Here is a 115,343-nt window from a genome sequence, read left to right as displayed (position 1 = left end):
TAGTGTAATTATCAAAATCAGATGCCGCCTGTAAAGTGATTTCATCGTAACCACAAGGGACGTCCAGATGAACCAGACCTCACTTTTTGAACGCTACAGGTTAGGGGATCTCAACCTGAAAAATCGCATCGTCATGGCACCAATGACCCGTGCCCGCGCTCTTCAGCCGGGAAATATTCCCTCGACGCTGATGGCTGAATATTACCGACAGCGGGCCAGCGCGGGCTTAATCATCACCGAAGCCACGCAGATTTCGCCTCAGGGCCAGGGCTATTCATGGACTCCGGGGATCCATACGCCAGAGCAGGTTGCGGGGTGGCAACTCGCTACCGGCGCGGTCCATCAGGCGGGAGGGGTGATTTTTTCCCAGCTCTGGCACGTGGGGCGGATGTCTCATGCCCGTTTTCACGAAGACGGACTGCCCGTCGCGCCCTCCGCGCTGGCACCCGATGCGAAAGTATGGGTGGTGAATGAACATGGCGAAGGTCAAATGGTTGACTGCCCGACGCCACGCGTGCTGTCGCGAAAAGAGATCGCGCTCGTGGTCGATCAGTACCGACAGGCGGCGCTTAATGCCGTTCAGGCCGGGTTTGATGGCGTGGAGGTGCACGGCGGAAACGGCTATCTGATTGATCAGTTCCTGAGAACCACGTCAAACATTCGCACGGATGAGTATGGCGGCAGTCTCGTGAACCGGATCCGCTTCGCGCAGGAGGTGCTCGATGCCATTGCGCAGGCCATTGGCGCTGAGCGCACCGGTATCCGGCTTTCGCCGTTTATTACACAACGGGGAATGAACGATCCGCAGGTCATCGAAGCCATTCTCGCCCTCGGGGCCTGGTGCCAGCAACGAGGCATTGCGTTTATTCACCTGGCGGAAGCCGACTGGGATGATGCGCCACAGGTTCCGGAGAGTTTCCGCAAAAAACTGCGCGAAACATTCCGTGGAACCCTGATCGTGGCAGGAAATTATACCCCCGAAAAGGCGGAAAAAATCCTCGCAGCAGGGTATGCCGATTTGATTGCGTTTGGACGCCCGTTTATTGCCAACCCCGATTTACCACAGCGGCTGGCGCATCACTGGCCGCTGAATGACGTCAGCGATCCCGCCACGCTCTTTGGTGGTACAGCGGTGGGGTATACCGATTACCCCACTTACAACCTGTGTGAGGAAAAATGATGACCCGTAAAACGTTAATTATTGGCGGCGCGTCCGGTATTGGTTTTGCTGTAGCCCGTGCCCTGGCAGAGCGCGGCGACGACATTATTCTCGCGGGACGCAATAAAGAGAAACTGAACGCTGCCCGCGCGCGGTTCAGTCCATCTCCCGCCTCTGTTGAGACCCTCGTCCTCGATATTAGCAATGAAGCAGAGGTGATCGCGTTAAGCGAAACGCTGGGTGAGGTCGACAATATTATTGTCACGGCCGGCTCTCAGGCACCGGGAGGGCCGCTTTCCAGCCTCGACTCTGGCGCGGCGAAACTGGCTTTTGATACCAAATTTTGGGGCAGCATGCATGTCGCCAGGTATCTGAGCGGGAATATTTCGCCACGCGGTACGCTGACGCTGACCAGCGGATTTGTCGCACGCCGCGTGGTAGCCGGTGCCATAGTCAAAACCACCATGAACGCCGCCATCGAGGCGGCAACAAAAGTGCTGGCAAAAGAACTTTCACCGCGTCGCGTAAACGTCATCAGCCCGGGTCTGACCGATACCGAAGCCCACGCCGGGATGGATGCGGCTGCGCGGGAAAAAATGCTGACTGTTGCAGCACAGACGTTGCCCGCTAAAGCGTGGGGACGAGCGGAAGACGTTGCTCAGGGCTATCTCTTTGCCATCGATAATGCCTTTGTTACGGGCTCGGTGATTGATATTGAGGGCGGGGCATTACTTAACTGACCCCGTGTTGATCCGAATTGATTCCGGCAGTGAACATGCTGGCGGAAACTTAATCACAGGTTGTAAGCGTTTATGCAATATTCAACATATGCACGTCCAGCTGTGCTGGCGTTAATTCTGGCTGGCGTATCCGGCGTGGCTTATTCGGCCCAGAGCGACCGGGTGAAACCGAATCTTCTTATTGTGGATAACACGCTGTCGCAAACGCAATTAACGGCGAGCGAACATGCGGCCGTTACGTATGCCACGTTCTGGGATACCGGCAAAGAGTCTCTGGCGCGGGAAGCGCTGGCGGTTAATTTTGTAGATAAAACCCCACCGGAAGGCCGTAAACAGGGGCCAGAGGGCGCCATTATGGCCTCGAGGGCATTTCGCACCGCGGTGCCGGATTTACGCTGCGAGGTGGAACAAATGATCGTTACGGGGAATCGTGTCGTGTCCCATTTGCATTTCCACGGTCATTTCAGCGGGACATTTGGCAAAATAAAAGGGCAAGGTCAGAACGTGGATTTTATCGCGACGGATATCTATGAGATCGGCAACGGTAAAATAGTGTCCAACTGGCATATCGAAGATAACCTGACGCTGATGAAACAGTTGGGTGTGATTTAAATAATAGTCTGCCTCTTTTTCATGGTGTAAAAGATAAGCCCGCCCGGGTAACCGAAAGGTTACCCGGAGCGTATGACCCCCCGTAATGGCGAAGCATGATCCTGACGAAACCTACAGCCCCAGGTCGCTCAGTGAAGGGTGGTCATCAGGACGTCTGCCCAGCGGCCAGTGAAACAGGCGCTCAGACGCTTTTATCGGCATATCGTTGATGCAGGCGAAGCGGCGCTTCATCAGACCATCCGGCTCGAATTCCCAGTTTTCATTACCGTAAGAGCGATACCAGTTGCCCGAATCATCATGCCATTCATAGGCATAGCGCACGGCGATACGGTTTTCCGTAAATGCCCACAGCTCTTTGATCAGACGATAATCCAGCTCTTTTTTCCATTTGCGCTCCAGGAATGCCTGTGCTTCCTGACGGTTAGTGGCAAACTCCGCGCGGTTTCGCCACTGGGTATCGAGCGAATAGGCAAGTGCGATTTTGGCCGGGTCGCGACTGTTCCAGCCATCTTCTGCCAGTCTGACTTTTTCGATGGCACTTTCACGCGTAAAAGGCGGTAAAGGGGGGCGTGTGTTCATTTCGGCTACCTCTGGTTGGTATTAGGTAGACAGGTCTGTCTACTGGTGTTAATCTAAGCCTGAAAAATAACGCTGTCAACCTGTCAATTGAGGCCGTCGATCTGTGAACAGAGTCAACTTGAATAACGATAAAACAATCAGTGTGAGGGAAAAAATCTTGCTGACCGCGCACGATCTGTTTTATTCCAGCGGATTTAAAGCAACGGGCGTGGATACCATTATCAAGCAGGCTAAAGTCACGAAAGTGACGTTTTATCGCCATTTTCCGGGAAAAAGTTTACTGATTGTTGCCTATCTCCACTATCGACACGGAATATGGATTGACTGGTTTGAAAGCACGCTGCGTCGACATCTTGCTGCGGGTAAAACCCCGGCCAGTGCATTATCTGACACGCTGTATGAATGGTTTATTTCGCCGTTATTCCATGGGTGCGCCTTTATTAATGCCAGCGCAGAAGCAAAATCTGAAGAAAATGAACGCGAAATAAAAGATATTTGCCGCAATCATAAAGCCGAAACAAAGGCAAAAATAGCGTCCCTGACCGGCATAACCGATGAGAAAACCGTTAATGAAATCATGATGCTGATCGACGGCGCGATTATTCATGCGCAAATGGGGATCGCAGCGGATGAGGTCATAAGCTCATTGAAAAAGGGAGTAGAACGGCTGACAGAACACGCCGCCTGACCCGGGGCACGATCGGCCGTCGATGAAATACGCTTAGCATGGAAGGGCTGGCGCGGAGCCTGGCAGTGAATGCCAGGCTCCTGCCTTTAGTCATCATCTTCTGCCCGTTCCGCCAGCGCCAGCGAGCTGGCACTGGCCGGATCAAACAGGGAAATACTCTCGATCTGATTCAGCATGATCACCTTTCTGAAGTCCATTGCGCTTCCGGGTTCTGAATCCAGAGTAATGTCGTGGCGGGCATACCATTTGCTGTAATTATTTTCGATGCAAATCCGCATTGTCTCTTCATCGCGATAGCCGCTTAGCATGGGGATCAGCACGATATTGGCGGTTTTTTCATACTCGAGCGTTGCGGTGTGGATCATGCCGACATAAATCCGTCTCGAGCGCAGCGTCACCTGCGCCAGCTCCCCTTGCTCCATACACTGATACAGCAGTTGTTCGATACCGCTCGACTGCGCGAGACGTTTGTAGAGCTTCTTCCTGCCTTCACCGTCCAGCCTGGCGCTGCCTGCCCAGTTAGAACGATAAAGACAAAACAGGATGGCGAAGGCCAGCATGACGACAACCGGCGCCTGAATACCTAAAAAGCTCCAGTTCATAAAATCTATTTGCCAGTCGGCATAGGTCTGCGCCGTGAAGTGGAAGGTGTTGTCGGCGGCAGAAAGTGCATAGAGCAACAGCCAGAGCAGCCCCGTGGCGATCACCCCTTGCAGAACGAAGATACAGCCATACAGGGCAACGAGAAAATAGACATCCCAGCCGAAAGATCGCTTGATTTTAAAACGGGTCGACAGGTCACGGCTGGTGTACCAGTACCCACAGACCATCAGCACCATAAAGATAGCCGTTCCCATATCAGGCCCTCTTCAGCGCGTTAACATGACGCAGGAAATCCTGTCGCACCTCGTTGCTCTTGTAGTTCACCGAGGCGTTCCCGTCCTGGTCGATGATGATGCGATCGCCATCCTCCACGGCTTCGATAATTTCCTGCTGGCTCATCACCTGGAGCAATGATTCCGGACTGGAGAAAAGTGACAGAAAGAAACGTTTCATCACGGGGTTTCCTCATCCTTATGATTAAAAAGGATAAGTCTGGAAGAAGAAGGGGAAATGCGCCTTAAGGTAAAACTGAAAAGCAAAACGGGAAACAGGTGCGTCAGAAAATGTTCTGAAAAAAGCATCGACAACACATGTGTAACTTTATGAAAAATAATACAAATAAAAAATAGTTTTACACAAACTTGGACAAATAACGTTAATTGTGTAAGTTTTAATTATGCGATTACGCCACGTTGTTTACCGCCAGGATGTGACCCATGAGCACTTTGCCCTCAGTCGTGAGTCGGTTTGTTGAGTACTACACCGCACTGGATAGCCAGCCGCCCTCAGCGCTGGTCGGGCTTTATCATTCGGATGCCACGCTTATCGATCCGTTCGGCGAGCATGACGGGATTTTCGCGCTCCAGCGCTATTTCACCCATTTGCTGGCCAATGTAGAAAATTGCCGTTTTACCATTGATCCTCCGCTGTTCGGTGACCGCCGTTTCGTTGTCACGTGGATTATGCACTGGTCGCATCCGCGCATTGCCGGAGGCGAGCCGCTCGACCTGCCGGGATGTTCGGTGGTGGAGACCGAACATGGGTTAATTACCCGCCAGCGTGACTATTACGACGCCGGAGAGATGATCTACGAACACCTTCCGCTGCTCGGTTGGGCAGTGCGCGGAGTGAAGCGGAGGGTGAACGCATGAGCACGGTTCTGATTACCGGAGCAAGTTCGGGCATCGGCGCCGGGCTGGCGAAATCCTTCGCTGCTGACGGCCACACGGTTATCGCCTGCGGGCGCGATCCGGCGCGTCTGGACGCCCTGCATCAGCACAGCCCCACTATCACGGTTCGCCTGTTCGATATGACAGACAGGGACGCCTGTCGCCAGGCGCTGATGGGCTGCTATGCCGACCTGGTTATTCTCTGCGCCGGTACCTGCGAATACCTTGAGCAGGGCGTGGTGGATGCAGCGCTGGTAGAGCGGGTGATGACCACCAATTTCCTCGGGCCGGTGAACTGTCTGGCCGCGTTACAGCCGCAGCTGGTTTCAGGCAACCGCGTGGTGCTGGTCAGCTCCATGGCGCACTGGCTGACGTTCCCGCGCGCAGAGGCTTACGGCGCGTCCAAAGCGGCGTTGAGCTGGTTTGCCGACAGTCTGCGGCTCGACTGGGAGCCGAAAGGGATCGCCGTGACGGTGGTATTCCCGGGCTTCGTTGATACGCCGCTGACGCGAAAAAATGACTTTGCCATGCCGGGCAGGGTGAGCGTTGAGGAGGCCGTTCAGGCCATTCGGACCGGGCTGGCAAAAGGGAAAATGCAAATTGCGTTTCCGGTGGGGTTTGGCCTTATCTTGCGGTTGCTCTCAGGGCTTCCCGCATTTCTTCAGCGCGCACTGCTGCGCAGGATGGTGCGTTCATGAAGATTGCCATTATCGGCAGCGGCATCGCCGGGTTGACCTGTGCCTGGCGTCTTGCCGGTCATCATGAGGTGACGCTGTTCGAAGCGGGGGCCACTCCCGGCGGGCATACCGCGACGGTTGACGTGCCGACGCCACAGGGCACTTTCGCCATCGATACCGGTTTTATCGTCTACAACGACCGTACCTACCCACGATTTATGGGCCTGCTGAGCGAGCTGGGTATCAGCGGGCAAAAGACGCAGATGAGCTTTTCGGTGCATAACCCGCAAACCGGGCTGGAGTACAACGGACACACCCTGACCTCGTTATTTGCCCAGCGACGAAACCTGGTGAACCCGTCGTTCTGGCGGCTGCTCGGGGAGATTGTCCGCTTTAATCGCCTGGCGAAACAGGCACTGGAGAGCGAGCCAGACCCGCACGCGACGCTGCAGACGTTTCTGGACAGGCACCGCTTTACGCCGTTTTTCGCACGTCACTACATTCTGCCGATGGGGGCGGCCATCTGGTCATCGTCGTTGCAGGAGATGAAACGTTTTCCGTTGCCGCTCTTTTTGCGTTTCTTTGACAATCACGGCCTGCTGGATGTGACGCATCGTCCGCAGTGGTACGTCGTGCCCGGAGGTTCGCGGGAATACATCCGCGCCATGCTGGATAAACTCGGTGACCGCCTGACGCTACACCTCAACGCCCCGGTGCAGCGGGTGATTCGTCAGGAGAATGGGGTAACGATCCAGCTCGACAACGCGAGCCACAGCGTTGATCAGGTGATTTTTGCCTGTCACTCAGGGCAGGCGCTGGCGATGCTTGACGCGCCGAGCGCGGCTGAGCAGGACGTGCTGGGCGATATCGGCTGGCAGCGTAATGAGGTGGTGCTTCACAGCGATCCGCGCTGGCTACCGGTACGTCAGCGTGCCTGGGCGAGCTGGAACTACCGTCTGAGCCAGCAGGATCAGGCCAGCGCCTGCGTCACCTACAACATGAATATTTTGCAGGGGTTGCCTGCGGGTAGCCCGCTGTTCTGCGTCACCCTTAATCCGGACATCCCCGTGGATGAACGCTTCGTTCTGAAACGCTTTGTCTATGAACACCCGCTGTTTAACCCCAAAAGCTGGCGTGCACAGGCGCGTCGCGGTGAGATTAACGGCCACCAGCGTAGCTGGTTCTGCGGTGCTTACTGGTACAACGGCTTTCATGAAGATGGCGTGCGCAGTGCGCTGGACGTGGTGAATGCGATAGCCGCCGGGGAGGGGAACTGAAATGAACAGCTGCCTCTATCACGGTGTCTTACGCCATCGTCGCTTCCGGCCGAAAGCGCACCAGTTCCGCTACAGCGTCTTTATGGCCTGGCTCGATCTCGATGAGCTGGAGACGTTGCCCGCGGTCGGGGTCCGTCGCAATCGTGTTGCCGCCGCTTCGTTCCATGATGCGGATTATCCGCTGGGCACGCCGCTTAAAGAGAACGTCCTCACCAGGCTTGAAAGCCTGACCGGAGAACGGCCGCAGGGGCGGGTTATGCTCCTGACGCAGCTGCGCTACTTCGGATTCCATTTTAATCCGGTCAACTTTTACTACTGCTATGACCGGGCGGAGACGCTGCGCTGGGTGCTGGCGGAAGTTCGCAATACCCCTTGGAATGAGCGTCATTACTACGCAGTGAATGGGCAGGATGCGCGTCCCACAGAAAAAGCGTTTCATGTTTCCCCTTTTAACCCGATGGACATGGTTTACCACTGGCGCTTTAACCCGCCTGACGACTCGTTGCATATGCACATTGAAAACCATCAGGAAGCGAAGGTGTTTGACGCCACGCTGGCGCTACGCCGGGAGCCGCTTACCCGGGCGGCACTGCGGTCGCTGCTGCTGCGCATTCCACTGATGACCCTCAAAACCGTTTTCGCTATTTACTGGCAGGCGCTGCGGCTGTGGCTCAAGCGCGTGCCGCTGTATAACCATCCCGTCAGCAGGAGTGAACGCTCATGACCGATCCCGTCTTTGCGCTTGAACCCGATATCCCGCGCAACGTCCGCATCGCGCGCTGGCTGCTGTTTCGTCTGTTAAGCGGTATCCGCGGCGGCTCGCTGACCCTGCGTGAGGGTGCGCAGACGTTCCATTTCGGCGAGACATCCGCTGCGCTGCATGCTGACGTTCAGATCCTGAGCCCGGGCGTGTACTGGCGTGTCTTAAGGGGGGGCAGCCTCGCCGCCGCTGAGGCCTGGATGGATGGCGAATGGGAAACCACACAGCTCACACCATTGCTTGAGATCCTGGCGCTTAACGGGCAGGTGCTTGGCCGGCTGGAAAAGGGATTTCGTCTGTTCAGCAGGCCGCTTGAACGGCTTCGCCACTGGACGCGGCGAAACTCACGCGCCCAGGCCCGCGAAAATATTGCCGCGCATTACGATCTGGGTAACACCTTCTATGCCCATTTTCTGGACAACGAGTTGCTTTACTCCAGTGCGCTGTTCACCGCAGATGAGCAGGATCTCACGGCGGCTCAACAGGCCAAAATGGCTCGCCTGTGCGATCAGCTGGCGCTGAACGCCAATGATCACCTGCTGGAAATTGGCACCGGCTGGGGCGCGATGGCGGAATATGCCGCCCGTCATTATGGCTGTCGGGTGACCACCACGACGCTGTCGCAGGAGCAGTATCTCTGGGCGAAAGAACGGATTGTCCGCGCCGGGTTGCAGGATCGCGTTGAGGTACTGCTGTGCGATTACCGCGACCTCACCGGAGAGTACGACAAGCTGGTCTCGATAGAGATGATTGAGGCCGTGGGGCAGCGCTATCTGCCAACCTTCTTCCGCACCTGTCAGGCCAGGCTGCGACCGGGAGGTCGTATGGCAATACAGGCCATCACCATTCAGGACCAGCGCTATCGCGACTACAGCAAAAGCGTCGACTTTATCCAGCGCTACATTTTTCCCGGCGGTTTTTTACCAAGCATCACCGCCATGAATGAGCTTATGACGCGCCACACCGATTTCGTGATGCGCAATCTCTTTGATATGGGGCCCGACTATGCCCGCACGCTGGCTCTCTGGCGCCAGCGCTTCGTGCATGCATGGCAGGAGATTGAAAAGCTTGGGTTCGATGAGCGGTTTCGTCGGATGTGGCTGTACTACCTCGGCTACTGCGAAGCCGGGTTTAACGCCCGCACCATCAGCGTGGTGCAGCTGACCGCCGAGCGCGTATGAAACATTATTTGCAGGTCTTTCTGCTGGCTATCGCGTTCGATTTTTACTGGACGCTGGTGGTGCTCTTTCGCGAGCAGGGCCTGATTATCTGGATCGTGCTGGCGGTTGTGGCCTGCCTGCTGTTGCCGTCCGCGTACCGACTTTACGCCATTGCGCTGGCCGCGGCAGGGAGCCTGCTGGATACGCTCTGGGCGTTGACGGGCCTGCTTGCGTTTACGGGTGAGTCACTGATGCCGCTGTGGATGGTGGCACTGTGGCTGATGTTCGCCACCGTCTGGACTCAGCTGACGCGCACAACAACATTACCCGGCTGGCTGCTGACCCTGCTGGCAACCGTGGGCGGGCCTGTCGCCTATCTGATTGGCGAACGGCTTGGTGCCATTACTTTTCTGGAGCCGACCTTTATTGTCATCAGCTGGATGGCACCGGGCTGGCTGGTATTGATGCTGTTTTTCCATCTGCTGGTGGGGAGACAAAAATGAGAGCTGCGGCACTGCTTCTCTTACTGATAATCCTGTCCCCCGTGGCTCAGGCTGCCGACTGGCTGACCTGGCGCAAGGTCGGTGACGCCACGCTGACCTGGGGGCCGTTCACCGTCTATACCTCACAGCTTCGCACGCCGGAGGGGCGTTACAGCGGGGAGAACGGGGATCGGGCGCTGATCATCACTTACGTGCGTGAAATCGACCGTGACGACCTGGTTGAGGCAACGCGCGATCAGTGGCAGGCACAGGGGATCCTCGAGCAGGAACCCCAAAGCGAAGCCTGGCTGCGTATGCTCCAGTCGCTCTGGCCCGATGTTGGGCCGGGCAGCCAGCTGGCGTTTGTGGTCACCGACAGGCAGGGGCAGTTCTGGTACCGCGCTTCGGCGGCGCGGAAAAACTTTATTCCACTGGGACCACGTCAGTCCGCAGCGTTCAGCACGCGCTTTCTGGCAATCTGGCTCAGTCCCCGCACGCAATATCCCGCGCTGCGTCAGCAGCTGACAGGAGGGCAACAATGAAACGTATTCTGGTCATCGCGCTGGCGGTAACGATGCTGCTGGCCGGCTGCAGTACAGAGGTGACGGAATACCGTCAGCAGCAGCCGAAGCTGGATATCTTCCACTATTTTCAGGGGAAAACCGAAGCGTGGGGCATGGTGCAGGATCGCAGCGGTAAACAGTTGCGCCGGTTTCACGTTGAGATTGCCGGGGACGTTATCGGCGATACGCTGACGCTCAATGAACATTTCGTCTATGACGACGGCGAAAAGCAGCAGCGGGTATGGCATATCCGACGGATGGGTGGCGATCGCTACGAAGGCACGGCAGGGGATATCGAAGGGGTGGCGACCGGGCAGGCGGCGGGAAACGCCTTCAACTGGCATTACAGCATGCAGGTGAAAGCCAATGGCAGCACCTGGCTGCTGCACTTTGACGACTGGATGTACCTGCAGGATGAAACCCATCTGTTCAATAAAACAGAGCTGAAGAAACTGGGCGTCACCGTCGCCACGGTGACGCTGTTCTTTACCCGCAAGGCGTGACGTTACTCGCTCCCGGGCGCCGGTTCGGCTGGGGTTTTGCTGCTGAGGTAGATGAAGATCAGCGCAATGGCCAGGCAGACGATGGCCCCGAGACGGCTCAGCGAAAACGGAATGACGGCGTTACCCAGCCAGCCAAAGCTGTCAATCAACATACTCATGGTGAGCTGGCCGAAGATCACCGCGACCGTGGCAACGGCGGTACCGATGCGTTGTACCGCCAGTACCATTATCACAATGTAGGGCACGCCGAACAGGGCACCGAGCAGCTGCCATTTGGGCACGTCCATCAGGGTAACGGCCTGTTTGGGTTCAAAGAAGAATATCAGCAGGGCGGTGACCAGCGCACCAACGGAAAACGTCAGAAACGCGCTTTTAAAGACGCCCACGCTGCTTCCCAGCTGTCCGTTGATGGCGGCCTGGATGCTCAGCGTCGCACCGCCACACACTGCCAACATAATCATAATCAGTGTCATTTTGTTACCCCTGTGCAACCAGAACCAGCGCGGCAATGATGAAAAGCAGCGCGATGATGCGTTTACCGTTAATCTTTCTGGGCGTGGTGCCCAGCAACCCAAAGTGGTCAATGATAAGACTCTTAAAGACCTGACCTGCCAGAATGCCAATCATCGTCAGAGCAATGCCGATGGCCGGCGTGGCGAGGGTCAAAATGACGACGTAAACGGGCCCGAGTACGCCGCCGAGCAGTTGCCATGCGGGCTGTGCGAAAAACGACGTGCTGTTACGCGGGCTGAAAAACAGCATCAGCAGAAACGTCAGCGCGGCACCTGTACCGAAAATACTGAACGTGGCCCATAAATCGCCGACTTCCCCACCCAGTGGCCCCAGCAAGCCAGCCTCTACAGAGAGGCCCATGCCGCCGAGAATAACCAGTAAAATTAACAACCATTGCATATTCATTATCTCTACGTTCTGAAGGTGAAACAGACTAGCCCTGAACATCGATGAGAAAAATGCCATAATGCAGGAAACACCTTTGCAGGAAATGCACTAATGGTTGATGCCGGAAATATGAATATCCGCTCGCTGCGGGTTTTTATTGCGGTTTACGAAGCGCAAAACTTTTCTGTGGTCGCCCGGCGGGAGGGGATGTCTGCTTCGCAGGTTTCACGCGTTATCCATCAGCTTGAGGATGCGCTCGGCCAGCAGCTTTTCTATCGTAATACCCGGGCGGTGATCCCAACGGAAAGCGGCCACCTTTTTATCCGCTACGCCAGAGCGATGGTGGAAAGCCTGGAGGAGGCGCGTCGGGAGCTGGATGAGCGTTCGACGGAGCCTTCCGGGACGCTGCGCATAAATGGCCCGGTGTACTTTGGGCAGCGACACGTTGCCCCTGGCCTGCCTGCACTGGCGGCGCGGTATCCCCGGCTGAATATAGAGCTGACGCTGACCGATGACTTTATCGACCCACACAAAGATGCCGCCGACGTTATCTTTCGCATCGGCATGCTGACGGATTCAACCTTTCACGCGCGGGTTTTTGGCCAGCAGCGTTACCATCTGGCCGCGTCGCCGGACTATTTGCGAAAACACGGTGTGCCAGACGGGCCGGATGACCTCAGTCGTCACCGGTGCCTGGTCTACCGCGGGTCGTCAGGTCCCAATCGCTGGCTGGTGCGAGGTCAGGGGGAAGCCTGGGTGCATTACCCCGTGGTGCCGCTGATGACCTCCAATAATGCGGAGTCGCTGCTCATTGCCGCGCTGGGCGGGATGGGGATCGTGCTGTTTCCGGACTGGCTGATTGGCGACAGACTGCAGAAGGGGGAACTGGTCGCACTCCTCGCGGAACGGGAGTGCGCCATAAATACCGAGCCGCTGAACATTGCGGCGATCTATCCTCACGCCCGTCACCCGCCCCTGAACGTCAGGGCGGTGATTGATCATTACGTGGCGCTTTTCGGCACCCCGCCTTACTGGCAGACGTAGCGATTACGCGCCGAGTTCTTTACGGATAATGTCGGCGCCGGCGCTCAGGGCGTTGAGTTTTCCGTTGGCTACCTGACGTGAGAGCGGGGCCATCCCGCAGTTTGTTGATGGCCACAGCTTGTCGGCATCGACAAACTGCAGCGCTTTACGCAGCGTATCGGCCACTTCCTCTGGCGTCTCAATGGTATTGGTCGCCACGTCAATGGCACCCACCATCACCTTTTTGCCGCGGATCAGTTCCAGCAGATCCATTGGTACGCGGGAGTTGTGGCACTCCAGAGAGATGATGTCGATATTGGACGTCTGCAGTTTAGGGAAGGCTTCTTCATACTGCCGCCATTCTGAACCGAGCGTTTTTTTCCAGTCAGTATTGGCTTTGATGCCATACCCGTAGCAGATATGGACCGCGGTCTGGCAGCGCAAACCTTCGATGGCACGTTCCAGCGCGGCAATACCCCAGTCGTTCACCTCATCAAAAAACACGTTAAAGGCCGGTTCATCAAACTGGATGATATCAACGCCCGCCGCTTCTAACTCCCTCGCTTCCTGGTTGAGAATTTTGGCAAATTCCCAGGCCAGCTTTTCGCGGCTTTTATAGTGAGCGTCATAGAGGGTGTCGATCATGGTCATCGGGCCGGGCAGAGCCCACTTGATCGGTTTATCCGTGAGCTGGCGTAAATACTTTGCATCATCAACGAACACTGGTTTTTGACGCGCGACGGCATCCACCACGGTCGGCACGCTCGCGTCATAGCGGTTACGAATTCGCACGGTCTGGCGGTTCTCAAAATCAACGCCGCTGAGGTGTTCAATAAAGGTGGTGACGAAGTGCTGACGAGTCTGTTCCCCGTCGCTGACAATATCAATGCCCGCACGGATCTGCTCATCCAGAGATAAACGCAGCGCATCCTGTTTACCGGCAAGTAATTCCTGATCCTGCAATTTCCATGGCGACCAGAGCGTTTCGGGTTGCGCAAGCCAGGTTGGCTTAGGCAAACTGCCAGCCGTTGAAGTCGGGAGCAATGTTTTCATAGTAGAAGACCTTTATTATCGATTAATTAAAGCGTGTTGTGACCTGACCACTGCTCAAGAAGAGGTTTATAGGGCTTGATGAAATACGCTTCCGTAAATTTGCCCTGTTCAATTGCCAGCCGGCTGCGTTCTTCACGGTCATAAACAATTTTTGTTAATGAATGATCCTCATGATTCAGATCGGGCTGGTAGCATTCTCCGGCGGTCGAGTTCGCATTGTAAATTTCAGGGCGATAAATTTTCTGGAAAGTCTCCATGGTGCTGATGGTGCTAATCAACTCCAGGTTGGTGTAATCCCGTAATAAATCGCCAGTGAAATAAAACGCAAACGGCGCTGCGCTATTCTCAGGCATAAAGTAACGAACCTGCAGACCCATTTTCCCGAAGTACTGCTCGGTTAAGGATGTACCGTCCGGACGATACTCGATGCCCAGCACCGGGTGCTGGTTGCCTGTGCGGCGGTAGGTGTCTTTGCTGGAGACGCTCAGGCAGATCACCGGTGCCTTTTTGAAGTTCTCTTTGTATTCAGGTGAGTTAACGAAATGCCGGAAAATAGTGCCGTGCAGCTCACCAAAATTATCCGGGATCGCGAAGCGGGACTGATTTTTATTGTGCTCCGGCAGCAAGACGCTGAAATCATAATCGCGGACATAGGACGAGAAATTATTTCCAACGATACCGTCGATGCGCTCATGGGTCTTTTTATCAACGATCGTTGTCTGCAATATTTCGATAGCCGGGAAGGGCTTCTCAGCGCCGATATGCAAATCCACAGAAATAATGTCCAGTTCGAGCGCATAGCGATCGGCTTTTGGGTTATCCCAGCGCGCTAACGCGTTAAAACGGTTATTCATCATCACCAGCGTATTTCGCAGGTTTTGCTGGCGTTTTTCGCCACGGGCCAGGTTGGCGAAGTTGGTGGTGGTACGCGTATTTTCTGAAGGGTTATAATTTTCATCAAAGCAACTACGCTTAAGGCTAAATGTAAAAGCATTACTCATCGTCGTTATACATCCTAAGTTCTTGTTGCTAAGAAGTTACCAATGCATAATTTATGCCTGAGCCCGTGACGGAGGGGAAGTGACTTAATTTCACTGCAACATGAGCTATCTTCATGAACAGCGCCTTTCCAGGTATAATCCCCAAAATTTCAATACGGTTTAGAAACGATCATGACAAAACTCACCCTACAAGAGCAGATGCTGAAAGCAGGCTTAGTCAGCAGCAAGAAGATGGCTAAAGTTCAGCGCACGGCCAAGAAATCGCGCGTTCAGGCCCGTGAAGCAAGGGAAGCAGTAGAAGAGAATAAAAAAGCGCAGCTCGAGCGTGACAAGCAGCTGAGCGAGCAGCAGAAGCAGGCGACGCTGGCGAAAGAGTTTAAAGCGCAGGTCAAGCAGCTGATCGAAATGAACCGCATCACCGTGACCAGAGGCACCATCGCCTTTAACTTTACCGACGGCAATCTCATCAAAAAAATCGAGGTCGACAAGCAGACGCAGGCCCAGCTGATCAATGGCCGCCTGGCGATTGCGCGTCTGGTGATTAATGCCAATGGCGACTGCGACTATGCGATTATCCCGGCAGTGGTGGCCGATAAAATCGCCCAGCGCGATGCCGAGAGTATCGTGTTAAACAGCGCCCTGAGTCAGGAAGAGCAGGATGAAGACGATCCGTACGCAGATTTCAAAATTCCTGACGATTTGATGTGGTAAGCAGCGCTTAAAACGGTGCGGCGTGACGGGCGTTAATTGCCTCTGCGCTCACCGGATGCACAAAATCCAGCTCGCTGGCGTGCAGCATCAGCCGCGGTATCTGTTCGGTGCCCGGCAGTGCAAGACCACCATACAGATCGCAGCCTAAAATAGGGTAGCCCAACTGCTGGCAGTGAATACGCAGCTGGTGGGTTCGCCCGGTCTCCGGGGTCAGTCTGACCCGCGTCAACGGCAGTGCCGCATCATAAAACCGGTCCATCACCTGATAGCGTGAGCGTGCGGGCTTGCCGGTAATCGCACAAATCGACATCAGCGGGAACAGCGCCGGATCTTTAGCAATCGGGGCATCAATCACTCCCTCGTCGTTTTCCACATGCCCGCAAAGCAGGGCGCTGTATACCTTTCGCACGGCGCGCTGGCTGAACTGGTGACAGAGAGCGGCATTAATCGCTTTATTGCGCGCAATCACCATCAGCCCGGATGTACCGAAATCCAGACGATGCACCAGCGTGCAGCCGGGAAACGTCTGTACCAGTCGATAATGCACTGAATCGCGATTTTGCGGATTTTTGCCTGAAAGGCTGAGCAGACCGGAAGGCTTATTAATCAGGACCAGATGTTCGTCCTGCCAGAGGATCTCGATCTCGTCGTGACACGGTGGGGCAATAAAAGAATCTATAATCGCAGACATCAGACGGCCCGACAGAAGAGTGGGTGCGGATGATAGCGAATTTTTAGCGGCGGGGACAGAAAGAAACCCTCCCACCAGGCGGTGAGAGGGGGATGATTAAGCGGCTACGAGGCTGTCGATAGCGGCTTTCGCGTCAGTCTGCGCTTTGGTCGCAACTTCCGGGCCGTAGGCAATACCTTCAGCAAACACGAAATTCACGTCGGTGATACCGATGAAGCCCAGGAACAGAGTCAGGTACGGTGCAACCAGGTCAGTTGGGGTGTCTTTGTGAATACCACCACGGCTGGTCAGTACAATCGCACGCTTACCTTTCACCAGACCTTCAGGACCGTTTTCAGTGTAACGGAAGGTTACGCCGGCACGGGCAACCAGGTCGAAGTAGTTCTTCAACTGAGTAGGGATGTTGAAGTTGTACATTGGCGCGTTGATCACGATAACGTCGTGCGCCTGCAGTTCAGCAATCAGTTCGTCAGAGAGGGCCAGGGCTTCCTGCTGACGTGGCGTCAGGGGAGCGTCGCTTGGACGCAGCGCGCCAACCAGTTCGCCATCCAGCACAGGAATCGGGTTTGCAGCCAGGTCACGCACGGTGATTTCATCAGCAGAATGCTGTTCACGCCACTGTTCAACGAAGTAGTCAGAGAGCTGACCAGACTGTGAGTACCCTGCCAGAATACTGGATTTCAATACTAATACTTTGCTCATGGGTGATTCCTGTTTTTGCATTTGATTGAAGGGGGTTGCCCCGTTGCTTGTTGACACTCTATTCACAATCCTGTCGCAGGGATAGCGCAATATATCGAAGTCTATGTTCGAATTTTTTGAATAAGGCACTCAAAGCGCCAATGTGATACTCTATAGCAATCATTAAAAAGAGATTTTACCCGGCAGTGCACTGCCCGTTAACGCTATGACAGAACAACAAAAATTAACCTTCCCGATGCTCCTGCAACAGCTTGATTCACTGATGCTGCGTGATAAACAGCGGTTCGCCCGCCGTCTGCACGGGGTGAAGAAGGTTAAAAATCCTGATGCACAACAGGCCATTTATCAGGAGATGGCCAAAGAGATTGAACAGGCGGCAGGGAAAGTCGTGCTGCGCGAAGCCGCACGTCCGGAGATTACCTACCCGGAAAACCTGCCGGTCAGTCAGAAAAAACAGGACATTCTTGACGCCGTGCGCGACCACCAGGTGGTGATTGTCGCAGGGGAAACCGGTTCAGGGAAAACCACTCAGCTGCCGAAAATTTGTATGGAGCTGGGGCGTGGGGTGAAAGGGCTGATTGGTCACACCCAGCCGCGTCGTCTGGCGGCGCGTACCGTGGCGAACCGTATTGCCGAAGAGCTGCAAACGCAGCCCGGCGGCTGCATTGGGTATAAGGTGCGATTCAGCGACCACGTTAGCGATAACACCATGGTCAAGCTAATGACTGACGGTATTCTGCTGGCGGAAATCCAGCAGGATCGTCTGCTGATGCAGTACGACACGATCATTATCGATGAAGCGCACGAACGCAGCCTGAATATCGACTTCCTGCTCGGGTATCTGAAAGAACTGTTACCGCGTCGCCCGGACCTGAAAATTATCATCACCTCGGCCACCATCGATCCGGAGCGTTTCTCAAAGCATTTCAACAATGCGCCGATTATCGAGGTCTCTGGCCGAACGTATCCGGTGGAGGTGCGCTATCGCCCGATAGTGGAAGACGCGGACGATACCGAGCGCGACCAGCTGCAGGCCATCTTTGATGCCGTCGACGAGCTGGGAAATGAAAGCGCGGGTGACATTCTGATTTTCCTGAGCGGCGAACGGGAAATCCGCGATACCGCTGACGCCCTCAGCAAGCGCGATCTTCGCCATACCGAAATTCTGCCGCTGTATGCGCGCCTGTCAAACAGCGAACAAAACCGCGTGTTTCAGCCGCACAGCGGACGTCGTATTGTGCTGGCCACCAACGTGGCGGAAACCTCGCTTACCGTGCCGGGCATCAAATATGTGATTGACCCGGGTACGGCGCGTATCAGCCGCTACAGCTACCGCACCAAAGTGCAGCGCCTGCCAATTGAGCCGGTTTCTCAGGCTTCCGCTAATCAGCGTAAAGGCCGCTGCGGCCGTGTGTCGGAAGGGATCTGTATTCGCCTCTATTCCGAGGACGATTTCCTGTCGCGACCGGAGTTTACTGACCCGGAAATTCTGCGCACCAACCTGGCGTCGGTCATCCTGCAGATGACTGCGCTAGGGCTTGGCGACATCGCCGCGTTCCCGTTTGTCGAAGCGCCGGACAAGCGCAACATTCAGGACGGCGTGCGCCTGCTGGAAGAGCTGGGTGCCATCACCACCGACGAGCAGGCTAGCGCCTACAAACTGACGCCGCTGGGTCGTCAGCTCAGCCAGCTGCCGGTTGACCCGCGTCTGGCGCGCATGGTGCTGGAAGCACAGAAACACGGCTGTGTGCGTGAAGCGATGATCATTACCTCCGCGCTCTCGATTCAGGATCCGCGCGAGCGTCCGATGGACAAGCAGCAGGCGTCTGATGAAAAACACCGTCGGTTCCACGATAAAGAGTCCGACTTCCTCGCCTTTGTGAACCTGTGGAACTACCTCGGCGAGCAGCAGAAAGCGCTGTCGTCGAACCAGTTCCGCCGCCAGTGCCGCGTCGATTTCCTCAATTATCTGCGCGTGCGCGAGTGGCAGGATATCTACACGCAGCTGCGTCAGGTGGTGAAAGAGCTGGGCATTCCGGTTAACAGTGAACCGGCGGAGTACCGCGAAATTCACATTGCGTTGCTGACCGGTCTGCTCTCCCATATCGGGATGAAGGATGCCGACAAGCAGGAGTATACCGGGGCGCGTAACGCCCGTTTCTCCATCTTCCCGGGGTCCGGTTTATTCAAGAAACCGCCTAAATGGACCATGGTGGCCGAACTGGTGGAAACCAGCCGCCTGTGGGGCCGCATTGCGGCGCGCATTGATCCTGAATGGGTTGAACCTGTTGCCCAGCATCTGCTGAAACGCTCATACAGTGAACCGCACTGGGAGCGCGCGCAGGGCGCGGTGATGGCGACCGAAAAAGTGACCGTTTACGGTCTGCCGGTGGTTGGCGCGCGCAAGGTTAACTACAGCCAGATAGATCCCGCGTTGTGTCGCGAGTTGTTTATTCGTCACGCGCTGGTGGAGGGCGACTGGCAGACGCGTCATGCGTTCTTCCGTGAAAACCTCAAACTGCGTGCCGAAGTGGAAGAGCTTGAGCATAAATCCCGTCGCCGCGACATTCTGGTCGACGACGAGGCGCTGTTTGAGTTTTACGACCAGCGTATCAGCCACGATGTGATTTCTGCCCGCCACTTCGACAGCTGGTGGAAGAAGGCCAGCAAAGAGACCCCGGACCTGCTCAACTTTGAAAAGAGCATGTTGATCAAAGAGGGGGCGGAGTCGGTCAGCAAACTCGATTACCCGAACTTCTGGCATCAGGGCTCTCTCAAGCTGCGTCTGACCTATCAGTTTGAGCCGGGCGCGGATGCGGATGGCGTCACCGTACACATTCCGCTGCCGTTGTTAAACCAGGTCGAAGAGAGCGGATTCGAGTGGCAAATTCCGGGGCTGCGTCGCGAGCTGGTGATTGCGCTGATCAAATCGCTGCCAAAACCGGTGCGTCGTAACTTTGTGCCTGCGCCAAACTATGCCGAAGCGTTTTTAGGCCGCGTAACGCCGCTGGAGTTGCCGCTGCTGGATTCGCTGGAGCGTGAGCTCAGGCGCATGACGGGCGTAACCGTCGACCGCGACGACTGGCACTGGGACCAGGTGCCCGATCACCTGAAAATCAGCTTCCGCGTGGTGGACGACAAAAACAAAAAGCTGCAGGAAGGCCGATCGCTGACCGAACTGAAAGAGGCGCTGAAAGGTAAAGTCCAGGAGACGCTTTCTGCGGTGGCTGATGATGGTATCGAGCAGAGCGGATTGCACATCTGGAGCTTTGGAGAGCTTCCGGAAAGCTATGAGCAAAAACGCGGCAACTACAGGGTGAAGGCCTGGCCTGCACTGGTGGATGAGCGTGACAGCGTGGCCATCAAACTCTTTGATAATCCACAGGAACAACAGCAGATGATGTGGCGTGGTCTGCGTCGTTTGCTGCTGCTTAATATTCCGTCACCGATTAAATATCTGCACGAGAAGTTACCGAACAAAGCCAAGCTTGGCCTCTACTTTAACCCGTACGGTAAAGTGCTGGATCTGATTGACGACTGCATCTCCTGTGGCGTGGACAAGCTTATCCACGAGGCGGGCGGTCCGGTCTGGTCAGAAGCGGAGTTTGCGGTACTGCACGAGAAAGTCAGGGCAGAACTGAACGACACCGTGGTCGACATTGCGAAACAGGTCGAGCAGATCCTCACCACCGTGTTCAATATCAACAAACGCCTGAAAGGGCGCGTGGATATGACCATGGCGCTGGGGCTGTCGGACGTGAAAGCGCAAATGGCCGGGTTAGTGTACCGTGGATTCGTTACCGGCAACGGCTTCAAACGCCTTGGCGATACGTTGCGTTATCTGCAGGCGATCGAAAAACGTCTGGAGAAAATGGCTATCGATCCGCATCGTGACCGCGCGCAGATGCTGAAAGTGGAAAGCGTGCAGAAGGCATGGCAGCAGTGGCTCAACAAATTGCCGCCAGCGCGCCGTGACGATGAAGACGTGCAGGCGATCCGCTGGATGATCGAAGAGCTGCGCGTCAGCTTCTTTGCCCAGCAGCTCGGTACGCCGTATCCCATTTCGGATAAGCGTATTTTGCAGGCAATGGAGCAGATTTCGGCGTAACGTCGGGTGTTCGCCCTCTCTCTGTGAGAGAGGGCATCTGCGTTTAGCGATTCACCACGGCCAGGGTAAAGCCATCCCATCCTTTACTGCCCACCGTTTGTAGCGCGGTCGCCGTCAGGCGCGGGTTATCCCCGATCATCTCAATAAATCGTCTGACGCCCTGTACGCGGGCATCGTCGCTTTGCGCGTTAATCACTTCGCCGTCCCGAACCACATTATCCCCGACGATCAGCGTTCCCGGACGCGAGTAGTACAGTGCCCACTCCAGATACCCCGGATTGTTTGGCTTATCGGCATCGATAAAGATCAGGTCGAACGGCGGAATATCACCGATGTGTTCAAGAGAGTGCAGCGCCTGGCCTTCAATGAGCTCAATCCGATCGCTGAGCCCCGCCAGCTGGATATTCTGCCGTGCAACGCGGGCATGGATGGGGTCCGCTTCGAGGGTGATCAACTTCCCGTCAGGTGGCAGCGCACGCGCCATCCAGATAGTGCTGTAGGCGCCCAGCGTGCCGATTTCAAGGATCCGCCGTGCCTGCGTCATGCGGACAAAAAGCGCCAGCAGCTGCCCCTGATTGGCCGCGACATCGTGTTCGGGTAAACCAGCTCGCTGGTTGTTTTCCAGCACCCGCTGGAGGATATCATCCTCGGGAATGAGTGAAGAGATCATGTAATTATCGACTGCAGACCACTGTTGTTGCATAGATTGACTCCTGAGTGGCAAACACCGGGTTGCGCTGCGATCCGGTTTTCGCCCCCTCCATGCCGGAGAGGGCCTGTGGGGTATCAGGTCACGCGTTGCTCCAGCCTCCGCCCAGTGTTCTGTACAAATCAACCTGCGCCAGCAGCAGGTTATTTTTGACTTGCACGACGCTGGTTTGTACCGAGAACAGCGTGCGCTGGGCATCCAGCACATCCAGGTACGACGAATAGCCGTTGCGATAGCGGTTTTGCGCTATGCGCAGCGTCTCTTGCGCCACATCTTGTTGGGCAAGCAGCTCCGTCAGTTGTTCCTGATAGCGCGTGATGGCATCAAGACTGTTATTGACCTCGGCAAAGGCGTTACGGACGGTTTTTTCATAACTGTAAAGCGCCTGGTTGCGCTGGGACTGCGAAATATCCACCTGTGCGTTCAGCGCCTGGCGGTTGAGCAGCGGAGCAAGAATGCTGCCGCCGACGCTCCAGAGCTGCAGCGGGTTGTCGAGTAAGCCGGAGAGCGTGCGATCCTGTATCGATCCGGTTGCGGTCAGGTTGATCGACGGCAGCAGGCTGGCGCGTGAGGCAGCCAGCGAGGCATCAGCCGCAACCAGTTGCTTTTCAGCCTGCACAATATCCGGACGGCGATTAAGCAGCGAGGAGGGCAGCTGCGAGGGCAATGTCAGGGGCGTCAGGGCCGCGAAGCTTTCACTGCGCGCGACCTCGCCCGGGTTGCTCCCCAGCAGCAGGCTCAGGGCGTTCTCCTGCTGTGCAATCTGATGCTGCAGCAGGGGAACCTGCGCCCGCGTGGATCGCAGTTCGGAGTCGGACTGCATCAGCTCCAGGCGTGAACTGTAGCCCGTTTCAAACTGGCGTTTAGCGAGAGTGAATGCCTCTTCCCGGGACTTCAGCGTGGAGCGGGTGACGCGAAGCTGTTCATCGAGGGACAGCAGGGTGATATAGCCGGAGGCGACCGAGGACGCCACGGTAAGATCTGCCGCCGCCGCCGCGGCTTTCTGCGCGTCCAGCGAGGCTTCAGCCGCATTCGCGGTGCTGCGATTTACGCCCCAGATATCGACATCATAGCTGGCGGTGAGGCTGCCTTTATACAGGCTGCTGTAGATCGGCAGACCGGTGGCAGCAGATTGTGTCCGCGCGCGGGTGCCCGTGACGCCAGCATCCAGCGACGGAAACAGGCTGCCGTCGGCCGCGTAGACCCGCGCCTGATACTCGTTAATCCGTTCGCGGGCAATCAGCACGTCGCTGTTGTTCTTAAGCGCCAGGTCCACATAGCGGTTCAGATTATTGTCGTGGAAATTACGCCACCAGAGCTGTTCTGCAGGGCTTGCCGGGCCTGCTGTTGCTCGCCATTGCGTGGGGATGTGCAGCGACGGCTGCGCCGGTTTCACGTCGACCGACTGGCAACCGGCCAGCACGGTCATCATCATCAGAACGGCTATCGGGCGAAGGGTCATTGCTTCGCCTCCCGCGTATCAATGGTCACCTGCACCGACATGCCCGGACGCAGAAGCTGATAGGCTTCCTGGTCACCCAATACTTCAATTCGCACCGGAATACGCTGGGCAATTTTGACAAAGTTACCCGTGGCGTTATCCGGCGTGATGGCGCTGAACTCAACGCCGGTTGCAGGAGAGATGCTCTCCACGCGGCCCTGATAGGCCTTATCATTTAATGCATCGACGGTGAATTTCACCGGCTGACCCACCCGAAGCTCCGCCAGCTGCGTCTCTTTAATATTGGCGATCACCCAGTGCTGAGGCGGCACGAGGGTGGTGAGGTGGGTTCCGGCGGTAACGTAAGCGCCCAGACGAACGGCGATCTGACCAAGCTGGCCGTCGCGAGGCGCCACAATGCGCGTGTTTTGCAGGTCAATTTGCGCCAGCTCCAGCGCCGCTTTGGCGTTTTCCACATCCGCCTCCAGCGCGCCGCGATTGACGATCACCGTTTGCAGATCCTGGCGCGACATTTCCAGCGTGGCTTTCGCCTGATCAATGTCGGCGCTGCCCTGGGCTGCGCTTGCCAGCGCGGCGTCGCGCTCACGGATAGACAGTGAACCATCCGCCGTCAGGTCCTTCACGCGCTTCAAATCCGCCTGGGATTTCAGACTCTGGGCGCGGGCATTTTTCAGAGCCGCTTCGTTTTTGGCGATCACCGCTTCGGCGCTTTTGCGCTGTTGCAGATTGTTGTTCAGGGCGGCAATCTTCATCGCCAGCTGTGCCTCGGCCTGATGCACCCGCTGGCGGTAGATACGGTCATCAATCTGCAGCAGCAGCTCGCCCTTTTTGACCCGGTCGAAATCCTGCACCTTCACCTCAGTGATATAGCCGTTAACCTGTGGGCTGATAAAGGTCGTCTGTCCGCGCACGTAGGCATTATCAGTAAACTGCGAGTGGCGGGTGAACGGGGGTAGCTGCCAGGCGTAGAGGATCACCAGTACGCCGACAATACCGATTGCCGCCGCGGTGAAAACCGAAACGATACGGACATTTTTACGGGTGTTGGCCTGCTCTTTAGCGGCATCCTGCTGACTCATAACATCTCCAGAGAAATCATCTTCATATTCATTACTTGTTGCCTGTTGCCTTCTTCAGGGCCATACGGGCAGTCAGGCGCAGGCGCAGCAAGCGCCATAAAATCCAGACCAGGGTGGCGGCGGCAATGCTCGCCGTCAGTAAATAAGTATCGTTATAAGCCAGAATATTTGCCTCAAGCGATGAAACCGTTTGCAGCTGTGTGATGGCCTGGGTGCCCAGCAGCGAGCTGTCGCCAATCAGGCTCCGGTACAGCCCGGTGTAAGCCTGAATACGGTCATTCACCAGCGGGTTCAGGGTTGTGAGCTGATCGGCCAGCATGCTGGAGTGGTATTTCTCGCGCCAGGTCTGGAAGGTCCCCAGGATGGCAGAGCCGAGCAGGCCGCCGAGGTTCTGGCTCATGCCAAACATCACCGAGAAGCTCACCAGGTTACGCGGATCGGCGATAACCCCGCCAATCGCGGCCAGCATGGCGGGCGCGAGGAAGAAGGCGCTGCCGAAGCCCAGCAGGAACTGGCTGAGCATCAGCTGGTCCGGGCGGGTCAGGTTGTTCGACTGGCTGTCCAGCAGGGAGGCAACAATCATAAGCGCCAGCGAGGTAATGATCGGCCACGCCAGTTTTGTGGGCTTGATGGTCAAACAGCTGGTCACAATCCCGCAGACAATACCGGCAAAAATAGACCACGCCAGGTGGGTCATCTGCTCATTCTGCAGGCCGACATACTGCAGCCAGCCGATAACGCCGGTGTTTTGCTCCGCCAGCACGATGCGGATCAGCAGCATAATGAGCCCGAGACGCACGATGCTGCCGCTCGACAACCAGCGGGTATTCAGCAACGGGTTAGAACGGTTATGTTCAAACACGATCGCAGACACGATTAATACCAGCGCTAATGCCAGCGACCAGCCGATCCACGGCGCTTCAAACCACCAGTAAAGACGGCCTAAGGAGAGCACAGCGCAGAGCAGCGCCATCCCCGGGGCCAGTAAAAAGAAGGTGATGAAGTCTTTTTTCTCGAAGACCTTGCGCCGGTCGCCAGGAGGCAATTTCAACGCTATCACGCAGGCCAGTGAAATGAGCGCCAGCCCGAGCTCAAAGAAGTAAAGCCCGCGCCATTCGTCAAGCTGCAGCAGCTCGGTCGAAAAGAGGCGGGCGAGGGGGATGGCGAGCGATGACCCGGTAATCCCGATGGTCAGTGCCTTCAGACGGTGTTTCGCGGGCCAGGCCTGTATCTGGTAGTAAATACCGAGGGAGCTGAGCGCGGCGGCCACCATCCCGTGCGCGGCACGCACCATCAGCGCGGAGCTGAGATCGTTTACAAACAGGTGGAAAAAGGTGACCAGCACATACAGCACCAGAAAACCTTCCGTGAAGGCACGCAAACCATACTGCTGGCGGAATTTCACCAGCAGCAGGTTGATGGAGATGTTGGTCATTACATACACCGCCGGGAGCCAGGCGATTTCTGTCGACCAGGCCCCGAAGGTCCCCTGCAGATTTTGCAGATTGGCGGTAACCACCGCATTACCCAGCGCCCCCGTCAGGCACACCAGCAGACCGACAACCCCGTAGGCAATCCGTTTTGGCGTGCTGTGTTCTGGCGTGGAGGGCGAACCCAACAGGGCGGGTTTCTCATGAGGCTGCCACTCGCGAGGAGCATAAGGGTCGCGTTCGGGCAGGCGCATAACGTCTTTTACCTTAGAAAAAATTGAATAATGAGTGGGCTAACGATTCTACGTTTGCCGCAAATGATAATTCAAGTGAATATGATTTTCGCAGGTTAATCAAATGTTGAAGAACAGGTTAAGGAAAAAGAGCGGCCCGGGAGGCCGTTGTTTTGTCGATCTGAAGTCGTTAATCTGAACCAGAGCAACTGAGGACATCACCATGGTTCAGACGCATTTTCCCCTTCTGCCGGAGTCAACCCTGGCGGCAATTAACACGGTCGGCCAGTGGCTGGCACAGGATGATCTGGGCGATACCCGCGACGTGGCGGCGGTTGACAGGGTTATTCTGGCCGGAAACGCGGTGATGCCGACCATCGACGCTGCCTGCCGTATTGCCGCTGAACACGACGTTCCGTTACTGATTAGCGGAGGGATTGGCCATTCGACCGCGTTTTTGTATGCGGCCATCGCTCAGCATCCGCATTATCACACTGTCCCGGTAACCGGGCGAGCGGAAGCACGTATTCTGGCCGATATTGCCCGCCAGTTCTGGCAGATCCCAGATGCGCACGTGTGGGTTGACGATCAATCAACCAACTGCGGAGAAAACGCGCGTTTTAGCTGGAACATGCTTAAACAGCATCAACAGACGTCCGGGCGCGTGCTGGTCGTGCAGGATCCGACCATGCAGCGCCGCACGATGGCAACCTTTGCCCGCGTGTGCCGTGACGAGTCTGCTTCGCCGCAGTGGGTCAGCCACCCGGGCTATACACCGGTGCTGAAAAATGGCGAAAACGGGCTGGTGTTCAGCGGGGAGAGCGCTGGCCTCTGGCCGGTAGAGCGCTATCTCTCGCTCATTTTAGGCGAACTTCCGCGACTCTGTGATGACATGAATGGCTATGGCCCGGCCGGGCGTGATTTTATTGCACACGTTGAATTCCCCGACGAGGTGACTGCAGCGTGGGCACGGTTACAGCAGGATCCTGTGCTTACGGAAGCCCTGAACCACCGGTCGCTTCTCTGAGCAGAGGCCGTTTGCGGTATTCCCCTCTCCGCGGAGAGGGGACAGGCATTACAGCGAGGCGAATTTGTCCAGCGTGCGCACCAGCTGGGTGACGAAACCGTATTCGTTGTCATACCAGGCGACGGTTTTCACCAGTTGCAGATCGCCAGCCTCTGATACCTCGGTCTGTGTGGCGTCAAAGACAGAACCAAAGTGAGAGCCAATCACATCAGACGAAACAATCTCTTCATCGGTATAACCAAAAGATTTATTCCCCTGCGTCGCTTTTTTCAGCGCGGCGTTGATCTCCTCAACGGTGACCTTTTTACCCAGAATCGAGACCAGCTCGGTCACTGAACCGGTTTTCACCGGTACGCGCTGGGCGTGGCCTTTCAGCTTGCCGCTGAGGGCCGGAATCACCAGACCGATGGCTTTGGCCGCCCCGGTGGTGTGCGGAATAATATTCTCCGCCGCGGCGCGTGAGGCGCGAAGATCTTTCCCGCGCGGGCCATCCACCAGCGCCTGCGTGCCGGTATAGGCGTGAATGGTAGTCATGGTGCCCACTTTTATTTCAAACGCATCGTGCAGGGCTTTTGCCAGTGGGGCGAGGCAGTTGGTGGTACAGGAAGCAACGGAAATAATCGTATCACTGGCGTCAATGGTATCGTCATTCACGTTATACACGATGGTTTTCATCTCACCGGCAGGGGCAGAGATCAGCACTTTTTTGGCACCGGCTTCAAGGTGTGCCTGTGATTTTTCTGCCGACGTGTAGAAGCCGGTGCATTCCACGACGATATCGACGCCCGCGGCTTTCCACGGGATATGTTTTGCCTCTTTTTCGGCGTACACGGCGATAGTTTTTCCGTCAACAATCAGGGCGTCTTCGGTGAAATCTACGCTCCACGGGAAGCCACCGTAGTTGGAATCATGCCTGAGCAGATAAGCCAGTACTTTGGGAGAAGTAAGATCGTTGATGGCGACGACGGTGTTGCTGTCCTGGGTTTCAAGAAGGCGACGCAGGACAAGGCGTCCTATGCGTCCAAATCCGTTAATGCCAATTTTACTCATGGTGTACTCCTGTGAACGCGTCTTTGCGACAGTTTGAACTCATCCAGGCTTAGACCATCACGGACAGGGCGGCAATTGAAGAAGCTTCATGCGAGGGGAAGTATTTGAAAAACCATACAGAAAAATTAATGAATTTTTAAGGAAAGGGGATTATGTTGGCGCGATATCGGTTATTTATCAGGAAATCTCATGCGTACTAAATATACAAGCCTGCAAATTGCTATCCACTGGCTGGTGTTTTTGTTAATCATCGTCGCCTACTGCGCGATGGAGTTCAAAGGCTTCTTCCCACGCACCGCCCGGCCGGTAATCAACATGATCCACGTTTCGTGCGGCATCTCTGTACTGGTGTTGATGGTGACGCGTTTAGTGGTTCGCCTTAAATTCCGCGCACCGCCGATTGAACCGAAGCCAAAACCGATGGTGACCGGACTGTCCCATCTTGGCCATCTGGTGGTGTATCTGCTGTTCATCGCGCTGCCGCTGATTGGTATTGTCATGATGTATAACCGCGGTACTGACTGGTTAGCCTTTGGTCTGGTGATGCCGCACGCGGCAGAATCGAATTTTGATCTGGTCGACGTTCTGAAAGAGTGGCACGAGACGCTGGCCAACGTGGGGTACGTTGTGATTGGTCTGCACGCGATGGCGGCGCTGATGCATCACTATTTCTGGAAAGACAACACCCTCCTGCGCATGATGCCAAAAAAACGCCGGTAACCCATAACCGCGAGCCCTGCAGCAGTCTGCAGGGCTTTTTTTTAGCGTTTTATTGCAGTTGAGCGCGTTCTTCCGGGGTTAACTCCAGCGCCTGAGTGGTGCCCGTCTCTGAGGATTTCACGGCCGCTTCCAGTACCGCCATCACCGCCAGCGCCTCGACCGGATGAACCGGATTGGTGATTTTTCCGAGTAGCGCATCACGCACGTTGATGTAGTACTGACGCTGATCGCCTTTCGGCGTGGTAACGGTCTGCGGCTCACCGTTTGCACCAAAGAACACCATGCTGTCACTGTCCTCGCCCCAGGCCTCACTGCCGGGGATCACGCCCGCCAGCAGCTGCGCTTCCTGTTGGTCGATTCGGGCTTTCACCACGCTGCCTTTATCGCCGTGAACGGTAAAACGTGCCGTTCCGCCAGCCACCAGCATGCTGCAGTGCAAAATCACTTTATGTTGCGGATAATCTAAGACCACGTGTGCCCAGTCGTTAATTTCCGCGCCGTCACGCAGCGTGGCGATATTGCCCTGTACCGACTGTGGCAGTCCAAAGAGCTGCAGCGTCTGGTCAATCAGGTGCGGCCCCAGATCAAACCACAGACCGCTACCGGGCACGTTTTGCTCTCTCCAGCGCACGCGCACTTCCGGGCGGAAACGGTCAATGTGCGACTCAAGGTGTTTGACCTTGCCAAGGGTTCCTTGCTCAATAATCTGCTTAATGCCGAGGAAGTCGCTGTCCCAGCGGCGGTTATGGAAGACGGAGAGCAGCAGTTGCTTCTCTTGCGCCAGGGCAATCAGGTCGCGGGCTTCCTGCATGTCGAGCGTGAACGGTTTATCCACGACCACATGTTTGCCTGAATTCAGGGCAAGCGTTGCCAGCGGCGCGTGGGTGGCGTTAGGGGAGGCAATCACCACCAGATCGACATCGGGATGCTGAATTGCCTCTTCCGGGGTTGCCACCACCTGAACATCAGGAAGATCGCGTTTAACCTTCTCTTCATCACGAGACGAAACCACCGCCAGCTTAAGGCCGTCCACGGACTGGATCAGCGGGGCATGGAAGGTCTTGCCTACAAATCCATACCCGATCAGCGCAATGTTGATTGTCTTCTCTTTACTCATGACCTTCTCCACGTTATTTCGCGCAAACCGTAATGTGCATTGCGCCAGGGTCCCCAAGCTCAGGCCAGGGACGATCTAAAAAGAGGTGCTGGATGTTGGATAATCCGCTGACCAGATACGGTTCACAGCGGTTTAGTTTCAGATGGTCGGCGACAATCCAGCGCTCATGGCTGGCCGCGAGCATCGCCCGTTTGACCTCGGCATCGGCCTCTTTTCCGGCGCTCAGACCGAGTTCAGCATGGATAGCACAGGCTCCCAGAATGGCGATATCCGCGCGGTAGCGTGACAGCAGGGAAAGGGTGGCGCTGCCGGCAAACAGTCGCTGCTTGTGATCCCATTTTCCGCCGAGCAGGATCAGTTCGATATCGTCACGGTCGCTGAAGTGCCACGCGATATCCAGCGAGGTGGTGATGATTGTCAGCGGTCCCTTCAGGAACGAGGCGACAGCCATTACCGTGCTCCCCGCATCCAGAAAAAGCGTCGAACCTGGCGGAACAGCCTGCGCCACCTGTTTACCAAGACGTTGTTTGGTTTCGGGCAGCAGTGTATTGCGCCCCTGACGATTCATGGCCGACAGATTCAGGGCAATTGCCCCGCCGTGGTTCTTTTGCGCCAGCCCCTGTTTCTCGAGATCGGTCAGATCCCGGCGGATGGTGTCCGCTGAGACCTGCAGTTTGTCCGCCAGTTCCGTAATGCTGGCCTGCCCGTGCTCACTAATGATATCAAGCACATATTTTTGTCTGGCCGTTTTGTGCATGGGTGAATCCCGCAAAATGTCGCAATAAATTGCATATTACAGCATTTTATCGCAGAGGGAAGGATGTTGATCGCCAGTAAGTATCAATGTCCGGTATTGTTCACATTGGTTATTATTAAAATGTTATTAATACGGTGTGAGTGATTCATTCCAAATGTTAACAGCAATGTTATTGTTGTGTTTTATTAAACACACTGGCGGATATAACCATTGTGATACCAATATGCAACCATTAATGCTTTAATGAAATTAATAAATAGCAATAAATTCTGTGTTTATTTATATGCATAGATATTAATGTTGTATATGGCATTATGGTTACTTAAACTGACATTTCTTTGAAAATCTTTGTGTCTGACGCATGCTGAAATTAACGCAAAAATGTGCATCCGGCGATTCTGAAATTTTACTTAAATAACAAAGACTTTATTTGTTTCATTTGAAAGCCCCTTTTTAAGGTTTTGTCCAGAAACCCCATCTTTTTTCTTATCTGTAACACCACATTAACATTGTGGGTGTAGTTGCCTATAGCGCATTTTGTTATGCTGCAAACCAGTTAAAGAAATAAGTAAATTCTTATTGTCATAAGAATATGGTCGGCTCACATCTCCAATGGAAATGGGGTTGGGGAGCGTTTGTCCAATATTTATTCGGACCCAGGAAAGATATTTGTCGAATTATTTATACCCCTTTAGGGGTAAATATTTAAGCGTCATTCAGAGTCAGGGAGATAAAAATGACTATCATGCGAAATAATATGTTGCTGAGATTTCCAGTCGCCCTGGCATTAATTTCGTTGGCCTTTAATACGGCCTCTGCGAATAGCCGCCAGGTGGGGATTGCTCCGATTGCTGCGACAACATTAAAAGAGAGTATTCTTTTTGCCATCGATCGCGATCCGTCGATTAGCCAGCAGGCCGCGCAACTGGGAATAGGTCAGGCACAAATAGATGAAGCACGCAGCGGCTGGATGCCACAAATATCGTTAAACGGTAGCACTGGCCATAGCCAGACCACCGATTCCAGCGGCTCGCTGCGCAATTCTGCGGCCTGGGGATTGAGTCTGACGCAGCTGGTATACGATTTTGGCAAGACCAACAACAGCATCGACCAGTCCACGGCGCAGCGCGATAGCTATCGTTACCAGTTGATGAGCACTTTGTCTGCGGTGGCGGAAAAAACGGCGCTCAGCTACGTAGAAGTCAAACGCTATTCCGACCTGTTGCAGGCCGCCAAAGAGAACGTTCAGGCGCTCAAAAACGTTGAACAACTGGCCAAACTCCGCGCCGACGCAGGCGTCAGTTCAACCTCTGACGAGCTTCAGACGCGCACGCGCATTGCCGGTATGCAGGCCACGGTCGAGCAGTATAACGCGGCGTTAAACAGCGCCCGCGCACGGCTTGCGGTGTTGACTGGCATGGAGGCCGAGCGCTATTCACCTGTACCGGCGAAGCTTGCCATTGAGCAAGACTCGCTTAATCGCATTGATTACTCGTCCATTCCCGCGGTCATGGCCGCGCAGAATATGGAGCGTTCAGCTCAGTATGGCGTGGCAACGGCAAAGTCTCAGCACTGGCCGACGTTAAGCCTGAAAGGAGGCCGCACCCGCTACGAGTCCGACAACCGTTCTTACTGGGATGACCAGATTCAGCTCAATATTGACGCACCGCTATACCAGGGGGGTGCCGTTTCAGCCCGCGTTCGCCAGGCCGAAGGGGCAAGGGCCATGGCATCGTCTCAGGTTGACCAGGCGCGGTTCGATGTCCTGCAAAAAGCCTCTGTCGCGCAGGCTGACTGGACCGGCGCGCAGGGGAGAATGCAGGCGGGGAAGCTGCAGCTGGAAAGCGCGTTACGCGCCCGGGATGTTTACAGAAATGAATATACCCTGAGCAAGCGGAGCATTAACGATTTGCTCAGCGTTGAACAGGATGTCTGGCAAGCCACCTCAGCCAAAATAATGGCTGAATATGATGGCTGGAGTTCGGCGATTAATTACGCATCTGCCGTTGATAATTTGATGCCAATGATCGGCATAGAGAAAAACGCTGCCGCAAAATTACCTGATTTGAGTTAAAAAACACGCGTCTTTTTGTGCGAAATAAGTAAGAAAATAATGGGTGCTTTTTCCCAGGGATAGCTACATCCATTTGGTGGACATATCCACAGGAATCCGGACACCTGCAAGGAGAGGAAAATGAGTAACGTAAAAATTGTTGATGTCATCATTCGCAAAACGGCCGAGAAAACGAAATTAACCGGAGAGGGTAATTTGTCGGTTTCTATTTCTTCGCCGAGTGTGATTGAAATTCAGGGTTCTGCTCAGGATGTTGTGCGTTATGTTCGCCAGGGTAAAGACCTGCTTATTTATATGAAAGACGGCAGCGTTATTCGCTGCAATAACTATTTTGTTGAAGATCCACAGACCCATAATCAATCAGAACTGGTCTTCAACGATCAGCAGGAACTGACGCATATTTCTTTTGCCGATGCCGGGGAAGCGTCTGGCGTTGCTGTTGCCGAGTTAACCGCGCAGGCTACGCCGGTTGCCAGCATTGAGCCTTTCCTTGAGCAGGGAAGCGTTCTCAATGACGCGCCATGGGGATGGATTGCAGGCGCTGCGTTGGGCGGCGGTGCCATTGGCGCACTGCTGGCGCACGGGGGTGACGGCGAAACCAAAACCAAAGTCATCGACAACACCAAAGATGTTGAAAGCGCGACGCCGACCTTTTTGCTGACGGACAACGCGGGTGATAAGCAGGGTGTGCTGAGTGGCAAAGCGATCACGGACGACAACACCCCAACCTTTAGCGGTACCGGGCAGCCGGGCGCGACCATTCAGGTTAAAGACAGCAGCGGAAGCACCATTGCCAGCACCATGGTCGGGAAAGAGGGTACCTGGACCGTAAAACTCCCGACTCAGGCTGACGGCGAACATACCTGGTCTGTCGTGCAAATCGACGGGAGCAAAACGACGCAGGCGGGCAGCATTACCGTCACAATTTCTACCGCTGACGCCAGCATCACGCTGGGGACAACGGCCGGTGACAACGTGATCAATGCCAGCGAACACTCCGCTGGCTTTACGCTGTCCGGCACCAGCAAAAATCTGGCGCAGGGAACCGGGCTTACCGTCACGCTGAACGGCAAAACCTACACGGCGGAAGTGGGGGCCGGCGGCGCATGGAGCGTGAACGTGCCTGCCGCGGATGCACAGGCGCTGGGTGACGGCACCTGGACCGTGAACGTCAGCGGTAAAGACGCCGCGGGCAATACCGTGAGCGGCAGCCAGACGATAGGTGTGGATACCAACGCGCCAGCGCTTTCTGTTGATACGATTGCGCAGGACAACATCATCAACGCGGCTGAGCACAACCAGGCGCTGACGCTCACCGGTAAAACCGATGCGGAAGCCGGCCAGATTGTGACGGTAACGCTCAACGGGAAAAATCATACCGCCACGGTGGGGAGCGACGGCACGTGGTCCGTTACGCTGCCCGCCAGCGAGGTGCAATCGCTGGCGAATGGCGACCATACGCTAACGGTGAACGTCAGCGATAAAGCGGGGAACGGATCTTCCACGACCGTCGATTTCACCGTGGACACCACCGCCCCGGTCGTGACGATTAACACCGTTGCTGACGACAATATCCTCAATACCAGCGAGCAGGGCCAGGCGCAGATTATTTCCGGTACGGCGAGCGGCGCCGCAGCAGGGGATGTCGTGAGCGTAACCGTTGGCGGTCAGACCTTCACCGGTGTGGTGCAGGCGGACGGCAGCTGGAGCGTGGGGGTGCCTGCGTCCGTGGTGGGCTTGCTGGGAGAAGGCAACCACAACATTACGGTTTCCGTTACCGATGCCGCGGGCAATACCGGCAGCGCCACACACGGCATTACGCTGAGCGGTAACCCACCGGAATTTACCGTTCATGCCATCAGCCAGGATAACGTTCTCAATGCTCAGGAGGCTATGCAGCCGCTGAGCCTGACCGGCACCAGCACGCTGCCAGACGGCAGCGCCATCACCGTGACGCTGAACAACGTTAATTATCAAACCGTTGTCGAGAACGGGAGCTGGTCAGTTCAGGTACCGGTTTCCGACGTCCTGCAACTGGCGAACACGCTGTACACCGTCAGCGTCAGCGGTACCGACAGCGTGGGCAACAGCGGCTCAGCAGAGGCCACACTGCTGGTTGATACCGTGTTGCCACAGGTGGTCATCAATACCTTTGCCGGCGACAACCGGGTGAATAACGCCGAAGTGGCCGCCGATCAAACGATCAGCGGTCGTGTCACGGGTGCAGCGGCAGGGGATACGGTGTCTGTTTCCGTTGGCGGCAAGCATTACAGCGCCACCGTGGGTAGCGATCTGACCTGGAACCTCACTATCCCGTCTGCGGATCTCAAGGCATTCGGCGACGGCGACCTGACCATTACCGCGTCAGTCACCAACAGCCACGGCAATACGGGCAGCGGCGAGCGCGATATCAATATCAACGCGGCGCTGCCGGGTCTGCGCGTCAACACCCTTTCCGGTGATGACGTGATCAATGCCATTGAGCAGCATCAGGATCTTACCGTGACCGGCTCCAGCAGCCATCTGGCCGCAGGCACGCAGATCACCGTCACCATCAATAACGTCGACTATGTCACCGTGGTCAACGCCACCGGTGGCTGGCAGATTGGTGTCCCGGCGAGCGACCTCCAGTCCTGGACGCCGGGCCATATCGCAGTGCACGTCAGTGCAGAAGATGCGTGGGGCAATGCCGTTGCCGCTGAACACCCGATCGAACTCGACCTGAACGCCGTGGCGGTGACTGTTGATGTCATCTCCGGTGATGACCGGCTGAACGCGGCGGAAAAAGGCAGCGATCTCACGCTCTCTGGCCAGACGCAGGGCGTGGAAGCCGGGCAGACTGTGGTGGTGAAATTCGCCGATCGGACCTATACCGCGCAGGTGCAGCAGGACGGCTCCTGGAGCCTGACCGTACCGGCCAGCGCCATGGAAACGTTGATTGACGGCCGCGCGCAGGTGAGCGTCAGCGTGACGAACGTTAACGGCAACAGCGCCGATGCGTCGCGCGTGGTGACGGTCGATACGCTGCCTCCGGACATCACGATCAATAATCTGACCGATGACAACATCATCAGTGCCGCCGAAGCGCAGCAGGATATCGTGTTAAGCGGTAGCAGCACGGCGGAAGCGGGCCAGACGGTCACCGTCGCGCTGAACGGTAAAACCTACCAGACCACCGTTCAACATGACGGTAGCTGGCAACTGACAGTACCTGCCGCGGACGTCGGCGCACTGGCCGATGGCACCGTCACGGTAACGGCAACCGTGAGCGATGTGGCAGGTAACAGCAGCAGCACGGATCGCGTCGGGCTGGTGGATGCCACCGTACCGCAGGTGACCATTAACGATTTTGTCACCGATACCAATACCATAAACCAGCTTGCCCATACCCAGGCGCAGGTCCTCAGCGGCTCCGTGACCGGAGCGGCAGCGGGTGATTGGGTCACGGTGACCATCAATAACGTGGATTACACCACCGTGGTGGATGCGGCGGGCAACTGGAGCCTCGGCCTGCCTGCGTCTGTGGTACAGGGCCTGGCGGACGGAACCTGGACGATAACGGTCTCTGTGACCGATCAATCTGGCAACACCGGCAGCAGCACGCTGGAGGTGGTGGTTAATACCGTGACGCCGCAGATAGGTATTCACACTCTGGCGGCGGACGACGTGATTAACGCCACCGAAAAAGGCGAAAATCTGCTGCTTTCCGGGACCAGCAACCAGCCAGAAGGCACCTCGATCACCGTGGCCCTGAATGGCATTCACTACACCGCCATTACGGATGCCAGCGGTAACTGGCGTGTTACCGTACCGGCCTCCGCAGTAAGCGCGCTGGGCGAGGCGCACTACACGGTGACGGCGAGCGTCACGGACAGTGTGGGTAACAGCGCGTCGGCCACGCACGATGTGCTGGTAGACAGCTCGCTGCCGGTGGTCACGCTCAACACGCTGGCGGGCGATAACATCATCAACGCGGCGGAACTGGCGGCAGGCCAGACCCTGACGGGGAAAGTCGCCAACGCGGCGGCAGGCGACATTGTCACCCTTACCCTGGGCGGCCAGACGTATACCGTTGCGGTGCAGGACGATCTTACCTGGAGCCTGCCGTTAACCCAGAGCCAGTTAACCGCGCTCGGTAACGGTGAGTTGACGGTTACGGCCAGCGTGACGAATGCGCACGGAAACACCGGTTCTGCCGCGCTGGACTTCACCATCGACGCCCAGTTGCCTGGTCTGCGTATTGATACCGTGGCGGGCGACGATGTTATCAATATCATCGAGCACGGGCAGAATCTCATTGTTTCCGGTACCAGCACCGATCTGGCAGCGGGCAGCACCGTTACCGTGACCATTAACAACATTGAGTACGTCGCCACGGTCCTGGCCGACGGAACCTGGAAAGCGGCTGTGCCTGCGGCGGATGTCAGCCAGTGGCCGGACGGTCCTCTCAACATTACAGCCCGCGCACAGGATGCTTCCGCCAACCCGGTGAATATCGGGACCGTGGTGGATGTCGATCTCGCCCCGGTCGCGATAAGCGTTAACAGCGTGACCCCTGATAACGTGCTGAACGCGGCGGAGAAGGGACACGATCTGGCGCTCTCCGGCACCACGTCTGGGGTCGAAGCCGGTCAGACGGTGACGGTCACCTTTGGTGGCAAAAGCTACACCACCACCGTGGATGCGAATGGCAACTGGGCTTACACCGTTCCGGCTGCGGATGTAAGCGGCCTGAAAGAGGGCGATGCCCGCGTTCAGGTGAGCGTGAGCAACGTGAATGGCAACCCGGCCTCTTCGTCACACGAATTCAGCGTCGATACCACTGCGCCTGCGGTCACCATCGATACGGTCAGTCACGACAACATGCTCAATGCGGCAGAGGCGGCACAGGATCTCACCCTGAGCGGCACCTCGACTGCCGAAGCGGGGCAGACGGTCACGGTGACCTTTAATGGCAATCAATACACCGCACAGGTACAGGCTGACGGCTGCTGGACGCTTGACGTGCCGGCAGCCGATCTGGCCGGTATCACCGACGGCACTGCCGTCGTTACGGCGACCGTGTCGGATAAAGCCGGTAACCCGGCCAGCACGGATGCGTCTGTGCTGGTGGACACTACCGTGCCGCAGATCACCTTCAACACCGTTGCCGGTGATGACATTCTGAATATTGCTGAACACGGTCAGGCGCTGATCGTTTCTGGCACAGTCACCGGGGCACAGGCAGGCGACGTGATCACCGTGACGCTGAACGGTAAAAATTACAGCGCAATGCTGGACGCGTCCGGCAACTGGAGTATGGGTATTCCGGCGGCTGACGCGGGCGCGCTGGGCAATGGCGACCATACGATGTCTGCGAACCTCACCGACAAAGCGGGCAACAGCACCACGCAGACGCATGAGATTGCGGTTTCCCTGACCGCTCCGGTTATCGCTATCAATACCGTTGCGGGCGATGATGTGATCAATGCCATCGAGAAAGGCGAAGATCTGCAACTCTCCGGCACCAGCAACCAGCCGGACGGCATCACGATCGTCGTGACCCTGAATGGCATTAACTACACTGCCACGACTGACGCCAGCGGCAACTGGAGCGTGACGGTACCGGCAGCAAACGTCTCGGCGCTGGGCGAAGCGAACTACACGGTCACCGCGAGCGTGACCGATACCGCAGGCAACAGCGCGAGCACCAGCCATCAGGCACTTGTCGACAGTGCGCTACCGGTGGTGACCATTAACGCTGTCGCCATTGATGATGTCATCAATGCGGCGGAAGTGACTGCGGGACAGACCCTGAGCGGAAAAGTCAGCGGTGCCGCAAGTGGTGACACTGTCACGATTTCAATGGGGGGCAACACCTGGACCGCCACCGTTGAGGATGATCTGAGCTGGTCGGTCAATGTGCCGCCTGAAGTCTTAAAGGCCATTGGCAACGGCGATTTGACCGTGACGGCAAGCGTCACTAACGGTCACGGCAATACTGGCTCCGGCAGCCGCGACATCACCATTGATGCCAACCTGCCGGGTCTGCGGGTCGATACCGTGGCGGGCGACGATGTGATTAACAGCATCGAGCATGGCCAAAACCTGATTATTAGCGGCTCCAGTGATGGGCTGAAAACAGGTACTGCGTTGACGGTGACCGTCAATGGTAAAACCTATGCGGCGACGGTTCTGGCCGACGGAACCTGGACGGCAGCGATCCCGGCCGCCGACGTCAGCGCGCTGAGCGCAGGCAAGGTGACGGTAACCGTTGAGGGTCAGAGCACCGCAGGAAACCCGGTGACGATCGCGCATGATGTCACGGTCGATCTGGCCGCGGTGGCGATCAGCGTCAACGCGATTGCCACCGACGACGTGATCAACGCGGCGGAAAAAGGCGCGGATCTGGTCCTGTCGGGTACCACCACCCATGTCGAAGCCAACCAGACCGTGTATATCACCTTCGGCGGCAAGTCTTACACCGCGATCGTGGATGCCAGCGGTAACTGGACCGCTACCGTGCCTTCTGCTGATTTAGGCAGCCTGAAGGAGGGCGATGCCAGCGTGCAGGTTAGCGTCACCAACGTGAACGGTAACAGCGCGTCAGCGGGCCGTGAATACAGCGTGGATACGACCGCGCCGACGGTCTCTATCGACATTGTCAGCGACAACAACATCATTAATGGGTCTGAAGCGCAGCAGGATTTGGTGGTTAACGGCATCACGAACGCGGAAGCGGGACAGACCGTGACCGTGACGCTGAACGGCAAGGATTACACCACCACCGTGCAGGCGGATGGCAGCTGGAGCCTGAGCGTACCGTCAACCGACCTGAGCGGCATTACCGACGGAAACTACACCATCACCGCGGCGGTATCCGACAAAGCGGGTAACCCGGCCTCGGTGGATCGTGACGTGCTGGTGGATACCACGGTGCCGCAGTTGACCATTCACACCGTTTCGGATGACGACGTCATCAACAGCGTTGAGCACGCGCAGGCGTTGATTGTCACCGGGTCTGTCACCGGCGCGGCAGCGGGTGATGTGGTCACCGTCACCATCAATAATAAATCTTACACCGCCACGCTGGATGCCGCGGGCAACTGGAGCGTGGGAGTGCCTGCGGCCGACGTCAATGCTCTGGCCGCCGGGGATCACAGCATCACCGCGACCCTGACCGATAAAGCGGGCAACAGCAACAGTGCGACGCACGACGTGGCCGTCAACCTTACCGCTCCGGTGCTGACCATTGACACCGTTTCAGACGACGATGTCATCAATAGCACCGAGAAAACGCAGGATCTCACCCTCACCGGCACCGCGTCAGGTCTGGCGGCGGGCGCGATCGTCACCGTGATGCTGAACGGCAAAGCCTACAGCGCGACGGTGGATGATAACGGGCTGTGGACGGCTACCGTTCCGGCGGATCAGGTCGGCGCACTGGGTGAAGCGATCTACACCCTCACCGCGTCTGCTACCGATGCTGTTGGCAACAGTACCAGCGTGACTCACACCGTGAACGTGGAGTCTGTCCTGCCGGGTGTCACCATCAACACCGTGGCTGGCGACGATATTATCAATACCGCGGAGCTGGCGACCGGCCAGACTCTCAGCGGTACCGTGGTGAACGCCGAGGCGGGCAACACCGTCACCGTGACCCTCGGCGGTAACACCCTGACCGCCACGGTGCAGGATGACCTGACCTGGTCCGTCAACGTACCGCAGTCCGTGTTAACCGCACTGGGTAACGGCGAACTGACCGTCACCGCCAGCGTGACTAACGGCGTGGGCAACAGCGGCACCGGCGAGCGCGATATCACCATCGACGCCAGCCTGCCGGGCCTGCGCGTGGATACCGTGGCGGGTGACGATGTGATCAACAGCATCGAGCATGGCCAGAACCTGATCGTGACCGGCACCAGCGAAGGACTGGCGACAGGAACCGCACTGACCGTAACGGTAAATAATAAAACCTATCCGGCCACCGTGCTGGCTGACGGCACCTGGAGTGCGGCTATTCCGGCGGCCGATGTTGGCGCGCTGGGGGCAGGCACGGTAGCTGTCACCGTTGAGGGGCAGAACAGCGCCGGTACGCCGGTGTCTATTAGCCACAATGTGACGGTGGACCTTGCGGCGGTCGCCATCGGGATTGACGCCATTGCCACGGATGATGTGATTAACGCGGCTGAGAAGGGCGCGGACCTGGTGCTCTCTGGCACCACCTCCAACGTGGAGGAGAATCAGACCGTCAGCATCCTCTTCGGCGGTAAAACCTATACGGCGTCGGTGGATGCCGACGGCAAATGGACGGCGACGGTGCCGTCTGCTGACCTGGCCGGTCTGAAAGAGGGCGATGCCAGCGTGCAGGTGAGCGTCACCAACGTCAACGGCAACAGCGCGTCTGCGGGCCGCGAGTACAGCGTGGATACCACCGCGCCGTCCGTAACGATTAACACCCTGGCGGCTGACGACATCCTGAATGCGACCGAAGCGAAAGCTGACCTGACGGTGTCCGGTACCAGCACCGCCGAAGCGGGCCAGACGGTCACCGTGAGCCTGAACGGGAAGGACTACACCACTACCGTGGGGGCAGACGGCAACTGGACGCTGGACGTTCCGGCAGCCGACCTGGCGGCGCTCACGGACGGCAGCGTGACCGTGACGGCCGCCGTCAGTGACAAGGCGGGTAACCCGGCCTCGGTGGATCATAACCTGACGGTCGACGTGACGGTGCCGGTCGTGACCATCAACACCGTGGCGGGCGACGACGTGATTAACGTGGCTGAGCATGCACAGGCGCAGATCGTCAGCGGCTCCGCCACCGGCGCGGCGGCGGGCGATAAAGTCACCGTGACCCTTGGCAGCCAGACCTACACCACCGTGCTGGACGCCGCGGGTAACTGGAGCGTGGGCGTTCCGGCGAACGTGATTTCTGGCCTCAGCGACGGCACCGTGACGGTCAGCGTCAGCGTCACCGATGCCGCGGGCAATACCGGATCCGGTACCCATAACGTGACCGTCGATACCGGACTGCCTTCCGTGGGCTTCGATACCCTGAGTGGCGACAATGTGCTGAACGCGGTGGAGAAAGGTCAGGATCTGAGCGTCAGCGGTACCAGCGCTAACCTTGCGGAAGGCACCCTGGTCACCGTGACCCTGAACGGCAAACAATACACCGCAACAACCGCGGCGGACGGCGGCTGGAGCCTGACGGTACCGGCAGCGGATCTGGCCGCGCTGGGTGAGGCGAACTACACCCTGAGCGCAACCGCGACGAACACCGTGGGTAACAGCGTCAGCAATACGGCGAACCTGCAGGTCGACACCGCGCTGCCGACCGTCATCATCAACACCGTGGCCGGTGACAACGTCATCAATGCGGCGGAAGTGGCTGCCGGGCAAACCCTGAGCGGTACCGTTGCCCACGCCGAAGCGGGTAATACCGTGACGGTCTCTGTCGGTGGCAATACCTACACCACAACGGTACAGAGCGATCTGAGCTGGTCTGTAGGCGTCCCGCAGTCCGTGCTGACCGCGCTGGGTAATGGCGACCTGACCGTCACCGCAACGGTTACCAACGGGCACGGCAATACCGGTTCCGGCGAGCGTGATATCTCCATCGATGCCAGCCTGCCGGGCCTGCGAGTCGATACCGTGGCAGGCGACGATGTGATCAACAGCATTGAGCATGGTCAGAACCTGATTGTCAGCGGCTCCAGCGATGGGCTGGCAGCGGGGACCATGCTTACGGTAACGGTGAACGGCAAAACCTATGCGGCGTCCGTACTGGCTGACGGGACCTGGAACGCGGCTATTCCGGCGACGGATGTAAGTGCGCTGCCGGCAGGAACGGTAAGCGTTACCGTTGCAGGCCAAAGCACCACGGGCAATCCGGTGACCATCAGCCATGACGTCACTGTTGATCTGGCGACCGTCGCCATCAGCATTGATACCATTGCCGTTGACGATGTGATTAACGCGGCGGAGAAAGGGGCAGATCTGCTGCTTTCCGGCACCACCAGCAACGTGGAAGCCAACCAGACCGTCAGCATCACCTTTGGCGGCAAGCACTACACGGCCACCGTTGATGCCAGCGGTAACTGGACGGCGACGGTACCGTCTGCTGACCTGGCCGGTCTGAAAGAGGGCGATGCCAGCGTACAGGTGAGCGTCACCAACGTGAACGGCAACAGCGCCTCAGCAGGGCGCGAATACAGCGTCGATGCGACCGCGCCTGCCGTGACGATTGATACGGTTGCCGGCGACAACGTGATCAACGCCAGCGAAGCGTCTGCAGGTGTGGCCATCACCGGCACCACCACGGCAGAAGCGGGTCAGACGGTCACCGTAGCGCTCGGTGATAAGCAGTACACCGCGCAGGTTCAGGCAGGCGGCACGTGGAGTGTGAATGTGCCCGGGGCCGACCTGACCGCGATGGCCGACAATGGCTACACCGTACAGGTTAGCGTGAGCGATGCGGCCGGTAACCCAGGCAGTGCGGCTAAAGCCATTACCCTTGACACCACGCCACCGGTTATCAGCTTTAACGCGGTCGCCGTTGATGATGTGATCAACAGCGTGGAGCATGCGCAGGCGCAGATCGTCAGCGGTAGTGCAACCGGTGCAAACGTCGGCGACAGGCTGGTGATTACCGTCGGGTCTCATCAGTACACGACAACGGTAGATGCGAGCGGTAACTGGAGTGTGGGCGTACCGGCCAGCGTAATTTCCTCGCTGGCTGACGGCACTGCGACCCTCAGCGCAACCATTACCGACAGTGCGGGCAACAGCAGCACGAAGACCCATGATGTGGTGGTCAACACGGCCTCGGTGGCGCTGACCGTGAATACCATTGCCGGCGACGACGTGATCAACGCGGCAGAAGCAGGCACCTCGCTGGTGATTAACGGCTCGAGCGCGCAGTTTGCCAGCGGGACGCAGGTCACGGTAACCCTGAACGGTAAAAGCTACACCGCCACCATTCAGAGTGACGGCTCCTGGGCGACTACCGTGCCGGCTGCTGATGTGGGCGCACTGACCGATGGCGGACATTATCCTGTCTCCGTTGCTGCCCAGGACAGCGCGGGCAACAGCGCGTCGGCAACGCACAGCATCAGCGTGGATACCACCGCGCCGGTGATCGGTGTGAATACGCTCTCTGGCGACGACGTGTTAAATGCAGCAGAAGCACAGCAGCCGCTGACCGTGCACGGTTCTACCAGCGCGGAAGCCGGGCAGACCGTTACCGTAACGCTGGGGGGTAAAACCTACAGCGCAACGGTGGCGAACGATGGTACGTGGACGCTGAATGTGCCGGCCGCCGACCTGGCGGCCCTGAATGAAGGGGCGCTGACGCTGACCGCTTCAGTCAACGATAAAGCGGGTAACAGCGGACAGACCACTCACACCCTGACGGTGGATACCGTGGCGCCAACCGTAACCATCGGCACTGTGGCGGATGACGATATTGTCAATAACGCTGAGCAGCTGGCAGGCCAGACCATCAGCGGCACCACCACGGCGGAACAGGGCCAGACGGTGACGGTTTCCTTCAACGATCACCGCTATCAGGCGACCGTGGGGGCGGACGGCTCGTGGTCGGTCTTTGTGCCGGGGCATGATTTCCTCGGCCTGAGCGACGGGAATTACACCCTAACGGCGACGGTGAACGATAAGGCCGGTAACCCGGGCAGCGCAACGCACGACGTGACGCTGAACGGTGATGTCCCGACCATAACTATCCACACCTTTGCGCAGGACGATATCGTCAGCGCCGCTGAACATGGTATCCCTCTGGTGGTCAGTGGTACCACCGACGCACCTGCGGGCCAGACGGTGACCATCACCCTGAACGGCAAAACCTACACCACAACCGTGCAGGCTGACGGTAGCTGGAACTACACCGTAGGCAGTGCAGACGTGACCGCGCTGGCAGACGGAGGATCGTATGTGATCCATGCCCAGGTGAGTAACACCATCGGTAACACTGCCAGCGACGATCACACCGTGACCGTGGATCTGACCGCGCCGTCAATGGGGATCAGTATCGACGCCCTGCAAAACGATACCGGGCTGAGCGCGAGTGATTTCATCACCAACGACAGCCAGATTATTGTTAACGGTTCATTGACCGCGCAGCTCGGCAATAACGAGAAAGCGCAGGTCAGCGTGGACGGCGGGGCGAGCTGGATTGACCTGGCCGTCACGGGCACCACCTGGCGCTACACCGATGGCCGCACCCTGACGGACGGTACGTATCAGTACCAGGTCCGCGTGATTGATAACGCGGGTAACGTAGGGGCAACGGACAGCCAGAACGTGGTGGTGGATCTCACCGCGCCTGCGGCGACGACCATTACGGTCGATTCCGTCAGTCAGGATACCGGTTTGTCTGGCAGCGACTTTATCACCAGCGATAACCAGATCAGCCTGAAAGGGACGCTCGGTGCGGCGCTGGGGAGTGGCGATCACGCGCAGATCAGCCTCGATGGCGGCGTAACCTGGACGGATGTCAGCGTCAGCGGACTGAGCTGGACCTGGGTTGATACCCGCACGCTGGCGGACGGCGATTATAACTATCAGCTTCGCGTGATTGACGATGCGGGCAATATCAGCGCCACCACCAGCCAGGTGGTCACCATTGATACCGTGGCACCCGATGCCAGTAAAACCATCGCCATTGACAGCATCAGCGATGACACTGGCCTGAGCAGCAGCGACTTTATCACCCATGATACCTCGCTGACGCTGCATGGCTCGCTCGGCGCGACGCTGGCTGACGGCGAATATGCGCAAATCAGCATCGACGGTGGCGTGACCTGGCAGAATGTGATTGTCACCGGCAACAGCTGGTACTACGTGGACGGCCGTACGTTGGGTAATGCCACCTATGACTATTATGTGCGCGTGGTGGATGCCGCAGGTAACGTGGGATCCAGTGCCCATCAGCAGGTGACTGTCGATACGGTCGCCCCGGATGCGGCGATTACGGTGACCGTGGATAACATCACCGTGGATACCGGCTTTGACAACAACGACTTCCTGACCAGTTCAACGTCATACACCCTGAACGGGACGCTGGGGGCGCAACCCGGTGCGGGTGAGTATGTTCAGGTCAGTATGGATGGCGGCACCACCTGGGTTAACGCGACGGTGAATGGCACACAGTGGAGCTATAACGACACGCGTACCCTGGCCGACGGTAGCTACAACTATCAGGTGCGGGTGGTCGATCTGGCCGGAAACGTCGGGGCTACCACGTCGCAGACGGTCACGGTTGATACCCATGCGCCTCAGTACGGCATCACCATTGACAGCATCAGTGAAGATACCGGGCAGTCCGGCACTGATTTCATCACCATGGACACTACGCTTACGCTCAACGGCTCGCTTGGCAGCGCGCTGGCCAATGATGAACGCGTGCAGATTAGCCTGGACGGCGGGAATACCTGGACAGATGCAACGGTAACCAACCAGCGCTGGAGCTACACCGATACCCGCGATCTGGCTGACGGTGATTACACCTATCAGGTGCGGATTATCGACCAGGCGGGCAACGTGGGCTCAACCTCATCGCAGGTGGTGACGGTGGATACCACGCCGCCAACCACCGTGGGAACCGTGGTGAGCTATACCGATGGCGAAGGTGAGCGTCTGGGCTCCTTTGGCAGCGCGATGGCGACGGATGACAGCTCGCCGCTGATCAACGGAACGCTGAACCGCGCGCCGGATGACGGTGAGATTGTGCAGCTTTATCGTGACGGGATCCTGCTGGGCCAGGTCACGATGAACGGTAGCGCAAGCTGGTCCTTCCAGGATAACGGCCTGAGCGATGGCAATCATACGTATATCCTGCGGGTAACCGATAAAGCCGGTAACTATACGGAATCGGACGGGTTTGTACTGAACGTCGATACCAGTATCCCGACCACCACGGCGGCAATTACCGCGCAGACAACATCGGATACCACGCCGATTGTCAGCGGAACGGTCTCCGCGGATCTGGTGAACGGCGAGTACCTGGTGGTGAATGTGAACGGTAAAACCTACACCTCGCAGACGGGCGGCGCGGTGGTGGTCGACCCGGATCACAACACCTGGTATCTGCAGATCCCGGACAGCGATGCACTGAGCGTTGCCAGCTATAACGTAACGGCACAGGTGAAGAGCAGCGCGGGTAACGGCAATACCACCGGGACGGCGAGCGGCAGCCTGGTGATTGATACCACCACGGTGAATACCAGTTGGGCCACCACGGCGGGTAACAGCGATAACTCGACCATGACCGTCGGCATGAACAGCAGCGGCCTGTGGAATATCATTGCTAACGGACAATCCTATTCCAGCAGTGATGATTCTACCTACGCGGCGAACGCGCTGACCAATACGCGTGGCTACCCTGCCGTTAGCCAGACCGCTGCCGATTTTGACCGTAACGGCACGCAGGACATCTTTGCGACTGAAACCACCTACGGCGGGTCTACACAGGTGATGTGGACCTACGATGGCAGCACTTACAACGCCAGCCAACTGGGTATGGGAACCACTATCTGGTACGGCGGTGTCATTGCCTACGATAAAACCGGTGACGGGTATCTGGACCTTGCGTATGGCGATGCCGGTGCGGACTCCATTACCTACCTTATTAACAACAAAGGGGTGCTCACGCCGGATGGGAACTATGGCGGCGCCGGGTTCTGGGGACAATTCACCACCATGCGTGAAATCTCCGGCGTCGACCTGAATAACGACGGCACCGTGGATGTGGTTCAGCACACCAACCGCAGCGGCGCGTACTCGCTTACCGTGATTAACAACAACGGTAACGGGACGTTATCCCTCGGTCAGAACCTGACTAACGTGTTTGTTGCAAACGTGGCGAATACCACCACAGCGGCGTCGATGACGTGGGCGGATTTCAACGGCGATGGCTACATGGATCTGTACCTGGGCAGCAGCTACAACAACAACGGCGGGGTGATCTACTACAACGACGGTACCGGGAAACTCTCCACCACCAAGAGCGCGGTTGAGGCCTCTAACGCGTCTGCAGGGTATCTGTCGGTGGCGGTGGACTGGAACGCAGACGGCCAGATGGACGTCATCAAGCTCAGTACCTACAGCGGATCGCAGACCGCAACCCTGTTTACCAACAACGGTTACGGTTCAAGCTGGACATCAAGTCAGCTGGCTTCCGGACTGGCGAACGTCACCGGTGTGGCCGCCGTGGATTACAACTGGGACGGCGCGCAGGATCTGCTGGTGTCGCAGCAGAACGGCAAAGTGGTGCTGGTGCAAAACAGCAAAACCGTTGCCGACGGCACGGCGATGCATCTGCACATTGTCGACAGTGAGGGTATCAACGCCTACTACGGTAATACGGTCAATTTGTATAACGCGGCGGGCGTACTGGTGGCCTCGCAGATCATCAACGCCCAGTCCGGTATTGGTTCGAACGATACCTCTGCACTGGTGAGTTTCTACGGTCTGGATCCGAATGAAACTTACTCGGCCGAGATCCTGAAAATCACCAATGGCGTGTCGGATAACGTCACCTGGAGCGGTCTGGAAGCCGGCAACGGTAAAGAGGGCTACGTCCTCACTGCCGAAGCAGCAACCGGAGGGCACAGCGGGACGCTTACCGGTACCGGGTATAACGACACCTTTATCGCCGAGGACGGCACGTATACCTATAACGGTTCCGGCGGCTGGACGACCCACTCGGATCACGACACCTGGAGTAACACCGGGGGGATGGACGTGGTGGACTACCGCAATGCGACGTCCGGCGTGACCGTCGACCTGCGTCTTTCTACCGCGCAGGACACCGGGTTTGGTACCTCACGCCTGCTGAACATTGAGGGCATTAACGGCTCGGACTTTGACGATGTCATTACCGGCAACAGTGGTAACAACCAGTTCGAAGGCCGTGGCGGTAACGATACGTTCAATATTGGCAGCGGCGGTCACGATACGCTGCTCTACACGTTGATCAACGCCTCCAATGCCACAGGCGGTAACGGCAGTGATGTGGTGAACGGCTTTACGGTAGGCACCTGGGAAGGCACGGCGGATACGGACCGTATTGACCTGCGCGACCTGCTTTCAGGCAGCGGCTACACCGGTACGGGCTCAGCGAGCTATGTGAACGGGGTCGCCACGCTGGACGGCAGTGCGGGGAATATCACCGATTACATCCGCGTGGTGCAAAACGGCAGCAATACCGAAATCCAGGTTGACCTGGACGGTAGCGGCGGCCAGTTCTCACCCACAACGCTGGTCACGCTGAACGGCGTGCAGACCGATCTGGCTACGCTGCTGGCAAATCATCAACTGTTAATTGCGTAAAACTATGCCGCGAGGAGCGATCCTCGCGGCCTTTTGCGTGGCTACAACGAAGAGCGATAAAAGATTTCACAACATTATGAAGACACATCCACAGTACGAACCCTGGTTGCAGGGCATGCTCATCATCGCGAAGCACTATCGGCTGGACTTCTCGGCAGAGCATGTTCGGGTCACGATTAACCATGAAAGCCAGTCTCCACGCCAGCTGGTGCTGGAAGAGATGGCACGCCAGCTTGGGTTAGGGATGCGTATGGTGGCGGCCGACGCGGTCTCCCTCGACCCGTGGCGTTTACCTCTGCTTGCGGAATTTACCGGCGGACAAATCGCGGTCATTAACCGCATGGACAGCGAGGGCAACGTGAGCCTGCAGTTCAGCGGTGACGGCGGCCTGGAGACGACGCTGACGCGTGAGGCGCTGTGCTCACGGTTGACAGGACTGCTGGTGCTGCGCCCGCTCGAGTCCACGCCGGATGCCCGGGTGGATGATTACATCAAACCGTATGAGAAAAACTGGTTCTGGCAGCTGGCCCTGAAGGACTGGCGACGCTACAGCGATATTATGCTGGTGGCGCTGGTCGCTAACGTCCTGGCCCTTTCCGGCATGGTCTTTTCCATGCAGGTGTATGACAGGGTGGTGCCCTCGCAATCGGAAGCCACGCTGTGGGTCCTGTTTGGCGGCGTGATGATCGCCATTGTTTTCGAATTCATCATGCGCATGCTGCGCGTGCACATTTCGGATGTGGTGGGTAAGCGCGCCGACTTGCGTATTTCTGAACGCGTTTTTGCACACGCGCTGCGAATTAAAAACGGGGCCCGCTCTAAGTCAACCGGGTCGTTTATTGCCCAGATCCGCGAGCTGGAGTCGGTTCGTGAACTGATCACGTCCACCACCATTGCGGCCATCTCCGATCTGCCATTCTTCCTGCTGTTTGTGTTCATTTTGTGGATGATTGGCGGACCGCTGGTACTGGTTGTCCTGCTTGCCGTGCCCCTGCTGCTTATCCCGGGCCTGCTGGTCCAGCGCCCGCTGGGCAAACTGTCCAGCGAAGGGATGCGCGAGTCTGCCATTCGTAACGCCACGCTGGTGGAAGCGGTTCAGGGCATTGAAGACATCAAGCTGATGCGCGCTGAACAGCGCTTCCAGAATCAGTGGAATAACACCAATGATGTTGCCGCTAACGTCGGCATGAAGCAGCGCTGGCTGACCGGGCTGTTGCTGACCTGGACGCAGGAGGTGCAGTCGATTGTGTATGCCGTGGTGCTGCTGGTGGGGTGTTACCTGGTTATCAGCGGGGACATGACCACCGGTGCGCTGGTGGGGACCTCTATTCTCGCGTCGCGGACCATCGCGCCGCTGTCGCAAATTTCAGGCGTGCTCTCCCGCTGGCAGTCGGCGAAAGTGGCGCGTAAAGGACTCGACGATCTGATGCAGCGCCCGATTGACGATCCTCAGCAGGGCAAGAAGGTGCATAAAGCCCATCTGCGGGGGGATTATGCGCTTGAAGAGGTGGGGTTCTGGTACGACGATGAAGAAAAACTCACCGTTCTGAATATCAGCAAACTGCAGATTCGCGCCGGTGAGCGGGTGGCGGTGCTCGGACGCAATGGCTCCGGCAAAAGCACGCTGCTGCAACTGCTGGCAGGGATGCAGGAGCCTCAGCAGGGCAGCATTCTGCTGGATAATATCGCGTTGAACCACCTGGACCCGGCTGACGTGCGCCGCGACATGCAGCTGCTGAGCCAGCAGGCGCGGCTGTTCTTTGGCTCCGTGCGGGACAACATTCTGATGGGCAACCCGCTGGCCACCGACGATGAGATCCATCAGGCGCTGGTGAACAGTGGTGCGCTGGAGTTTGTCCGCAAACAGAAAATGGGGCTCAACTACATTATCAACGAAGGCGGCGCGGGCCTGTCCGGCGGGCAGCGTCAGGCGTTATTACTGGCCCGTGCTCTGATCACCTCTCCGAACATTTTGTTGTTGGATGAACCTACCGCCTGGCTTGACGAGATGAGTGAGAAGCAGTTTATCCAGCACCTTAAACCGTGGTTGGGCAAGCGCCGGACGCTGGTGGTCGCGACCCATCGTCTGCCTATTCTGGAACTGGTTGACCGTATCATCGTGCTGGAAAACGGCAAGGTGATCATGGATGGCCCGCGCGACGCCATCCTTCGCCAGCACGGTATGGCGCCGCAAAAAGCCTCACAGCGTACCGTGACCATGAAACCGACACCAGTAGCAGAGGAGGGCGTAGCATGACTGATTTCTCTCGCGTCAACAGCCGCCTGAAGGAGCCACGCTTGCCGCGGTCAACCTGGGTCGCCTGGTCGCTGTTCGCCCTGCTGGCGGTATTTATCACCTGGGCAAGCCTGTTCAGCCTTGATGAGGTCACCACCGGTAGCGGCAAGGTGATCCCCTCTTCGCACGAGCAGGTGATCCAGTCCCTCGAAGGGGGCATTATTCACAGTTTGCTGGTGCGTGAAGGCGACATCGTTGAGCGTGGTCAGCAGCTGGCACAGCTTGACCGGACGAAAACCGAATCAAGCGTGCTGGAAAGTGAATCGCGCCTGAATGCCGCGCTGGCAACCGCCTCGCGTCTGAAGGCCGAAGTGAACGACACGGCACTGGCTTTTCCGGCAGAGCTGGATGATGACGTTGAGCTGGTCAAACAGGAAACGGCGCTGTATCAGTCTCGTCGCGAAAGTCTTGAGAAAGGGCTGGCAGGGTTACGGCAGGGGGCCGAGCTGGTGCAGCGTGAGCTGTCGCTGACCCGTCCGCTGGTGACGCAGGGGGCAGCCAGTAAGGTGGAGGTGTTACGTCTTGAGCGTCAAAAAAATGAGCTTGAGAACAAAATCACCGAGATGAAAAACCAGTATTACGTTCGCGCCCGTGAAGAGCTGGCGAAAGCGAACGCGGAGATTGAAGCGCAACGTTCGGTGATGAAAGGGCGTGAAGATTCGTTGACCAGACTGACCTTCAATGCGCCGGTGCGCGGGATCGTTAAGGATATCGACGTGACAACCGTGGGAGGGGTGATTCCGCCAAACGGCAAGCTGATGAGCCTGGTTCCGCTTGATGACCAGATGGTAATTGAAGCGAAAATCTCGCCGCGCGATGTCGCCTTTATTCATCCGGGACAAAAAGCACTGGTGAAAGTGACCGCCTATGACTACTCCATTTACGGTGGGCTGGAGGGCGAGGTGACCATGATTTCGCCGGATACGCTTCAGGATGAGGTGAAAAGGGATGTGTATTACTATCGGGTCTATATCCGCACTGACAGTAACCATCTGACCAATAGACAAGGCAAAGCCTTCCCGGTGTTTCCGGGGATGATTGCGACCGTTGATATTAAAACAGGCAGTAAAACGATTCTGGATTATCTGTTAAAACCGCTTAATAAGGCGAAAGAGGCACTGCGGGAACGGTAAACAAAGGGCGTTCGGGAAACCGAACGCCAGAAACATTATACCGTCGACGTTACGTTAACAACGTGGCGTCGTTCTTTAGGAACAACGTTGATATAGTGAGTCACATAGGCGAAGTATAATCCGGCATAGTTTTCGACCAGTTCTATAAACGCCGGATAAATCGACATCTGGCCATCACCCTGATCTTTAAGATAACCCGCCTCTTGCGCCGATTTAATAATACGGTTGACGTGAATCCGTGAAACAAAAAATTCTTTAGCCAGTAAGTTGGCTGAATAAGGTATTACTGCGCCATGTGCGGTTTTATTTTTTATGGCCTGCAGGTAAAGATATAACATTATCATCCGCCCTCCGTCTTTATCAATAAACAATCCCACTTCAGGCAAAACCTTCCTGAACGTTAATCCCCTGAAAAGGTATTCCGCTGCGCGACGGAAAAAGTTATTTCGCAGGATGTCGTTATCCAGCAGATTAACGTTGATATTAAACTTTGGGAAAAGAATACTTACCGGCAAAAATGCGCCGGACATGTAGCGTTTAAGTTCATTAAGTCCCTTTTCAGTCGGTGCAATTCTCGTTTTGCGTCTGTCTTCACTGCAGCGCCAGGTCTTGATGCGCCCGGTGGTTCTGAGCAAGGTGATGATCGCAATCACACTGTTGGGGCTGGCTATTTTATAACGGGAACATAATTCTTTAATTTCTGATACTGACTCAGCCTGATTTCCAAAGATAAAACAACACATGGAAAGAATAATGTTGAACCGTGATTCCTGAAGCATCGTTTTGTAGAACAAAGGTTGTTTTTTGTAGATGGCGTCATTAATGGTGTAGTGCTCTGTTATTGCCTCACTGAATCGCGGATTGTTTTTAATGACATCCCTTCGATGTAGCAAGGCCCTGGATGAGATATGATTATCCATAGCGTTTGTCTCTTATATGAATGAGCCGATAGATGAAGTATCCAGTCTTCTTTCGGATTTTTCATTATACCTTGAGATTGACATATTTACCGTTATTATTTGATGCGAATTTTATATTTAAACTGCATATGGATACAGACGGTGATTAACACAAAGATGTTCTCGTTAGTCACGTTGATAACGGTTTCTTAACCTGATGGTGTACTGTAAAATTATTATCAACAACAGGGTTTTTTATATTTTGTTACATTCACAAATGGGATATGTGTTTTTGTGCCCAGGAGCAGGTTATGACCCAAAATATTTCTTTCAGAAATGCTGCTTTTTATGAGCAAAAATTTGTCATCTCAACCTGCCATTTCACATTTCAGGGGTACAGTCTGTTACTCAAACAGTACGGTATAGACGCTTCGCACGTTCGTTTTGAGGGGGATGAACCTTCCCGGCAGGATCTGGAAAATATCCTTAGCAGTCAAAACGCTCAAATCTCGGTGTTTCTCGGAAAAGGTGTGGTCTCTCTGCTGGAGAGCCTGAAGCGACTCGCTTGCGTGCTAAATAAACTTCCTGTTATTCGAAAGGTAACCCTGTACGGGGAAATGCCGGATGGCTGGCTGTATCGAACGCTGGGGAATCTTTTAAATAATACTTTCCAGCTTTCATTGATTCGTATAGCCAGCGTGTCTGATGTTATGACCTGTTTTCGTATGCATAATGACGTATTTAAGGATAACTCACGTTCATTGCGTGACCAATACTGGGGGTTGTCTTATCAGGAAAACGTAAAAGGTTTAACCGAAAGAGAGGTAAGTGTTTTATTAAATTTTTATCGCGGAATGTCAGTAAAAGAGCAGTGTGAAAAAATGGGGCTGTCTAATAAAACGGTTTATACCCATCGTAAGGAAGGGGTGAAAAAATTACACCAGATCCGACGCTGGCTGAAAGATCCGCATGCCTTAAGAATGGAAGGAAGCACGGAACGGTTAACGCAAAAAGAAAGCCTCTCTGCCAAAGAGACGGCGGTGTATAATGCATTGCTAAAAAGAGAGATATTCCCTGCGTATCAGATCATAACCGATCGTTATAAGAAAGGGGTGGGGTTTGAGATACTCATTCGCTGGAATAATAATGGTAAAATTATCAAGCCAGTTAATTTTCTTACTGATATTTCAAGTCAGGAAATATGGCTAAAAATTACTGCGCTAGTGATTCATGCTGCGGTGTCGGGGATTAATAAATATAACGGTAAATATTATTTTTCCGTCAATATCCCCCCGCGACTTGCCTCGGGTAATGCACTTCCCGACATGGCCAAAAAGGCTGTGGCGATGCTGCTCAATCCGCAGTGGGCCGACAAACTGGTCTTTGAATTTGCGGAAGATATTGATGTGACCAAGGATAGGACGATCCCAGAAACCATGCGGCGTTTACGCAATACCGGGTGCCGGCTGTTTCTCGATGACTGCTTTTCCAACCATCAAACCATGTTCCCGGTAAGGCAGGTGCATTTTGATGGATTAAAGCTTGACCGGGATATCGTCGAGCATTTTGTGGCGAATGACAACGATTATAATCTTATTAAGGCGATACAGATATACAGCGATATGACCGGCACGGATTGTATTGCTGAAGGGGTGGATAGCGAAGAGAAGTTTGAGAAGTTAGTCGCCCTTGGGGTTAAAAGTTTTCAGGGCTATTATCTGTCGCGGGCGGTGAAAGAAGACGAATTAGATCGCATGGTCAGATTGTTTAGCTAAAGCGCAAAAATAAAGCCCCGAAGGGCCTTTATTTATTTTCGACCCAGTAACAGGCCGAGAACAATACCTACCGCCCCCGCAGCAATTAAACCCGTCAGGGGATTGTTTCTCACCGCTTCAGTGACATCGGAAACGGCGTCGCTGGCCTGTGCGGCATATTTTTTGGCAGCACCTTTAACCTGATGCTTAGGGGAGTCAACGAAATCGCCAAACTGCTGCTGGGCTGAGCCTGCCAGTTCATCGAGTTTATTTTTCGCTTTGTCTTCTGCAAACTGTGTATTTTTATCAGTATTGAAATCAGTCATTTTTGCCTCCTTGTGTTGATAGTATAAGGATAGCCTCTCTTTTGCGTTTTAAGGGACGCAGGGCGGAATTTGGCACAAAACCCTCCTGTTTTCGGATATATCTCTATGCCACAAACCCTTTATTTCTCATTCTCATCCTGACCGTAATACAGTTTCCCAATCCGGATAAGCGGGCGGCCCTGAGACTTGCGGTGCAGGTTACTGTCCCTGAGCGAATACACGCACCCGCAATATTCCTGCTGGTAAAACTGTTCCCGCTTGCTTGTCTCAATCATGCGCGAGGAACCGCCCTGTTTGCGCCAGTTGTAGTCCCAGTAGACCATCCCCGGATAGCGCGCTGCCGCACGCTGGCCGCAGTCATTTATCTGCTGCATATTCTTCCAGCGGGAGATCCCTAATGAACTACTGATGACGCGAAAACCATTTTCTGCAGCATACAACGCTGTGCGTTCGAAACGCATATCGAAGCACATGGTGCAGCGGATGCCGCGCTCGGGTTCCCATTCCATGCCCTTAGCGCGTTCAAACCAGTTATCGGTGTCGTAATCGGCATCGACAAACGGCACGCCATGTTTTTCCGCAAAGCGAATATTCTCCTCCTTACGGATGAGGTATTCCTTTTGTGGATGAATATTGGGGTTATAGAAAAATATGGTGTAATCAATTCCCGAGGCCTGGATGGCCTCCATCACTTCTCCCGAGCAGGGGGCGCAGCAGGAGTGCAGCAGCAGTTTGTCGGCACCGTCTGGCAGGGTAAGTTGAGGGCGGATAAAGGGGGTTGTACTCATCGTATCAACTCTATGTGAATGAAATTTATTGAATTGTAGTCCCGTAACCGAAGAAAGTGAACGTTCAGGGCAAACCCCGGTGAACATAAACATCCACGTTTCTTTTCTATGGCTCCGATCACGTCACCTCGTATTCCCCTGATCCTGCGACGACTCGCAGCAATCATGCATTGACCGAAGGAATAAATTCGACATAATTTATTTCTGTGGTGAATCCTCTCTGAAGAGAGGGCGTTCCAGACTACTGCCGTCCGCAGGTATGCTCGCGTCTTTGCTTATCTGGGAAGAGTCACTGGGATGCACCCGACACCACGATTCTTTCTTTAATTTTTTATCCCATTGGAAGGGTATAGAGTGCACAAGTTTAATTCCTCTCTTCTTGCGATTTTTTTGCTGACAGGTTGTAGTTCCGATCTGGTTCTCAGCCCACCTCAAAAACCTGAATACAAGGCTATGCCAGAGATAACCCAGTCTGTGACACCATCCCAACAGCGTGCGATCATGGCTGGTGAGAGGCCTGATTGGTCAGAAAGGACGCCAGTCGGTACCACGAAACGATATTGATAAATACCTAACGACCAGGGCTGCCATTCGGTGGCCTTTTTTATTGTGATGAATGCGCGGGATGTGATGACCGCAGCCAAAACGCAGAAGGCATGGTGAAAACGACCCTGCGCCTGGCGTTGATTATCACCAGACGTGTGGAATGCAACTGAATCAAGTTAATGTTCTATATGCTTATTTTATCAATGCACCAATTCCTGATAAGATTGTTCCTAATTTTTACTGATGGAATAGGGACATGAAAAAAATTGTTGGCGTGATATTACTTTCCTGCTTACTTGCCGGTTGCGATAAACCTAAAATTGACTCATCAACTGATGATGCAATGAAATCGTCTATAGCTAAAGTCAGAGAGTCACTTCCGGAGAATAAGCGGGAGGAGTTTGATAGCGCTCTGCAAGTTGTGGCATTCAGTAACATCAACATGGCTGATCTCATGCATGCCTCATCAGACAATGACAAAGAAGACCTCAGCAAAAAGATGCGCGAACCCCTGTCGGGAAAGACTGCTGAGGAAGTCATTTCTTATGCTCAGAAAGTAACAGCTGAGAGAGAGCTTAAGCAGAAAGAACAGGCAATTCAGGAAATTAAAACGCTAGAAAAGAAAAAAGCTGACTCAGATATGGCTAAAGAGGAGCTGAAGAAAATCCAGGTTTTATCAGCCAGATTTACCAGGGAGCCTGAGGCAGACGGTGAGCCACAACCCGTAATTAGACTGGTTGTAAAAAACAAGAGTGAAAACGTTATTTCCAGAGCCTACCTGCATGGAGTGATAGCAAGCAGCGGACACTCAGATCCCTGGTTGGAAAGTAAGTTCTTTTACGATATTCCTGACGGGCTTAAACCGAATGAAGAAGCTACATGGGCTCTGGCTCCGCCTAAAAATTCTGAATGGGGTCAACTTTATGCCCCAAGCGACGCTGTTTTCACTGTGACGGTCATGAGAGTAGACGGTACTGATAAGCAGGCGTTGTTTGATGCAACAATGTTTACAGAGGAAGACAGTAACAAGCTTGATGAACTGAAGAAAAAATACCCGTGATTTTTAGCTAAAAAATGACCCGCTTAGGCGGGTTTTTTTACGTCCGGAGGAAACGTGGCGACAGATATATTCACCTGGTGAACCCAGATACGGGCAGAAAGGTTTAGCCACACGATTCGTTCTGCATTCTTTGGTCATGGTTATGAGCAAATCGCAGGAAATGAATTAACCCTGAGCAGCAATTCTGGCGGATGAGCCTCTCAGCTAACTACACGATAACCACGTCAAACCTAATGTTTACATAAAGCTGTTTTAAAATATACAATACCCCCCTATAGTATCAGGAGGGCGTATGCCGCATTCACCCGCAGATAAAAAACGTATTCTGACGCGCGTCCGCCGCATTCGAGGGCAGGTTGATGCTCTTGAGCGTGCACTGGAATCGGGCGACCCCTGTCTGGCCATCCTGCAGCAAATTGCCGCCGTGCGCGGTGCTGCGAATGGGCTGATGGGCGAAATGGTTGAAATTCACCTCAAAGATGAGCTGGTGACCGGGGAAACAACGCCGGACCAGCGGGCCGTTCGCATGGCAGAAGTCGGCCATTTGCTGCGCTCTTATCTAAAATAAACCCACAGACCTCACAATAAGGGAAGAGACATTATGAAATCTCGCGCTGCTGTCGCATTTGGCCCCGGCCAGCCGCTCAAAATCGTTGAAATCGACGTGGCTCCGCCGAAGAAAGGCGAAGTCCTGATCAAAATTACCCATACCGGCGTGTGCCATACCGATGCGTTTACCCTTTCGGGTGACGATCCTGAAGGCGTGTTCCCGGCGGTACTCGGCCACGAAGGCGGCGGGATTGTGGTGGAAGTCGGCGAGGGTGTGACCAGCCTGAAGCCGGGTGACCATGTGATCCCGCTGTACACGGCAGAATGTGGTGAGTGTAAGTTCTGTAAATCCGGCAAAACTAACCTCTGCCAGGCGGTTCGCGCTACTCAGGGTAAAGGTCTGATGCCAGACGGTACCACTCGCTTCTCCTATAACGGTGAGCCGATCTATCACTACATGGGCACCAGTACCTTCAGCGAATACACCGTGTGTGCGGAAATTTCGCTGGCGAAAGTGAACCCACAGGCGCCGCTGGATAAAGTTTGCCTGCTGGGCTGCGGCGTGACCACCGGGATTGGCGCGGTGCATAACACCGCCAAAGTGAAAGAGGGCGACACCGTTGCGGTGTTCGGTCTCGGCGGTATCGGTCTGGCGGTTATCCAGGGGGCGGTGCAGGCAAAAGCGGGTCGTATTATCGCTGTCGATACTAACCCGGAGAAATTCACGCTGGCAGGCGAAATGGGTGCCACTGATTTCGTGAACCCGAAAGACTACGATAAGCCGGTTCAGGATGTGATCGTTGAGATGACCGATGGCGGCGTTGACTTCAGCTTCGAATGTATCGGTAACGTTAACGTGATGCGTTCCGCGCTTGAATGCTGCCACAAAGGCTGGGGTGAGAGCATCATCATTGGCGTTGCCGGTGCGGGCCAGGAGATCAAAACCCGTCCATTCCAGCTGGTGACCGGCCGTGTGTGGCGTGGTTCAGCGTTTGGCGGCGTGAAAGGGCGCACCCAGCTTCCGGGCATGGTGGAAGATGCAATGGTCGGGAAAATTCAGCTCGACCCGTTCATTACCCATCGCCTGCCGCTGGAGCAAATCAACGACGCGTTCGATTTGATGCACGAAGGTAAGTCCATCCGTACGGTGATTCACTTCGGCGACAAGTAACTCTTCTGCCAGCGGTTTTTTTGCCGCTGGCGTTTCCTGCATAATCTTCTCTAAAGTGTGACCTGCCTTGCGCTTTTAGCCGTAAGCTAATCTCCAGCCGTGCCGATGACTATTTTACAGGCGTGTTTTTACGCATCTTACCTACAAGAGAGTCGACGGTCATGGACAACACAACAACGATGCAGGCGCAGCGCACGCTGAGCTTTTTGCATCATATCAGGCTGGTTCCGCTGTTTTCCTCCATTCTCGGTGGCATTATTTTGCTGTTCGCCTTGAGCTCAGGTCTGGCGGGCTATTTCCTGCTGCAGGCAGACGCCGATCAGCAGGATGTCACATCAGAAATTCAGGTGCGTATGGGGCTGTCTAACAGTTCTAACCATCTTCGCACCGCGCGTATCAATATGATCCACGCTGGCGCGGCCAGCCGTATCGCCGAGATGGATGCAATGAAGCAGAACATCAGCGAGGCGGAAAAACGTATTAAGCAGTCTCAGGATGGCTTTAATGCGTACATGAACCGCCCCGTTCGTACGGCGGAGGATGAAGCGCTGGATGCCGAACTGAAAACACGCTTTGACGCCTATATCGCGGGCCTTCAGCCGATGGTTAAATTTGCCAAAAACGGCATGTTTGAAGCGATCATTAACCATGAAAACGAATCCGCGCGCCCGCTGGATGACGCCTATAACGCCGTCCTGCTGAAGGCGATTAAGATCCGTACCGACCGGGCCAATGCCCTGACGGCGCAGGCGCACAGCCGCACGCAGCTGGGCCTGATGTTTATGGTCGGGGCGTTTGCCCTGGCGCTGGTGTTGACCGCGCTGACCTTTATCGTACTGCGCCGCACGGTCATCAATCCGCTTCAGCGTGCTGCCACGCGAATCGAGAACATTGCGAAAGGCGACCTGACGATGCCGGATGATGTCGCCGGGCGCAGCGAAATTGGCCGACTGACGCGCGACCTGCAAACCATGCAGCACTCGCTGGAGACCACGGTTGGCACCGTACGCCAGGGGGCGGAAGAGATCTATCGCGGAACCAGTGAAATCTCGGCTGGAAACACCGATCTCTCATCCCGTACCGAACAGCAGGCGGCCGCCATTGAGCAGACTGCCGCAAGTATGGAACAGCTGACCGCGACGGTGAAACAGAATGCCGATAACGCGCACCATGCCAGCAAGCTGGCGGAAGATGCCTCCGGTAAAGCCAGCCGTGGCGGCCAGATGGTCTCCGGCGTGGTGAAAACGATGAGCAATATCTCCACCAGTTCGAAGAAGATCTCTGAGATTACTGCGGTGATTAACAGCATTGCGTTCCAGACCAATATCCTGGCGCTTAATGCGGCAGTAGAAGCAGCGCGCGCGGGTGAACAAGGACGCGGCTTTGCGGTGGTGGCGAGCGAAGTGCGTACCCTGGCGAGCCGAAGTGCAAATGCCGCGAAAGAGATTGAAAGCCTGATCAACGAGTCGGTTTCCCTGATCGATCAGGGTTCCGGTGAAGTGGTCGCCGCGGGCAACACCATGAACGACATCGTCGATGCGGTGAAACGCGTCACCGATATTATGCTGGAAATTGCCGCCGCCTCCGACGAACAGAGCCGCGGTATCGAGCAGGTCAGCCAGGCGATTTCGGAGATGGACAAAGTAACGCAGCAGAACGCCTCGCTGGTGGAAGAAGCCTCTGCGGCGGCGGCCTCCCTGGAAGAACAGGGCGCGCGTCTGACCGAGGCTGTCGGGGCATTTCGTCTGAGTGGCGCAAAGCCTGGCCGTTCAGTCTCGTCTGCGCCAGCGGTGAAAAACGCACCTTTACGTCCTGCGCCTGCGGTGTCGGGTGATAACTGGGAAACGTTCTGAGTCGTCCGGGGTAAACGGGTGAAAAAAAGGGACCGGCAGGTCCCTTTTTTATTGCGTTACTGCTTATCCGGCAGCGCGTAGGCAATCACGTAATCACCGCGATCCGGCGACTGACGGGCACCCCCCGCGTTGATGATGATGAACTGTTTACCGGTTTTCGGTGAAACATAGGTCATCGGTCCGGACTGGCTACCGACCGGCAGACGGTCTTTCCAGATCTCTTTCCCGGTGGCGGTATCAAACGCGCGCAGGTAGAAATCCTGGGTGCCGGCAAAGAACAGCAAACCGGACTGGGTAGCGAGTGACGCGCCCAGAGTCGGCATACCGATTGGGATCGGCATATGCATGCGAATGCCAAGCGGGCCAGTATCTTCCACCGTACCAACCGGAACCTGCCACACCAGCTTGCCTGATTTCAGGTCAACGGCTGACATGGTGCCAAACGGTGGCTTCTGACACGGAATGCCCAACGGCGACAGGAAGCGTTCACGCATAGCCCCGAACGGTGTACCGTCCATAGGCACAATACCCATCTCGATGCCGCTGGCGTTTTTCGCCACGTTGGCACGCGGTACCATGTAGTTTGCCAGTCCCAGGCGCATATCGTTAACGAACATCAGGCTGTTGTTCGGGTCGATTGAGACGCTGCCCCAGTTCATCCCGCCGAGGGAGCCCGGGAACTGCAGGGAACGGTCGAGACCCGGTGGGGTGAAGACGCCCTGGTGACGCATCTCTTTAAACTGAATGCGGCACAGCAGCAGGTCTACTGGCGTCGCCCCCCACATATCCGATTCGGTCAGCGTCTGGTTGCCAATCATCGGCATGCCAACAGAGTACGGTTGGGTCGGGGAGTAACGTTCACCTTCAACGTTGCCGGCCGGTACCGGGCGCTCTTCCACTTTCGCCACGGGCTTGCCGGTTTCGCGGTTGAGCATAAAGATCATGCCCTGTTTGCTGGTCTGCACCAGCACCGGCGTGGTGCCACCTTTACCGTCGGGTAAATCGTACAGCAGCGGCTGGGAAGGGAGATCAAAGTCCCACAGGTCGTGGTGGGTGGTCTGGAAATGCCAGCGCACCTGACCGGTGGCGGCGTCCACCGCCACGATGGAGGAGCTGTACTTGTCATCCAGCGCCGTACGCTCACCTGCCCAGAAATCTGGCGTGGCGTTGCCGGTTGGCAGATAGATCAGGTTCAGTTTTGCATCGTAAGACATGGCAGACCAGACGTTCGGCGTGCCGCGTGTATAGGTCTGTCCTTCCGGTGGGAGGCCGGTCAGTTGCGGATTACCCGGATCCCATGCCCATGCCAGCTTACCGGTATGAACGTCATACGCACGCACGACGCCCGGCGGTTCGCCGGTGGAGAAGTTATCCGCGATACGACCGCCGACCACCACCACATTCCCCGCGACCAGCGGCGTGGAGGTCTGCTGATAGTAACCCGGCTTGATTTCCCCCATCCCGATGCTCAGGTCAACGGTGCCACGATCGCCAAAGTCTTCACAGACCTTGCCGTTATCCGCATTGATGGCAATCAGTCGCGCATCGGTGGTCGGCAGGAACAGACGACGAGGGCAGGCCGCAGGCTGTGCATCTGCCTGTGACGTTGTCACGCTGCTGTGGTCTTCAAAATAGCCCAGACCGCGGCAACGCTGCCAGTTCGGTGCCGAGGCTTTCGCGTCGTAACGCCATTTCTCTTTACCGGAGTCGACGTCCAGCGCCAGGACTTTACTGTACGGCGTACAGACATACAGCGTGTCGCCAATTTGCAATGGGGTGTTCTGATCTTCCGCACCGGAGCCGTTGCTCTGAGGAATATCCCCCGTGTGGGCAACCCAGGCCACCTTCAGATCGTTCACGTTTTGTTTGTTAATTTGATCGAGGGCGGCGAAGCGGTCACCGTGGGTGGTATTGCCCCAGTGCGCCCAGTTTTTCTGCTCCTGACCCGGTGCGACCGGTTTTACCGGTACCGGCTCATTCGCCGCCACCAGCGTTTGCGGCTTGAACATCCAGCCGAGGCTCACCAGCATCACGACCGCCAGAACGGCCGCGACGCCAAACGCCGGTGCTTTGTTCGGGGCGTTGTGGTTTGCTGCGCGCATAAACGGCCAGACGATGGCACAGAGGAAGGCCAGCACGGCAAACGTAAAGAGGCGCGAGAAGAGCGGCCAGAAATCCCATCCGGCATCGCTGACGGCCCAGAACAGCGAGGCGATAAACGCGATGCCATAGAGGACGATCCCGCTGGCGCGGTTGATGAAAATCAGGACGGCGGCAATCACCATCGCCACGCCCATGATCAGGAAGTACCCACTTCCGCCTACGGTAACAAGCTTTAAACCTAAGCCGCCAACAGCCAGACCGATGAGCGTCATCAGTCCGACAAGGAGCCACTGCAGGATACGGGGTATCCCACGTGGCGCGCTGCCAAATGCCATTTCTGTCTCCTTTAAATCCCCCGCGTTGCGGAACGGTGCCGAATATGTACCAATTGGGTAATAATCGCGGAGGGGGATGAGGTTTTATACGGTTTATCCGCATCATTTGCGGTTGAATTCCTGTTTAACAAATAGCATGCGAACCATTTGGTGAATTCGCGGCTATGATAAAACTGTTAAATTGTTTTACGCAATTGTTAATGGATGATTTCGCATTTTTTGACCACAGAAACAAAAAACCCGTCGACAGGACGGGTTAGTGGTTGAGGTTGTAAAGGCGTCTCAGGCAGGCATGGATTTGCGGATGGCGCTGAGCAGCGTCTGCGCACCCGGGGAGAGCGGGGTATCCACGCGGGTTAATATACCGATAGGTTCGCCCGCACCTGGCGACGTCACCGGCAGTGCGGTAAGCGTGCCCTGGCGGAGATCATCTTTCACCGCGCCGGAGGGAACGAACCAGACGTAGTCATAATCCACCGTAAGCTGGCGCGAAAGCGAGGCTGACAGCGTTTCGATGCAACCTGAAGGCAGTGAGCAGCCCTGCATCTGCAGCAGTGTCTCGGCGTTCTGACGAGGAACGGTGCCTTTTGGGGATACTACCACCGGCCACTCCATCACGCGGCTTAACGTCACCGTATCCTGCAGCAGGGGGTGACCGGGACGCACGACCAGCTTCAGGGATTCCAGGAACAACAGCTCGTAGTTAAGCCCGCCCATAAGCTCGGGGTCGGACATGCGCCCGATACCGAGATCCAGTTCGCCGGATTTTAGCCCGGCGAGCAGCATGGTGTTATTCATGGTGGCAACCTGAATAGTGGTATGCCGCTGATGTTTGTGGAACTGTCCAATGACCGGAGGCAGAATGCCGAGCGCCGCCGTTGGCAGGGCACCCACGCGCACAATCTCCGTGGCGTGCTCCTCTTTGCGATTGAGCGACTGTCCGGCAGTATTCAGCGCATCGAGAACCTTGACGGCGTGCGTTAGGAATTGTTCACCCACGAGGGTGAGTTGTGCCCCCAGCCGACCGCGGTCGAAGAGACGGGTGCCGGTGAGTTGTTCCAGCTCGTTCAGCGTTTTGGAGAGCGCAGGCTGGCTTAAGTTGAGAGTTTCAGCCGCTCGCCCCAGCGTTCCCTGTTGAGCGACGGCCACAAATGTATGCAAATGGCGCAAGCGTATGCGCTGACTGAACAGACCATTTTTTTCCATAGGCGATGTTAAAAACAGAGCGATGCGGGTGACAAGCTAAGTTGTTTAATTTTGATAACTTGATAGCAAAATATTTTTAACATTTGATCTGTTTGAGTTACAACATGTTTTTTGGCAGGGGGGAGAGGAAGAACGTCCTTGTTCTTTTCGAGCACATTGAGAGCGTTACGTCAGTGTATAGCCGGGTTAAATCACGCCATCACCGCCATCAGAGCACCATACCTGACCGGAGGTAAATGAGCATTCATCCGAGGCCAGCGTGACATAGAGCGGTGCGATTTCAACAGGTTGACCCGGACGCCCCAGCGGGGTATCACCACCAAACTCTTTCACTTTTTCCATCGGCTGGCCGCCGCTGGATTGCAGCACCGTCCAGTAAGGGCCCGGGGCAACCGCGTTGACGCGTATTCCTTTTGGACCAAGCTGTTTCGCTAAGGATTTGGTGAATACCGCCAGACAGGCTTTTGTCTGGGCATAATCCAGCAGCACAGGGCTGGGCTTAACCGCCTGGACCGAGGAGGTATTAATGATAGAGGCCGACGGTTTCAGATGGCGCAGCGCCGCTTTGGTTATCCAGAAAGGCGCATAGACATTGGTTTTGAAGGTCGCGTCAAAATCTTCCGTGGTGAGCTCTTCAAGGGATTCCCGGTATTGCTGACGACCGGCGTTATTCACCAGAATGTCCAGTCCCCCCAGTTTGGCCACCGCCTCTTCTACCAGCTTCTGGCAGAACGTCTCGTCACGTATGTCACCCGGCAGCGCGACGGCAATGCGTCCTTCCGCTTTGATAAGCTCAATGACGTCAACCGCGTCTTTCTCTTCTTCAGGCAGATAGTTGATTGCGACGTCAGCCCCTTCACGGGCGTAAGCGATCGCGACTGCGCGACCAATACCGGAGTCACCTCCGGTGATCAATGCTTTCTTGCCGGCAAGGCGGCCATGCCCTTTATAGCTCGTTTCCCCGTGGTCGGGTACGGGTTGCATTTCTGATGCCAGTCCCGGCGGCGTTTGCGGTTGCTCCGGGAAAGGGGGTTGCGGGTAAGCGTTCTGACGTTGTGTAGTATCACTCATAGCTGACTCCTTAAGCCAAGGGGTGAGATTTGATGGATAGTTGCAGCGTTAACGCTTCGCTGAATTATTTCTGCAAATGATCGACGCGCACGACAGGCGGCGATGATTTCTTATCAAGCGATCCGTTGATACTGATCATCTGATCGGGTTTTACTGTTCTGCCGTCGAATACTGCCTGGGGAATAATAACGTCTATTTTTCCGGTTTTATCCTGGAATACAAACTTATCGCCGCTGCCGTCAATAAGGTTTCCGCGTAATGAAATAGTCGCACCATCATGCATTTCTTTTGCATGATCGATGGTCATAATTCGTGCATCATCGGTTCCACGATAACCGCTATCCAGTGCGTGCGGTGGTGGCGGTGCTTCACCTTTTTGTAACCCGCCGTTATTATCTGCCCATGCGGCCGGTACCAGAAATATCAAAAAAGCGGAAATAAGCGATAATTTCATCTGATATCCTTCATTTTGTGTGTCTTGACTTATTAAGTATTGTTGCTATTCCTTTATGTGGCAAATGTGATAAGTCTTAAAAACATTCGCTTTTGAAATCAAAAATATCGGTTAATAAGCGAAACGGTGATAGCCGCCATGAAGCGTCAAAGTGATAAGTTACCTGGGATAGATGAGAATTACCGATTGCTGACGTTTGAATATGGATTTCGTCAGGTGGGTTTTATTGTCCTGCTGGCCATTATCGTTGCGGCGATAGCGGGCTTCTTTTCAAGCGGAGTGGTGAGTGATACGCAAAGAACAAACTCGGCAAAGTCGCTGACCATCAACTACGAGCGCTTTGGCCGACGCCAGACGGAGTCGAAGATCCACCTTTCATTCCCGGTCAGAACAGAAGGGAAATACACCCTGAGTGTGACCAGCGAGAGCAACGATGTTTACGAGCCAGGAAGCGTTTGGCCGCAACCGGACAGCATGTTCAGTCGCGGGAATACGCTCTTTTTTGTGTATAACAACCTGAAAATGTCCGACAACTTCTCTGTCTTACTCTTCACGACCCCTGCACGCGCAGGTAAATGGAACAATGTCGTTCGCATAAACAACGAGCCGGAAATCCCTTTCTGGCAATTTATTTACCCGTAGGAGGCTGATATGGATATGGTCTTTCGTGCGCTGGCTATTTACCTGTTCCTCGTCGTGGTATTTAAAGTTGCCGGACGGCGCGCTTTGCTGCAGATGACCAGCTTTGATCTGATTCTCCTGTTAATTATCAGTGAGGCGACGCAACAGGCGCTGCTCGGGGAAGATTTTTCGGTCACCGGCGCAATGATTACCATTACCACGCTGGTGGTAGTGGATATTATCTTTGGGATAATGAAAAAATATTTCTCACCGGTAGAAAATATTCTTGATGGCACTCCGGTGATATTGGTTGAGAACGGCGTGCCGTTAGCAGATAAACTCAAAAAAGTCGACGTTTCCTGTGATGATATTCTGGTATCGGCACGCCAGAATAATGGTGTTACGCAGTTGAGTGAAATTAAATATGCCATTCTTGAGCGCAATGGCCATATTTCAATCATTCCTTTTGAGAAGTAAGAGGCCACGAAATGAGCAACCTTCACCATGATAACAATTATACCGTCGCCGAACTGACCAAAAAAGTGGCGAGCAAATTGACAGATCTAGGGCTTCGCTTAACCACGGCAGAATCCTGCACCGGCGGAAAACTCTCCGTCGCCCTTTGTGCTGAAGAGAACACGGCCGAATTTTATGATGTCGGCCTGGTCGTGTTCAGTGACGGCGCGAAAGAGCGCATTCTGGGCGTGCGTCCTGAGACCCTTGAACGGTATACGGCCGTGAGTGAACAGACGGTAACCGAAATGGCCGCCCGGATCCTGGAGATTGCCCAGGCGGATGTCAGTATTGCCATCAGCGGTTATGCCGGGCCAGAAGGGGGCGACGATGGCACGGCGGCAGGGACCGTTTGCTTCGCCTGGAACCTTCGCGGACACACGGAAACCCGTACCGTCCTGTTTTCCGGCGACTGCCAGGATGTGGTTGAGAAGGCGGTGCAGTATTCATTGTCTGAATTAGTGACCAGATTATCAGACTGGGATAACGAGTAAATTTACGCGGAGGTTCTATGGCTGTGATTGTCATTACCGGCGGTACGGCGGGTGTGGGAAAGGCAACGGCGCTGCACTTCGCAAAGGCAGGCTACGATGTGGGGATTATTGCCCGCGATGAGACAAGCCTGCACTCGACCCAGGAGGAGTTAACGCGATTTGGCGTCAAAGCCTGTGCGGTACAGGCGGATGTCGCCGACAGCCAGGCGGTGGTGGACGCGGCAAACGAGATTGAATATCGCCTCGGTGCGATTGATGTGTGGGTTAACAATGCGATGGGTGCGGTGCTGGCACCGTTTCGTACCCTGACGCCGGATGAATTTCGCCGCGTCACTGATGTGACCTATCTTGGCTTCGTAAACGGAACCCGCGCCGCGCTGGAATTGATGGTGCCACGCGATCGCGGCGTGATTATTCAGGTCGGGTCCGCGCTGGCCTACCGCTCGATCCCGTTGCAATCGGCCTACTGCGGCGCCAAAGCGGCGATTCGGGGATTCACCGATGCGGTGCGCACGGAACTGATGCATGAGAACAGCCGGGTGCAGCTTTCAATGGTGCAGATGCCGGGGCTGAATACACCGCAGTTTGACTGGGCAAGAAACAAATTCGCCTGGGCTATGCGTCCGGTTCCGCCGGTGTTTGAGCCTGAAGTTGCCGCGAGCGCGATTTTTAAGGTCGCGCAAAAACCGGTGCGCGAACTGTGGGTGGGCAGCAGTACCATTCAGTCGATCGTCGGACAATTCCTCTTCCCGGGTTTCCTGGACCGGCTGATGGTGAAGAAGGCCTGGGAAGGTCAGATGACTGACGATCTGAATGACCGGGATCGCCAGGATTATCTCGACCAGCCGGTCAACGACCTGCACAAAATCCATGGGCGTTTTACCCCGGAAGCGAAAAACCGCTCCACGGCGATCACCTCAGGTGTGCCCGGGAAAGTCCTGTTAGGTTCCCTCGCGGTGGCGGGCGTTGTGCTGACGCGGCTGATGACCCGGCGTAAAAGGTAATCAGCGCAGCGCGCTACGGTTAGTCCAGAACCAGCGATAGCCGTAGCCGCTGAGGGTTAGCTGGACGGTTTTGCCACAGATCAGCGCGTCGTCATAGCGTTTATCCGCCAGGCAGGCGGTCCAGGTGGCGTGACGGATCCCGCGGGCGGTAAACTGGACCGGCTTGTCGCTAAAGTTAACGAAAGTCAGGATACTGCGCGCTTCGGCCTCGTAATAAATGCCCAGTACCGCGTCATCATCAATATTGATGAGACGAAACGGTGCGACAGCAATCTCCGGAAATTCAGAGCGCGTATTGGCCATGTCGATGATCCGGTGCAGCAGGGAATTGCGGTGCAGCAGGGAATCGGCCACGTTGATTTTCTGATAACGCCAGGGACCGCGATCGATGATTGGGGCGATAAACCGCTCAGGATCCGCTGCTGAAAAGCCACCGCCCTCTGACCCCGCCCACTGCATTGGCGTACGCACGGCATAGCGCTCTTCCAGCGTCAGATCATCACCCATGCCAATCTCATCGCCGTAGCGCATGACCGGCACGCCTGGGAGTGAGAAGAGCACCGCGTGGCAGAACGCCAGCCGTTTTTGATCGCCCTTTAACATCGGTGCCAGACGGCGTCGTATCCCGCGCTGGTAGACGTTCATCTCTTCGTCAGGGGCGAAGGTGTCGACCACAATCTGTTTCTCTTTTTTACCAATCCCTTCCAGATCTAACTCATCGTGGTTGCGCAGCCAGTTGGCAAAGCAGCACGAGTCAGGCGGGACAATCATCTTCTTTATGGCATTGCGCAGCGGTCGGGCGCTTTTCCTGGCAAGGCTGACGTAGAAATACTTATTGAGCCAGAAATTCAGCACCAGATTCAGACGGTTATTTTCGCCGAAATAGTCTTTATACGCCTCCACGTCGACGTCCACCTCACCGAGCAGGATCGCTTCCGGATTACGTGCTTCAATAAGGCGGCGCATATGCTCCAGGATCCATAACCCCTTTTTCTCGTCACCGCCGCCTGCCTGCGCGGTCAGGTGCGTTGCGGCATCGAGGCGAAAGCCCGACACCCCGAGCTTGAGCCAGAAGAGGATAATATTTTCGATCTCGTTGAGCAGCGCGGGGCAGGTCAGATTCAGGTCGGGCTCGTGGTGATAGAACATATGTCGGTAGTATTGCCCGGCCTCGTCATCCCATGTCCAGACGCTCTCTTCCACGCCGGGAAACATCGGGGAGGTATCGTCCTCGTTATTATCCGACCAGATATAGTAGTCACGAAAAGGTGAAGTTGGGTTGCGGCGCGCCTGCTGAAACCAGGGATGGGCGTCCGAGGTGTGCTGAATCAACAGCTCAATAATGACCTGCATACCCAGCTCCCGGGCCTGTTCAATAAAGGCGATAATGTCGGCCAGCTTTCCGAAGCGAGGATCAACCTGCAGATGGTCGCTGACGTCGTAGCCTTCATCCAGAAACGGGGTGAGGTAGAAAGGGGTGATCCAGATAACCGTCGCCCCCATGCGGCGAATGTAGCGCAGCTTTGCGCCAATCCCGGCGATGTCCCCGCAACCATCGCCGTTTAAATCATAAAAGAGTGCAGTATCAATCTGATAAATAATGGCTCGGGTATGCCAGTCTGCCATAGTTCACCTCAGTGATAACCTTCCGTGTCGGAAACTTTGCCCCGGAAAACGTAGTAGCTCCAGGCGGTGTACACCAGAATCACCGGAATAATCAGTAACGTTCCGACCAGCATAAACAGCTGGCTGGCCGGTGGTGCCGCAGCCTCCCACAGGGTAATGCGCGGCGGAATAATGTTAGGCCACAGGCTAATGCCCAGACCGCTAAATCCGAGGAAGATCAGCCCAAGGGTCAACAGGAAGGGACGCGAGTGGCTGGCCGGGTTGTGCGTCAGTCGCCAGATCCACAGGCTAAACACGCCTACCAGCAGGGGAACCGGCAGGAACCAGATGAAGTTGGGGAAGGTAAACCAGCGGTCGGCAACGTACTGCCAGCCGAGCGGCGTCCAGATACTCACCACCGCGATCACCACCACCAGCGCCAGCAGCACGTGCCGGGTCAGCTCACGCATGCGGTTTTGCAACGCGCCTTCACTTTTCATGATAAGCCACGTAGTACCGAGCAGGGTGTAGGCCACTACCAGCCCGATGCCGCAGAAAAGATTGAAGGGCGTTAACCAGTCAAGGGCGGAGCCGACAAAACGCCGGCCCTCAACGTCAAAGCCGTTAATCACTGCTCCCACCACCACCCCCTGGCTGAAGGTGGCAAGCAAAGAGCCGCCGGCGAAGGCGTAGTCCCAGAATTTGCGGTGCGAAGGCGTTGCCTTAAAGCGGAACTCAAAGGCCACGCCGCGAAAGATAAGGCCAATTAACATGGCGGTAAGAGGGATGGTCAGCGCATCGATAATCACCGCATAGGCCAGCGGAAACGCGCCGAACAACCCCGCACCGCCGAGCACCAGCCAGGTCTCGTTGCCGTCCCACACCGGCGCCACGCTGTTGACCATTACGTCACGCTCTCTGGCATCGCCCACGAAGTTAAAAAGCAGCCCGATGCCCAAATCAAAGCCATCCATGATGATATACATCAGCGTGGCGAACACGATGATGGCAAACCAGATAACTGAGATATCGACGCCCATCAGTTTCTCTCCTGTTCCGGAACAGACTCAGCGGCAGACAGCGGACGGGCAGGGGTGCCCGAGGTATTTGACGTCAAGGTATCAACGGGCTGCGGACCTTTCTTGATAAGCCGAATCAGGTAGACGTAGCCCACGCCAAACACCGACGAATAGACCACAAAGAAGGCCAGCAGGCTAATGCTCATCTGCAGCGTGCTGTGCAGCGAGACCGCGTCGATCGTGCGCAGATAGCCATACACCACCCACGGCTGACGACCCACTTCGGTGGTGACCCAGCCGGCCAGCAGCGCCAGTAGGCCCGCCGGTCCCATGCACAGCGCGAACCAGTGGAAGGGCCGCGACTGATAGAGTCGATGGCGATAGCGTAGCCAGACGCTGACCAGACCCAGCGTGATCATCAGCAGACCCATGCCGACCATAATGCGGAATGACCAGAAAACAATCGGTGAGTTCGGGCGATCTTCTTTCGGGAAATCTTTCAGGGCCGGGACCTGTTTATCCAGGCTGTGGGTCAGAATCAGACTGCCAAGGGCAGGAATTTCCAGCGCGTAGCGGGTGCGCTCCTGCTCCATATCCGGCAGGCCAAACAGCAGCAGCGGTGTCGCTTCGCCTGGTGGGTTCTCCCAGTGACCTTCGATGGCGGCAATTTTGGCCGGCTGATGTTCGAGGGTATTCAGGCCATGCATATCACCGACGACGGCCTGAATGGGCGCGACCAGCAGGGCCATCCACATCGCCATGGAAAACATGGTGCGTATCGCGGGCGTGTCGTTGCCGCGCAGCAGATGCCATGCGCCCGACGCCCCCACAAACAGCGCACTGCTCAGGAACGCGGCGATAGCCATGTGAATGAGACGGTAAGGGAAGGAGGGGTTAAAAATGATGGCCAGCCAGTCCTCCGGAATGACCTGACCGTTCTGAATACTGAACCCCTGGGGCGTGTGCATCCAGCTGTTGGAGGCGAGGATCCAGAAGGTGGACATCAGCGTACCCAGCGCGACCATACAGGTCGAGAAGAAGTGCAGGCCCGGGCCGACCTTGTTCCAGCCGAACAGCATCACGCCAAGAAATCCGGCTTCGAGGAAGAAGGCGGTTAAGACTTCATAGGTCAGGAGAGGGCCGGTGATACTGCCGGCAAACTGTGAGAATCCGCTCCAGTTAGTGCCGAACTGATAGGCCATGACCAGACCGGAAACGACCCCCATACCGAAGTTAACGGCAAATATCTTTAGCCAGAAATGGTACAGCGAGCGCCACACCTCATTTTTGGTGCGAAGCCACATCCCTTCGAGCACCACCAGATAGCTGGCAAGACCGATGGTGATCGCCGGGAAAAGAATATGAAACGAGACGGTAAAAGCGAACTGGATTCTGGCGAGGTGAAATGCGTCGAGTTCGAACATGGTCCGTACCTCTGGAACTGTTGCGCACGAGGATTGCCAGGCAGTCCGGGGCTGCCTGGCAAAATCGGTTACGGTTTTTTCTTCCCGGCACCCAGTTCGGCACCGGTCAGCGGGTCGGAATGTGGATCGGACTTCGTGCGGGCCGACATCGCTTTGACCAGCGTGGCCTGTTCGGTCGTCAGCGTCACGCTTGCACTCCCGTCTCCGCCGTCAACGGCAGGTTGGGGGGATTCAACGTAGTCGAAATGTTTATCGCTGTTCCAGCTTCCGCGAACCTCCCCACCTTCAGACATATTGTAGTACTTGTTGGTGTATTCCTCGATTGGCGGCAGTTTTCCCGGAGGGAAATTATTACGAATGGACTGAAGCGCCTTCTCAAAGGAGAGCTGATGCGCCGCCTCACGCGTCATCAGAAACGCCAGCGCATCCTTCACGCCCGGATCGTCCGTGACGTTAATCAGCCGTTCATAGATGATCTTCGCTCGGGCCTCGGCAGCCACATTCGAGCGCAGATCGGCGGTCGGCTCGCCAATGGTGTCGACATAAGCCGCCGTCCACGGCACCCCGGCGGAGTTGGTCAACGGAGTACCGCCACCGTAAAGCAGGGAGGTGATATGGCTGTCGTTACCGTTTTCGGTCATGGACCGATACAGCTCGGCTTCATTTTCCACGCCCTCCGCCAGTGCGCTTTTAGCCCCTTTATTAAGCATACCCACCAGGGTACCGATAATTTCAAGGTGGCTTAACTCTTCGGTCGCGATATCCATCAGCATATCTTTACGACCCGGGTCGTCATCACTCAACCCCTGAGTAAAGTAACGGCAGGCGGCGGCCAGCTCGCCCTGAGGACCGCCGAATTGTTCCAGTAATAAATTGGCAAGGCCGGGATTCGGTTCGGCAACCCGAACCGTATATTGTAATTGTTTGACGTGTCGAAACATGTCTTCTCTCCTGAGGTTATTTTTTTGCTTCGACACCGGATGCGTTTGAACGCAGCAGGAACTGTTCGGTGGTCTGTGGAATGTGGCGAATCAGCCAGTCGGCCATCTCGCGCTCTTCCGCCAGGATACTTTCGATGGCAGGCACGGAAGCCATGTCGCCCGCTTTTTTGGCCGCGGCCAGCAGGGAGGTGTAGCAGGCTATTTCAAACTGTTCGAAAACATAGCCGCTGATAGACCCTTTGACGATCTCATCAGAGGGGAACATCCCGCCAATGGACTGTCCGAGCGCCGCCATTTTACTCATCGAATCTTTTAAAACCGAACGAGAAATATCATTACGGTCGAGGATCTCTTCCAGTAAGGTAATTTGTCGCTTTGTTTCACTAATATGCTGCTCAATTCTGGCGCGAACATCGGGATAATTATCGATACGGCTGGCCATGGATTCCAGCATAGATTCGGCTTGCTTTTCCATCGCATGGGCATCGCGTAGCCAGTCATGGTAGTGTTCTACGTGATTCATTATAATGTCCTCATTATGGTGTCGCTTATTTGGTCTCACTCTCAGCAGCCTGATCGGCACGCGCTGCACTGTAGCCAGATAAATGGCCGACAATATTGGCGTAGATACTGATGATAATGACCCATAGCACGCTGCTCTTCCACCATAAAACGGAAGGGATAGCGAGTATGAACCATATTATTGCTGCCGTTAAATGGCACCGTTTAATAGTCCTGGGACTGATGCTCATTTTATTTAACCTTTGCTATAGCGTCATTTTTGCGCTTTTTGGTTAATATTGCCTACGGCCAGGTCGGTAAGTTTAAGATCGGTTTCTTTCTCTTCTTCCAGCGTTTCGGCCAGAAGTTTAACGGCTTTTTTATAGCCCAGTTGTTCTGCTAATGTGGCGAGGGTACCGTAACTGGCAATTTCGTAATGCTCCACTTTTTGTGCTGCGGCAATTAATGCGGCGTCACGCACCTCATTTTTCTCGGTGCTCTCGATGACCTCATTGGCCTCTTCAATCAGGCCTTCCATTGCTACGCACTTCATACGCTTGAGCTTAAGGCCAGATTCTTGCTCGATAATCTGGTCGATACGCTCAATCTGACCCTGCGTCTCTTCAAGGTGTGCACTAAAGGCTGCGCTCAGTTTTTCACTGGAGGCAGCACGAGCCAGTTTGCCGAGCGCGCGGGTCAGCTGCTTCTCAGCGCTGTAGGTATCGGACAGGAGGTGAATAAACACATCTTCGACACTTTTCATATTCATCATTACGCTCCGGTAAAATAAAGAAGGGGTACTGCGAGCCTGGAGGCCCGCAGCATGCTCTCTGTTTTAAATAAAAGAGATTTACATCAGATCAGGAGTTTTTACGGCCACCACCGTGGCTGTTTTCTCCTCCTTTCTTACCTGCTTCAGATGCGCGTTGCGGATCGTTTTTAAAATTACCGCCGCTGTGCTGGCCACCTTTACGTCCAGCTTCTGATGCTTTTTCACGGTCTTGTGCGAAATTACCGGAACCACCACGATGCTCTGCCATATTAAACCTCATATATTGGTTATGTCAGTTAAGATACGAAAATATTCCGTATCACTCGTCGTTCGAATAATAACTTTAGTCGGTGTTTCATATTCGTCAAATATGTTTTGTAAACCATCGCTTCGTTGCTGAGATATTTCTGATGGTTAACGCTTCGTTTAATATGAATATATCCTTGATGGCTTGCGGTTAACTGCCTGTCTTCATGGAGTTAATCCGCGAGCCGCAGGGGATAACTGTTTTTCTTGCATTGTTTATGCCTGAAGCGCGTGCGGCAGTCTAAAAATTACAGATTAATCTTAAGGAGAAATATTGAAAATCCGCTTGTTGCGTTAACGAAATAAGATATATGCCACTAATATTTGTTTTTAATGAGATATTACCTCTTAAGATAATGCTATTTATTACCTCTTAATGGTTAAGCGATGAGGTTATTAATAATACAGTTTAATCAGAAATCGCTTTATTTAGAGAAGGTGAATCAGCCAGGTCATATGGGTGTCAGGGGCAGGCCAGCACACGCTTTAACCACTCCTGTCTTAAGATCACAAATCGGAAATTCTTCCCCCCAGAGGGAACGGGTTTCTCTACACTCCAGGTAATATTCACTGGAGGCATGACATCATGGCGAACACCATCACGGCTGATGATATTCGGGAACACTTTTCGCAGGCTATGTCGGCGATGTACCAGCAGGAAGTTCCGCAGTACGGCACCTTGCTCGACCTGGTTGCGGACGTAAACCTGGCGGTTCTGGAAAATAACCCACTATTACATGAACAACTGGCGAACGCGGATGAACTGGCGCGCCTGAATGTGGAGCGTCACGGGGCGATCCGCGTGGGTACCGCGCAAGAGCTTTCGACCTTGCGTCGTATGTTTGCCATTATGGGCATGTACCCGGTCAGCTATTACGACCTCTCTCAGGCGGGCGTGCCCGTCCACTCCACGGCGTTCCGCCCGGTCGATGATGCAGCGCTGTGCCGAAATCCGTTTCGTATCTTTACCTCGCTGCTGCGCCTCGAACTGATTGACAACGTCGTCCTGCGTGAGCGTGCCGCGGAGATCTTGTCTCACCGCAATATCTTTACCCCGCGTTGTCTGGAGCTTATCGCGCTGCATGAGGCAGAAGGGCACTTTACGGATGCGCAGGCGCAGGCGTTTGTACAGGAGGCGTTAGAAACCTTCCGCTGGCATCGTCATGCGACGGTCGACCAGGAGACCTATCTGGCATTGCATAACGAGCACCGACTGATTGCGGATGTGGTCTGTTTCCCGGGGTGCCATATCAACCACCTCACGCCACGTACGCTGGATATTGACCGGGTGCAGGAGCTGATGCCGAAGTACGGGATTGAACCCAAAATTCTGATTGAAGGACCACCGCGTCGCGAGGTTCCCGTATTACTGCGCCAGACCAGCTTTAAAGCGCTGGAAGAGCCGGTGCTGTTTGCCGGGGAGCATACAGGAACGCATACCGCGCGCTTTGGCGAAATTGAACAGCGCGGCGTGGCGCTGACGCCAAAAGGTCGTGCGCTTTATGACAGCCTGCTTGCAGAGGCCGGTACCGGTAAAGACAACATGACGCACCAGCTCCATTTGCGCGAAATCTTCAGCGCCTTCCCGGACAGCGAATTGTTGATGCGCCGTCAGGAGCTGGCCTATTTCCGCTATCGCCTGACGCCATCCGGGGAAGCGCATCGTCATGCGTTTCGTCCGGGAGACGATCCACAGCCGTTAATTGAGCGCGGGTGGGTTGTCGCTCAGCCGATCACCTATGAAGATTTCCTCCCGGTCAGTGCCGCAGGGATTTTCCAGTCGAATCTGGGCAATGAAACCCAGGCGCGTAGCCACGGTAACGCCAGTCGCGACGCGTTCGAAGCGGCGCTGGGTTGCCCGGTGTACGATGAGTTCATGCTCTATCAGGAGGCTGAAATCCGCAGCAAACAGCGTTGCGGTTTGCTCTGAAATCGTTACTCTTCTGGGGTGTGATGGAAACAGAAGGTTGTTATGCAAAATCCCTCCGCCCCTGTGATTGAAACGCGCCAGGGCGCACTGTCTGGTTTAACGGATGAAAACGTTCATCTCTGGTGTGGTATTCCCTATGCGGCGCCCCCCGTTGGCAACTGGCGCTGGCGTTCGCCACGGCCGCCTGAACGCTGGGAGGGGCTGCGTCTGGCCACCGCTTTTTCGCCCTCAAGCTGGCAGAACAGTGAGTATTGCCAGGCGTTAGGCGGCGGCGATCCCGGCCGGTTCTCAGAAGATTGTCTGTATCTTAACGTCTGGTCACCCGTCGAGCGCCCGGCGCCGCTTCCCGTCATGGTCTGGCTACACGGCGGGGGGTTTACCATTGGCGCGGGTGGCCTGCCGCCCTATAACGGTAAGGCGCTGGCAACGCGCGGCGTGGTGGTTGTGACGATCAATTACCGTCTTGGTCACCTTGGCTTTTTTGCCCATCCCGCGCTGGAGGGAGAAGAAGACCGGGTAGTGCATAACTTTGCGCTGCTGGATCAGATTGCCGCCCTTGAATGGGTTCGGGAGAATATTGCCGCTTTCGGTGGCGATCCTGACAACGTCACCCTGTTTGGCGAATCCGCCGGCGCGCGCAGCGTGCTGTCGCTGCTGGCGTCTCCGCTGGCGAAGGGACTCTTCCACAAGGCGATTGTGCAAAGCGGATACACCCTGCCGGATACGCCGCGGGAACAGGCCCTGCAAAAAGGGGAAGCGCTGGCGGCGCATTTCGGCCTTGAGGAGGCGTCAGCAGAACAGTTACGTGCCATTCCCCCCGAAGCGTTCTGGCCGCTGGCCGCGCCGCTGAACATCGCCCCGGCACCCATCGTCGGAGACTGTGTTCTGCCGGAATCAATGCTCGATGTGTTCTTTGCCGCGCGTCAGCATCCTGTTCCGGTGATGATTGGGTCGAACAGTGACGAAGCCAGCGTGATGGCGGTATTTGGTATCGATCTCGCCGGTCAGATCCAGAAGCTTCGCCATGAACGTCGCTTTGGACTGGGGCTGATCAAACTGCTCTATCCGGGTGTGAAAGGGGATGTGGAGCTTGGCAGGCAGGTGTGCCGGGATATGGCTTTTACCACCATGGGATATGTGGTGATGCAGGCCCAGCAGCGCGTGGGCGGCTTGTGCTGGCGTTACTGGTTCGACTATGTGGCGGAAGCAGAGCACGCAACCTATATCAACGGTGCCTGGCACGGTAATGAGGTGCCGTACGTGTTTGACACCCTTGGTGAGATTGAGCCTTCCTGCCACTACGTTAACGCGCGAGACAGGCAATTCGCAGCGCAGGTTGCAGATTATTGGGTGAGCTTTGCGCGTGACGCCGGTCACCGGGAAAGTCTTCCTGGCCCGACGCACTGGCCGGCCTGTCGAAAAGGAAGGGACGTGCTGCTACGTATCGGCGTGAATAAACATGCAGGTTTCAGGCTTGAAAACCGCTTTATGCGCGCGCGCATGAGCCTCTTTAAGCGCGTTATGAAACACCATGTGAGCCTCGACTGAGCAGGCAGGCGCGAAACGCCGCCAGCCCATTTTCCTGGCCAGGCGATTCGCGCAGAACCAGTCTGTAGCTCGCACCCGTTTTGATGCTGCTCTCAAAAGGCCGCGCCAGCCTCCCGGCGCGGACGTCTTCTTCCACCAGCGTTTCGTCGGCAATGGCCACCCCCAGCCCCTGAATGGCGGCCGTGATGGCAAGGTCCATCGTGTCGAAGTGTTGATTTTTGTGCATAACAAACCCCGGGCCTTCCTGCTTCGCCAGCCACAATGACCAGTCTGTCTTATCCCGTGTCGGGTGAAGGAAGGTTAACGCACCCAGTTCGCAACCTGCTCGCAGGGGGCTCATTACCGGGGTTAACGCCTCTTCAAACAACAGATCGCCCGCGCTCATATGGGTGCCAAATACAATGGCCGCGTCGTAAGATTCCGTTTTGAAATTGACGTTATGGTCGGTAGTGGTGGTCAATGCTATCTGCAGATCCGGCTGCTCACGCTCCACCTCCAGCAGACGAGGCACCAGCCAGCGCATGGCGCAGGTGGGTGCTTTGAGTCGGATCACGGTTTGCTGGGTACGGGCCCGATCGGCCAGGGTCAGCAGCGTTTCAAAAGTGGATTGCAATTCCGGAAGCAGGGCGCTGCCCTGTGGGGAGAGGCGCAGGCCGCGCGCATGGCGCTCGAACAGCGGAAAGCCGAACCACGCTTCAAGGGTGGCGATTTTGCGACTTACGGCTCCCTGCGTCAGACAGAGCTCTGTTGCGGCATGGGTCAGATTCAGATGACGCGCGGTGACTAAAAAGGCGTCGATGGCATTAAGCGGGAGCGAACGGCGCGACATTAACCACCTCAGGTATGCGTTTTTCTCATGGCTATTATGACAACAATTCGATTGTCCCGACAACTGACTTGTTGTTTGAATAGTTATGCATTCATCATGAGAAAGGAAAGAGGATGACGTTACACACTCCGGTGCACACCCGTTCCAAATTACCCGATGTGGGGACCACGATTTTTACCGTTATCGGCCAGCTCTCCGCCCGGCATAACGCCATCAATCTTTCTCAGGGTGCACCCAATTTTTCCTGCGATCCCAAACTGGTCGCCGGGGTGACCCGGGCGATGGAGGCAGGGCACAACCAGTACGCGGCAATGACCGGCCTGCAGCCGCTTAAAGAGCGTATTGCGGATAAAATTGCCACACTCTACGGCACGCACTATGACCCGGCCAGCGAAGTGCTGGTCACCGCCAGTGCCAGTGAAGGACTCTATTCGGCGATCAGCGGGCTGGTGCACCCGGGCGACGAAGTGATCTACTTTGAACCGTCGTTTGACAGTTACGCCCCGATTGTTCGCCTGCAGGGGGCCACGCCGGTTGCCATTAAACTGACGGTGCCGGATTTTGCCGTCAACTGGGATGAAGTCCGTGCGGCGATCACCCCGCGTACGCGCATGATAATCATCAATACCCCGCACAACCCGAGCGGGCAGGTCTTCTCGGCAGAGGACCTGCAGCAGCTGGTGGCGGTGACCCGCAATACCGATATCATTATTTTGTCTGACGAAGTGTACGAACACGTCGTCTTTGATGGTGAACCGCACCACGGTATGGCGACACATCCGCAGCTGGCGGAGCGTAGCGTCATTATCTCTTCCTTCGGAAAAACCTATCACGTGACCGGCTGGCGCGTGGGTTACTGTGTTGCTCCGGCGGTACTGATGGATGAGATTTGTAAAGTCCATCAATTTCTGATGTTTTCTGCCGATACGCCAATGCAGCATGCGTTTGCAGAGCACATGATTGACCCGCAAACCTGGCTGTCGCTGGCGGCGTTTTATCAGCGCAAACGCGATCTGCTGCAAAGTTTGCTGGAAGCATCACCGTTCAGACTCTTGCCGAGCGCCGGTTCGTTTTTCCTGCTGGCCGACTACAGCCAGTTCAGCGATGAGCGCGACAGTGAACTGGTGAAACGGCTGATCGTTGAGTATGGAGTGGCCACCATTCCGCTGTCGGCGTTTTATGCGGATGGTACGGATAATAAATTGATTCGTCTCTCTTTTGCGAAAGATGAGGCGACGTTACGGGCAGGTGCCCAGGCCCTGTGTCGGGTTAAACCACGCTAAGGAGTTGGAGATGAAATTACGCGCGTTAGTTGTCGGCATGGGATTGCTGTGTACGTTTTCGTCATTCGCGGCTACCGAACTGCGGTACGGGCTGGAGGCGGAATATCCGCCGTTTGAAAGCCGAAATGCTGCTGGCGAACTGGAAGGGTTTGACGTTGAGCTGGGCAATGCCATCTGCAAAGCCGCAGCGCTGAAATGCACCTGGGTTGAAACCTCTTTTGATGCGTTAATACCGGGCCTGGTGGCGAAGAAATTTGATGCCATTAACTCGGCGATGAACATCACCGAACAGCGACGTAAAAGTATTGATTTTACCCAGCCGATTTACCGCATCCCGTCGCAGCTCGTTGGCAAGGCCGGTACCGCGGTAGAGGCAACGCCCGCGGGGCTTAAGGGCAAAACCATCGGTGTCCTGCAGGGCTCAATTCAGGAAACCTACGCGAAAGAGCACTGGGAAAAGCAGGGTGTCACCGTGGTGTCTTATAAAGATCAGAATATGGCCTGGGGCGATCTGCTGAATGGCCGTATCGACGCCTCGCTGGTCATGTCCGCGGCCGGGCAGGCAGGTTTCCTCAGCAAGCCGCAGGGGAAAGGGTTTGGCTTTATCGGCAAACCGGTGTCGGACGACACTATCCTCGGCAGTGGGATCGGCTTTGGGTTGCGTAAAGGGGACGAGGCCACCAAAAAGCAACTTGATGCCGCAATTGATAAAGTGCGTGCCGATGGCACGATCGCTAAACTCGCTGATAAGTACTTCCCAGGTATCGATGTCAGCGTAAAATAACCGCCTCATTTGCCCCGACTGACGATGTCCAGCCGGGGCATTTTTATACACGTCTTTATACCTTTCTTTACACCTTTTTCGGGTCGTTCTGGTCGACAGAAAATATTTCGCACTTTGTACAGATAATCGCCGCCCAACAATTGGATTCTTAACCATTTTTGTTTAGGCTGTGCGTTCTTTCTTGCCGTCATTTCGCCGAGTGCGAAACACATTCACACGACCATAAGGACGTTTTTCCAGGCATGAATCGCAGACGTTTTCTAAAAGGCTCGCTGGCAATGGCAGCCCTGAGCGGCACAACTGGCCTTGCTTCCCTGTTTTCCAAAGCGGCTTACGCTGCTGACTCTGACATTGCTGACGGTCAGAGTCGTCGTTTTGACTTCTCCGTACTGCAATCCATGGCCCATGACCTGGCGAAAACCCCGTGGGGCGGAGCACCGCGACCGTTACCGGACACGCTGGCGACCATGACGCCGCAGGCCTATAACGCCATCCGTTACGATGAAAAACAGTCACTGTGGAATAACATTGAAGGCCGTCAGCTGGACGTGCAGTTCTTCCATATGGGCATGGGTTTCCGTCGCCGCGTGCGCATGTTCTCGCTGGATCAGTCAACGTCACAGGCGCGCGAAATCCACTTCCGTCCTGAGCTGTTCAGCTACGGTGAAACCGGTGTTGATACGAAGCAGCTGGAAGGGCAAAGCGATCTTGGGTTTGCCGGTTTCCGCGCCTTCAAGGCACCGGAACTGGCGCGTCGCGATATCGTCTCATTCCTGGGGGCGAGCTATTTCCGTGCGGTTGATGATACCTATCAGTATGGTCTTTCCGCGCGGGGTCTGGCGGTGGATACCTTTACCGACACGCCGGAAGAGTTCCCTGACTTCACCGCGTTCTGGTTTGAAACCGTCAAACCGGGCGACACTACCTTTACCGTCTATACGCTGCTGGACAGCCCAAGCATCACCGGTGCGTATAAGTTCGTGATCCACTGCGAAAAGAGCCAGGTGATCATGGAGGTGGAAAACCATCTCTATGCGCGTAAAGACATTAAACAGCTCGGCATTGCGCCGATGACCAGTATGTTCAGCTGCGGTACAAACGAACGCCGCATGTGCGATACTATCCACCCGCAAATTCATGACTCCGACCGTCTCGCCATGTGGCGCGGTAACGGGGAGTGGATTTGCCGTCCGCTGAACAACCCGCAGAAGCTGCAGTTTAATGCGTTTGTGGACAAAAACCCGAAAGGGTTCGGCTTGCTCCAACTCGATCGCGATTTCTCGCATTATCAGGACGTCATGGGCTGGTATAACAAACGCCCAGGCCTCTGGGTGGAGCCGCGTAACGACTGGGGTAAAGGTGCGGTTGGCCTGATGGAGATCCCGACAACGGGTGAAACACTGGATAACGTGGTCTGCTTCTGGCAGCCAGAAAAACCGGTGAAAGCGGGCGATGAGCTGGACTTTAAATACCGTCTTTACTGGAGCGCCATGCCGCCGGTCCGTTCCCCACTGGCGAATGTCTTCGCGACCCGCACCGGTATGGGTGGGTTCCCGGAAGGCTGGGCGCCGGGCGAAAACTACCCGAAAGTGTGGGCCCGTCGCTTTGCTATCGACTTCGTCGGGGGCGATCTGAAAGCTGCCGCGCCAAAAGGCATTGAGCCGGTCATTACCCTCTCCAGCGGCGAAGCGAAGCAGGTTGAGATCCTCTACGTTGAGCCGTTTGACGGCTATCGCATTCTGTTCGACTGGTATCCTACCTCGGATTCGACCGAACCGGTGGACATGCGCCTGTTCCTGCGCTGTCAGGGGGATGCGATCAGTGAGACCTGGCTGTATCAGTATTTCCCGCCTGCGCCGGACAAACGTAACTACGTTGACGATCGCATCATGCGTTGACCATTTATTCCCTCTCCCCGGCGGGGAGAGGGTGACGGGAAGGGACCATGACCGACACTGAATCTGAAATTATCCCGGTGACTGACCATCTCGAGCTTCGCGCCGTCGAAGAGCGCTATACCGCCGATCTGCACAACATGGTCATCAGAAACAAAGCCTGGCTGCAAACCGCCTTTGACTGGGCGCAGCATGTGGGCACCGAAGATGACACCCGTCGTAATGTGCTGAGTAATCAGATGCTGCACCAGCGCGGCTACGCCAAAATGTTTCTGATTTTCAAGAATGAGGACCTGGTCGGCGTGCTGTCGTTTAATGCGATTGAACCCGCCAACAAAGCCGGATACATCGGTTACTGGCTGGATGAGGCGCATCAGGGACAGGGCATTCTGTCGCAGGCGCTGCAGGCGTTTATGCGCTATTACGTCGAGCGAGGCGAGATCCGCCGTTTTGTCATTAAGTGTCGGGTGGCGAATAAACCCAGCAACAACGTTGCCCTGCGCAACGGTTTTACGCTGGAGGGGTGCCTGCGGGAAGCAGAGTTCCTGAATGGCTGTTATGACGATGTGAATCTCTACGGCAAAATTTACCCGCTATAACGCCCCCAACAGAGGCGTACGGGTGATGCGCTGATCGCCGTTAATCACCTTTTCGCCGCGCAGGTGGATGTTCTCACCGGCAAAAGCCTCAATCACCGCATCGTCGGTGATTTCAACCCGATGCTCAATAAGCACATCGCCGCTGATACGCGCCCGTCCCTGGATCACGACCTTATCGTCAAGCAGGATAGGGCCGCCGCGCAGCCAGGCCTGACCGCCAATCAGGACGTGGTGTTTAATGACACAATTTCCTTCCACCACCGCGTTTTCAGCCACCTGAGAGCTGTAGCGGACGGTAGGGATGGCATCGTCGTCAAAACCGGCAATGACGCGGGCGTTACCGTACACTTTTGCGCAGTCACATACCCAGACGTTATTGAGATCGTTGCCTTCGAGGATGGCGCTGTCGAAAACTTCCGCCCGGTGTTCAACGAAGGCATAATTAACCATTGCCTCGCCGTAGATTTGCGCCTGATGCACAATGCGGGACTGGCTCACCGTCGCCTTGTCATAAATTTTCAGGATCTGCTCATGGTCCGGCGTAAGCCCTTTGGCAGCAATCACCACGCTGTTATGAAGCACCCGCGCCTCGCCGAAAATATGGCATTCGCCGCGCACGCAGGATTGTTGTATCGTGACATTGTCACTTATGCGCGCGCCGTGACTGACCTCCGCGCCGTCCAGCCAGCAGTTGTCGCCAATCTGCGCGTCATGACTGACGATGCAAGGCAGGGTAAGGCGCGCGTTGCCGGACACCGTCGCACCGGCAAAGACGACGCTGTTTTCATCGTAGATCCAGCAGTCGCCTTCGTGCGCGAGGGCGCTCTCATCTTCAACCCAGCCGCCTTTCGTGCCGCTCACGATGTCGTTAAAATTCGCCGTGGCAATAATCTGTCGTAACGACGTCGTGTGCGTTGTCTCGCCGTTTTTCCATTGCCAGAGGCGGGTGTCCTCGCTGAGCCTGTACTTTTTCATCATGGAGTCTCGGGTAAGCGTCTCCACTAAACGTAGCAAACTTTCGGCGTTTCGTAGTGCTGGCATCCGTCGCGGAAACCCCTTAAAATGGCATTTAAAATACATTTTAAAAATTCAAATTAATGAATAAAAATAACAACACTCAACAAGTGCTTAACCTGCCCGCGGGTTACTTCGGTATGGTGCTTGGCATCATTGGGATGGGCTTCGCCTGGCGATACGCCAGCACGCTCTGGCCCGTGACGCGCTGGCCTGGTGAGGGCCTGGTGGCCCTTGCGATTGTGATTTGGTTTTTGCTGACGGTGGCGTTTATCGCCCGGGCGATCCGTTTTCCGCAAAGTGTGCTGGCCGAGATGCGCCACCCGGTGATGAGCAGTTTTGTCAGCCTTTTTCCCGCCACAACGATGCTGGTCGCCATCGGTTTTGTGCCCTGGCTGCGCCCGGTGTCACTGGTGTTATTTGGCGTCGGGGTGGTGATACAGCTGGCTTATGCTGCCTGGCAAAGCGCCGGATTATGGCGCGGTAACCATCCGCAAGAGGCCACCACGCCGGGGTTATATCTGCCCACGGTGGCAAACAACTTTATCAGCGCCATGGCGTGCGGCGCGCTGGGGTTTAACGATGCCGGGCTGGTGTTTCTCGGGGCGGGCGTTTTTTCCTGGCTCAGCCTTGAGCCGGTGATTTTGCAACGACTTCGTAGCGCCGGGGAGTTGCCTTCCGCGCTGCGAACCTCGCTGGGTATTCAGCTGGCCCCCGCGCTGGTGGCCTGCAGCGCCTGGTTTAGCGTCAATGGCGGTGAGGCGGATACATTTGCCAAAATGCTGTTCGGCTACGGCCTGTTGCAACTGCTGTTTATGTTACGGCTGATGCCATGGTATTTGTCCCAGCCGTTTAACGCCTCGTTCTGGAGCTTCTCGTTTGGCGTGTCGGCCCTGGCCACCACGGGGCTTCATCTTGGGCAGAGCAGTCCGTCGGGCTTTTTTCACGCCATTGCCGTCCCACTGTTTATCTTTACCAATGTCATCATCGGGATGCTGCTGGTACGAACGTTTATCTTGCTGATACAGGGCAAACTTCTGGTGCGCACTGATAAAGCGCTGCTTATGCAATCTGAGGAAAAATAATGGCTGTTGATGAAAATTACTTCACAGAGAAATATAGCTTAACCCGTACGCACTCAGAAGTGCTGTATAGCGCGGGCATTGTGAAACCGGGTAAAACGCTGGATCTGGGCTGTGGTAACGGGCGTAACAGCCTCTATCTGGCAGCCAACGGTTACGACGTGACCGCGTGGGATAAAAATCCCCTGAGTATCGATAATATTGAGCGTATCAAAGCGGAAGAAGGCATCGTAAACCTGCAGACGGCAATCAAAGATCTGAACAACCTGAGCTTTGAGGGCGAATACGATTTTATTCTCTCTACCGTGGTGCTGATGTTCCTGGAAGCGAAAACCATTCCGGGCCTGATCGGCAATATGCAGCGCTGCACCAGACCCGGCGGTTATAACCTGATTGTTGCCGCGATGGACACGGCGGATTACCCGTGCACCGTCGGCTTCCCGTTTGCGTTCAAAAGCGGTGAACTGAGCAACTACTACGAGGGCTGGGCGTTGCTCAAGTACAACGAAGAGGTGGGCGAACTGCACCGCACCGACGAGAACGGTAACCGCATCAAACTGCGTTTTGCCACGCTGCTGGCGCGCAAGCCCGCTTAACGGGCGGCCAGCAGGCAGAGCTGCAGGGCCGTGTTGTATGAGGCCTCGAACGACGACAGCGGCAAAAACTCAAACTTCGAGTGGAAGTTATGCGCGCCGGTGAAGAAGTTTGGCGTGAGCAGGCCTTTTGCCGAGAGCGCTGCGCCGTCAGTACCGCCGCGCATTGGCGTCGGTTTGGGCGTGATCCCAAGGGATTCTATGGCCTCAAACATCAGGTCGATAGCGCGACGATCCTCACCAATCGCATTGCTGATATTGCTGTAGGTATCTTCAATGCGATATTCCACCTTTGCCGTAGGATGCTGCCCGGCAATCAACGCCGCGACATCGGCAATCTGCTGCTTGCGGGCGGCAAACTGTGCTTTATCGAAATCACGGATATTCGCTTTTAAGACGGCCTCGTTTTGCCCCGCCTGAATGCCGTTAAACCAGATATAGCCTTCACGCCCCTCGGTGCATTCCGGGGTTTGCTGGCGGTCAAAATGGCTGATGAAGTCTGTCGCCATCAGCAGTGGGTTAACCAGCACGCCTTTGGCGGACATGGGGTGAGCCGTTACGCCGGTAAAGCGAATTTCTGCCGCCGCGGCGTTGAAGTTCTCGTAAACAATCTCACCCAGTTCACAGCAGTCGATGGTCCAGGCAAAATCAACGTCAAAACGGTTTAGATCCAGCGCCTTCGCGCCACACAGGCCGATCTCCTCATCCGGCACAAACGCGACCACAATGTCGCCATGCTGATGTTCTGGCGTCAGGTTTTCCAGCAGCGTCATGACCACGGTGACGGCGGCTTTATTATCTGCGCCTAATACGCTGGTCCCGTCGCTGAAAATAATCTCTTCACCCGGGTAAGCCAGAATTTCCGGATGCTCTTTTACGCGTAACCAGATTGATTTCTCTTTATTCAAACAGAGGTCTTCACCCGTAAATTGTAATATTTGTGGATGAATATCCGGTGATAAACCGACATCGACGGTATCAATATGGGTAATAAAACCGATGCGTGGCGCCCCGGCTACATTACCTTTTTTAACCGCAGTAACCGTCGCGTATTCATCAATCACAATATCGTCTAAACCCAGCTGCGCCAGCTCCTGGGCTAGCTCACGCGCCATGTCGTGCTGGCCCGGCGTAGAGGGAAGGGTGTTCACTCTGGGATCGCTCTGGCTGGTGATGGCGAGATAGCGGAAGAAGCGGTGAGTTAATTGTCTGGAGAGTGCCGAGCCCATAGTGATTCCTTCTGTATTTATTTTTCAGGTGTTTGCTACATCACTTTAATGATATTTATGAAATGGCAAAAGAATTAATTAGCCGTCGAATTAAAAAGACAGGAATAAATGATGAAAAGCAAACTCACAATGTTAACGCTGGCACTTGCTGCGCTCACGGTCAATTCCACCGTCGCGGCAAAAACGCTGGTGTATTGCTCTGAAGGATCGCCGGAAAATTTTAATCCTCAGTTATACACGTCGGGAACCAGCGTGGATGCCAGTGCCGTGCCGGTCTATAACCGGCTGGTCGATTTCAGGGCGGGTACAACGGAACTGGTCCCGAGCCTCGCGGAACGCTGGGAGGTGAGCGAGGACGGCAAGGTTTATACCTTCCATCTGCGTAAAGGGGTGAAATTCCAGAGTAATAAATCGTTCAGGCCGACGCGCGACTTTAACGCCGACGACGTGATTTTCTCGTTTATGCGCCAGAAGGATGTAAACCATCCCTATCACAACGTCTCTAACGGCAGCTATTCCAACTTCGAGAGCCTTGAGTTCGGTAGCCTGATCACGGCCATTGATAAAGTTGATGACCACACTGTACGCTTTACGCTCGCCCATCCGGAAGCGCCGTTTGTCGCCGATCTGGCGTGGTATTTCGCCTCGATCCTGTCGGCGGAGTATGCCGACGCGATGCTGAAAGCCGGCACGCCGGAGAAGGTGGATATGGACCCGATTGGCACCGGGCCGTTTAAGCTGGCGCAGTACCAGAAAGATTCGCGCATCCTGTTCACTGCGTTTCCGGAGTACTGGCAGGGCAAATCGAAGCTGGATCGGCTGGTGTTTAGCATCACGCCCGATGCCTCGGTGCGTTTTGCCAAAATCGAGAAGAACGAATGTCAGGTGATGCCGTTTCCAAACCCGGCGGATCTGCCGCGCATGAAGGCTAACAAAGACATTAATCTGATGAGTAAAGCCGGGCTGAATACCGGTTTTCTGGCCTTCAATACGCAAAAACCTCCGCTGGATAACGTGAAGGTTCGCCAGGCGCTGGCAATGGCCATCAATAAGCCGGCCATCATTGACGCGGTATTCCACGGCACCGGCACGGCGGCGAAAAACCTGCTGCCACCCGGCGTCTGGAGCGCCGACAGCGAACTGAAGGATTACGACTACGATCCTGAAAAAGCGAAAGCGTTGTTGAAGGAGGCTGGTTTTGCAAACGGCATCAGCATCGATTTATGGGCGATGCCGGTTCAGCGTCCCTACAATCCGAACGCAAAACGGATGGCGGAGATGATTCAGGCCGACTGGGCGAAGGTTGGCGTCCAGACCAAAATCGTCACCTATGAATGGGGCGAGTATCTTAAGCGGGTGAAGGGCGGTGAACACCAGGCCGCGCTGATGGGCTGGACCACCGCAACCGGCGACCCGGATAACTTCTTTGGTCCGTTATTTACCTGTACTTCGGCTAACGGTGGATCTAATTCCGCCAAATGGTGCTACAAACCATTTGATAAAATTATCGCTGAAGCGAAATCGATAACCGATCATGATAAACGCGTGGCGCTGTATAAAGAGGCCCAGCAGATGATGCATGACCAGATGCCGGCAGTAATGATTGCCCATTCGACGATTTTTGAACCGGTGCGCAAGGAAGTCACGGGCTATGAAATCGATCCGTTTGGCAAGCATTTGTTCTGGCAGGTTGATATTAATCAGTAGTTTTTCTCTGCCCGGCGTTCAGTCGGGCAATCTTTTCGCAATTTGTGCTGCTTACATCATTTTTTGTCACAACAAACCCGCCAGACTTTTGCTATAACTTCAAATGCATACTTGCAGATAACATGGAATACCATCATGCGTACTCACACTTTTTTTAAAGTTGCAGTGCTTTCTGGTCTGTTGGCGTTAGCGGGCTGTTCGTCTAAAGTCGCCGCCCCCGAACAGTATTCAGGCTTTTTAAAAGATTATTCTGGATTGCAGCAAACAACGTCCGCAACGGGTAAACCGACGCTGCGTTGGGTCGACCCGTCGTATAACGAGGCAAATTACGACAGTATTTTATGGACGCCAATCACCTATTATCCAGCGCCAAAACCAACGACCCAAATTGGTCAAAAAACGCTTGATGAGCTTCTGGCTTATACCAACACCAAAATGAAAGCGGCAATCAGCCAGCGTAAACCTGTTGTTACAACGCCAGGTAAACACAGCCTGATCTTCCGCGGTGCGATTACCGGTGTGAGTTCACAGAAAGAAGGTCTGCAGTTCTATGAAGTAGTGCCCGTCGCGTTAGTGGTTGCAGGTACGCAGATGGCAACGGGGCACCGCACCATGGATACCCATCTCTTCTTCGAAGGCGAGCTGATTGATTCGGCGACGAATAAGCCGGTCATGAAGGTCGTGCGTAAAGGCGAAGGTAAAGAGCTGGCGAACGAAAACACGCCAATGGGCTTCGCAACGTTAAAACAGGTTGTGGATGACATGGCGACGGATGCCACCATGTTTGATGTTAAGAAAACCGCGAAATAATCAAAACGGCCTGCAGCAATGCAGGCCTTTTTTTATGCCATACGCAAACGTCTGAACCAGGTTTCCGGTTTCGTAAACATCACCATATTCCCGCCCAGAATCAGCAGTAATCCAATGATGCCGTTGAGATGCCACACGTAACCTTCATAGACCGTGGAGATGGACAGCGCCACCAGCGGGAAGAGCAGCGTACTGTATGCCGCTTTGCCCGGGCCAATGCGTCCCACCAGCGTGAAGTAGGCGCCAAAAGCGATGACCGAACCAAAAATGGCGAGATAAAGCAGCGCACCAATGTAACTCACCGTCCATTCGGGGATAAAACTGTCACCCCGGAACAGGGCAATGCAGCCCATAATGACCGTACCGTAAAACATCGCCCAGGCGTTGGTGGTCATGGTCTCCAGCCCTTTTCGCTGGTGGCGCATGCTGATCATATTGCCCAGCGAGAACCCGTAGGTCCCCAGTGCTGAAAGGCCAATCCCCGTCAGCAGGGAGGCACTCCAGCCGCTCGCCAGCAGGTCGTCCCAGAAGAGGGTGATGATCCCGATAAGTCCCAGGGCCGCCGCCGTCCAGAAGCGTGCGGGTGGGCGCTGACCGAAGAAAATAAAACTGTTGATAGCGTTATACAGTACGGCCATTGAGAAAATGACCGACTCCAGCCCGGTATTGATGTGCGCGGCGGCGGTATAAAAACACCAGAAGTTGAAGCAAAAAACGCAGCATCCCTGCAGCATGCAAAAGAGATGGTCCCGCAAGGCCAGCTTACGAAGCCGGCGCAGGGCAATTAAGACGATCATTATCGTGGCGCAGGCCACGGCAAAGCGCCAGAAAATTGACACCGGGGCTGCGACTGGTCCCTGTTGCAGGAAAATGGCAATCCAGGTTGTTCCCCATATCACCACCACCAGTCCATAGAGTAATGCGTTCATTGTTGCTCTCTTCTCACATACTGAAAAGTGCAGTCTGGCGCGAGTGGCATGACATTGCTTTCACCGATTTGCGGTGGACTTGCATATTCTTGCGCTTTTTTGTGGCTGCAGATCTGGCATCGTGGCGCAACACTTCATAGACTGAGAGTCTGATTACTCACCCGTTAATAGCTATGTCTCGCGCTTACGATACCTTTGAAACGCTACGCCAGCAGAACGCCGTGCTGCGGGAAACCGTTGCACTGAATTCCGGTATTCAACTGGCAGCCTGGTACAACAAGCACGACACGATAACCGTGAAAAGTAATCACCATACCCTCAGCCTGTACGTGGCGGACGGTTATGAGAGCTATCAAAAAACGCCGGGCGGCTGGAAAAACGGCGGCGGCCCGGACCGTTTCTGTCTGATGCCAAAAGAGAGTGAATCGACGTGGGATATTCGCGATGACCTGACGTTTGTCCATCTCTACTGCACCGATGAGCATCTGCGTGATGTCGGGGAAAAAATCTGGGACAAGCGCCCGCTGTCCCTGACGCTGGATGAAAAGATCTTCGGCAGCGACCCGAAAATTACCGCGCTTTACCGTCAGTTTTTGCTCGGCTGCGACTGGCAGCAAAAAGCTAACCAGCTCACCCTGAGTACCGCGTCTACGCTGTTGATGACCCATCTGTTACAGAATTACTCCAGCGTGCAGTGGAAACTGCCGGTGGTGACCGGCGGGTTGTCGCCGTTTGTGCTGCGTAACGTGCTGGCGTTTATCGAAGAGAACCTTTCCCAGCCGCTGACGCTGGCGGAACTGGCCGAACAGGCCGCGCTGAGCGAGTATCATTTCGCCAGAATGTTCCGTCAGTCCATGGGGCTGGCGCCACATCAGTACGTGATGCAGCGTCGGATGGAGAAAGCCAAAGCGCTGGTGCAGCACACAACCACACCGCTCACCGATATCGCGCTGGCCTGCGGGTTTAACTCCGCCAGCCATTTCAGTAACCGCTTTCGCAGCATGATGGGCATAACGCCCTCGCAGCTACGCGCGGCGAAGGTGTGAAAAAACCGTATAACATACGCCGCCCAGCACCAGCCCCCAGAACGCAGAGCCAATACCCAGGATCGTGATGCCGCTGGCGGTCATCAGAAAGGTGACTATTGCCGCGTCGCGTTCCGTTTCGTTGTTCAGTGCCTGATACAAGCTCCCGCTGATGGTGCCCAGCAGCGCCAGGCCGGCGAGCATCTGGATCCAGCTCAGGGGAAGGGAGGCCATCAGCCCGGAAATGGATCCGCCAAAAATGCCCGCCAGCAGATAAAACCCGCCTGCGGCCATGGCGGCAAGCCAGCGTTTGCTGGCATCCGGGTGCGCATCCGGGCTCTGGCAAATCGCAGCGGTGATCGCGGCAATACAGATGGAAAAGACGCCGAGCGGGGATAACACCAGTGCCAGCCCTCCGGTGACGATCATCAGCGGTGATACGGCCAGCGGATAGCCGGAAGCCTGCATCGTGGCGAAGCCCGGCGCATTCTGGGACGCCATGGTGACCAGGAAGAAGGGCACGCCAATGCTTATCAGACTGGTTAACGTAAAGGTCGGTGCGATAAACGTGGGCATCACCACGGAAAGGGTTAACTCTTTTGTGACAACGTCACCTCCCGCCCAGGCCACCATACTGCCCACCAGCAACGTGGCGACAATGGCGTAGCGGGGTGCCAGCGCTTTGGCGAACAGCCATGCCGCCAGCATGCTGCCGCACAGTAAAAAATGCCCCTCAAGATTGCTGAACGCCTGCAGTCCAAACCTGAGCAACACCCCGGCGAGCATAGCAGCGGCAAGGGAATGCGGGATAAGCTTCATCAGGCGAGCAAACAACCCGGTTACGCCGCACAGCAGAATGAGCGCGTTGGCAAAGATAAAAATCCCGATGGTCTCGGCAAGCGTTACCCCGTGCAGGCTGGTGGCTAACAGCGCCGCGCCGGGGGTGGACCAGGCGGTAAGCACCGGGGCTTTATACCACCAGGAAAGCGCCAGCGTGCTGACCCCCATACCTATCCCCAGGGCCGTCATCCAGCCGGCGATCTGCTGCGCGTTTGCGCCTGCGGCAGCAGCGGCTTGCCAGATAATGGCGGCGGAACTGGCATATCCCACCAGAACGGCGACAAAACCGGCGAGAACGGCAGGAAAGAGTGAGGATGAAGGGCGCATAAAAACTCCGTTGTGCGTTATAACGTCCGCCCTAAGGTAACACTGTGCGTTATAGCGCACAAGTGGTATGATCGGTCGCATCAGGAGGGAACATGGACATCACACAACATCTTGCTTACACACTGAAAACCGAGCGTCAGGCGCGTGGCTGGAGCCTCGCCAGACTGGCGGAAGAGACCGGCGTTTCAAAGGCCATGCTCGGGCAAATCGAGCGCAATGAATCCAGCCCGACGGTATCCACGTTGTGGAAAATCGCCACGGGGCTGAACATCCCTTTTTCTGCCTTCATCACGGCGGCAGCTGACAGGCAGGCGGTATTCGACCCGGAACAGCAGGCGATGGTGGTGAAACCGTTATTCCCGTGGGATGAGACGCTAAAGTTTGACCACTTTTCGATAACCCTCGCTGCCGGCGCCCTGAGCGAATCCACGCCCCACGAGGCTGGCGTGATTGAACACGTGGTGGTGATCAGCGGCGAACTGGAGATGAACATTGATGGCGAGTGGCAGACCATTACTGCCGATTCTGGGGTGCGTTTTGCCGGGGATAAACCGCACGCCTATCGCAACAGCAGCGACCGGCCGGTGCATTTTCACTCCCTGATCCATTATCCCCGCTGAAGCGACGCAAAACTGTTTCGCTGCCGCATACTTCTGACTACAATAGCCGCCATTTTGACCATAACGGATAACGACGAAGTATGCGCCTGCAATCCCATCATCTCGAACTCTTAAGCCCGGCCCGCGACGCCTCCATCGCCCGTGAAGCGATCCTTCATGGTGCTGATGCCGTCTACATTGGTGGGCCTGGCTTTGGTGCCCGTCATAACGCCAGCAACAGCCTGAGCGATATTGCTGAACTGGTGCCGTTCGCCCATCGCTTTGGGGCGAAAGTGTTCGTGACCCTGAACACCATTCTGCATGATGATGAGCTGGAGCCTGCGCAACGTTTAATTACCGATCTCTACCAGACCGGCGTCGATGCCCTGATTGTGCAGGATATGGGCGTGCTGGAGCTGGATATTCCTCCCATTGAACTGCACGCCAGTACCCAGTGCGATATCCGCACGGTAGAGAAGGCGAAGTTTCTTTCTGATGTGGGTTTTTCCCAGATCGTGCTGGCGCGTGAGCTGAACCTGAACCAGATCCGCGATATTCACCAGGCGACCGACGCAACCATTGAATTCTTTATCCACGGCGCGCTGTGCGTCGCCTATTCTGGTCAGTGCAATATTTCCCACGCCCAGACGGGGCGCAGCGCCAACCGCGGCGACTGCTCTCAGGCATGTCGTCTGCCGTATACCCTGAAAGACGATCAGGGCCGCGTTGTGGCGTTCGAAAAACACCTGCTCTCGATGAAAGATAACGATCAGACTGCCAACCTGGGTGCGCTGATTGACGCCGGCGTGCGTTCCTTCAAGATTGAAGGGCGTTATAAAGACATGAGCTACGTGAAGAACATCACCGCTCACTATCGTCAGATGCTGGATGCCATCATTGAAGATCGCGGTGACCTGGCGCGTGCGTCGGCCGGTCGTACCGAGCATTTCTTTATTCCGTCAACGGACAAAACTTTCCACCGCGGCAGCACTGACTACTTTGTGAATGCCCGTAAAGGGGATATCGGTGCGTTTGATTCACCGAAGTTTATTGGTTTACCGGTGGGTGAAGTGCTGAAAGTGGCAAAAGATCACCTCGACGTGGAAGTGACCGAGCCGCTGGCCAACGGCGATGGACTGAACGTGATGATCAAGCGTGAAGTGGTGGGCTTCCGTGCGAATACGGTGGAAAAAACCGGTGAAAATCGCTATCGCGTATGGCCAAACGAGATGCCTGCGGATCTCTACAAAGCGCGCCCTAACGCGGCACTGAACCGTAACCTTGACCATAACTGGCAGCAGGCGCTACTGAAAACCTCGAGCGAACGCCGTATCGCGGTGGACATTGAACTGGGTGGCTGGGAAGAGCAGCTGATCCTGACCATGACCTGTGAAGACGGTATCAGCGTAACGCACACGCTTGATGGTCTGTTCGAGGTGGCAAACAACGCGGAAAAAGCCCTTAATAACCTGAAGGATGGCGTGGCGAAGCTGGGGCAGACCCTTTACTACGCGCGTCATATCGACGTTAACCTGCCGGATGCCCTGTTTGTTCCGAACAGCCTGCTGAATCAGTTCCGCCGCGAGACGGCAGAAATGCTGGATGCCGCCCGCCTGGCTAACTATCCACGCGGCAGCCGCAAGGCCGAAACCGTTCCTGCGCCGGTTTACCCTGACACGCACTTGTCATTCCTGGCGAACGTCTATAACCACAAAGCGCGTGAATTCTATCACCGTCACGGCGTACAGCTGATTGACGCAGCCTATGAAGCGCATGAAGAGAAGGGCGACGTGCCGGTGATGATCACCAAGCACTGTCTCCGCTTCGCCTTCAACCTCTGCCCGAAACAGGCGAAAGGGAATATTAAAAGCTGGAAGGCCACACCGATGCAGCTGGTGAATGGCGACGAAGTGCTGACCCTGAAATTTGACTGCCGTCCGTGCGAAATGCATGTGATTGGCAAGATGAAAAATCATATTTTCAAAATGCCGTCACCGGGTAGCGTTGTGGCCTCCGTGAGCCCGGACGATTTAATGAAAACCCTGCCTAAGCGTAAGGGTAATTAATTACCGAAAGTGCGTGTCCGGTTTGCGCGATTTCTGCCACAGGTGGTGTTCGCGCAAACCTTCCGCAGACTCTTCTGCAACGCTGCGTAATTCATCGCTATCCGCTTCATGGCGGAGCTGATGCTCCACATTCTTTACCCACACATATTCATGGCCTTTATGTCCTGCCATCAGCTGACCTGAAAATAACCCACACACCAGCAATATCAGCGTTAACCCTTTTCTCATCATTATTTCACCGTTGAATGCCATCGCGGGACTATCATGCCAATAATTTCTTCGGGAAATTATTCAAAAATTCAAATTAGCGCAAAGAGAGTGTCAAATTCTGTGCGGCGACAGCTGTGATGAGACTTTTCCTAAAATTAGCATCAAGTTTGTTAACCGCCAATTCTGGTACGTAATTAGCCACTAGCTTTAAGGATAAATCCTATATAATGGTTAAACTCTGGCTAAGGAATGGGTCTTGTTAAATGAAAAAAATGATAGCGCTTGCGCTGCTGGTGGTTGCTGTTGGGGCGGGTGCAGGTATTTACTCTATTAGTAATGACGAACCAGAATATATTCAGTCCGCGAAAGCGCGTGTTGGGTCATATTTAACCAGCGATTACGGACGCGTGGCCTGTAATAGCACCAAAATTGATGACCAGCGCTGGCAATTAGGCTGCACCAATCAGGCAAGAGGTAAAACATTCGAGTTCGCGGTTTATCCGTCTGAAAAAGCACCGTATGGTGTGTCGCGTTCGTTTTATCTGGAAGCCATCAATGATGATGCAAAACAGAGCGCGGAGCAGGGTCTGATGCGTTATTTGCAAATCAATACCAAAGCGGGTTAATCAGGCTGTTTACCTTTCATTGAGACTATGGATGTTAGTTTGTAAGAGATCCGCTGCTCGGCCATGGAGTGTCGGGACGTAGAGACCAAAATACAAATCTATCCATGCAAGCATTTACCGCCATATTATGGCGGTTTTTTTTGTCTGCAATCCGGCCACTAGCGGGCAGGACGCGAATAGTGTTTGCGATACTGGGCCGGTGAAAGGGCGAACTGCTGCCGAAAATGGTGACGCAGGGTCGATGCCTGACCGAATCCGGTCTGCTCCGCGATGCTGTCGATACTTAAGCGACTGCTTTCCAGATAATCTTTTGCCCTCAGCAGGCGCTCATTGAGCAGCCAGCGCGCGGGCGTGGTGCCGGTCGCATCCTGAAAGCGGCGCAGAAAGGTGCGTTGACTCATGCCGACCCGACGCGCCAGTGAATCAACGCTGTGCGATACGGCAAGATGGGTGTGCAGAAAATCAAACAGCTGACCGAGACGTTGACTTTCGCGCAGTTGCGCCACCGGGCGGCTTAGCTGCTGCGGCTGTGAGCCATCCCGGTGCGGGGGAATGACCAGACGACGCGCTACGGTGTTGGCGATTTCCATCCCATAATCCCGCCGGACTACGTGCAGGCATAAATCGATACCTGCCGCGCTGCCCGCCGAGGTAAGAATGTCGCCGTCGTCCTGATAAAGTACATCTTCAACCACCTCGATGGCCGGGTAACGGGCCTTAAGCGCCTCAATATAGCGCCAGTGCGTTGTGGCTTTACGCCCATCCAGCAGCCCGGCAGCGGCAAGAACAAACACGCCGGAACAGATCGACAAAAGCTGGCATCCCCGCGCATTGGCCTTACGTAATGCCGCGCAGAGCGCGGGCGGAACCGGTGAATCCAGTCCTCGCCAGCCGGGCACAACGATCAGGTCGGCCGTCTCAAGCAGGGTTAAATCGCCGTCGGTGATGAGGCGAATCCCGCCGGTCGCCCGAAGTTCACCGCTGTCTACGCCCGCCACGGCAAAACGATACCATTCGTCTCCCAGCTCCGGACGCGGCAGACCAAAGATTTCTACTGCGACGCCAAACTCAAAGGTACACAAACCGTCATACGCCAACACAATGACCTGAGGGCGGGAAATCTGTCTTAAGTTTGTCATCTTTTTGCTGTTTTCTGGCATAAGCGAGCGCATTCACGGGCTGAATTTGTGGATAGAGTAGTGTTAACACAAACGCCAAAGATGAGGAAGGATCATGAGTTATGTTACTGAATTTCCGGCTACTGAACCCCAGGAAGCCGTTACCCATTTTCTGCGCCGCCTGAGCGTCGAGACCGATTGCGCCGATGTGCATCATGCCATCACGAATCACGAACAGGATTTCGTCCTGCTGCACGTCGTCGGGAGCCCGCAGCAGTTCGCCCGCCGTCACGTTCCCGGTGCGCTACATATGCCGTGGCGTCAGATCATCGCCGAACGCATGGCCCAGTGGCCTGACGGCACGCTGTTTGTGGTCTATTGTGCCGGGCCTCACTGCAACGGTGCGGACAGAGCCGCGCTGAAGCTGGCGCGTCTGGGGCTGCCGGTGAAAATTATGCTCGGCGGGATCACCGGCTGGGAAGATGAAAAGTTTGAGTTTGCGAGCCAGGAATCGCTCTCCGCACTGTGAAGATGAATTTTTTTCAACACCCGTGAAATTTTCTCGTTTGCCGGCTGGCGGCAGGTATGACATCTTTTTTGGACATTTAGACATCCAGAAGTCTAAAGATTCAAATAATGAATTATCACTGCAGGCAATTATTGTCGGCAGATAGAGGAGATTTCCATGCAACGACACCATGCCCCATACCGCGCCGATGTAGTTGGCAGCTTTTTACGTCCGGATGCCATCAAACAGGCTCGCCTGAAATTCGCCAGCGGCGAAATTGATGCCGGGCAGCTTCGTGCGGTTGAGGATGAGGCGATCCGCCATGTTGTTGAGCAGCAGTGCGCCTGTGGCTTGCATGTGGTGACCGACGGTGAATTTCGTCGTGCCTGGTGGCACTTTGATTTCTTCGACGGTCTGCAGGGTGTTGAGCGTTACGATTCTCAGCAGGGTATTCAGTTCAACGGTGTACAGACCAAAGCCCACGGCGTGCGCGTGACCGGCAAACTGGGCTTTGGCGATCACCCGATGCTGGAGGATTTCCGCTACCTGAAAAGCATTAGCGGGAATGCTCAGCCGAAGATGACCATTCCCAGCCCGAGCGTGCTGCATTTCCGCGGTGGACGCAAAGACATTGATGCGACGGTCTACCCGGATCTGAAGGACTATTTTGACGATCTGGCGACCACCTGGCGGGACGCGATCCGGGCGTTTTACGACGCGGGCTGCCGTTATCTGCAGCTGGATGACACCGTCTGGGCCTATCTCTGTTCGGACGAACAACGTCGTCAGATCCACGAGCGTGGTGACGATGCCGACGAGCTGGCGCGTATATATGCCCGCGTTCTGAATAAGGCACTGGAGGGCAAGCCGGACGATCTCACCATCGGGCTGCATGTCTGTCGCGGCAACTTCCGTTCAACCTGGATTTCCGAAGGGGGCTATGAGCCGGTGGCTGAAGTGCTGTTCGGGACGGTCAACGTGGATGCCTTTTTCCTTGAGTACGACAATGACCGGAGCGGTGATTTTGCGCCACTGCGTTTTGTTCGCCCGGGCAAGCAGCAGGTGGTGCTCGGCCTTATCACCACCAAAAATGGCGAGCTGGAGAACCCGGAAGGGGTGAAGGCGCGTCTGGAAGAGGCGGCGAAATACGTGGCTAAAGAGCAGATTTGCCTGAGCCCGCAGTGCGGATTTGCCTCTACCGAAGAGGGCAACAGCCTGAGCGAAACCCAGCAGTGGGACAAAGTCCGCCTGGTGACGCAGATCGCCAGCGAAGTCTGGTAAACCCTCCGCCACAGCGCTGCATTATAAAAGTGCAGCGCTGTACCATTCTGAGTCGTTCTTTTTACATCCTTCGTTACTTCTCCTGTCATAGCGCTTTATCCATCCTGGCATCCTTTTTGCTCTCTCTAAGCTGACGTTTTTATTTTCTGCGTCCACGCCGTAACGGACGCCTTTGCACAGCTTTCTTTTTCAGGAGTGAAAATATGCACCGTCGTACCTTATTAAAAGCCTTCGCATTGTCCGCGTCTGTCGTAGCTATGGGGATGAGTTTTGGCGCTCAGGCGGCCGATACCATCAAGGTGGGGATCATGCATTCCCTTTCCGGCACGATGGCGATTTCCGAAACGCCGCTTAAAGATGTTGCGCTGATGACCATCGATGAGATCAACGCCAAAGGGGGCGTGCTGGGTAAGAAGCTGGAACCGGTAGTGGTTGACCCGGCCTCGAACTGGCCGCTGTTTGCCGAAAAAGCGCGCCAGCTGCTGAGCCAGGACAAAGTGGCAGTGGTGTTTGGTTGCTGGACGTCGGTGTCGCGTAAATCGGTGCTGCCGGTGTTTGAGGAGCTGAACGGACTGCTGTTCTACCCGGTGCAGTATGAAGGCGAAGAGATGTCACCTAACGTCTTCTATACCGGTGCCGCGCCAAACCAGCAGGCAATCCCGGCGGTGGAGTACCTGATGAGTGAAGACGGAGGCAGCGCGAAACGCTTCTTCCTGTTAGGCACCGACTACGTTTATCCCCGCACCACGAACAAAATCTTGCGTGCTTTCCTGCATTCGAAAGGGGTGGAAGATAAAGACATTGAAGAGGTATACACCCCGTTTGGTCACAGCGATTACCAGACTATCGTTTCCAGTATCAAAAAATTCTCTGCCGGAGGGAAAACCGCGGTGGTTTCCACCATCAACGGCGACTCCAACGTTCCGTTCTATAAAGAGCTGGCTAACCAGGGCCTGAAAGCTACCGATGTTCCTGTTGTGGCCTTCTCCGTGGGAGAAGAGGAGCTGCGCGGGATCGACACCAAACCGCTGGTGGGCAACCTGGCGGCGTGGAACTACTTTGAGTCCGTTGATAACCCGACCAACCAGGCGTTTGTGGCGGATTACAAAGCGTATGCCAGGGCACACAAATTGCCGAACGCCGACACCGTGGTCACCAACGACCCGATGGAAGCCACCTACGTCGGGATCCATATGTGGGCGCAGGCGGTTGAAAAAGCAGGTACCACCGACGTCGATAAAGTTCGGGCGGCAATGGCCGGTCAGTCCTTCAAGGCACCTTCAGGCTTTACGCTCACCATGGATGCCACCAACCACCATCTGCATAAGCCGGTCATGATTGGCGAAATTGAAGGTAACGGCCAGTTTAATGTGGTCTGGCAGACGGAACAGCCGGTGCGCGCCCAGCCGTGGAGTCCCTTCATTGCCGGTAATGACAAAAAGCCCGATCAGCCGATGAAAACCGCCAGCAACTAAGTTATCACCGCAGGGAGAAAAGTCATGAACGCCATACGCACGATCATCGCTATTGTGTGGCTTACCGGACTGCTGCCAGGGATGGTGCAGGCATCGGATGCCGACCAATTCGTGGCCGCCAGTCGCAGCCAGCAGGCAGAACTGTTGACACAGTGGGCAACCGCGCCGGAGGCGGCACGGTTGCCGCTGCTCCAGGCGCTGCAGAGTGAAAGTCTCTACATCGACAGCCAGAAACATGCGTTTGCACAACGCCAGGGGGCAATGGTTCCCCTGGGTGAAACAAAAGCCGCAGCAGGCCAAATCAAAGCCGTGCGTCTGACCAACCGGCTGCGCAATCTGGTGGCGACGGCAATGGCAACCCATCAGCTCGTGAGTGACAGTGTCACGGAAAGGCGTACGGCAGCCCGTCAACTCCAGCGGGATGCGCAGCCTGAAATGCTCGATTTCCTGCAAAAGCGGGTGAGCAGCGAAACGGATGATGTGGCCCGTCAGTCGCTGATGCTGGCGCTGGCGAACCTCCAGCTGGCAAGTCCGCAGGCTGCGGTGCGCCTGAACGCTGTGGCGCTGTTAGGGCAATCAGACGATCCGGACGTCCAGTCCCGGCTGACGCCGTATACGCAGGCAGCATCGGAGCCGGATGCCGGCGTACGTGCTGCCGCTGCCGAAAGTCTGAAACAGATTGAGCATCGCCTGATGTGGGGCGATCTGCTTGGTCAGGCGTTTATGGGGCTCTCGCTGGGGTCGGTACTGTTGCTCGCCGCACTGGGGCTGGCAATTACCTACGGCCTGCTGGGGGTGATTAACATGGCCCACGGGGAAATGCTGATGCTGGGCGCGTACGCCACCTGGATGGTTCAGCAGGTGATGGCCGGCTTCGCCCCACAGTGGCTGGCGCTCTACCCGATCGTTGCGCTGCCGGTGGCGTTTCTTGTGACCGCCAGCATCGGGATGGTGCTCGAACGTACCGTTATTCGTCATTTGTATGGCCGACCGCTGGAAACGCTGCTGGCGACATGGGGTATTAGCCTGATGATTATTCAGCTGGTACGCATGACGTTTGGTGCCCAGAACCTGGAGGTGGCAAACCCGGCATGGCTGTCCGGTGGCGTGCAGGTGTTTGCCAATCTGACGCTGCCGTGGAACCGCATTGTGGTACTGGGTTTTGTGCTGCTGGTGCTGTTCTTCACGTGGCTCATTCTGAACAAAACCCGTCTTGGACTGAACGTGCGCGCAGTGACGCAAAATCGCAACATGGCGGCCTGCTGCGGGGTACCGACAGGTCGCGTCGATATGCTGGCCTTTGGGCTTGGCTCGGGGATTGCGGGTCTGGGGGGCGTGGCGTTATCGCAGTTAGGCAACGTTGGGCCAGAACTGGGCCAGGGTTACATCATCGACTCGTTCCTCGTGGTGGTGCTTGGCGGGGTGGGTCAACTGGCAGGTAGCGTGGCCGCGGCGTTTGGGCTGGGGATCTTTAATAAAATTCTCGAACCGCAAATGGGGGCAGTATTGGGCAAAATCCTGATCCTGGTGGCGATTATTCTGTTTATTCAGAAACGTCCGCAGGGGTTATTCGCACTGAAAGGGAGGGTTACTGACTGATGAGCCAGCCGCTTACCTTAACGCTGGCGCGCAAAGCGCCACGCACGACGCAGATAGCCGGTAGCCTGATCGTGGCCTGCCTGCTGGTTTTACCGTTTTTCGCCTTACTGCCCGCGACGCATCCGCTGGCGATCTCGACCTGGATGCTCACGCTCACGGGTAAGATCCTCTGCTATGCCATTGTCGCCGTGGCGCTCGATCTGGTGTGGGGCTATGCCGGAATGCTCTCCCTGGGGCACGGTATCTTCTTCGCGCTGGGCGGCTATGCGATGGGCATGTACCTGATGCGCCAGGCGGCGGGTGACGGGCTGCCCGCGTTTATGTCGTTTCTCTCCTGGAGTGAACTGCCGTGGTTCTGGTGGGGGACGCAGCACTTTGTCTGGGCACTGGTATTAATTGTGATGGTGCCGGGGCTGCTGGCGCTGGTGTTTGGCTGGTTTGCCTTTCGCTCAAAAATCAAAGGGGTCTATTTTTCGATCATGACCCAGGCGCTGACGTACGCGGGGATGTTGCTGTTCTTTCGCAATGAAACCGGCTTTGGCGGGAATAACGGCTTTACCGGTTTTACCACGCTGCTCGGGTTTTCCGTTACCGCGACCACCACCCGTATTGCGCTGTTTCTGGCTACCGTGATTCTGTTGTTGGTAGCGCTGGGCACAGGCTTCGCGCTGGCGAAAAGTAAGTTCGGTCGCATTCTGACCGCGGTGCGTGACGCCGAAAACCGCCTGACGTTTTGCGGGTACGATCCCCGTGGTTTCAAGCTGCTGGTGTGGACACTTTCAGCCGTACTCTGCGGTCTGGCCGGTGCACTGTATGTGCCGCAGGTGGGCATTATCAACCCGGGTGAAATGTCGCCAACCAACTCAATTGAAGCGGCCATCTGGGTTGCGCTGGGGGGGCGCGGCACGCTGGTCGGCCCGGTAATAGGCGCGGCGCTGGTGAACGGTGCGAAGAGCATCTTTACCGTCGCCCTGCCGGAATACTGGCAGCTGTTTCTGGGGCTGATTTTCATCGCCGTGACGCTGTTTTTACCGCGCGGTGTCTACGGTCTGTTTCGTAAGGGAGAACACTAATGCAGCCAGCCGAAGGATTATTTACCCGCCAGTTACCCGGGGATCGCTATCGCGACCAGACCGATCCGGTACTGCAGCTTGAAGCCATCAACGTGAATTTCGATGGTTTTCAGGCGCTGACGGACCTCTCACTGAACATTGGCGTGGGTGAATTGCGCTGCGTGATTGGCCCCAACGGTGCGGGAAAAACGACATTAATGGACGTGATTACCGGCAAAACGCGGCCTAAAAGCGGCAGAGCGCTGTACGATCAGTCCATCGACCTGACGGCGCTTGAACCCGCCGAGATCGCCCGCCAGGGCATCGGACGTAAGTTCCAGAAGCCCACGGTCTTTGAAGCGCTCACGGTGTGGGAAAATCTTGAGATTGCGATGAAAACTGACAAATCCGTCTGGGCGAGCCTGCGGGCCAGACTCAACGGCGAGCAGCGGGATCGTATTGACGAGATGCTGCTCTTGCTGCGGCTTGGCGGTGAGCGCGATCGCCGCGCCGGGCTGCTTTCGCACGGGCAAAAGCAGTTTCTGGAGATTGGCATGCTGCTGGTGCAGGACCCGCATCTGCTGTTGCTGGATGAACCGGCGGCCGGAATGACCGACGCGGAGACCGACTATACGGCTGAGCTGTTCAGAACCCTTGCGGGCAAACACTCCCTGATGGTGGTCGAGCACGATATGGGCTTTGTCGAAACCATTGCCGATCACGTGACGGTACTGCACCAGGGACGCGTGCTGGCGGAAGGGTCACTTCGCCAGGTACAGGCGAATGAGCAGGTCATAGAAGTCTATCTGGGACGCTAAGGAGCCGTCATGTTACAGGTGAACGAACTGAATCAGTATTACGGCGGTAGTCATATTCTGCGCGGGGTCAGTTTTGAAGCGGCGACCGGTGAAGTGACCTGTCTGCTGGGGCGCAACGGGGTGGGGAAAACCACGCTGCTCAAGTGTCTGATGGGCCTGATCCCGGTAAAAACAGGCGACATTATCTGGCAGGGAAAAAAAATCACCCACAGCAAACCGCACCAGCGCGTGCAGTCCGGTGTGGCCTATGTTCCGCAGGGGCGTGAGATTTTTCCACGCTTAACGGTCGAGGAGAATCTGTTGCTCGGGCAGTCACGCTTCCCCGCCCGCGACGCAAAGCGCGTCCCGGAGGATATCTGGCAGTTGTTCCCGGTGCTTAAAGAGATGAAGCATCGTCGTGGAGGCGATCTCTCCGGTGGTCAGCAGCAACAGCTGGCGATTGGTCGCGCTCTGGCGAGCCGGCCACAGCTGTTAATCCTCGACGAACCTACGGAAGGTATTCAGCCGTCGGTAATCAAAGAGATAGGCCTGGTGATCCGCAAGCTGGCGGACAGAGGGGATATGGCAATCCTGCTCGTAGAGCAGTTTTACGACTTCGCCGCTGAACTTGCCGACAGCTATCTGCTGATGTCGCGCGGGACCATCATTCAGCGTGGACGGGGCGATACAATGGAACAAGAGGGCGTTCGCGGACTGGTTGCGATTTGAAATGTTATATTATAACATCCTCATTCTTATAAAACGGAGTGAGGAGTTTGTTTTGGCTGCACATATTGGCAAATTTGCAATGACTCTGGCGGCGCTGCTGGTAAGCGGTCAGTTGTTTGCCCATTCGCATGGTCATCAGATGACGGAAGCGGAACAGAAGGCGGCGAACGGCGTCTTTGAGGATAAAGACGTCAAAGACAGAAAGCTGTCTGACTGGGATGGGACATGGCAATCCGTCTATCCGTTTTTGCTCGATGGCGCGCTGGATCCGGTTTTTAAACAGAAAGCGCAGAAGGATAAAAAATCCTTCGACGAGGTGAAAGCTTACTATCGCACAGGGTATGCGACGGACGTTGAGGCTATCGGCATCGAAAACAACGTGATGGAATTCCACAAAGGTAAGGCTATCAGTCGCTGCCAGTATGATTACAGCGGCTATAAGATCCTGACTTATGCATCAGGTAAGAAAGGGGTTCGCTATCTGTTCGAGTGTAAAGATCCGGACAGCAAGGCGCCGAAGTTTGTCCAGTTCAGCGACCATACCATCGCCCCAAAAGCCTCTTCCCATTTCCATATCTTTATGGGCAACACCTCCCACGAGGCGCTGCTAAAAGAGATGGATAACTGGCCGACGTACTACCCGAACGAAATGTACAAACAGCAGGTGGTAGACGAGATGCTGCACCATTAATGGCCTGCCCGATGCCGGGTGGGCGTCATGCCGCCCGGCGTTGAGGACTTAAGCCACTTTCGGCATTTCGCACCACGCCTTCACGCTCATTCCACGCAAAATCATCAGCCAGGCAATCACGATGGCAACCATCATGATCGCAAACAATGACCAGTGCGGCAGGTTGGTAAGGATAATACCGGTGATCATCGGGTTTGCCGCCGCCCCAAGCCAGCCCAGCGCCTGTGCAGAGAAATAACTCGCTTTCATACCCAGCGGGGCAATATTGTCGATCAGCATATATTCGCCCGGTGCATAGATAATCTCACCCAGCGTAAACACCGCTGCCGCAATGCCCCAGTAGACCAGGTTTTCCCCGGAGAGCATAAAACCGCCCAGACCCAGGACGAAGAAGAGTGTTCCCACCGTCATCAGCGGACGTATATTGGTGGTGGAGATCTTGCGACCGATAACGTATTGCAGGGTGACGACCACCGCAGCATTCACCGGCAGCACCACGGCGACCACGTTTTGCGCAAAGTTGCTGTCGGCATTCGCAGCCAACACGTACTGCGAAATACAGCTGGCGAATGACCCGCCCACATACGACGCCAGCAGGCCGGAAAGGGTGTACCAGAAGAGGGCGCGGTCTTTAAGCAGTACTGACGGTTGCCACGGCATTTTCTCTTCGGTGGCATCGAGCGCAACGCTTTTTTGCACGAAGAAATGGATAAAACCGAGCGGCAGTGCGGCACAAAAAGCGGCCAGCCAGAACGGCAGCTGCAGGCTGTACATCACCAGTAAGGTGCCCACCGGCGGCCCGATCGTCCAGCCAATGTTCAGGAAGCTATAGTTTAGCGAGAAAACGCGCGCTTTTTGGCTCGAGGTCAGCACATCGGCAAACCAGGCCTTCAGCACCGTTGAAAATACCGAATAGGCGCAGTTAATCAGGGAAAAGAAGAGCACCACCAGCGTGACGTTATCCACCAGCGGGATAGCAACAAACCCGGCAATAAAGGCGACGATAGAAATCAGCATGTAGCGCTTTTTATCAAACTTATCGGCGAGGATGCCAAACCCCATACTGAATACCACACCGACGGTAAGCGCAATGGTCAGGGCATAACCAATATTCTCAACGCTCATATTAAATACGCGCGTGAGATAGATGGTCATAAACGGCAGCGTTGCCCCACGACCAATGGTTAATAATAACGACGACGCCAGCAGCGCTGCGGTTGAGCGCCTGAGTGATGGTTTCATATTCCTGCCTGACAATTGCGTTTGGTATTTTGAGCCGCAGAGATTCTGGCCGCGCTTGCTCGCCGCCATCCTGCAACGTGTATTATTTTAGGTATATATCAGGAGTATCACGACATAAGGGGCTTGTATAGCACCTAATTTATCCGTAAGTGCTTCAGTTGACTGCCAGAAATAATGATCTTCTCGTGGCATGTTTTTTTCGTTACCTTGAAGTGTTTACAAAAATTTAATCATTCAGGGGCAGAGTATGACGCGAAAAGACGGGCTGCTGGCGTTGCTGGTGGTCATCGTATGGGGTCTGAATTTTGTGGTCATCAAGCTTGGGTTGCATAACATGCCCCCACTCATGCTGGCCGGTTTGCGTTTTCTGCTGGTGGCCTTCCCGGCGCTCTTCTTTGTCGCGCGCCCGAAAATTCCGTTCAGACTCTTACTGGGATACGGCCTGACCATCAGCTTTGGCCAGTTCGCGTTTCTGTTCTGCGCCATTAAGTTCGGGATGCCCGCCGGTCTGGCTTCTCTGGTGTTACAGGCTCAGGCGTTCTTTACCATCATTCTCGGGGCGTTTGTCTTTGGCGAGCGTCTGCAGGGTAAACAGCTGGCGGGGATCACCCTTGCGGTGTTCGGCGTGCTGGTGCTGATAGAAGCCAGCCTGAACGGGCAGCACGTGGCGTTACTGGGCTTTATGTTAACGCTGGCGGCGGGGCTGAGCTGGGCCTGCGGGAATATCTTCAACAAGCTGATTATGCAGCATGAGGCGCGCCCGAAGGTGATGTCGCTGGTGGTCTGGAGCGCCTTGATCCCCATTGTTCCGTTTATGGTTGCGGCGCTCATTTTTGATGGGCCGGACGTGATGCTGAAAAGCCTGGTGGAAATCGATCTCACCACCATTTTATCGCTGATCTACCTGGCGTTTGTGGCCACCATTATTGGTTACGGGATCTGGGGATCGCTGCTGGGTCGCTACGAAACCTGGCGCGTGGCGCCGTTATCCCTGCTGGTGCCGGTGGTAGGGTTGGCCAGCGCCGCGCTGTTGCTCGATGAAAAGCTGAGTGCGCTGCAGCTGCTGGGGGCCGTGCTGATCATGGCCGGGCTGTACATCAACGTGTTTGGTTTGCGCGTGCGTCGGGTAACGCGGGCAAGAGGATAGGCATAAAAAAAGCCCCGCATCCGCGGGGCAAAAACGAATCAGAAGCTGTGCTGATTATAATAAGGCACGCCTAACTCGTCGGATTTGTCACTACCAGCACCCATGTGGTTGAAGTCATAAGGTGACTGGTCATGTGCTGACGGCAAAATCATCGTGTCACGATTATTTTGCTGCGTTGCACGAGGGGTTTGCTCCGCGAAGGTCTGGCTGGAAAACAGCACCAGCAAGGCGAGGGCGGCGGAGGCTGTAACTTTCATGATTTCCTCGGTTACGTCTTTACAGGCGATGATTAACTACAATGTTTTAGTGGATACAGGTATCGGGATTCACCCGGCACGCTGGTAATACGGTATTTGTGAGGCGGCACGTCGAAGTAGTTCTTAAACGTACGCGTCAGGGTTTGCTGTGATTCAAAACCGTAACGTTCCGCCAGATAAAGGATCGGCTCATTGCTTTCTTTCAGCTTCTGGGCAATTTCCGTCAGCTTGCGGCTGCGAATATATTGACCTAATGAATGGCCGGTCTCTTTTTTGAACATCCGTTGCAGGTGCCATTTGGAGTAACCTGAACGCTCTGACACTTTTTCAAGGGAGAGCGGCGATTCCAGGTTATCTTCGATCCAGTCCAAAATGCTATGAATAGTAATAGCGTCAGTATTGCGTCTGGACATCGTCATACCTCTTTTTCTGTTTACGGCAGTATTTTCTTAAGCAAAAGCTCAAGCGTTGCCACTTCATCTGCCGTTAAGTTTTTTGTTAGTTCCTGATGCAGTGTTTGTCCTACTAGTTGATGACATTGCTCGCACATAGCCGCGCCATCGCTGGTGAGTTTCACCAGGACGCCGCGTTTGTCATTCGGGTTAGGGCTTCGTTCTATCCATCCTTTGCAAACGAGACGATCGAGCATGCGGGTTAGCGCACCCAGATCGACAGAGAGCACCTTTTTCAGCTCAACCGGCGTGATACACACTTCGCAGCGAATGGAGCACAGCACTTTGAACTGCGTGGCGGTGATATCCAGCGGTGACAGATAGTCATTGAGCAGGCGATCTTTTTTCTGGTTAACCATATGAATAAGACGACCCAGCGGAATAATGTCGTTAAAGAGATCACTGGTGCTTTTCACAATGGTTGCCCTGGCAAGTAGTTTAGTCACGGCAGATATTATTGCTCAGGCAAGTATAAGTCAACTGAATGGATCAGCGGATGCCACGAATTGCTAAAACGTTTCATGAACTTTTTTTGCATGCTTTCAATTCAAATAGATAACGAAGGGTTATCGTTAATGACCGTAAATAATCGTTACGTTGAGCGAATGGCTGAACGTCACACTTTCACCCTATAATTGCGGTGATAAACATGGATAAGGACAACGACGCACTATGTTGGATTTGATTAAAGCAATTAGTCTGGGGCTGGTGGTATTGCTGCCGTTGGCTAACCCGCTAACGACGGTTGCGCTCTTTCTGGGGCTGGCAGGGAACATGAACAGCGCCGAGCGTAACCATCAGTCGATGATGGCTTCAGTCTATGTGTTTGCCATCATGATGGTGGCTTACTACGCCGGACAGCTGGTGATGAACACCTTCGGAATCTCCATCCCGGGTCTGCGTATTGCTGGCGGACTGATTGTTGCCTTCATCGGGTTCCGTATGCTGTTCCCTGCGCAGAAAGCGCATGAGTCACCTGAGGCCAAAAGCAAATCCGAAGAGCTGGAAACCGAGCCCAGCGCGAATATTGCTTTTGTCCCACTGGCGATGCCCAGTACGGCGGGGCCAGGAACGATTGCGATGATCATCAGCTCCGCGTCAACGGTGCGGGATGGTTCGACCTTCCCGGACTGGGTCATCACGGTTGCGCCCCCGCTGATTTTTGCACTGATTGGTATCATCGTATGGGCATCCTTGCGCAGTTCAGGCGCGATCATGCGCTGGGTCGGTAAGGGCGGTATTGAGGCGATTTCCCGCCTGATGGGCTTCTTACTGGTGTGTATGGGCGTGCAGTTTATTATCAACGGCGTGCTGGAGATTATTAAGACGTACCATTAATCACCCGCCCGGTAATGCAAAACGGCAACCTCGGTTGCCGTTTTACGTTGACTGCGGTCTACCCGTGATGGGCCTGTTCTTCCAGTGCGACCGGCCATTTACGGAAGATGAGCAGGGACCAGATGAGCGCCACCAGTGCCGGAATGGCACCCAGATAGCCAATCGCCGACATCGACACGTGAAGGCTAATCTGATTTCCCAGAAGCGCGCCCGCGCCAATACCGAGATTGAAAATCCCCGAGAACAGTGACATCGCCACATCCGTTGCGTCCGGCGCGAGGGCCAGCACCTTCACCTGCATACCCAGACCGATAATCATGATCGCCACTCCCCAGAACAGGCTCAGGACGGCCAGATGACCCTCGCTGCCCGCTGCTGGCATGAGTAACACCAGGCACGCCAGCAGTAAACCAATGGCGCTGCTGACCAGCGCCGACGCGTGCTGATTGCCGAGCTTACCAAACAGAATACTGCCAATAATGCCCGCGCCCCCCAGGATCAACAGCAGAACGGTGGCAAAGTTGGCGCTAAAGCCGGCCACGACCTGAACGAACGGCTCGATATAGCTGTAGGCGGTGTAATGTGCCGTGACCACAATGACCGTCAGCAGATAGATACTCAGCAATGCCGGACGACGCATTAACAGCGGCAGGCTTTTCAGCGAGCCGGAGTGTTCGCTTGGCAGCTTCGGCAGCAGTTTAATCAGGCAGACCAGGGTGATCATTGCCCCCATGCCGATAGCGAAGAACGTGGTTCGCCAGCCAAAGTATTGCCCAACGATACGGCCAATCGGCAGGCCCAGGACCATAGCCAGTGCCGTGCCGGTGGCTATCAGGCTCAGCGCCTGCGCGCGTTTTCCCGCAGGTGCCAGGCGGATGGCCAGTGACGCGGTGATCGACCAGAATACGGCATGGGCAAAGGCGATACCGACGCGGCTGATGACCAGCACCGTAAAGTTCCACGCCAGAAACGACAGGACGTGGCTGACGATAAACAGGGCAAACAGCCCGATCAGCAGCTTTCGCCGTTCCATCTGGCTGGTCAGCAGCATAAACGGCAGTGACATCAGTGCCACCACCCAGGCATAGATGGTCAACATAATGCCCACCTGCGCGGTTTCCATCTGGAAACTTTCAGCGATGTCAGACAACAGCCCAACCGGAACAAATTCTGTGGTATTAAAAATAAACGCGGCAATTGCCAGCGTGACCACGCGTAGCCACGCGACTCTGCGGGTAACTGTGTTCGTTGTCATAGCGATGTCGGAGATTCGTTGCTGAAAAGAAGAGGAGACGATCTTAAAACGTCAACCGGCGAAAACTCAACCATTATGTGATGCAGATCTCAAAATTCACCTGGTAAAAGCGGTAGCCGGGGGAATGGTTTTCATTGAATATAAAAGAACATCACAACAAAAACAGGCGGTAAGACAATGCAGGAGATTGATTTTTATCTGGTAGATGCGTTCAGCAATGCCTCGTTTGGTGGAAACCCGGCGGCCGTGTGCCCGTTAGACGCATGGTTGCCTGATGAGACACTGCTCAGAATGGCACAGCAGCATAATCAGTCGGAAACCGCGTTTTTCGTCTGCAGTAAAGCGGGAATTGAGTTACGCTGGTTTACCACCCTTACCGAAGTCAACCTTTGCGGACATGCCACACTGGCAGCCGCGTACGTCCTGTTTAATGAACTCAACTATCCTGACCCGCGTATCCACTTTGATACCGCCTCTGGCCAGCTAACGGTTAGCCGGGAAGGGGACTGGATGACGCTGGACTTCCCGGCATGCCCGACGCAGGAAGAGACGCCCCCGCCGGCGATGCTTGCGGCGCTGGGGATCGGCCATTACGTAGAAGCCCGTAAGGGGCGTGCCTGGGTGGTGGTTCTGGAAAACCGCCAGCAGGTTGAGGCGCTTGCGCCGAATATCTCGGCAATGACGCCTGGCGAACATAAGGTCAGCGTGACGGCGCGGGGAGAGGGGGATTATGATTTTGTGAGCCGCTTTTTCTCACCGGGAGTTGCCGTCTGGGAAGATCCGGTCACCGGATCCGCGCATACAATGCTTATTCCCTACTGGAGTGAAAAACTGGGTAAAACAGCGATGTTTGCCCGCCAGGTGTCGGCTCGTGGCGGTGATATGCGCTGCGAACTGAAAGGTTCACGCGTGCTGATGAGCGGGCAGGCCTCGCTGTATCTGAAAGGCACCGTCTTTCTGCGCTAAATAACCATAACAAAAGAGGAAGAGACAATGCAGGAAATTGATTTCTATCTGGTCGATGCCTTCAGCGACAGGGCGTTTGGCGGCAACGCCGCGGCGGTCTGCCCCCTGGAAGAGTGGCTGCCGGACGAGACGCTGCTCAACATGGCGCAACAGCACAATCAGTCTGAGACGGCCTTTTTCGTACGCACTGACGGCGGATTCGAGCTGCGCTGGTTCACTACCCTTGACGAAATTAACCTGTGTGGACATGCCACACTGGCGGCATCGCATGTCATTTTCGAATACCTTGATTATCCACACACGGAAATCACCTTCACCACCCGTTTCGTCGGCGAGCTGACGGTAAAACGCAGCGGTGACTGGCTGACGCTCAACTTCCCGGCCTGGCCGACGGAGGTCGTCGACAATCCGCCAGCGCTGCTGTTGAGCGCGCTGGGCATTGAGCGGGCAAAAGAGGTGCGTGTCGGGCGCGACTATATGGTAGTGCTGGAGAACCAGCAGCAGGTAGAGGCCCTTACACCGGATATCTCAGCAATGATTCCGCTGGATAAGATGGTCTGCGTCACGGCACCGGGCGATGAATATGACTTCGTCAGCCGCTTCTTCTGTCCGGGAGAAGGGGTGCCGGAAGATCCGGTCACGGGGTCCACTCACAGCATGTTGATTCCCTACTGGAGCGAAAAGCTGGGCAAAACCGTGCTGAACGCGCGCCAGGTCTCGCGACGGGGCGGGGATTTACGCTGTGAGCTGGCGGGGGACCGGGTGTTAATCGGCGGTCAGGCCACCCTGTATCTGAAAGGGCATATCTATTTACGCCAGGCGATGTAAGCCAGGAATGGGCCACCGTCATTTCATCATCGGGAATGACGGTGGCTTGCGTTAATCAAACGTTCGTTTTTCCCCTTGCCAGCCAGACGTAATCAGAAATTCACGCCACGTTAAGGTGGCAGGGTTTATGGTTCTGCTCCAGGTGAGATCCCGGTCTTTTCCGTAATAGCCGTAGTTCACGGCATATTCCGTCATGCCGGTAATTTCACTGACCAGTGCCGCGTTGTCTGCGAAATCGGGGAAGTGGTGAAGGAGTGCTTCTCGCGTGTAGGCTGAGCGATACCGGGCTTTTATGCCGGTGACCTCCGTGAAGGTTTCCACCATCTCACGCGGCGAAAGACACTCACCGACAACGGGTAACGTCATGCCGTTGTAGTGTTCGGGGTTATCGAACATCTCAAGCACCGCAGGGCCGGTCGCCGTGAGCGGGTCGACAAAGGGCGCCCGAACGTCTTCCGGGAGATAGAGGGGAAAGATCAGCTCGTCGCCTTCTTTACGCGGCGGATAATATTCGGCCAGATTGGTGTAAAAGAACGCCAGTTGAATAAACGACGCGCTGACGGGGAGTGTGCGGATGTACTCCTCAATTCGGCCCTTATCGCTGAAATGAGGAGCCCATAGAGTTCCGCCCGTTATTCTCTCGACGTTTTCCAGACTGCTGAAGACAAGGTGTTTTACCCCGGCGTTGACGGCGGCATCTGCAAGCCTGTAACCCAGCGCCGTTTCACCCGTTGGCATCTGCGTCGATACGGGGATGAAACCTGGTGTCATCAGGAACGCCCCGTCTGACT

The 115,343-nt window shown here is 55.5% G+C and carries 100 protein-coding genes (1 of these 100 running past the window's edge); 56 read left to right on the top strand and 44 right to left on the bottom strand.

Features of this window, described 5'->3' with window-relative positions:
• Positions 1–67: 67 nt before the first annotated feature.
• The 3 genes from BJ887_RS08070 to BJ887_RS08060 all read left to right on the top strand — a co-directional run bounded on the left by BJ887_RS08070 (position 68) and on the right by BJ887_RS08060 (position 2,511).
• Entirely contained in the window at positions 68–1,180 is a 1,113-nt protein-coding gene (locus BJ887_RS08070) for an alkene reductase (protein WP_121339710.1), read from the top strand.
• Positions 1,177–1,899, top strand: coding sequence for an SDR family oxidoreductase (locus BJ887_RS08065; RefSeq protein WP_229216820.1), 723 nt, complete (start codon positions 1,177–1,179; stop codon positions 1,897–1,899). Before BJ887_RS08070 ends, BJ887_RS08065 begins: the two co-directional genes overlap by 4 nt.
• Positions 1,900–1,971: 72 nt before the next feature.
• A complete protein-coding gene (locus tag BJ887_RS08060) occupies positions 1,972–2,511 on the top strand; it encodes an ester cyclase (RefSeq protein ID WP_014169950.1) in 540 nt (179 codons plus the stop codon).
• A gap of 111 nt (positions 2,512–2,622) precedes the next feature.
• On the opposite strand, the gene BJ887_RS08055 is transcribed toward BJ887_RS08060, so the two are convergent.
• The gene (locus BJ887_RS08055; RefSeq protein WP_014169951.1) at positions 2,623–3,090 is read right to left on the bottom strand and encodes a DUF1348 family protein; all 468 of its coding nucleotides are present in this window, start codon (positions 3,088–3,090) and stop codon (positions 2,623–2,625) included.
• A gap of 103 nt (positions 3,091–3,193) precedes the next feature.
• Here BJ887_RS08055 and BJ887_RS08050 point away from each other — a divergent pair, with 103 nt between their 5' ends.
• Positions 3,194–3,778 carry a TetR/AcrR family transcriptional regulator gene (locus BJ887_RS08050; RefSeq protein WP_121339708.1) on the top strand — a complete coding sequence of 195 codons (585 nt, stop codon included), beginning with the start codon at positions 3,194–3,196 and terminating at the stop codon, positions 3,776–3,778.
• Between the two features lie 86 nt (positions 3,779–3,864).
• Here BJ887_RS08050 and BJ887_RS08045 read toward each other — a convergent pair whose 3' ends face one another.
• On the bottom strand, positions 3,865–4,635 hold the full coding sequence (locus tag BJ887_RS08045) for a hypothetical protein (protein WP_040017411.1): 771 nt from the start codon (positions 4,633–4,635) through the stop codon (positions 3,865–3,867).
• A gap of 1 nt (position 4,636) precedes the next feature.
• Positions 4,637–4,834 (bottom strand): hypothetical protein, encoded by a 198-nt coding sequence (locus tag BJ887_RS08040; RefSeq protein ID WP_008502331.1) that lies wholly within the window; start codon positions 4,832–4,834, stop codon positions 4,637–4,639.
• A 263-nt stretch (positions 4,835–5,097) separates the two neighbouring features.
• On the opposite strand from BJ887_RS08040, the gene BJ887_RS08035 reads away from it, so the two are divergent.
• From BJ887_RS08035 to BJ887_RS08000, 8 genes are read left to right on the top strand one after another with little or no spacing between them, the layout of a single operon-like run.
• On the top strand, positions 5,098–5,532 hold the full coding sequence (locus BJ887_RS08035; protein ID WP_014169955.1) for a nuclear transport factor 2 family protein: 435 nt from the start codon (positions 5,098–5,100) through the stop codon (positions 5,530–5,532).
• The gene (locus BJ887_RS08030) at positions 5,529–6,248 is read left to right on the top strand and encodes an SDR family NAD(P)-dependent oxidoreductase (RefSeq protein WP_063156021.1); all 720 of its coding nucleotides are present in this window, start codon (positions 5,529–5,531) and stop codon (positions 6,246–6,248) included. Before BJ887_RS08035 ends, BJ887_RS08030 begins: the two co-directional genes overlap by 4 nt.
• A complete protein-coding gene (locus BJ887_RS08025) occupies positions 6,245–7,504 on the top strand; it encodes an NAD(P)/FAD-dependent oxidoreductase (protein WP_068794603.1) in 1,260 nt (419 codons plus the stop codon). The genes BJ887_RS08030 and BJ887_RS08025 overlap by 4 nt, the downstream gene beginning before the upstream one ends.
• 1 nt (position 7,505) lies before the next feature.
• Entirely contained in the window at positions 7,506–8,228 is a 723-nt protein-coding gene (locus tag BJ887_RS08020) for a DUF1365 domain-containing protein (RefSeq protein WP_014169958.1), read from the top strand.
• Positions 8,225–9,445, top strand: coding sequence for a cyclopropane-fatty-acyl-phospholipid synthase family protein (locus BJ887_RS08015; RefSeq protein ID WP_059306168.1), 1,221 nt, complete (start codon positions 8,225–8,227; stop codon positions 9,443–9,445). Before BJ887_RS08020 ends, BJ887_RS08015 begins: the two co-directional genes overlap by 4 nt.
• A complete protein-coding gene (locus tag BJ887_RS08010; protein WP_121339707.1) occupies positions 9,442–9,927 on the top strand; it encodes a DUF2878 domain-containing protein in 486 nt (161 codons plus the stop codon). The genes BJ887_RS08015 and BJ887_RS08010 overlap by 4 nt, the downstream gene beginning before the upstream one ends.
• Complete coding sequence (locus tag BJ887_RS08005) at positions 9,924–10,448, top strand: hypothetical protein (protein WP_121339706.1); 525 nt, start codon at positions 9,924–9,926, stop codon at positions 10,446–10,448. The genes BJ887_RS08010 and BJ887_RS08005 overlap by 4 nt, the downstream gene beginning before the upstream one ends.
• Entirely contained in the window at positions 10,445–10,972 is a 528-nt protein-coding gene (locus BJ887_RS08000) for a DUF3833 domain-containing protein (protein WP_032678108.1), read from the top strand. Before BJ887_RS08005 ends, BJ887_RS08000 begins: the two co-directional genes overlap by 4 nt.
• 2 nt (positions 10,973–10,974) lie before the next feature.
• On the opposite strand, the gene BJ887_RS07995 is transcribed toward BJ887_RS08000, so the two are convergent.
• Positions 10,975–11,445 carry a DMT family transporter gene (locus BJ887_RS07995; protein ID WP_032681070.1) on the bottom strand — a complete coding sequence of 157 codons (471 nt, stop codon included), beginning with the start codon at positions 11,443–11,445 and terminating at the stop codon, positions 10,975–10,977.
• A 4-nt stretch (positions 11,446–11,449) separates the two neighbouring features.
• Positions 11,450–11,884, bottom strand: coding sequence for a DMT family transporter (locus tag BJ887_RS07990; RefSeq protein ID WP_121339746.1), 435 nt, complete (start codon positions 11,882–11,884; stop codon positions 11,450–11,452).
• A gap of 99 nt (positions 11,885–11,983) precedes the next feature.
• Between BJ887_RS07990 and BJ887_RS07985 the strand changes: the two genes are divergently transcribed.
• The gene (locus BJ887_RS07985; protein WP_014169965.1) at positions 11,984–12,916 is read left to right on the top strand and encodes a LysR family transcriptional regulator; all 933 of its coding nucleotides are present in this window, start codon (positions 11,984–11,986) and stop codon (positions 12,914–12,916) included.
• A gap of 3 nt (positions 12,917–12,919) precedes the next feature.
• Here BJ887_RS07985 and BJ887_RS07980 read toward each other — a convergent pair whose 3' ends face one another.
• Positions 12,920–13,948, bottom strand: a complete 1,029-nt coding sequence (locus BJ887_RS07980; protein WP_025204256.1) for a methionine synthase — start codon at positions 13,946–13,948, stop codon at positions 12,920–12,922.
• A 26-nt stretch (positions 13,949–13,974) separates the two neighbouring features.
• Positions 13,975–14,949 (bottom strand): DUF1852 domain-containing protein, encoded by a 975-nt coding sequence (locus BJ887_RS07975; RefSeq protein ID WP_014169967.1) that lies wholly within the window; start codon positions 14,947–14,949, stop codon positions 13,975–13,977.
• 171 nt (positions 14,950–15,120) lie between these two features.
• On the opposite strand from BJ887_RS07975, the gene BJ887_RS07970 reads away from it, so the two are divergent.
• A complete protein-coding gene (locus BJ887_RS07970) occupies positions 15,121–15,660 on the top strand; it encodes a DUF2058 domain-containing protein (protein ID WP_014169968.1) in 540 nt (179 codons plus the stop codon).
• Between the two features lie 7 nt (positions 15,661–15,667).
• Here the strand turns inward: BJ887_RS07970 and BJ887_RS07965 are convergent, their stop codons facing one another.
• Positions 15,668–16,351 (bottom strand): RluA family pseudouridine synthase, encoded by a 684-nt coding sequence (locus tag BJ887_RS07965; RefSeq protein WP_020884216.1) that lies wholly within the window; start codon positions 16,349–16,351, stop codon positions 15,668–15,670.
• A 96-nt stretch (positions 16,352–16,447) separates the two neighbouring features.
• A complete protein-coding gene (gene azoR / locus BJ887_RS07960; protein WP_017693462.1) occupies positions 16,448–17,053 on the bottom strand; it encodes an FMN-dependent NADH-azoreductase in 606 nt (201 codons plus the stop codon).
• Positions 17,054–17,258: 205 nt separating this feature from the next.
• Between azoR and hrpA the strand changes: the two genes are divergently transcribed.
• Positions 17,259–21,161, top strand: coding sequence for an ATP-dependent RNA helicase HrpA (gene hrpA, locus BJ887_RS07955; RefSeq protein WP_014169971.1), 3,903 nt, complete (start codon positions 17,259–17,261; stop codon positions 21,159–21,161).
• 43 nt (positions 21,162–21,204) lie between these two features.
• Here the strand turns inward: hrpA and BJ887_RS07950 are convergent, their stop codons facing one another.
• The 4 genes from BJ887_RS07950 to BJ887_RS07935 all read right to left on the bottom strand — a co-directional run bounded on the left by BJ887_RS07950 (position 21,205) and on the right by BJ887_RS07935 (position 26,095).
• On the bottom strand, positions 21,205–21,864 hold the full coding sequence (locus BJ887_RS07950; RefSeq protein WP_044857164.1) for an O-methyltransferase: 660 nt from the start codon (positions 21,862–21,864) through the stop codon (positions 21,205–21,207).
• Positions 21,865–21,952: 88 nt separating this feature from the next.
• Positions 21,953–23,332 carry an efflux transporter outer membrane subunit gene (locus BJ887_RS07945; protein ID WP_025204251.1) on the bottom strand — a complete coding sequence of 460 codons (1,380 nt, stop codon included), beginning with the start codon at positions 23,330–23,332 and terminating at the stop codon, positions 21,953–21,955.
• Positions 23,329–24,411, bottom strand: a complete 1,083-nt coding sequence (locus tag BJ887_RS07940) for an HlyD family secretion protein (protein WP_014169974.1) — start codon at positions 24,409–24,411, stop codon at positions 23,329–23,331. The genes BJ887_RS07945 and BJ887_RS07940 overlap by 4 nt, the downstream gene beginning before the upstream one ends.
• A gap of 31 nt (positions 24,412–24,442) precedes the next feature.
• The gene (locus BJ887_RS07935) at positions 24,443–26,095 is read right to left on the bottom strand and encodes an MFS transporter (RefSeq protein ID WP_032681063.1); all 1,653 of its coding nucleotides are present in this window, start codon (positions 26,093–26,095) and stop codon (positions 24,443–24,445) included.
• Positions 26,096–26,297: 202 nt separating this feature from the next.
• On the opposite strand from BJ887_RS07935, the gene BJ887_RS07930 reads away from it, so the two are divergent.
• A complete protein-coding gene (locus BJ887_RS07930; protein WP_121339705.1) occupies positions 26,298–27,101 on the top strand; it encodes a YdcF family protein in 804 nt (267 codons plus the stop codon).
• 48 nt (positions 27,102–27,149) lie between these two features.
• On the opposite strand, the gene gap is transcribed toward BJ887_RS07930, so the two are convergent.
• Complete coding sequence (gap, locus tag BJ887_RS07925) at positions 27,150–28,151, bottom strand: type I glyceraldehyde-3-phosphate dehydrogenase (RefSeq protein WP_020884211.1); 1,002 nt, start codon at positions 28,149–28,151, stop codon at positions 27,150–27,152.
• A 189-nt stretch (positions 28,152–28,340) separates the two neighbouring features.
• On the opposite strand from gap, the gene cybB reads away from it, so the two are divergent.
• Positions 28,341–28,871, top strand: a complete 531-nt coding sequence (gene cybB, locus BJ887_RS07920; protein ID WP_121339704.1) for a cytochrome b561 — start codon at positions 28,341–28,343, stop codon at positions 28,869–28,871.
• A 49-nt stretch (positions 28,872–28,920) separates the two neighbouring features.
• Here the strand turns inward: cybB and BJ887_RS07915 are convergent, their stop codons facing one another.
• On the bottom strand, positions 28,921–29,988 hold the full coding sequence (locus BJ887_RS07915; protein WP_121339703.1) for an oxidoreductase: 1,068 nt from the start codon (positions 29,986–29,988) through the stop codon (positions 28,921–28,923).
• A gap of 13 nt (positions 29,989–30,001) precedes the next feature.
• On the bottom strand, positions 30,002–30,745 hold the full coding sequence (locus BJ887_RS07910; RefSeq protein WP_020884208.1) for a DeoR/GlpR family DNA-binding transcription regulator: 744 nt from the start codon (positions 30,743–30,745) through the stop codon (positions 30,002–30,004).
• Positions 30,746–31,481: 736 nt separating this feature from the next.
• On the opposite strand from BJ887_RS07910, the gene BJ887_RS07905 reads away from it, so the two are divergent.
• The 4 genes from BJ887_RS07905 (at position 31,482) to BJ887_RS07890 (ending at position 52,577) form a co-directional block, all read left to right on the top strand.
• Positions 31,482–32,819 carry a TolC family outer membrane protein gene (locus tag BJ887_RS07905; RefSeq protein WP_106504092.1) on the top strand — a complete coding sequence of 446 codons (1,338 nt, stop codon included), beginning with the start codon at positions 31,482–31,484 and terminating at the stop codon, positions 32,817–32,819.
• 120 nt (positions 32,820–32,939) lie between these two features.
• Positions 32,940–49,148, top strand: a complete 16,209-nt coding sequence (locus BJ887_RS07900; RefSeq protein ID WP_121339702.1) for an Ig-like domain-containing protein — start codon at positions 32,940–32,942, stop codon at positions 49,146–49,148.
• Positions 49,149–49,224: 76 nt separating this feature from the next.
• Positions 49,225–51,405: a type I secretion system permease/ATPase gene (locus tag BJ887_RS07895; protein WP_047955582.1), complete on the top strand. Its 2,181-nt coding sequence runs from the start codon at positions 49,225–49,227 to the stop codon at positions 51,403–51,405.
• Positions 51,402–52,577 carry an HlyD family type I secretion periplasmic adaptor subunit gene (locus BJ887_RS07890; protein ID WP_014169984.1) on the top strand — a complete coding sequence of 392 codons (1,176 nt, stop codon included), beginning with the start codon at positions 51,402–51,404 and terminating at the stop codon, positions 52,575–52,577. Before BJ887_RS07895 ends, BJ887_RS07890 begins: the two co-directional genes overlap by 4 nt.
• A gap of 35 nt (positions 52,578–52,612) precedes the next feature.
• Here the strand turns inward: BJ887_RS07890 and BJ887_RS07885 are convergent, their stop codons facing one another.
• The gene (locus tag BJ887_RS07885; RefSeq protein WP_014169985.1) at positions 52,613–53,497 is read right to left on the bottom strand and encodes a MarR family transcriptional regulator; all 885 of its coding nucleotides are present in this window, start codon (positions 53,495–53,497) and stop codon (positions 52,613–52,615) included.
• Between the two features lie 290 nt (positions 53,498–53,787).
• Between BJ887_RS07885 and BJ887_RS07880 the strand changes: the two genes are divergently transcribed.
• Positions 53,788–55,251, top strand: coding sequence for an EAL domain-containing protein (locus tag BJ887_RS07880; protein ID WP_047955583.1), 1,464 nt, complete (start codon positions 53,788–53,790; stop codon positions 55,249–55,251).
• 32 nt (positions 55,252–55,283) lie between these two features.
• Here BJ887_RS07880 and BJ887_RS07875 read toward each other — a convergent pair whose 3' ends face one another.
• Both BJ887_RS07875 and BJ887_RS07870 read right to left on the bottom strand, forming a co-directional pair.
• A complete protein-coding gene (locus BJ887_RS07875; RefSeq protein WP_014169987.1) occupies positions 55,284–55,556 on the bottom strand; it encodes a YqjD family protein in 273 nt (90 codons plus the stop codon).
• Positions 55,557–55,675: 119 nt separating this feature from the next.
• Positions 55,676–56,344, bottom strand: coding sequence for an epoxyqueuosine reductase QueH (locus tag BJ887_RS07870; protein WP_121339701.1), 669 nt, complete (start codon positions 56,342–56,344; stop codon positions 55,676–55,678).
• An 802-nt stretch (positions 56,345–57,146) separates the two neighbouring features.
• On the opposite strand from BJ887_RS07870, the gene BJ887_RS07865 reads away from it, so the two are divergent.
• From BJ887_RS07865 to BJ887_RS07850, 4 genes are all read left to right on the top strand, one after another.
• Positions 57,147–57,950 carry a DUF6694 family lipoprotein gene (locus BJ887_RS07865; RefSeq protein WP_121339700.1) on the top strand — a complete coding sequence of 268 codons (804 nt, stop codon included), beginning with the start codon at positions 57,147–57,149 and terminating at the stop codon, positions 57,948–57,950.
• A gap of 292 nt (positions 57,951–58,242) precedes the next feature.
• Entirely contained in the window at positions 58,243–58,518 is a 276-nt protein-coding gene (locus tag BJ887_RS07860; protein WP_014169989.1) for a metal/formaldehyde-sensitive transcriptional repressor, read from the top strand.
• Between the two features lie 33 nt (positions 58,519–58,551).
• The gene (locus BJ887_RS07855; RefSeq protein ID WP_014169990.1) at positions 58,552–59,670 is read left to right on the top strand and encodes an S-(hydroxymethyl)glutathione dehydrogenase/class III alcohol dehydrogenase; all 1,119 of its coding nucleotides are present in this window, start codon (positions 58,552–58,554) and stop codon (positions 59,668–59,670) included.
• Positions 59,671–59,831: 161 nt separating this feature from the next.
• Entirely contained in the window at positions 59,832–61,523 is a 1,692-nt protein-coding gene (locus tag BJ887_RS07850) for a methyl-accepting chemotaxis protein (protein WP_025204238.1), read from the top strand.
• 56 nt (positions 61,524–61,579) lie between these two features.
• Here the strand turns inward: BJ887_RS07850 and BJ887_RS07845 are convergent, their stop codons facing one another.
• From BJ887_RS07845 to BJ887_RS07830, 4 genes are all read right to left on the bottom strand, one after another.
• Positions 61,580–63,961 carry a glucose/quinate/shikimate family membrane-bound PQQ-dependent dehydrogenase gene (locus tag BJ887_RS07845; RefSeq protein ID WP_121339699.1) on the bottom strand — a complete coding sequence of 794 codons (2,382 nt, stop codon included), beginning with the start codon at positions 63,959–63,961 and terminating at the stop codon, positions 61,580–61,582.
• A gap of 282 nt (positions 63,962–64,243) precedes the next feature.
• Positions 64,244–65,167 (bottom strand): LysR substrate-binding domain-containing protein, encoded by a 924-nt coding sequence (locus BJ887_RS07840; RefSeq protein ID WP_014169993.1) that lies wholly within the window; start codon positions 65,165–65,167, stop codon positions 64,244–64,246.
• Positions 65,168–65,353: 186 nt separating this feature from the next.
• Complete coding sequence (locus tag BJ887_RS07835; RefSeq protein WP_032678123.1) at positions 65,354–66,238, bottom strand: SDR family oxidoreductase; 885 nt, start codon at positions 66,236–66,238, stop codon at positions 65,354–65,356.
• Between the two features lie 64 nt (positions 66,239–66,302).
• The gene (locus BJ887_RS07830) at positions 66,303–66,692 is read right to left on the bottom strand and encodes a YdeI family stress tolerance OB fold protein (RefSeq protein WP_020884197.1); all 390 of its coding nucleotides are present in this window, start codon (positions 66,690–66,692) and stop codon (positions 66,303–66,305) included.
• A 138-nt stretch (positions 66,693–66,830) separates the two neighbouring features.
• On the opposite strand from BJ887_RS07830, the gene BJ887_RS07825 reads away from it, so the two are divergent.
• The 4 genes from BJ887_RS07825 to BJ887_RS07810 are packed head-to-tail and all read left to right on the top strand — an operon-like array spanning position 66,831 to position 69,324.
• Complete coding sequence (locus BJ887_RS07825) at positions 66,831–67,334, top strand: hypothetical protein (protein WP_041162595.1); 504 nt, start codon at positions 66,831–66,833, stop codon at positions 67,332–67,334.
• A gap of 9 nt (positions 67,335–67,343) precedes the next feature.
• Positions 67,344–67,790 carry a DUF421 domain-containing protein gene (locus BJ887_RS07820; RefSeq protein ID WP_020884195.1) on the top strand — a complete coding sequence of 149 codons (447 nt, stop codon included), beginning with the start codon at positions 67,344–67,346 and terminating at the stop codon, positions 67,788–67,790.
• Positions 67,791–67,801: 11 nt separating this feature from the next.
• A complete protein-coding gene (locus BJ887_RS07815; protein WP_047356519.1) occupies positions 67,802–68,320 on the top strand; it encodes a 2-oxo-tetronate isomerase in 519 nt (172 codons plus the stop codon).
• A 17-nt stretch (positions 68,321–68,337) separates the two neighbouring features.
• The gene (locus BJ887_RS07810) at positions 68,338–69,324 is read left to right on the top strand and encodes an SDR family oxidoreductase (RefSeq protein ID WP_121339698.1); all 987 of its coding nucleotides are present in this window, start codon (positions 68,338–68,340) and stop codon (positions 69,322–69,324) included.
• On the opposite strand, the gene BJ887_RS07805 is transcribed toward BJ887_RS07810, so the two are convergent.
• The 8 genes from BJ887_RS07805 to BJ887_RS07770 all read right to left on the bottom strand — a co-directional run bounded on the left by BJ887_RS07805 (position 69,325) and on the right by BJ887_RS07770 (position 75,854).
• Positions 69,325–70,950 carry an alpha-amylase family protein gene (locus BJ887_RS07805; RefSeq protein ID WP_020884193.1) on the bottom strand — a complete coding sequence of 542 codons (1,626 nt, stop codon included), beginning with the start codon at positions 70,948–70,950 and terminating at the stop codon, positions 69,325–69,327.
• An 8-nt stretch (positions 70,951–70,958) separates the two neighbouring features.
• On the bottom strand, positions 70,959–71,969 hold the full coding sequence (gene cydB, locus BJ887_RS07800) for a cytochrome d ubiquinol oxidase subunit II (protein ID WP_032678126.1): 1,011 nt from the start codon (positions 71,967–71,969) through the stop codon (positions 70,959–70,961).
• The gene (locus BJ887_RS07795; RefSeq protein ID WP_020884191.1) at positions 71,969–73,372 is read right to left on the bottom strand and encodes a cytochrome ubiquinol oxidase subunit I; all 1,404 of its coding nucleotides are present in this window, start codon (positions 73,370–73,372) and stop codon (positions 71,969–71,971) included. The genes cydB and BJ887_RS07795 overlap by 1 nt, the downstream gene beginning before the upstream one ends.
• A 68-nt stretch (positions 73,373–73,440) precedes the next feature.
• On the bottom strand, positions 73,441–74,313 hold the full coding sequence (locus BJ887_RS07790) for a manganese catalase family protein (protein WP_121339697.1): 873 nt from the start codon (positions 74,311–74,313) through the stop codon (positions 73,441–73,443).
• A gap of 16 nt (positions 74,314–74,329) precedes the next feature.
• Positions 74,330–74,836, bottom strand: coding sequence for a ferritin-like domain-containing protein (locus tag BJ887_RS07785; protein WP_059305991.1), 507 nt, complete (start codon positions 74,834–74,836; stop codon positions 74,330–74,332).
• A gap of 25 nt (positions 74,837–74,861) precedes the next feature.
• The gene (locus BJ887_RS07780) at positions 74,862–75,065 is read right to left on the bottom strand and encodes a hypothetical protein (protein WP_020884189.1); all 204 of its coding nucleotides are present in this window, start codon (positions 75,063–75,065) and stop codon (positions 74,862–74,864) included.
• 23 nt (positions 75,066–75,088) lie between these two features.
• Positions 75,089–75,583, bottom strand: coding sequence for a ferritin-like domain-containing protein (locus tag BJ887_RS07775; protein ID WP_020884188.1), 495 nt, complete (start codon positions 75,581–75,583; stop codon positions 75,089–75,091).
• Positions 75,584–75,674: 91 nt separating this feature from the next.
• The gene (locus tag BJ887_RS07770) at positions 75,675–75,854 is read right to left on the bottom strand and encodes a general stress protein (RefSeq protein WP_020884187.1); all 180 of its coding nucleotides are present in this window, start codon (positions 75,852–75,854) and stop codon (positions 75,675–75,677) included.
• Positions 75,855–76,478: 624 nt separating this feature from the next.
• Between BJ887_RS07770 and BJ887_RS07765 the strand changes: the two genes are divergently transcribed.
• Together BJ887_RS07765 and BJ887_RS07760 are read left to right on the top strand one after the other, a co-directional pair.
• Entirely contained in the window at positions 76,479–77,822 is a 1,344-nt protein-coding gene (locus tag BJ887_RS07765) for a VOC family protein (protein WP_014170009.1), read from the top strand.
• Between the two features lie 42 nt (positions 77,823–77,864).
• Positions 77,865–79,370 carry a carboxylesterase/lipase family protein gene (locus BJ887_RS07760; protein ID WP_121339696.1) on the top strand — a complete coding sequence of 502 codons (1,506 nt, stop codon included), beginning with the start codon at positions 77,865–77,867 and terminating at the stop codon, positions 79,368–79,370.
• Here BJ887_RS07760 and BJ887_RS07755 read toward each other — a convergent pair.
• Positions 79,342–80,199, bottom strand: a complete 858-nt coding sequence (locus tag BJ887_RS07755; protein WP_121339695.1) for a LysR family transcriptional regulator — start codon at positions 80,197–80,199, stop codon at positions 79,342–79,344. The two genes, BJ887_RS07760 and BJ887_RS07755, sit on opposite strands and share 29 nt — an antisense overlap.
• A 113-nt stretch (positions 80,200–80,312) precedes the next feature.
• On the opposite strand from BJ887_RS07755, the gene BJ887_RS07750 reads away from it, so the two are divergent.
• From BJ887_RS07750 to rimL, 4 genes are all read left to right on the top strand, one after another.
• The gene (locus tag BJ887_RS07750) at positions 80,313–81,482 is read left to right on the top strand and encodes a pyridoxal phosphate-dependent aminotransferase (protein WP_014170012.1); all 1,170 of its coding nucleotides are present in this window, start codon (positions 80,313–80,315) and stop codon (positions 81,480–81,482) included.
• Between the two features lie 10 nt (positions 81,483–81,492).
• Positions 81,493–82,266 (top strand): transporter substrate-binding domain-containing protein, encoded by a 774-nt coding sequence (locus tag BJ887_RS07745; RefSeq protein WP_025204230.1) that lies wholly within the window; start codon positions 81,493–81,495, stop codon positions 82,264–82,266.
• A 242-nt stretch (positions 82,267–82,508) separates the two neighbouring features.
• Positions 82,509–84,164 carry a glucan biosynthesis protein D gene (locus tag BJ887_RS07740; RefSeq protein WP_025204228.1) on the top strand — a complete coding sequence of 552 codons (1,656 nt, stop codon included), beginning with the start codon at positions 82,509–82,511 and terminating at the stop codon, positions 84,162–84,164.
• 47 nt (positions 84,165–84,211) lie between these two features.
• Positions 84,212–84,760, top strand: coding sequence for a 50S ribosomal protein L7/L12-serine acetyltransferase (gene rimL, locus BJ887_RS07735; protein ID WP_121339694.1), 549 nt, complete (start codon positions 84,212–84,214; stop codon positions 84,758–84,760).
• Here rimL and ydcK read toward each other — a convergent pair.
• On the bottom strand, positions 84,755–85,735 hold the full coding sequence (ydcK, locus tag BJ887_RS07730; RefSeq protein WP_025204226.1) for a YdcK family protein: 981 nt from the start codon (positions 85,733–85,735) through the stop codon (positions 84,755–84,757). The genes rimL and ydcK overlap by 6 nt on opposite strands.
• Before the next feature lie 122 nt (positions 85,736–85,857).
• Here ydcK and tehA point away from each other — a divergent pair, with 122 nt between their 5' ends.
• The gene (tehA, locus tag BJ887_RS07725) at positions 85,858–86,859 is read left to right on the top strand and encodes a dicarboxylate transporter/tellurite-resistance protein TehA (RefSeq protein WP_121339693.1); all 1,002 of its coding nucleotides are present in this window, start codon (positions 85,858–85,860) and stop codon (positions 86,857–86,859) included.
• Positions 86,859–87,452 carry a tellurite resistance methyltransferase TehB gene (tehB, locus tag BJ887_RS07720; protein ID WP_121339692.1) on the top strand — a complete coding sequence of 198 codons (594 nt, stop codon included), beginning with the start codon at positions 86,859–86,861 and terminating at the stop codon, positions 87,450–87,452. The genes tehA and tehB overlap by 1 nt, the downstream gene beginning before the upstream one ends.
• Here tehB and pepT read toward each other — a convergent pair.
• Complete coding sequence (pepT, locus tag BJ887_RS07715; RefSeq protein WP_121339691.1) at positions 87,449–88,678, bottom strand: peptidase T; 1,230 nt, start codon at positions 88,676–88,678, stop codon at positions 87,449–87,451. The two genes, tehB and pepT, sit on opposite strands and share 4 nt — an antisense overlap.
• A 111-nt stretch (positions 88,679–88,789) precedes the next feature.
• Here pepT and BJ887_RS07710 point away from each other — a divergent pair, with 111 nt between their 5' ends.
• Both BJ887_RS07710 and BJ887_RS07705 read left to right on the top strand, forming a co-directional pair.
• Positions 88,790–90,385, top strand: a complete 1,596-nt coding sequence (locus tag BJ887_RS07710; protein WP_121339690.1) for an ABC transporter substrate-binding protein — start codon at positions 88,790–88,792, stop codon at positions 90,383–90,385.
• Between the two features lie 135 nt (positions 90,386–90,520).
• Positions 90,521–91,195 carry a DUF3313 domain-containing protein gene (locus BJ887_RS07705; protein WP_020884175.1) on the top strand — a complete coding sequence of 225 codons (675 nt, stop codon included), beginning with the start codon at positions 90,521–90,523 and terminating at the stop codon, positions 91,193–91,195.
• 32 nt (positions 91,196–91,227) lie between these two features.
• Here BJ887_RS07705 and BJ887_RS07700 read toward each other — a convergent pair whose 3' ends face one another.
• Positions 91,228–92,124 carry a DMT family transporter gene (locus BJ887_RS07700; protein WP_014170023.1) on the bottom strand — a complete coding sequence of 299 codons (897 nt, stop codon included), beginning with the start codon at positions 92,122–92,124 and terminating at the stop codon, positions 91,228–91,230.
• A gap of 173 nt (positions 92,125–92,297) precedes the next feature.
• Here BJ887_RS07700 and BJ887_RS07695 point away from each other — a divergent pair, with 173 nt between their 5' ends.
• Positions 92,298–93,170: a helix-turn-helix domain-containing protein gene (locus BJ887_RS07695; protein ID WP_040017453.1), complete on the top strand. Its 873-nt coding sequence runs from the start codon at positions 92,298–92,300 to the stop codon at positions 93,168–93,170.
• Here BJ887_RS07695 and BJ887_RS07690 read toward each other — a convergent pair.
• Positions 93,150–94,316, bottom strand: a complete 1,167-nt coding sequence (locus tag BJ887_RS07690; protein WP_121339689.1) for a benzoate/H(+) symporter BenE family transporter — start codon at positions 94,314–94,316, stop codon at positions 93,150–93,152. The genes BJ887_RS07695 and BJ887_RS07690 overlap by 21 nt on opposite strands.
• 92 nt (positions 94,317–94,408) lie before the next feature.
• On the opposite strand from BJ887_RS07690, the gene BJ887_RS07685 reads away from it, so the two are divergent.
• On the top strand, positions 94,409–94,936 hold the full coding sequence (locus BJ887_RS07685) for a helix-turn-helix domain-containing protein (protein ID WP_032681024.1): 528 nt from the start codon (positions 94,409–94,411) through the stop codon (positions 94,934–94,936).
• Between the two features lie 80 nt (positions 94,937–95,016).
• Positions 95,017–96,981, top strand: coding sequence for a U32 family peptidase (locus BJ887_RS07680; RefSeq protein WP_014170027.1), 1,965 nt, complete (start codon positions 95,017–95,019; stop codon positions 96,979–96,981).
• Here the strand turns inward: BJ887_RS07680 and BJ887_RS07675 are convergent, their stop codons facing one another.
• A complete protein-coding gene (locus BJ887_RS07675) occupies positions 96,982–97,212 on the bottom strand; it encodes a DUF2554 family protein (protein WP_025204219.1) in 231 nt (76 codons plus the stop codon).
• Positions 97,213–97,454: 242 nt separating this feature from the next.
• On the opposite strand from BJ887_RS07675, the gene BJ887_RS07670 reads away from it, so the two are divergent.
• Positions 97,455–97,817, top strand: coding sequence for a hypothetical protein (locus BJ887_RS07670; RefSeq protein ID WP_020884170.1), 363 nt, complete (start codon positions 97,455–97,457; stop codon positions 97,815–97,817).
• A gap of 158 nt (positions 97,818–97,975) precedes the next feature.
• Here the strand turns inward: BJ887_RS07670 and ftrA are convergent, their stop codons facing one another.
• The gene (gene ftrA / locus BJ887_RS07665; protein WP_032670382.1) at positions 97,976–98,977 is read right to left on the bottom strand and encodes a transcriptional regulator FtrA; all 1,002 of its coding nucleotides are present in this window, start codon (positions 98,975–98,977) and stop codon (positions 97,976–97,978) included.
• 73 nt (positions 98,978–99,050) lie between these two features.
• Here ftrA and BJ887_RS07660 point away from each other — a divergent pair, with 73 nt between their 5' ends.
• The 8 genes from BJ887_RS07660 (at position 99,051) to zinT (ending at position 107,067) form a co-directional block, all read left to right on the top strand.
• Complete coding sequence (locus BJ887_RS07660) at positions 99,051–99,464, top strand: rhodanese-like domain-containing protein (RefSeq protein ID WP_121339688.1); 414 nt, start codon at positions 99,051–99,053, stop codon at positions 99,462–99,464.
• A gap of 156 nt (positions 99,465–99,620) precedes the next feature.
• Positions 99,621–100,724 (top strand): cobalamin-independent methionine synthase II family protein, encoded by a 1,104-nt coding sequence (locus tag BJ887_RS07655; protein WP_113656209.1) that lies wholly within the window; start codon positions 99,621–99,623, stop codon positions 100,722–100,724.
• Between the two features lie 203 nt (positions 100,725–100,927).
• Complete coding sequence (gene urtA / locus BJ887_RS07650; protein ID WP_020884166.1) at positions 100,928–102,199, top strand: urea ABC transporter substrate-binding protein; 1,272 nt, start codon at positions 100,928–100,930, stop codon at positions 102,197–102,199.
• 24 nt (positions 102,200–102,223) lie between these two features.
• Positions 102,224–103,798, top strand: coding sequence for an urea ABC transporter permease subunit UrtB (gene urtB, locus BJ887_RS07645; RefSeq protein ID WP_121339687.1), 1,575 nt, complete (start codon positions 102,224–102,226; stop codon positions 103,796–103,798).
• The gene (gene urtC, locus BJ887_RS07640) at positions 103,798–104,871 is read left to right on the top strand and encodes an urea ABC transporter permease subunit UrtC (protein ID WP_121339686.1); all 1,074 of its coding nucleotides are present in this window, start codon (positions 103,798–103,800) and stop codon (positions 104,869–104,871) included. The genes urtB and urtC overlap by 1 nt, the downstream gene beginning before the upstream one ends.
• Complete coding sequence (gene urtD / locus BJ887_RS07635; protein WP_020884163.1) at positions 104,871–105,668, top strand: urea ABC transporter ATP-binding protein UrtD; 798 nt, start codon at positions 104,871–104,873, stop codon at positions 105,666–105,668. The genes urtC and urtD overlap by 1 nt, the downstream gene beginning before the upstream one ends.
• Positions 105,669–105,677: 9 nt before the next feature.
• Positions 105,678–106,376, top strand: coding sequence for an urea ABC transporter ATP-binding subunit UrtE (gene urtE / locus BJ887_RS07630; protein WP_113656212.1), 699 nt, complete (start codon positions 105,678–105,680; stop codon positions 106,374–106,376).
• Between the two features lie 52 nt (positions 106,377–106,428).
• Positions 106,429–107,067 (top strand): metal-binding protein ZinT, encoded by a 639-nt coding sequence (gene zinT, locus BJ887_RS07625; protein WP_121339745.1) that lies wholly within the window; start codon positions 106,429–106,431, stop codon positions 107,065–107,067.
• Positions 107,068–107,115: 48 nt separating this feature from the next.
• On the opposite strand, the gene ydeE is transcribed toward zinT, so the two are convergent.
• Positions 107,116–108,309: an efflux MFS transporter YdeE gene (ydeE, locus tag BJ887_RS07620; RefSeq protein ID WP_121339685.1), complete on the bottom strand. Its 1,194-nt coding sequence runs from the start codon at positions 108,307–108,309 to the stop codon at positions 107,116–107,118.
• Between the two features lie 247 nt (positions 108,310–108,556).
• Between ydeE and eamA the strand changes: the two genes are divergently transcribed.
• Positions 108,557–109,456: an O-acetylserine/cysteine exporter gene (gene eamA / locus BJ887_RS07615; protein WP_020884160.1), complete on the top strand. Its 900-nt coding sequence runs from the start codon at positions 108,557–108,559 to the stop codon at positions 109,454–109,456.
• Between the two features lie 38 nt (positions 109,457–109,494).
• On the opposite strand, the gene marB is transcribed toward eamA, so the two are convergent.
• Genes marB through marR form a run of 3 tightly spaced genes read right to left on the bottom strand, consistent with a single transcriptional unit; the run spans position 109,495 to position 110,581 of the window.
• The gene (gene marB / locus BJ887_RS07610) at positions 109,495–109,713 is read right to left on the bottom strand and encodes a multiple antibiotic resistance protein MarB (RefSeq protein WP_014170042.1); all 219 of its coding nucleotides are present in this window, start codon (positions 109,711–109,713) and stop codon (positions 109,495–109,497) included.
• 32 nt (positions 109,714–109,745) lie between these two features.
• Positions 109,746–110,126 carry an MDR efflux pump AcrAB transcriptional activator MarA gene (marA, locus tag BJ887_RS07605; protein WP_008502237.1) on the bottom strand — a complete coding sequence of 127 codons (381 nt, stop codon included), beginning with the start codon at positions 110,124–110,126 and terminating at the stop codon, positions 109,746–109,748.
• A 20-nt stretch (positions 110,127–110,146) separates the two neighbouring features.
• A complete protein-coding gene (marR, locus tag BJ887_RS07600) occupies positions 110,147–110,581 on the bottom strand; it encodes a multiple antibiotic resistance transcriptional regulator MarR (protein WP_020884159.1) in 435 nt (144 codons plus the stop codon).
• A gap of 256 nt (positions 110,582–110,837) precedes the next feature.
• On the opposite strand from marR, the gene BJ887_RS07595 reads away from it, so the two are divergent.
• The gene (locus BJ887_RS07595) at positions 110,838–111,503 is read left to right on the top strand and encodes a MarC family NAAT transporter (RefSeq protein ID WP_025204209.1); all 666 of its coding nucleotides are present in this window, start codon (positions 110,838–110,840) and stop codon (positions 111,501–111,503) included.
• 58 nt (positions 111,504–111,561) lie between these two features.
• On the opposite strand, the gene BJ887_RS07590 is transcribed toward BJ887_RS07595, so the two are convergent.
• Positions 111,562–112,758, bottom strand: a complete 1,197-nt coding sequence (locus BJ887_RS07590; RefSeq protein WP_020884157.1) for a sugar transporter — start codon at positions 112,756–112,758, stop codon at positions 111,562–111,564.
• Positions 112,759–112,935: 177 nt separating this feature from the next.
• Between BJ887_RS07590 and BJ887_RS07585 the strand changes: the two genes are divergently transcribed.
• Together BJ887_RS07585 and BJ887_RS07580 are read left to right on the top strand one after the other, a co-directional pair.
• A complete protein-coding gene (locus BJ887_RS07585) occupies positions 112,936–113,724 on the top strand; it encodes a PhzF family phenazine biosynthesis protein (protein ID WP_020884156.1) in 789 nt (262 codons plus the stop codon).
• A 27-nt stretch (positions 113,725–113,751) separates the two neighbouring features.
• Complete coding sequence (locus tag BJ887_RS07580) at positions 113,752–114,552, top strand: PhzF family phenazine biosynthesis protein (protein ID WP_108648283.1); 801 nt, start codon at positions 113,752–113,754, stop codon at positions 114,550–114,552.
• A 51-nt stretch (positions 114,553–114,603) separates the two neighbouring features.
• On the opposite strand, the gene BJ887_RS07575 is transcribed toward BJ887_RS07580, so the two are convergent.
• Positions 114,604–115,343, bottom strand: the 3' portion of a protein-coding gene (locus BJ887_RS07575) for an NmrA/HSCARG family protein (protein ID WP_121339684.1). Its footprint extends 223 nt past the window's final position; only the last 740 of its 963 coding nucleotides appear in the window; its start codon lies off the right edge, out of view; the stop codon is at positions 114,604–114,606.

The sequence above is a fragment of the Enterobacter sp. WPR_3_1 genome (assembly GCF_003635055.1).
In the GTDB taxonomy this organism is placed as follows: Bacteria; Pseudomonadota; Gammaproteobacteria; order Enterobacterales; family Enterobacteriaceae; genus Enterobacter; species Enterobacter ludwigii.
Note: the sequence above shows the minus strand (reverse complement) of the source record. Positions and strands in the feature narration are given on the sequence as shown.

Excerpts from the sequence above, each read along its gene's own strand:
- tehA (WP_121339693.1), top strand. The coding sequence starts at position 85,858 with ATGAATAAAAATAACAACACTCAACAAGTGCTTAACCTGCCCGCGGGT.
- BJ887_RS07750 (WP_014170012.1), top strand. The coding sequence starts at position 80,313 with ATGACGTTACACACTCCGGTGCACACCCGTTCCAAATTACCCGATGTG.
- BJ887_RS07980 (WP_025204256.1), bottom strand. The coding sequence starts at position 13,948 with ATGAAAACATTGCTCCCGACTTCAACGGCTGGCAGTTTGCCTAAGCCA.
- BJ887_RS07675 (WP_025204219.1), bottom strand. The coding sequence starts at position 97,212 with ATGATGAGAAAAGGGTTAACGCTGATATTGCTGGTGTGTGGGTTATTT.
- BJ887_RS07975 (WP_014169967.1), bottom strand. The coding sequence starts at position 14,949 with ATGAGTAATGCTTTTACATTTAGCCTTAAGCGTAGTTGCTTTGATGAA.
- cybB (WP_121339704.1), top strand. The coding sequence starts at position 28,341 with ATGCGTACTAAATATACAAGCCTGCAAATTGCTATCCACTGGCTGGTG.
- BJ887_RS07810 (WP_121339698.1), top strand. The coding sequence starts at position 68,338 with ATGGCTGTGATTGTCATTACCGGCGGTACGGCGGGTGTGGGAAAGGCA.
- marA (WP_008502237.1), bottom strand. The coding sequence starts at position 110,126 with ATGTCCAGACGCAATACTGACGCTATTACTATTCATAGCATTTTGGAC.
- BJ887_RS07855 (WP_014169990.1), top strand. The coding sequence starts at position 58,552 with ATGAAATCTCGCGCTGCTGTCGCATTTGGCCCCGGCCAGCCGCTCAAA.
- BJ887_RS07660 (WP_121339688.1), top strand. The coding sequence starts at position 99,051 with ATGAGTTATGTTACTGAATTTCCGGCTACTGAACCCCAGGAAGCCGTT.
- BJ887_RS07930 (WP_121339705.1), top strand. The coding sequence starts at position 26,298 with ATGGTTCAGACGCATTTTCCCCTTCTGCCGGAGTCAACCCTGGCGGCA.
- BJ887_RS07875 (WP_014169987.1), bottom strand. The coding sequence starts at position 55,556 with ATGACTGATTTCAATACTGATAAAAATACACAGTTTGCAGAAGACAAA.
- BJ887_RS07870 (WP_121339701.1), bottom strand. The coding sequence starts at position 56,344 with ATGAGTACAACCCCCTTTATCCGCCCTCAACTTACCCTGCCAGACGGT.
- BJ887_RS07705 (WP_020884175.1), top strand. The coding sequence starts at position 90,521 with ATGCGTACTCACACTTTTTTTAAAGTTGCAGTGCTTTCTGGTCTGTTG.
- BJ887_RS07785 (WP_059305991.1), bottom strand. The coding sequence starts at position 74,836 with ATGAATCACGTAGAACACTACCATGACTGGCTACGCGATGCCCATGCG.
- BJ887_RS07940 (WP_014169974.1), bottom strand. The coding sequence starts at position 24,411 with ATGAGTCAGCAGGATGCCGCTAAAGAGCAGGCCAACACCCGTAAAAAT.
- BJ887_RS07970 (WP_014169968.1), top strand. The coding sequence starts at position 15,121 with ATGACAAAACTCACCCTACAAGAGCAGATGCTGAAAGCAGGCTTAGTC.
- BJ887_RS07770 (WP_020884187.1), bottom strand. The coding sequence starts at position 75,854 with ATGGCAGAGCATCGTGGTGGTTCCGGTAATTTCGCACAAGACCGTGAA.
- BJ887_RS07945 (WP_025204251.1), bottom strand. The coding sequence starts at position 23,332 with ATGACCCTTCGCCCGATAGCCGTTCTGATGATGATGACCGTGCTGGCC.
- BJ887_RS07885 (WP_014169985.1), bottom strand. The coding sequence starts at position 53,497 with ATGGATAATCATATCTCATCCAGGGCCTTGCTACATCGAAGGGATGTC.
- BJ887_RS07755 (WP_121339695.1), bottom strand. The coding sequence starts at position 80,199 with ATGTCGCGCCGTTCGCTCCCGCTTAATGCCATCGACGCCTTTTTAGTC.
- rimL (WP_121339694.1), top strand. The coding sequence starts at position 84,212 with ATGACCGACACTGAATCTGAAATTATCCCGGTGACTGACCATCTCGAG.
- BJ887_RS08005 (WP_121339706.1), top strand. The coding sequence starts at position 9,924 with ATGAGAGCTGCGGCACTGCTTCTCTTACTGATAATCCTGTCCCCCGTG.
- BJ887_RS07985 (WP_014169965.1), top strand. The coding sequence starts at position 11,984 with ATGGTTGATGCCGGAAATATGAATATCCGCTCGCTGCGGGTTTTTATT.
- cydB (WP_032678126.1), bottom strand. The coding sequence starts at position 71,969 with ATGGGCGTCGATATCTCAGTTATCTGGTTTGCCATCATCGTGTTCGCC.
- BJ887_RS07860 (WP_014169989.1), top strand. The coding sequence starts at position 58,243 with ATGCCGCATTCACCCGCAGATAAAAAACGTATTCTGACGCGCGTCCGC.
- urtD (WP_020884163.1), top strand. The coding sequence starts at position 104,871 with ATGCAGCCAGCCGAAGGATTATTTACCCGCCAGTTACCCGGGGATCGC.
- BJ887_RS07765 (WP_014170009.1), top strand. The coding sequence starts at position 76,479 with ATGGCGAACACCATCACGGCTGATGATATTCGGGAACACTTTTCGCAG.
- BJ887_RS07700 (WP_014170023.1), bottom strand. The coding sequence starts at position 92,124 with ATGAACGCATTACTCTATGGACTGGTGGTGGTGATATGGGGAACAACC.
- BJ887_RS08010 (WP_121339707.1), top strand. The coding sequence starts at position 9,442 with ATGAAACATTATTTGCAGGTCTTTCTGCTGGCTATCGCGTTCGATTTT.
- BJ887_RS07830 (WP_020884197.1), bottom strand. The coding sequence starts at position 66,692 with ATGAAATTATCGCTTATTTCCGCTTTTTTGATATTTCTGGTACCGGCC.
- BJ887_RS07965 (WP_020884216.1), bottom strand. The coding sequence starts at position 16,351 with ATGTCTGCGATTATAGATTCTTTTATTGCCCCACCGTGTCACGACGAG.
- BJ887_RS08025 (WP_068794603.1), top strand. The coding sequence starts at position 6,245 with ATGAAGATTGCCATTATCGGCAGCGGCATCGCCGGGTTGACCTGTGCC.
- urtE (WP_113656212.1), top strand. The coding sequence starts at position 105,678 with ATGTTACAGGTGAACGAACTGAATCAGTATTACGGCGGTAGTCATATT.
- BJ887_RS08060 (WP_014169950.1), top strand. The coding sequence starts at position 1,972 with ATGCAATATTCAACATATGCACGTCCAGCTGTGCTGGCGTTAATTCTG.
- BJ887_RS08015 (WP_059306168.1), top strand. The coding sequence starts at position 8,225 with ATGACCGATCCCGTCTTTGCGCTTGAACCCGATATCCCGCGCAACGTC.
- BJ887_RS07905 (WP_106504092.1), top strand. The coding sequence starts at position 31,482 with ATGACTATCATGCGAAATAATATGTTGCTGAGATTTCCAGTCGCCCTG.
- BJ887_RS07740 (WP_025204228.1), top strand. The coding sequence starts at position 82,509 with ATGAATCGCAGACGTTTTCTAAAAGGCTCGCTGGCAATGGCAGCCCTG.
- BJ887_RS08035 (WP_014169955.1), top strand. The coding sequence starts at position 5,098 with ATGAGCACTTTGCCCTCAGTCGTGAGTCGGTTTGTTGAGTACTACACC.
- BJ887_RS07815 (WP_047356519.1), top strand. The coding sequence starts at position 67,802 with ATGAGCAACCTTCACCATGATAACAATTATACCGTCGCCGAACTGACC.
- ftrA (WP_032670382.1), bottom strand. The coding sequence starts at position 98,977 with ATGCCAGAAAACAGCAAAAAGATGACAAACTTAAGACAGATTTCCCGC.
- BJ887_RS07790 (WP_121339697.1), bottom strand. The coding sequence starts at position 74,313 with ATGTTTCGACACGTCAAACAATTACAATATACGGTTCGGGTTGCCGAA.
- BJ887_RS07890 (WP_014169984.1), top strand. The coding sequence starts at position 51,402 with ATGACTGATTTCTCTCGCGTCAACAGCCGCCTGAAGGAGCCACGCTTG.
- eamA (WP_020884160.1), top strand. The coding sequence starts at position 108,557 with ATGACGCGAAAAGACGGGCTGCTGGCGTTGCTGGTGGTCATCGTATGG.
- BJ887_RS07840 (WP_014169993.1), bottom strand. The coding sequence starts at position 65,167 with ATGGAAAAAAATGGTCTGTTCAGTCAGCGCATACGCTTGCGCCATTTG.
- BJ887_RS07845 (WP_121339699.1), bottom strand. The coding sequence starts at position 63,961 with ATGGCATTTGGCAGCGCGCCACGTGGGATACCCCGTATCCTGCAGTGG.
- BJ887_RS07820 (WP_020884195.1), top strand. The coding sequence starts at position 67,344 with ATGGATATGGTCTTTCGTGCGCTGGCTATTTACCTGTTCCTCGTCGTG.
- BJ887_RS07695 (WP_040017453.1), top strand. The coding sequence starts at position 92,298 with ATGTCTCGCGCTTACGATACCTTTGAAACGCTACGCCAGCAGAACGCC.
- BJ887_RS07580 (WP_108648283.1), top strand. The coding sequence starts at position 113,752 with ATGCAGGAAATTGATTTCTATCTGGTCGATGCCTTCAGCGACAGGGCG.
- BJ887_RS07935 (WP_032681063.1), bottom strand. The coding sequence starts at position 26,095 with ATGCGCCTGCCCGAACGCGACCCTTATGCTCCTCGCGAGTGGCAGCCT.
- urtA (WP_020884166.1), top strand. The coding sequence starts at position 100,928 with ATGCACCGTCGTACCTTATTAAAAGCCTTCGCATTGTCCGCGTCTGTC.
- BJ887_RS07865 (WP_121339700.1), top strand. The coding sequence starts at position 57,147 with ATGAAAAAAATTGTTGGCGTGATATTACTTTCCTGCTTACTTGCCGGT.
- BJ887_RS07690 (WP_121339689.1), bottom strand. The coding sequence starts at position 94,316 with ATGCGCCCTTCATCCTCACTCTTTCCTGCCGTTCTCGCCGGTTTTGTC.
- BJ887_RS08065 (WP_229216820.1), top strand. The coding sequence starts at position 1,177 with ATGATGACCCGTAAAACGTTAATTATTGGCGGCGCGTCCGGTATTGGT.
- BJ887_RS07680 (WP_014170027.1), top strand. The coding sequence starts at position 95,017 with ATGCGCCTGCAATCCCATCATCTCGAACTCTTAAGCCCGGCCCGCGAC.
- tehB (WP_121339692.1), top strand. The coding sequence starts at position 86,859 with ATGGCTGTTGATGAAAATTACTTCACAGAGAAATATAGCTTAACCCGT.
- BJ887_RS08020 (WP_014169958.1), top strand. The coding sequence starts at position 7,506 with ATGAACAGCTGCCTCTATCACGGTGTCTTACGCCATCGTCGCTTCCGG.
- BJ887_RS07760 (WP_121339696.1), top strand. The coding sequence starts at position 77,865 with ATGCAAAATCCCTCCGCCCCTGTGATTGAAACGCGCCAGGGCGCACTG.
- marB (WP_014170042.1), bottom strand. The coding sequence starts at position 109,713 with ATGAAAGTTACAGCCTCCGCCGCCCTCGCCTTGCTGGTGCTGTTTTCC.
- BJ887_RS07910 (WP_020884208.1), bottom strand. The coding sequence starts at position 30,745 with ATGCACAAAACGGCCAGACAAAAATATGTGCTTGATATCATTAGTGAG.
- BJ887_RS07900 (WP_121339702.1), top strand. The coding sequence starts at position 32,940 with ATGAGTAACGTAAAAATTGTTGATGTCATCATTCGCAAAACGGCCGAG.
- BJ887_RS07950 (WP_044857164.1), bottom strand. The coding sequence starts at position 21,864 with ATGCAACAACAGTGGTCTGCAGTCGATAATTACATGATCTCTTCACTC.
- BJ887_RS08055 (WP_014169951.1), bottom strand. The coding sequence starts at position 3,090 with ATGAACACACGCCCCCCTTTACCGCCTTTTACGCGTGAAAGTGCCATC.
- BJ887_RS07685 (WP_032681024.1), top strand. The coding sequence starts at position 94,409 with ATGGACATCACACAACATCTTGCTTACACACTGAAAACCGAGCGTCAG.
- azoR (WP_017693462.1), bottom strand. The coding sequence starts at position 17,053 with ATGAGCAAAGTATTAGTATTGAAATCCAGTATTCTGGCAGGGTACTCA.
- BJ887_RS08000 (WP_032678108.1), top strand. The coding sequence starts at position 10,445 with ATGAAACGTATTCTGGTCATCGCGCTGGCGGTAACGATGCTGCTGGCC.
- BJ887_RS07595 (WP_025204209.1), top strand. The coding sequence starts at position 110,838 with ATGTTGGATTTGATTAAAGCAATTAGTCTGGGGCTGGTGGTATTGCTG.
- BJ887_RS07915 (WP_121339703.1), bottom strand. The coding sequence starts at position 29,988 with ATGAGTAAAGAGAAGACAATCAACATTGCGCTGATCGGGTATGGATTT.
- BJ887_RS07895 (WP_047955582.1), top strand. The coding sequence starts at position 49,225 with ATGAAGACACATCCACAGTACGAACCCTGGTTGCAGGGCATGCTCATC.
- BJ887_RS08045 (WP_040017411.1), bottom strand. The coding sequence starts at position 4,635 with ATGGGAACGGCTATCTTTATGGTGCTGATGGTCTGTGGGTACTGGTAC.
- BJ887_RS07585 (WP_020884156.1), top strand. The coding sequence starts at position 112,936 with ATGCAGGAGATTGATTTTTATCTGGTAGATGCGTTCAGCAATGCCTCG.
- ydeE (WP_121339685.1), bottom strand. The coding sequence starts at position 108,309 with ATGAAACCATCACTCAGGCGCTCAACCGCAGCGCTGCTGGCGTCGTCG.
- BJ887_RS07835 (WP_032678123.1), bottom strand. The coding sequence starts at position 66,238 with ATGAGTGATACTACACAACGTCAGAACGCTTACCCGCAACCCCCTTTC.
- BJ887_RS07795 (WP_020884191.1), bottom strand. The coding sequence starts at position 73,372 with ATGTTCGAACTCGACGCATTTCACCTCGCCAGAATCCAGTTCGCTTTT.
- BJ887_RS07710 (WP_121339690.1), top strand. The coding sequence starts at position 88,790 with ATGAAAAGCAAACTCACAATGTTAACGCTGGCACTTGCTGCGCTCACG.
- BJ887_RS08030 (WP_063156021.1), top strand. The coding sequence starts at position 5,529 with ATGAGCACGGTTCTGATTACCGGAGCAAGTTCGGGCATCGGCGCCGGG.
- BJ887_RS07590 (WP_020884157.1), bottom strand. The coding sequence starts at position 112,758 with ATGACAACGAACACAGTTACCCGCAGAGTCGCGTGGCTACGCGTGGTC.
- BJ887_RS07745 (WP_025204230.1), top strand. The coding sequence starts at position 81,493 with ATGAAATTACGCGCGTTAGTTGTCGGCATGGGATTGCTGTGTACGTTT.
- urtB (WP_121339687.1), top strand. The coding sequence starts at position 102,224 with ATGAACGCCATACGCACGATCATCGCTATTGTGTGGCTTACCGGACTG.
- pepT (WP_121339691.1), bottom strand. The coding sequence starts at position 88,678 with ATGGGCTCGGCACTCTCCAGACAATTAACTCACCGCTTCTTCCGCTAT.
- BJ887_RS07780 (WP_020884189.1), bottom strand. The coding sequence starts at position 75,065 with ATGAGCATCAGTCCCAGGACTATTAAACGGTGCCATTTAACGGCAGCA.
- BJ887_RS07880 (WP_047955583.1), top strand. The coding sequence starts at position 53,788 with ATGACCCAAAATATTTCTTTCAGAAATGCTGCTTTTTATGAGCAAAAA.
- BJ887_RS07995 (WP_032681070.1), bottom strand. The coding sequence starts at position 11,445 with ATGACACTGATTATGATTATGTTGGCAGTGTGTGGCGGTGCGACGCTG.
- BJ887_RS07825 (WP_041162595.1), top strand. The coding sequence starts at position 66,831 with ATGAAGCGTCAAAGTGATAAGTTACCTGGGATAGATGAGAATTACCGA.
- urtC (WP_121339686.1), top strand. The coding sequence starts at position 103,798 with ATGAGCCAGCCGCTTACCTTAACGCTGGCGCGCAAAGCGCCACGCACG.
- BJ887_RS07990 (WP_121339746.1), bottom strand. The coding sequence starts at position 11,884 with ATGCAATGGTTGTTAATTTTACTGGTTATTCTCGGCGGCATGGGCCTC.
- BJ887_RS07850 (WP_025204238.1), top strand. The coding sequence starts at position 59,832 with ATGGACAACACAACAACGATGCAGGCGCAGCGCACGCTGAGCTTTTTG.
- BJ887_RS07775 (WP_020884188.1), bottom strand. The coding sequence starts at position 75,583 with ATGAATATGAAAAGTGTCGAAGATGTGTTTATTCACCTCCTGTCCGAT.
- BJ887_RS07655 (WP_113656209.1), top strand. The coding sequence starts at position 99,621 with ATGCAACGACACCATGCCCCATACCGCGCCGATGTAGTTGGCAGCTTT.
- ydcK (WP_025204226.1), bottom strand. The coding sequence starts at position 85,735 with ATGAAAAAGTACAGGCTCAGCGAGGACACCCGCCTCTGGCAATGGAAA.
- BJ887_RS07805 (WP_020884193.1), bottom strand. The coding sequence starts at position 70,950 with ATGGCAGACTGGCATACCCGAGCCATTATTTATCAGATTGATACTGCA.
- BJ887_RS07670 (WP_020884170.1), top strand. The coding sequence starts at position 97,455 with ATGAAAAAAATGATAGCGCTTGCGCTGCTGGTGGTTGCTGTTGGGGCG.
- gap (WP_020884211.1), bottom strand. The coding sequence starts at position 28,151 with ATGAGTAAAATTGGCATTAACGGATTTGGACGCATAGGACGCCTTGTC.
- BJ887_RS08040 (WP_008502331.1), bottom strand. The coding sequence starts at position 4,834 with ATGAAACGTTTCTTTCTGTCACTTTTCTCCAGTCCGGAATCATTGCTC.
- BJ887_RS08070 (WP_121339710.1), top strand. The coding sequence starts at position 68 with ATGAACCAGACCTCACTTTTTGAACGCTACAGGTTAGGGGATCTCAAC.
- hrpA (WP_014169971.1), top strand. The coding sequence starts at position 17,259 with ATGACAGAACAACAAAAATTAACCTTCCCGATGCTCCTGCAACAGCTT.